Annotated in this window: 104 protein-coding genes and 4 tRNA genes (1 of these 108 only partly in view); 67 read left to right on the top strand and 41 right to left on the bottom strand. The window is 44.2% G+C overall.

Annotation, left to right across the window (positions count from 1 at the left end):
* The 13 genes from Q4519_RS03870 to Q4519_RS03930 form a co-directional block, all read left to right on the top strand.
* Positions 1–588, top strand: the final stretch of a protein-coding gene (locus Q4519_RS03870) for a TIGR03013 family XrtA/PEP-CTERM system glycosyltransferase (protein ID WP_232800813.1). The gene continues 810 nt to the left of window position 1, outside the view; the window shows 588 of its 1398 coding nt (coding positions 811–1398); the start codon falls outside the window, past its left edge; its stop codon occupies positions 586–588.
* Positions 588–1478, top strand: coding sequence for an XrtA system polysaccharide deacetylase (locus tag Q4519_RS03875; RefSeq protein WP_303509730.1), 891 nt, complete (start codon positions 588–590; stop codon positions 1476–1478). The genes Q4519_RS03870 and Q4519_RS03875 overlap by 1 nt, the downstream gene beginning before the upstream one ends.
* 53 nt (positions 1479–1531) lie before the next feature.
* A complete protein-coding gene (locus Q4519_RS03880; protein ID WP_303509733.1) occupies positions 1532–2554 on the top strand; it encodes a FemAB family XrtA/PEP-CTERM system-associated protein in 1023 nt (340 codons plus the stop codon).
* A complete protein-coding gene (locus Q4519_RS03885; RefSeq protein WP_303509735.1) occupies positions 2554–3744 on the top strand; it encodes a TIGR03087 family PEP-CTERM/XrtA system glycosyltransferase in 1191 nt (396 codons plus the stop codon). Before Q4519_RS03880 ends, Q4519_RS03885 begins: the two co-directional genes overlap by 1 nt.
* Positions 3744–5336, top strand: coding sequence for an exosortase A (xrtA, locus tag Q4519_RS03890; RefSeq protein ID WP_303509738.1), 1593 nt, complete (start codon positions 3744–3746; stop codon positions 5334–5336). Before Q4519_RS03885 ends, xrtA begins: the two co-directional genes overlap by 1 nt.
* Positions 5323–6534, top strand: a complete 1212-nt coding sequence (locus Q4519_RS03895; protein WP_232800804.1) for a TIGR03088 family PEP-CTERM/XrtA system glycosyltransferase — start codon at positions 5323–5325, stop codon at positions 6532–6534. Before xrtA ends, Q4519_RS03895 begins: the two co-directional genes overlap by 14 nt.
* 88 nt (positions 6535–6622) lie before the next feature.
* Positions 6623–8551, top strand: coding sequence for an XrtA/PEP-CTERM system amidotransferase (locus tag Q4519_RS03900; RefSeq protein WP_303509741.1), 1929 nt, complete (start codon positions 6623–6625; stop codon positions 8549–8551).
* Between the two features lie 8 nt (positions 8552–8559).
* Positions 8560–9795, top strand: a complete 1236-nt coding sequence (locus Q4519_RS03905) for a TIGR04063 family PEP-CTERM/XrtA system glycosyltransferase (protein ID WP_232800800.1) — start codon at positions 8560–8562, stop codon at positions 9793–9795.
* On the top strand, positions 9776–11104 hold the full coding sequence (locus Q4519_RS03910) for a glycosyltransferase (protein ID WP_303509745.1): 1329 nt from the start codon (positions 9776–9778) through the stop codon (positions 11102–11104). The genes Q4519_RS03905 and Q4519_RS03910 overlap by 20 nt, the downstream gene beginning before the upstream one ends.
* The gene (locus tag Q4519_RS03915) at positions 11105–11926 is read left to right on the top strand and encodes a sulfotransferase domain-containing protein (protein ID WP_303509748.1); all 822 of its coding nucleotides are present in this window, start codon (positions 11105–11107) and stop codon (positions 11924–11926) included. It begins immediately after the preceding gene.
* A 46-nt stretch (positions 11927–11972) separates the two neighbouring features.
* Positions 11973–13328: a phenylacetate--CoA ligase family protein gene (locus Q4519_RS03920; RefSeq protein ID WP_303509750.1), complete on the top strand. Its 1356-nt coding sequence runs from the start codon at positions 11973–11975 to the stop codon at positions 13326–13328.
* Complete coding sequence (locus tag Q4519_RS03925; protein ID WP_303509753.1) at positions 13321–14625, top strand: putative O-glycosylation ligase, exosortase A system-associated; 1305 nt, start codon at positions 13321–13323, stop codon at positions 14623–14625. Before Q4519_RS03920 ends, Q4519_RS03925 begins: the two co-directional genes overlap by 8 nt.
* 403 nt (positions 14626–15028) lie before the next feature.
* Positions 15029–15361 (top strand): multidrug efflux SMR transporter, encoded by a 333-nt coding sequence (locus tag Q4519_RS03930; protein WP_303509756.1) that lies wholly within the window; start codon positions 15029–15031, stop codon positions 15359–15361.
* Positions 15362–15520: 159 nt separating this feature from the next.
* Here Q4519_RS03930 and Q4519_RS03935 read toward each other — a convergent pair whose 3' ends face one another.
* Complete coding sequence (locus tag Q4519_RS03935) at positions 15521–16471, bottom strand: sulfotransferase (protein ID WP_303509758.1); 951 nt, start codon at positions 16469–16471, stop codon at positions 15521–15523.
* A gap of 261 nt (positions 16472–16732) precedes the next feature.
* On the opposite strand from Q4519_RS03935, the gene Q4519_RS03940 reads away from it, so the two are divergent.
* The gene (locus tag Q4519_RS03940; RefSeq protein ID WP_303509760.1) at positions 16733–17659 is read left to right on the top strand and encodes a glycosyltransferase family 2 protein; all 927 of its coding nucleotides are present in this window, start codon (positions 16733–16735) and stop codon (positions 17657–17659) included.
* Complete coding sequence (locus Q4519_RS03945) at positions 17656–19683, top strand: sulfatase-like hydrolase/transferase (RefSeq protein WP_303509762.1); 2028 nt, start codon at positions 17656–17658, stop codon at positions 19681–19683. Before Q4519_RS03940 ends, Q4519_RS03945 begins: the two co-directional genes overlap by 4 nt.
* Positions 19684–19695: 12 nt before the next feature.
* Here Q4519_RS03945 and Q4519_RS03950 read toward each other — a convergent pair whose 3' ends face one another.
* The 13 genes from Q4519_RS03950 to Q4519_RS04010 form a co-directional block, all read right to left on the bottom strand.
* Positions 19696–20895, bottom strand: a complete 1200-nt coding sequence (locus tag Q4519_RS03950) for a hypothetical protein (protein WP_232800782.1) — start codon at positions 20893–20895, stop codon at positions 19696–19698.
* A gap of 53 nt (positions 20896–20948) precedes the next feature.
* Positions 20949–21881: a glycosyltransferase gene (locus Q4519_RS03955; protein WP_303509768.1), complete on the bottom strand. Its 933-nt coding sequence runs from the start codon at positions 21879–21881 to the stop codon at positions 20949–20951.
* Position 21882: 1 nt separating this feature from the next.
* On the bottom strand, positions 21883–22803 hold the full coding sequence (locus Q4519_RS03960; protein ID WP_303509771.1) for a glycosyltransferase family 2 protein: 921 nt from the start codon (positions 22801–22803) through the stop codon (positions 21883–21885).
* Positions 22800–23585: a polysaccharide deacetylase family protein gene (locus Q4519_RS03965; RefSeq protein ID WP_232800776.1), complete on the bottom strand. Its 786-nt coding sequence runs from the start codon at positions 23583–23585 to the stop codon at positions 22800–22802. Before Q4519_RS03965 ends, Q4519_RS03960 begins: the two co-directional genes overlap by 4 nt.
* A 4-nt stretch (positions 23586–23589) precedes the next feature.
* Positions 23590–25095, bottom strand: a complete 1506-nt coding sequence (locus tag Q4519_RS03970; protein WP_303509776.1) for a lipopolysaccharide biosynthesis protein — start codon at positions 25093–25095, stop codon at positions 23590–23592.
* A 49-nt stretch (positions 25096–25144) separates the two neighbouring features.
* On the bottom strand, positions 25145–25750 hold the full coding sequence (locus Q4519_RS03975) for a lipopolysaccharide assembly protein LapB (RefSeq protein ID WP_303509778.1): 606 nt from the start codon (positions 25748–25750) through the stop codon (positions 25145–25147).
* A 1-nt stretch (position 25751) separates the two neighbouring features.
* Positions 25752–26894: a glycosyltransferase family 4 protein gene (locus Q4519_RS03980; RefSeq protein WP_303509780.1), complete on the bottom strand. Its 1143-nt coding sequence runs from the start codon at positions 26892–26894 to the stop codon at positions 25752–25754.
* A gap of 2 nt (positions 26895–26896) precedes the next feature.
* The gene (locus Q4519_RS03985; protein ID WP_303509783.1) at positions 26897–27901 is read right to left on the bottom strand and encodes a glycosyltransferase; all 1005 of its coding nucleotides are present in this window, start codon (positions 27899–27901) and stop codon (positions 26897–26899) included.
* Positions 27894–28829 carry a sulfotransferase gene (locus tag Q4519_RS03990; protein ID WP_303509785.1) on the bottom strand — a complete coding sequence of 312 codons (936 nt, stop codon included), beginning with the start codon at positions 28827–28829 and terminating at the stop codon, positions 27894–27896. The genes Q4519_RS03985 and Q4519_RS03990 overlap by 8 nt, the downstream gene beginning before the upstream one ends.
* Positions 28830–28871: 42 nt before the next feature.
* Positions 28872–30107 (bottom strand): hypothetical protein, encoded by a 1236-nt coding sequence (locus tag Q4519_RS03995; RefSeq protein WP_303509787.1) that lies wholly within the window; start codon positions 30105–30107, stop codon positions 28872–28874.
* Positions 30104–31912 (bottom strand): asparagine synthetase B, encoded by a 1809-nt coding sequence (locus Q4519_RS04000; RefSeq protein WP_232800762.1) that lies wholly within the window; start codon positions 31910–31912, stop codon positions 30104–30106. Before Q4519_RS04000 ends, Q4519_RS03995 begins: the two co-directional genes overlap by 4 nt.
* 205 nt (positions 31913–32117) lie before the next feature.
* Positions 32118–36365: a VanZ family protein gene (locus Q4519_RS04005; protein WP_303509790.1), complete on the bottom strand. Its 4248-nt coding sequence runs from the start codon at positions 36363–36365 to the stop codon at positions 32118–32120.
* A gap of 411 nt (positions 36366–36776) precedes the next feature.
* The gene (locus Q4519_RS04010; protein ID WP_232800758.1) at positions 36777–36986 is read right to left on the bottom strand and encodes a cold-shock protein; all 210 of its coding nucleotides are present in this window, start codon (positions 36984–36986) and stop codon (positions 36777–36779) included.
* Between the two features lie 358 nt (positions 36987–37344).
* Here Q4519_RS04010 and Q4519_RS04015 point away from each other — a divergent pair, with 358 nt between their 5' ends.
* Complete coding sequence (locus tag Q4519_RS04015; RefSeq protein WP_303509797.1) at positions 37345–37926, top strand: HD family hydrolase; 582 nt, start codon at positions 37345–37347, stop codon at positions 37924–37926.
* An 82-nt stretch (positions 37927–38008) separates the two neighbouring features.
* Here the strand turns inward: Q4519_RS04015 and Q4519_RS04020 are convergent, their stop codons facing one another.
* A complete protein-coding gene (locus Q4519_RS04020) occupies positions 38009–42574 on the bottom strand; it encodes a biotin carboxylase N-terminal domain-containing protein (protein WP_232800753.1) in 4566 nt (1521 codons plus the stop codon).
* A 119-nt stretch (positions 42575–42693) separates the two neighbouring features.
* Between Q4519_RS04020 and Q4519_RS04025 the strand changes: the two genes are divergently transcribed.
* Positions 42694–43614 (top strand): LysR family transcriptional regulator, encoded by a 921-nt coding sequence (locus tag Q4519_RS04025; RefSeq protein WP_232800751.1) that lies wholly within the window; start codon positions 42694–42696, stop codon positions 43612–43614.
* Positions 43615–43623: 9 nt separating this feature from the next.
* Here Q4519_RS04025 and Q4519_RS04030 read toward each other — a convergent pair whose 3' ends face one another.
* The 3 genes from Q4519_RS04030 to Q4519_RS04040 form a co-directional block, all read right to left on the bottom strand.
* Positions 43624–44400 (bottom strand): LytTR family DNA-binding domain-containing protein, encoded by a 777-nt coding sequence (locus tag Q4519_RS04030; RefSeq protein ID WP_232800749.1) that lies wholly within the window; start codon positions 44398–44400, stop codon positions 43624–43626.
* Positions 44390–45454 carry a sensor histidine kinase gene (locus Q4519_RS04035; RefSeq protein WP_303509805.1) on the bottom strand — a complete coding sequence of 355 codons (1065 nt, stop codon included), beginning with the start codon at positions 45452–45454 and terminating at the stop codon, positions 44390–44392. The genes Q4519_RS04030 and Q4519_RS04035 overlap by 11 nt, the downstream gene beginning before the upstream one ends.
* A gap of 501 nt (positions 45455–45955) precedes the next feature.
* A complete protein-coding gene (locus Q4519_RS04040; protein ID WP_232800745.1) occupies positions 45956–46165 on the bottom strand; it encodes a hypothetical protein in 210 nt (69 codons plus the stop codon).
* 123 nt (positions 46166–46288) lie between these two features.
* On the opposite strand from Q4519_RS04040, the gene Q4519_RS04045 reads away from it, so the two are divergent.
* The 3 genes from Q4519_RS04045 to rmuC are packed head-to-tail and all read left to right on the top strand — an operon-like array spanning position 46289 to position 48346.
* Positions 46289–46735, top strand: a complete 447-nt coding sequence (locus tag Q4519_RS04045) for a SirB2 family protein (protein ID WP_303509810.1) — start codon at positions 46289–46291, stop codon at positions 46733–46735.
* Positions 46725–46958 carry a hypothetical protein gene (locus Q4519_RS04050; RefSeq protein ID WP_232800741.1) on the top strand — a complete coding sequence of 78 codons (234 nt, stop codon included), beginning with the start codon at positions 46725–46727 and terminating at the stop codon, positions 46956–46958. Before Q4519_RS04045 ends, Q4519_RS04050 begins: the two co-directional genes overlap by 11 nt.
* Positions 46958–48346 (top strand): DNA recombination protein RmuC, encoded by a 1389-nt coding sequence (gene rmuC / locus Q4519_RS04055; protein ID WP_303509813.1) that lies wholly within the window; start codon positions 46958–46960, stop codon positions 48344–48346. Before Q4519_RS04050 ends, rmuC begins: the two co-directional genes overlap by 1 nt.
* 186 nt (positions 48347–48532) lie before the next feature.
* Here rmuC and Q4519_RS04060 read toward each other — a convergent pair whose 3' ends face one another.
* The 7 genes from Q4519_RS04060 to def all read right to left on the bottom strand — a co-directional run bounded on the left by Q4519_RS04060 (position 48533) and on the right by def (position 55398).
* Complete coding sequence (locus tag Q4519_RS04060; protein WP_303509816.1) at positions 48533–48724, bottom strand: hypothetical protein; 192 nt, start codon at positions 48722–48724, stop codon at positions 48533–48535.
* 201 nt (positions 48725–48925) lie between these two features.
* Positions 48926–49654 carry a glycerophosphodiester phosphodiesterase family protein gene (locus tag Q4519_RS04065; protein ID WP_303509819.1) on the bottom strand — a complete coding sequence of 243 codons (729 nt, stop codon included), beginning with the start codon at positions 49652–49654 and terminating at the stop codon, positions 48926–48928.
* 1 nt (position 49655) lies between these two features.
* Complete coding sequence (locus Q4519_RS04070; RefSeq protein WP_303509821.1) at positions 49656–51101, bottom strand: TrkH family potassium uptake protein; 1446 nt, start codon at positions 51099–51101, stop codon at positions 49656–49658.
* Between the two features lie 20 nt (positions 51102–51121).
* The gene (gene trkA / locus Q4519_RS04075; RefSeq protein WP_232800732.1) at positions 51122–52498 is read right to left on the bottom strand and encodes a Trk system potassium transporter TrkA; all 1377 of its coding nucleotides are present in this window, start codon (positions 52496–52498) and stop codon (positions 51122–51124) included.
* A 59-nt stretch (positions 52499–52557) separates the two neighbouring features.
* The gene (gene rsmB / locus Q4519_RS04080; RefSeq protein WP_303509827.1) at positions 52558–53895 is read right to left on the bottom strand and encodes a 16S rRNA (cytosine(967)-C(5))-methyltransferase RsmB; all 1338 of its coding nucleotides are present in this window, start codon (positions 53893–53895) and stop codon (positions 52558–52560) included.
* Entirely contained in the window at positions 53852–54796 is a 945-nt protein-coding gene (gene fmt, locus Q4519_RS04085; RefSeq protein WP_303509829.1) for a methionyl-tRNA formyltransferase, read from the bottom strand. Before fmt ends, rsmB begins: the two co-directional genes overlap by 44 nt.
* A 101-nt stretch (positions 54797–54897) precedes the next feature.
* Positions 54898–55398, bottom strand: a complete 501-nt coding sequence (gene def / locus Q4519_RS04090; protein WP_232800726.1) for a peptide deformylase — start codon at positions 55396–55398, stop codon at positions 54898–54900.
* Between the two features lie 102 nt (positions 55399–55500).
* Between def and Q4519_RS04095 the strand changes: the two genes are divergently transcribed.
* From Q4519_RS04095 to hemF, 5 genes are all read left to right on the top strand, one after another.
* The gene (locus Q4519_RS04095) at positions 55501–56592 is read left to right on the top strand and encodes a LysM peptidoglycan-binding domain-containing protein (RefSeq protein ID WP_232800724.1); all 1092 of its coding nucleotides are present in this window, start codon (positions 55501–55503) and stop codon (positions 56590–56592) included.
* Positions 56573–57685: a DNA-processing protein DprA gene (gene dprA / locus Q4519_RS04100; protein ID WP_303509833.1), complete on the top strand. Its 1113-nt coding sequence runs from the start codon at positions 56573–56575 to the stop codon at positions 57683–57685. Before Q4519_RS04095 ends, dprA begins: the two co-directional genes overlap by 20 nt.
* Positions 57686–57687: 2 nt before the next feature.
* Positions 57688–58161 carry a DUF494 family protein gene (locus Q4519_RS04105; RefSeq protein ID WP_232800720.1) on the top strand — a complete coding sequence of 158 codons (474 nt, stop codon included), beginning with the start codon at positions 57688–57690 and terminating at the stop codon, positions 58159–58161.
* A 158-nt stretch (positions 58162–58319) separates the two neighbouring features.
* Positions 58320–58874 carry a topoisomerase DNA-binding C4 zinc finger domain-containing protein gene (locus tag Q4519_RS04110; RefSeq protein WP_232800718.1) on the top strand — a complete coding sequence of 185 codons (555 nt, stop codon included), beginning with the start codon at positions 58320–58322 and terminating at the stop codon, positions 58872–58874.
* Positions 58875–58969: 95 nt separating this feature from the next.
* Positions 58970–59875 carry an oxygen-dependent coproporphyrinogen oxidase gene (hemF, locus tag Q4519_RS04115; protein ID WP_303509838.1) on the top strand — a complete coding sequence of 302 codons (906 nt, stop codon included), beginning with the start codon at positions 58970–58972 and terminating at the stop codon, positions 59873–59875.
* A gap of 1247 nt (positions 59876–61122) precedes the next feature.
* Here hemF and Q4519_RS04120 read toward each other — a convergent pair.
* A complete protein-coding gene (locus Q4519_RS04120; RefSeq protein ID WP_232800716.1) occupies positions 61123–61551 on the bottom strand; it encodes a group II truncated hemoglobin in 429 nt (142 codons plus the stop codon).
* 125 nt (positions 61552–61676) lie between these two features.
* Between Q4519_RS04120 and aroE the strand changes: the two genes are divergently transcribed.
* The 4 genes from aroE to Q4519_RS04140 all read left to right on the top strand — a co-directional run bounded on the left by aroE (position 61677) and on the right by Q4519_RS04140 (position 64924).
* Positions 61677–62495 (top strand): shikimate dehydrogenase, encoded by an 819-nt coding sequence (gene aroE / locus Q4519_RS04125; protein ID WP_232800715.1) that lies wholly within the window; start codon positions 61677–61679, stop codon positions 62493–62495.
* A gap of 13 nt (positions 62496–62508) precedes the next feature.
* The gene (locus tag Q4519_RS04130; protein ID WP_232800714.1) at positions 62509–62772 is read left to right on the top strand and encodes a DUF1488 domain-containing protein; all 264 of its coding nucleotides are present in this window, start codon (positions 62509–62511) and stop codon (positions 62770–62772) included.
* Between the two features lie 115 nt (positions 62773–62887).
* Entirely contained in the window at positions 62888–63619 is a 732-nt protein-coding gene (gene dapB, locus Q4519_RS04135; protein ID WP_303509843.1) for a 4-hydroxy-tetrahydrodipicolinate reductase, read from the top strand.
* An 81-nt stretch (positions 63620–63700) separates the two neighbouring features.
* Positions 63701–64924, top strand: a complete 1224-nt coding sequence (locus Q4519_RS04140) for a succinylglutamate desuccinylase/aspartoacylase family protein (RefSeq protein WP_303509845.1) — start codon at positions 63701–63703, stop codon at positions 64922–64924.
* Positions 64925–65030: 106 nt separating this feature from the next.
* Here Q4519_RS04140 and Q4519_RS04145 read toward each other — a convergent pair whose 3' ends face one another.
* Entirely contained in the window at positions 65031–67157 is a 2127-nt protein-coding gene (locus tag Q4519_RS04145) for a tRNA(Met) cytidine acetyltransferase TmcA (RefSeq protein ID WP_303509848.1), read from the bottom strand.
* Between the two features lie 208 nt (positions 67158–67365).
* Between Q4519_RS04145 and Q4519_RS04150 the strand changes: the two genes are divergently transcribed.
* The 29 genes from Q4519_RS04150 (at position 67366) to rplQ (ending at position 82849) form a co-directional block, all read left to right on the top strand.
* Positions 67366–69018 carry a diguanylate cyclase gene (locus tag Q4519_RS04150; protein WP_232800710.1) on the top strand — a complete coding sequence of 551 codons (1653 nt, stop codon included), beginning with the start codon at positions 67366–67368 and terminating at the stop codon, positions 69016–69018.
* 237 nt (positions 69019–69255) lie between these two features.
* Complete coding sequence (gene rpsJ / locus Q4519_RS04155; protein WP_119909477.1) at positions 69256–69567, top strand: 30S ribosomal protein S10; 312 nt, start codon at positions 69256–69258, stop codon at positions 69565–69567.
* Positions 69568–69591: 24 nt separating this feature from the next.
* On the top strand, positions 69592–70230 hold the full coding sequence (gene rplC, locus Q4519_RS04160; RefSeq protein ID WP_232800709.1) for a 50S ribosomal protein L3: 639 nt from the start codon (positions 69592–69594) through the stop codon (positions 70228–70230).
* Between the two features lie 12 nt (positions 70231–70242).
* Entirely contained in the window at positions 70243–70848 is a 606-nt protein-coding gene (gene rplD, locus Q4519_RS04165; RefSeq protein WP_303509861.1) for a 50S ribosomal protein L4, read from the top strand.
* Positions 70845–71144, top strand: coding sequence for a 50S ribosomal protein L23 (gene rplW / locus Q4519_RS04170; protein ID WP_232800707.1), 300 nt, complete (start codon positions 70845–70847; stop codon positions 71142–71144). The genes rplD and rplW overlap by 4 nt, the downstream gene beginning before the upstream one ends.
* Positions 71145–71158: 14 nt before the next feature.
* Positions 71159–71986 (top strand): 50S ribosomal protein L2, encoded by an 828-nt coding sequence (rplB, locus tag Q4519_RS04175; RefSeq protein WP_232800706.1) that lies wholly within the window; start codon positions 71159–71161, stop codon positions 71984–71986.
* 15 nt (positions 71987–72001) lie between these two features.
* The gene (gene rpsS / locus Q4519_RS04180; RefSeq protein WP_119909482.1) at positions 72002–72280 is read left to right on the top strand and encodes a 30S ribosomal protein S19; all 279 of its coding nucleotides are present in this window, start codon (positions 72002–72004) and stop codon (positions 72278–72280) included.
* Between the two features lie 10 nt (positions 72281–72290).
* A complete protein-coding gene (gene rplV, locus Q4519_RS04185; RefSeq protein ID WP_232800705.1) occupies positions 72291–72626 on the top strand; it encodes a 50S ribosomal protein L22 in 336 nt (111 codons plus the stop codon).
* 3 nt (positions 72627–72629) lie between these two features.
* Positions 72630–73319, top strand: coding sequence for a 30S ribosomal protein S3 (gene rpsC, locus Q4519_RS04190; protein ID WP_232800704.1), 690 nt, complete (start codon positions 72630–72632; stop codon positions 73317–73319).
* Between the two features lie 12 nt (positions 73320–73331).
* Positions 73332–73742 (top strand): 50S ribosomal protein L16, encoded by a 411-nt coding sequence (gene rplP, locus Q4519_RS04195; RefSeq protein ID WP_232800703.1) that lies wholly within the window; start codon positions 73332–73334, stop codon positions 73740–73742.
* Positions 73742–73933, top strand: a complete 192-nt coding sequence (gene rpmC / locus Q4519_RS04200; protein ID WP_232800702.1) for a 50S ribosomal protein L29 — start codon at positions 73742–73744, stop codon at positions 73931–73933. Before rplP ends, rpmC begins: the two co-directional genes overlap by 1 nt.
* Positions 73933–74181 carry a 30S ribosomal protein S17 gene (gene rpsQ / locus Q4519_RS04205; protein WP_232800701.1) on the top strand — a complete coding sequence of 83 codons (249 nt, stop codon included), beginning with the start codon at positions 73933–73935 and terminating at the stop codon, positions 74179–74181. The genes rpmC and rpsQ overlap by 1 nt, the downstream gene beginning before the upstream one ends.
* 164 nt (positions 74182–74345) lie before the next feature.
* Positions 74346–74714 carry a 50S ribosomal protein L14 gene (gene rplN, locus Q4519_RS04210; protein WP_232800700.1) on the top strand — a complete coding sequence of 123 codons (369 nt, stop codon included), beginning with the start codon at positions 74346–74348 and terminating at the stop codon, positions 74712–74714.
* Positions 74715–74729: 15 nt separating this feature from the next.
* Complete coding sequence (gene rplX / locus Q4519_RS04215; protein ID WP_303509871.1) at positions 74730–75044, top strand: 50S ribosomal protein L24; 315 nt, start codon at positions 74730–74732, stop codon at positions 75042–75044.
* A gap of 12 nt (positions 75045–75056) precedes the next feature.
* A complete protein-coding gene (gene rplE / locus Q4519_RS04220; protein ID WP_232800698.1) occupies positions 75057–75596 on the top strand; it encodes a 50S ribosomal protein L5 in 540 nt (179 codons plus the stop codon).
* A gap of 11 nt (positions 75597–75607) precedes the next feature.
* Positions 75608–75913 (top strand): 30S ribosomal protein S14, encoded by a 306-nt coding sequence (gene rpsN, locus Q4519_RS04225; RefSeq protein WP_232800697.1) that lies wholly within the window; start codon positions 75608–75610, stop codon positions 75911–75913.
* A gap of 24 nt (positions 75914–75937) precedes the next feature.
* Complete coding sequence (gene rpsH, locus Q4519_RS04230) at positions 75938–76330, top strand: 30S ribosomal protein S8 (protein ID WP_303509875.1); 393 nt, start codon at positions 75938–75940, stop codon at positions 76328–76330.
* A 9-nt stretch (positions 76331–76339) separates the two neighbouring features.
* Positions 76340–76873 (top strand): 50S ribosomal protein L6, encoded by a 534-nt coding sequence (rplF, locus tag Q4519_RS04235; RefSeq protein WP_232800695.1) that lies wholly within the window; start codon positions 76340–76342, stop codon positions 76871–76873.
* A gap of 9 nt (positions 76874–76882) precedes the next feature.
* Positions 76883–77233, top strand: a complete 351-nt coding sequence (gene rplR, locus Q4519_RS04240; RefSeq protein ID WP_232800694.1) for a 50S ribosomal protein L18 — start codon at positions 76883–76885, stop codon at positions 77231–77233.
* A gap of 10 nt (positions 77234–77243) precedes the next feature.
* A complete protein-coding gene (gene rpsE / locus Q4519_RS04245) occupies positions 77244–77744 on the top strand; it encodes a 30S ribosomal protein S5 (protein WP_232800693.1) in 501 nt (166 codons plus the stop codon).
* Positions 77745–77750: 6 nt separating this feature from the next.
* Positions 77751–77930 (top strand): 50S ribosomal protein L30, encoded by a 180-nt coding sequence (rpmD, locus tag Q4519_RS04250; protein WP_232800692.1) that lies wholly within the window; start codon positions 77751–77753, stop codon positions 77928–77930.
* A gap of 3 nt (positions 77931–77933) precedes the next feature.
* Positions 77934–78368: a 50S ribosomal protein L15 gene (rplO, locus tag Q4519_RS04255; protein WP_232800691.1), complete on the top strand. Its 435-nt coding sequence runs from the start codon at positions 77934–77936 to the stop codon at positions 78366–78368.
* 6 nt (positions 78369–78374) lie between these two features.
* Entirely contained in the window at positions 78375–79700 is a 1326-nt protein-coding gene (gene secY, locus Q4519_RS04260; protein WP_232800690.1) for a preprotein translocase subunit SecY, read from the top strand.
* 43 nt (positions 79701–79743) lie between these two features.
* On the top strand, positions 79744–79857 hold the full coding sequence (gene rpmJ, locus Q4519_RS04265; protein ID WP_232800689.1) for a 50S ribosomal protein L36: 114 nt from the start codon (positions 79744–79746) through the stop codon (positions 79855–79857).
* Positions 79858–79997: 140 nt separating this feature from the next.
* Positions 79998–80354, top strand: a complete 357-nt coding sequence (gene rpsM / locus Q4519_RS04270; protein WP_232800688.1) for a 30S ribosomal protein S13 — start codon at positions 79998–80000, stop codon at positions 80352–80354.
* Between the two features lie 10 nt (positions 80355–80364).
* On the top strand, positions 80365–80754 hold the full coding sequence (rpsK, locus tag Q4519_RS04275; RefSeq protein WP_232800687.1) for a 30S ribosomal protein S11: 390 nt from the start codon (positions 80365–80367) through the stop codon (positions 80752–80754).
* A gap of 28 nt (positions 80755–80782) precedes the next feature.
* Positions 80783–81403, top strand: coding sequence for a 30S ribosomal protein S4 (gene rpsD / locus Q4519_RS04280; protein WP_232800686.1), 621 nt, complete (start codon positions 80783–80785; stop codon positions 81401–81403).
* A 24-nt stretch (positions 81404–81427) separates the two neighbouring features.
* Positions 81428–82414 carry a DNA-directed RNA polymerase subunit alpha gene (gene rpoA / locus Q4519_RS04285; protein ID WP_232800685.1) on the top strand — a complete coding sequence of 329 codons (987 nt, stop codon included), beginning with the start codon at positions 81428–81430 and terminating at the stop codon, positions 82412–82414.
* Between the two features lie 42 nt (positions 82415–82456).
* Complete coding sequence (gene rplQ / locus Q4519_RS04290) at positions 82457–82849, top strand: 50S ribosomal protein L17 (protein ID WP_232800684.1); 393 nt, start codon at positions 82457–82459, stop codon at positions 82847–82849.
* Positions 82850–82893: 44 nt separating this feature from the next.
* Here rplQ and bfr (Q4519_RS04295) read toward each other — a convergent pair whose 3' ends face one another.
* The 7 genes from bfr (Q4519_RS04295) to Q4519_RS04325 all read right to left on the bottom strand — a co-directional run bounded on the left by bfr (Q4519_RS04295) (position 82894) and on the right by Q4519_RS04325 (position 91318).
* Positions 82894–83367, bottom strand: a complete 474-nt coding sequence (bfr, locus tag Q4519_RS04295; RefSeq protein WP_232800683.1) for a bacterioferritin — start codon at positions 83365–83367, stop codon at positions 82894–82896.
* 1 nt (position 83368) lies between these two features.
* Entirely contained in the window at positions 83369–83839 is a 471-nt protein-coding gene (gene bfr, locus Q4519_RS04300) for a bacterioferritin (protein ID WP_303509884.1), read from the bottom strand.
* Between the two features lie 220 nt (positions 83840–84059).
* Complete coding sequence (gene dapD / locus Q4519_RS04305; RefSeq protein ID WP_303509887.1) at positions 84060–85091, bottom strand: 2,3,4,5-tetrahydropyridine-2,6-dicarboxylate N-succinyltransferase; 1032 nt, start codon at positions 85089–85091, stop codon at positions 84060–84062.
* Positions 85092–85249: 158 nt separating this feature from the next.
* The gene (locus tag Q4519_RS04310; protein ID WP_282561098.1) at positions 85250–85879 is read right to left on the bottom strand and encodes a lytic transglycosylase domain-containing protein; all 630 of its coding nucleotides are present in this window, start codon (positions 85877–85879) and stop codon (positions 85250–85252) included.
* An 80-nt stretch (positions 85880–85959) separates the two neighbouring features.
* Complete coding sequence (locus tag Q4519_RS04315) at positions 85960–87711, bottom strand: PglL family O-oligosaccharyltransferase (protein ID WP_303509892.1); 1752 nt, start codon at positions 87709–87711, stop codon at positions 85960–85962.
* 15 nt (positions 87712–87726) lie between these two features.
* Complete coding sequence (gene uvrA / locus Q4519_RS04320) at positions 87727–90552, bottom strand: excinuclease ABC subunit UvrA (RefSeq protein WP_303509895.1); 2826 nt, start codon at positions 90550–90552, stop codon at positions 87727–87729.
* Between the two features lie 127 nt (positions 90553–90679).
* Entirely contained in the window at positions 90680–91318 is a 639-nt protein-coding gene (locus Q4519_RS04325) for a LuxR C-terminal-related transcriptional regulator (RefSeq protein ID WP_303509898.1), read from the bottom strand.
* A gap of 300 nt (positions 91319–91618) precedes the next feature.
* On the opposite strand from Q4519_RS04325, the gene Q4519_RS04330 reads away from it, so the two are divergent.
* The gene (locus Q4519_RS04330) at positions 91619–92989 is read left to right on the top strand and encodes an MFS transporter (RefSeq protein WP_303509901.1); all 1371 of its coding nucleotides are present in this window, start codon (positions 91619–91621) and stop codon (positions 92987–92989) included.
* A 14-nt stretch (positions 92990–93003) separates the two neighbouring features.
* Entirely contained in the window at positions 93004–93627 is a 624-nt protein-coding gene (gene ssb / locus Q4519_RS04335; RefSeq protein WP_232800676.1) for a single-stranded DNA-binding protein, read from the top strand.
* A gap of 176 nt (positions 93628–93803) precedes the next feature.
* Here ssb and Q4519_RS04340 read toward each other — a convergent pair whose 3' ends face one another.
* The 7 genes from Q4519_RS04340 to Q4519_RS04370 form a co-directional block, all read right to left on the bottom strand.
* Positions 93804–95468 (bottom strand): ExeA family protein, encoded by a 1665-nt coding sequence (locus tag Q4519_RS04340; RefSeq protein ID WP_303509904.1) that lies wholly within the window; start codon positions 95466–95468, stop codon positions 93804–93806.
* Between the two features lie 237 nt (positions 95469–95705).
* Positions 95706–95852: a hypothetical protein gene (locus Q4519_RS04345; RefSeq protein WP_232800674.1), complete on the bottom strand. Its 147-nt coding sequence runs from the start codon at positions 95850–95852 to the stop codon at positions 95706–95708.
* A gap of 160 nt (positions 95853–96012) precedes the next feature.
* The gene (locus tag Q4519_RS04350; RefSeq protein ID WP_303509906.1) at positions 96013–97185 is read right to left on the bottom strand and encodes a hypothetical protein; all 1173 of its coding nucleotides are present in this window, start codon (positions 97183–97185) and stop codon (positions 96013–96015) included.
* Positions 97186–97305: 120 nt separating this feature from the next.
* Positions 97306–98124 (bottom strand): outer membrane lipoprotein-sorting protein, encoded by an 819-nt coding sequence (locus Q4519_RS04355; protein WP_303509908.1) that lies wholly within the window; start codon positions 98122–98124, stop codon positions 97306–97308.
* A 10-nt stretch (positions 98125–98134) separates the two neighbouring features.
* Positions 98135–100495 (bottom strand): RND family transporter, encoded by a 2361-nt coding sequence (locus Q4519_RS04360; RefSeq protein WP_303509910.1) that lies wholly within the window; start codon positions 100493–100495, stop codon positions 98135–98137.
* 128 nt (positions 100496–100623) lie between these two features.
* Positions 100624–101358 carry a TetR/AcrR family transcriptional regulator gene (locus Q4519_RS04365; protein ID WP_303509914.1) on the bottom strand — a complete coding sequence of 245 codons (735 nt, stop codon included), beginning with the start codon at positions 101356–101358 and terminating at the stop codon, positions 100624–100626.
* A gap of 211 nt (positions 101359–101569) precedes the next feature.
* Positions 101570–102778 (bottom strand): ammonium transporter, encoded by a 1209-nt coding sequence (locus Q4519_RS04370; RefSeq protein ID WP_303509916.1) that lies wholly within the window; start codon positions 102776–102778, stop codon positions 101570–101572.
* Between the two features lie 427 nt (positions 102779–103205).
* Here Q4519_RS04370 and murB point away from each other — a divergent pair, with 427 nt between their 5' ends.
* The 7 genes from murB to Q4519_RS04405 all read left to right on the top strand — a co-directional run.
* Positions 103206–104276, top strand: a complete 1071-nt coding sequence (gene murB, locus Q4519_RS04375; protein ID WP_303509918.1) for a UDP-N-acetylmuramate dehydrogenase — start codon at positions 103206–103208, stop codon at positions 104274–104276.
* A gap of 29 nt (positions 104277–104305) precedes the next feature.
* Positions 104306–105280, top strand: a complete 975-nt coding sequence (birA, locus tag Q4519_RS04380; RefSeq protein ID WP_303509921.1) for a bifunctional biotin--[acetyl-CoA-carboxylase] ligase/biotin operon repressor BirA — start codon at positions 104306–104308, stop codon at positions 105278–105280.
* Between the two features lie 153 nt (positions 105281–105433).
* Positions 105434–105509 (top strand) — tRNA-Thr (locus Q4519_RS04385).
* A gap of 18 nt (positions 105510–105527) precedes the next feature.
* Positions 105528–105611: transfer RNA gene (locus Q4519_RS04390), tRNA-Tyr, on the top strand.
* Positions 105612–105654: 43 nt separating this feature from the next.
* Positions 105655–105729 (top strand) — tRNA-Gly (locus Q4519_RS04395).
* A gap of 9 nt (positions 105730–105738) precedes the next feature.
* Positions 105739–105814, top strand: a tRNA-Thr gene (locus Q4519_RS04400).
* Positions 105815–105888: 74 nt separating this feature from the next.
* On the top strand, positions 105889–105977 hold an 89-nt coding region (locus Q4519_RS04405), incomplete at its 3' end, for a GTP-binding protein (protein ID WP_208321400.1).

A 105977-nucleotide genomic window follows, 5' to 3' on the forward strand; every position in this document is an offset into this window, starting at 1 on the left:
AGTATACGCAGTATTGCATCTAACATGCTTAATCTCGGCCTAGCTTTGATCATCATTAGCCTACTTTGGCCATTATTATTATTTGTGATGTTGGCCATTTACTTAGAAGACAAAGGCCCTATCTTCTACCGTCAAACTCGTATTGGTTATGCCGGTAAACCATTTGAAATACTTAAGTTTCGTAGTATGCGGGTTAATGCTCAAGAAAATGGCGCACAGTGGGCGGCAAAAAATGACAGCCGTGCCACCAAAATCGGTCAGTTTATGCGTAAATATCATATCGATGAATTACCGCAAATATTTAATATTTTAAAGGGGGAAATGTCATTTATAGGTCCAAGACCTGAACAACCTGAATTTGTTGAGCGTTTATGTACTCAGCTACCTTATTACGCCGAGCGCCATAATGTTAAACCAGGGTTAGCTGGTTGGGCGCAGCTTAAGTACCCCTATGGCGCTTGCGATAAGGACGCATTAGAGAAACTACAATACGATCTTTATTACGTTAAACATCGCAACTTTTGGTTTGATTTGGCTATCTTTGTACAAACCATTGAAGTTGTTTGTTTTGCTCAGGGATCTCGGTAATGGCATCTATTTGCAGTGACTCGTCATTGGCATCGGCGATGACCGTTGATTTAGAGGATTATTTTCAAGTTTCGGCTTTTGAAGGATGTAGTAATCGTGCAGACTGGCAGCGGTTTGAGTGTCGCATCGAAGCCAATACTGATAGATTATTAACCTTATTTGAGCGCTACCAAGTAAAAAGTACTTTTTTTATCTTAGGTTGGATTGCAGAACGTTATCCTGATGTTGTGCAAGCCATTGCGAAGTCGGGCCATGAAATTGCGAGTCATGGTTATGACCATCAACGTGTTAATACCTTAACTGAACAAGAATTTGTTAGTGATGTTGTGCGTAGTAAGCACTTATTGGAAGACATCTCGGGGCAAGAAGTTAAAGGTTATCGTGCACCAAGTTTCTCGTTTAATCAGCAAACGCCATGGGCTTATAAGGTGTTAGCAAAAGCGGGCTATCGTTACAGCTCCAGTGTGTATCCAGTAAAGCATGATCATTATGGCTCGCCGTTACTACCAAGGTTTGCATTTTTGGCTCATCCAGCATTACTTGAAATCCCCATTTCAACCTTACAAATTGCAGGAAAAAACTTCCCAATTGGGGGCGGTGGTTATTTTCGCTTGTATCCTGAAATGCTGATGCATTGGGCATTGCGTCAATTTCACCGTCAGGAGCAACATCCTTATATTTTTTATATTCACCCTTGGGAGTTAGACCCAGAACAGCCAAGGCCGTTTCAGATCAGCCGCAAAACAAAGTTTCGCCACTACCTTAATTTAGAGAAAACTCAACCACGTATGGAGCGCTTGCTAAAGCAATATCAATGGCAGCGAATGGATGAGCTATTCTTAAAACCGAGCCATCAAACTCAAGTACAAACTCAGCAGGCATTTATTTAGCAGTGGCCTAAAATTTATTAGACCATGTGGTCGTTCAGGCGAGGGAATTGTCTGTGCAAATATTATTATTAGATAGTAGTCGACGTCAGCAATGGGATCAGTTTGTTGCGCAGCATCCCGAAGGTGAGTTTTTTCACTTATCTGGCTGGCAGCAAGTGATTGAAGATGTATATGGTCATACTTGCTGGTTCTACTTGGTTGAAGAGCAGGGAGAAATTATCGGGCTTTTGCCTTTAGCTCAAATAAAAAGTTGGCTATTTGGCAATAAACTTATTTCGCTACCTTTTGCCGTTTCTGCTGGGGTGTTGGCAAATAGTCAGGCGGTAGCCGATTTGCTAATAGCGCAGGCACAAACCTTAGCAGTAGAGTTAAAAGTGGACTGCCTAGAGCTGCGCCACCGCAAGCCACAATGTCCTACTTGGTCTTCTCAGGCCAGTCATGAAAACTTCTCTTGTACATTGGCATCATCAGCCGAAGAAATTTTGGCTAAGATAAAGAAAAAACAACGTGCAGTTGTCAGGCAGTCGCTGGCTAACGGCTTAAACCACCGTATTGAGTCTAATTGTGACAATTTCTTCGCTATATATTCTGAAAGTGTCCGAAACTTAGGTACGCCTGTTTTCCCTAAAGCCTATTTCAAAGCCTTGCAGCGTGTTTTTGATGGTCAAATAGACATATTGACGGTCTTTTCAGGTGAACAAGCGGTGTCGAGTGTACTTAGTTTTTATTATAAAAATCAGGTTTTACCTTTTTATGGCGGTGGAACAAATGTGGCAAGAAGCCTAAAGAGCAATGACTATATGTATTATCAGTTGATGTGCCATGCCCAGCAGCAAGGGATGGCAGAGTTTGACTTTGGCCGTAGTAAAATCGGCAGTGGTGCTCACGCTTATAAAAAGCATTGGGGTTTTCAGCCAACCCCTTTGTTTTACGAACATTACCTTGTGAATGGCCAAGAATTACCGAATATCAGTCCGAATAACCCTAAGTATCAATTGTTTATTCAGGCTTGGAAAAAACTGCCTTTACCGATAAGTAGGGCGTTAGGGCCAATGCTGGCGAAGGACTTGGGGTAATGGAAAAAATTCTGTTTTTATGCCATCGCGTTCCTTATCCGCCTAATAAGGGCGATAAGATCCGATCTTATCATTGGTTGCAATATTTAAAGCAGCGATATCAAGTGTTGTTAGGTGCTTTTATTGATGATCCTGATGATTGGCAATATCAAGGAATAATCGCAGAAGATTTGGCTGATTGTTGTTTGGTAAAGCGCCATCCTCTTTGGCACAAGGTGGCAAGCTTAAGAGCCATGTTAGACGGCCGACCATTGAGCTTAGCGTATTATCAAAGCCAGCAAATGCGAGCTTGGGTTGAGCAGGTCATTAAAGAATGCCCCGGTATCAAGGTGCTGACTTTTTCGTCTGTGATGGCGCAATATGTTGATGATGCTAATCAATTTAGGGTGATGGATTTTGTTGATATAGATTCAGACAAGTGGTTGCAATACGCGAATCAAGCCAGTGGCATTATGTCTTGGTTATATCGACGTGAATTCAACGCGTTAGCAAGGTATGAGGCACAGGTTGCTAGTGCTTTCAATCTAAGCTTATTCGTATCTAAAAATGAAGCGGATGACTTTCAAAATAGGCAATCTAGCAGTGCTCAACAAGAGGTTAACTGGGTGCAAAATGGGGTTGATATTCAATATTTTGACCCTGCTGTGGTGGACGTAAGCTCTCCTTTTAAGCAGGGTGAGCCGGTGGTTGTTTTTACTGGGGCGATGGATTATTGGGCTAACGTTGAAGGTGTCGTTTGGTTTGTTCAACATGTTTGGCCTGGCGTGCTTGCCTATCAACCCGAGGCTAAGTTTTATATCGTTGGCTCAAACCCCAGTAAAAGCATCCTTAAACTAGCTCAACTCCCTGGCATAGTGGTTACGGGCAAGGTGCCTGACGTTCGTCCTTATTTGAAATATGCCCGTTTAGTTGTGGCTCCCCTTAGGATCAGTCGCGGTATCCAAAACAAGGTGTTAGAAGCCCTGGCAATGGACAAAAAAGTGGTGGGCAGTAGCCATGCTTTTACGGGAATTGGACTGATGCCATGTACTTATGTTGCCGACAACGAAGAGGAGTTTTTAAATCATTGCATTGAACACTTAGACTCGAGTGGAGAAGTGCAAGCTAGACGCTGGATAGAGGATAACTTTAGTTGGCAGACTAGTTTTGCCCGTCTAGACAAGCTAATTTTTCAGGCGGGGGGTAGCTGATGATGCCTGCCTCTGGAGTTGACCAACACGAGCTAACGCTTAGTCGGCCCCAGCAACAGTTACGAAGTGCGTGTTTCGCTGGGCTATTGCTGTTATGGAGTGTCTCTTTTTATTCTACCTTGCTCAATATGGTGCATATTTGGCATAGCATAGAAACGTTTGCCCACTGCTTTTTCATTTTGCCTATTTGTTTATATTTGATCTGGCAAAAGCGGTTTCAATTAAGCTGTGTCAGCGTCGCGACTCAGCCTTGGTCTTTATTGCTACTCATTGGGCTGTTTGGGCTGTGGTTGGTTGCGATACGTTTGGGTATCCAAGTGATGGAGCAATTTGCAGTGCTGGCCATGCTGCCAAGCTTAGTGTGGCTAACATTTGGTAATCAAGTGTGTCGAGTGATCTTGTTCCCTTTGTTATTTGTGTTTTTTGCTTTGCCATTTGGTGAGTTCTTAATTCCCAAATTACAATATGTGACGGCAGAGATGACCGTGTATTTACTGCGTTTTAGTGGTGTGCCTGTGTATCAAGAAGGGATGTTTATCTTTATTCCTGGGACTCGGTTTGAAGTGGCTTGGACCTGCAGTGGTATTCGTTACTTATTGGCTGCCCTAAGCTTGGGTTGCTTGTTTGCCTATATCCATTTTACCCGTTATTACAAGCGGCTGTTGTTTGTGCTGCTGTCGATTGTATTGCCCATCATCGCTAATGGTTTGCGTGCATGGTCGATTATTATGATTTACCACTTTGTGGATCAGCGCATTGCTGGTGATATTGATCATCTAATTTATGGTTGGTTCTTCTTCTCTTTTTTGATCGCCGTGCTATTTGTTATTGGTTGGTGGTTCTCTGAGCCAGCCGAGCTTAAGCCGGCCAGTATTAGTATTGGCGCTAAGTGTCACTCGTTAAAAGGACCTGGACAATTTTTACCGCTAACTTTGGTTGCTGTCGGTTTTGTTGCTTTCGCTCTACATGGTCAATGGTCGCGGCAATATGGGCAAGACAAACAGCAAATTGCATTACAGGCTAACGCTCTTCCTGCGAGCGCTGGAGGCTGGCAGGGGCCAATAAATGCCAATTTTAGTACTTGGCGGGCTGAGTTTCCCAATGCTGATGTGACTTGGCAGCAAGACTACCAAAAATCGTCCGCCTCACTGAGTCTTTTCAGTGCTTATTATCATACTGAACACCAGGGAAAGGAGCTGATTAATGTCAGTAATATTTTCTACGATGCAAAATTGTGGCAATTGCAAGATCAGGATATTCAGCGCTTTAGTTTTGGTGAGCAGGAGTTGGTAACTAGGCGCTTGAAACTCGCAAATGGCCAACACAGCATCAGTGTGTTTTATTGGTATCAGGTTGGTTCTTATCAATCATTAGGAGCTTTTTCTACTAAATTGAACCAACTGTTGAATGCGCCTTTTGGTTATTCGTCTGGTCAAGTGGTGGCCATTGCTGTGGAGCAACAAAATGATCGTCAGCTAGTGATGGATTTTCTTCGTACTCACCAAACTGAGCTGTGGCGTTGGTTGGCGCAACCAATCAATCAAAGTCGCGCCAGAGTTTTTGCCAAGGAGCTTGCCAATGAAAATGGATAATGATGCTAGGCCTCTGATTATGCATGTGGTTTATCGATTTTATGCGGGAGGCTTAGAGAATGGCATGGTCAATATTTTAAACCAAATGCCGACCGATAAGGTGCGCCATATTATCGTCTGTTTAACCGATCATGATGACTTTATTGAGCGCATTAAAGTGCCAGTTGAAGTGGTTGATTTACATAAAAAGCCGGGCATGGATTGGTCCTGTTACTGGCGTTTTATGCAGTTAGTGAAGCGTCATCAGCCTGATATTGTACACAGTCGTAATTTAGCTGCGTTGGAATACCAACTACCAGCTTGGTGTGCAACGCGACCACTTGCTTGCCATGGTGAACATGGTTGGGACGTTACGGACTTAACGGGCGGTAGTTTAAAGTATCGTTTTATCCGCTGGCTATACTCCCATTGGGTTGATGCTTATATCGCGCTGTCAAAACATACCCTAGATTACTTGATTCAAGGCGTCGGGATCGGCCGTCATAAGATCAGTCATATTTGTAATGGTGTTGATACTGAACGCTTTCAGCCAGCAGCGAAACATTTAATTTTGCCGGAAGAGCTGGTGGATAAAGATTGCTTTGTGATTGGTACGGTCGGCCGCTTAGCACTGGTAAAAAACCAGTTACTTTTACTCCGGGCTTTTTCTTCTTTACTTGATAATCCAGCAAGTGATGGCAAAAAAGTACGCTTGCTAATTATTGGCAGTGGTGAGTGTGAAGAGATGCTTAAGGCGTTTGTGGCGGAGCATCATTTAACGCAATTTGTGATTTTTCTTGGTCAGCAAGATGACATTAATAAGTGGCTGCATTGTATGGATTTGTTTGTGTTGCCCTCACTTGGAGAAGGTATTTGCAATACGATTTTGGAAGCCATGGCCGCGGGTAAAACTGTGGTTGCTACTGATGTCGGCGGTAATGCCGAGCTGGTTGTCGATGGTAAAACGGGTACCTTAGTCGAGTCTGATAATGATGCCGATTTAGAGCGTGCCATGTTGAATTACTTATTGCGTCCGACTTTGCTGTTAAAACATGCAGAAGCAGCTAGGCTTAGGGTTGAGCATGAGTTTTCTCTGTCGGCGATGGTGGCAAAATACACTCGCTTCTACCATGATTTATTAGCGCAGCACCATCACCCTAAGTCTTTACCTTGTGTGGCGCCGCCGCGCGAAGTGAAATCAAGTAAGTCGAGAAGTTAGTGCTTAGTCAAAATATAGCAAGAGAGAAAACAAGTTGGACTCACTAAATAGGCTTAAGCATTAGTAGCAAGCTTAGTCTGGAGGCGGTATGTGCGGAATAGCAGGGATATTTGATTCACAAGGTTGTGGTGATGTCGATCCGCAATTAATTAGAGCCATGAACCAAGCTCAATTCCATCGCGGTCCTGATGAAGGCGGCGTTTATTTCGCTTCGGCTATCGGTTTAGGCCACCGACGTCTGTCGATTATTGATGTGGCATCTGGGCAGCAACCAATGGTTAGCGCCGATCAGCAAGCATGTTTGGTGTTTAACGGTGAAATTTATAACCATCAGCTATTACGTGAAGAGTTAATCAAACTTGGCTGTTGCTTTAGCACCCACAGTGACACGGAAGTGATTTTACAAGGCTGGCTAGTTTGGGGCGCGGGGGTTGTCCCGAAGTTAAGAGGGATGTTTGCTTTTGCCATATGGGACCAAACGCGGCAACAGTTATTTTTAGCCCGAGATAGACTGGGTATTAAGCCGCTGTATTATTCTATGCTAGCCTCTGGCGAACTGGTGTTTGGCAGTGAACTAAAAGCGTTACAAGTGCATCCAGGTTTATCTCGTGAGCTTTGTCCTGAAGCCATCTCGGACTATTTTTCCTTGGGTTATATTCCAGAGCCTAAAACTATTTTTAATCAGGTCTACAAATTACGCCCAGGTCATACCTTAACCGTTTCTGTTGGGCAAAATTTGCCGCAGTCAAAGCAATATTGGGATGTATCTTTTGCTCATCAACATGAGCCAAAACAAGCCGCTGAGCTGTTGGTCGAAAAGCTCAAACAAGCGGTCGATATTCGTTTGGTGGCAGAGGTACCCTTGGGAGCTTTTTTGTCGGGCGGTGTCGATTCTAGTGCGGTGGTTGCGATGATGGCTGAGCTGCAGGATGAGCCCGTTAACACTTGTGCCATAGGTTTTGATGTGGCCGATTTTAATGAAACCGAGTTTGCCGAAATGGTGGCGCAACGTTATCAAACCGCCCATCAAGTTTCGACTATCGCGGCAGATGATTTTGCCTTGCTTGATAAACTGGCTTATTTTTATGATGAGCCATTTGCTGATAGCTCGGCGATGCCGACTTATCGAGTCTGCGAGTTGGCGAAAAAAACCGTCACCGTAGCACTTTCTGGTGATGGCGGTGATGAGCTTTTCGCCGGTTATCGTCGCTATCAGTGGCATATGCATGAAGAAAAAATTCGCCGTCTTGTCCCCGATGTTGCGCGAAAGCCCGTGTTTTCACTGCTGGGAAAAGTGTATCCAAAAGCGGATTGGGCGCCAAAATTCTTGCGCGCAAAAACTACCTTCCAGGCGATTGCTCGCGACACGATAGAAGGCTACTTCCACAATTTTTCTATCTTTACCGAAGCGCAAAAAGCCTTGTTATTTAGTGATGAACTTAAGGCGTCATTGGGTGATTACCGGAGTATTAGCGTGTTCAATGAGCACTACGAAAACTTCGATGGCAATGACCCTTTATCTTTGGTGCAATATTTAGATCTGAAAACCTACCTGCCGGGCGACATTCTCACTAAGGTTGATCGCGTTAGCATGGCTCATGCTTTAGAAGTGCGAGTGCCTATCTTAGACCATGAATTTGTCGAATGGAGTGCCAGTTTACCGGCCAAGACCAAACTGGCGAATGGGGTGTCGAAGGCTATTTTGAAAACTGCACTCGAGCCTCATTTACCACATGATGTACTTTACCGACAAAAAATGGGTTTTGCCGTGCCTTTGTGCCGTTGGTTTCGTGGGCCCCTTAACAGTAAGTTGAAAGCAGCCCTTTTTGATGGCCATATTGCCCAAAGTCATTTATTTAATCTGACTTATATACAACAGCTGTTTGAGCAGCATAGCTCAGGGCTAAGAGATCACAGTGCTGCACTTTGGGCATTACTGATGTTTGAAGCCTTTTTAAAAAAACAACTTAGCAATGCCAGTAATGAAATTACTGAGTCTGTCGAGTCAGTTGCTTAGGAGTCTTTATGCGCATTCTTCATGTCCTAGATCATTCGGTGCCACTACATAGCGGCTATAGCTTTCGCACCTTAGCTATTTTGCAGCAACAACGAGCTCGGGGCTGGCAAACTTTTCACTTAACCTCAGCAAAACAAGGGCCCAGGTTAGATTGGCAAGAAATGAACACAGACTTAGTTTTTATGCGCAGTCCCTACTTGGCTTGGATGATGAAGGTGCCGGTGTTGCAGCAGTTATTTACTTTGCTGAGTTTAAAATGGGCTTTAAGCAAAGCGGTAAAGCAAGTTGAGCCCGATGTTATTCACGCTCATTCTTCCGCTTTAAATGGCTTAGTCGGTTTGTGGCAAGCAAGAACAAGTGGTTTGCCGTTGGTTTACGAAGTGCGCGCCTTTTGGGAGGATGCGGCCGTTGACCATGGTACTGCTGTAGAAAATGGCTTGCGCTATAAGCTGACCAAGGCGTTGGAAACCTTTGTACTTAAACATGCCCATGCTGTAACAACCATCTGTCAAGGCTTAAAAAGTGACATGGAAAGTCGCGGCATTGCGGCAGACAAAATCACCTTAATTCCCAATGCAGTGGATATCGACAAGTTCACACCATTAACTAAGCGAGACCAAGCGCTAGAGCAACAGCTTAATCTTGGCGATAAAAAGGTGTTAGGTTTTCTCGGCTCTTTCTACGCTTATGAGGGCTTGAACTTGCTGGTCGAAGCACTGAGTCACACGGCGTTACAAGAGCAAAATGTGTGCCTCTTGTTAGTTGGTGGCGGCCCGCAAGAGTCTGCCTTAAAGCAGCAAGTGGCAAAGTTAGGGTTAGAAGATAAAGTCATTTTTGTTGGCCGGGTCAACCACGATCAGGTATCACGTTATTACAGTTTAGTTGATGTGTTGGTTTATCCGCGTATTGGCATGAGACTGACCGAAACCGTAACGCCTCTTAAACCTTTAGAGGCCATGGCGCAAAGTAAACTCGTAGTGGCTTCCGATGTTGGCGGACATCATGAACTTATTCGCGATGGTGAAACGGGCTATTTGTTTAAACAAGGTAGCGTACCCGATTTAGCCGAAACCTTGGCTCGGGTGTTGAATAGTCCTGAAACTTGGCCTCATATCTGGCAACAAGGCCTACATTTTGTCCAGCATGAACGCAATTGGGCTGCTAGTGTCGCCAATTACGTGGATGTATATCAAGCCCAACCACAACAAATGGGGGAGCTAATAGATGGTAAACCCTCCCACTGAATCCATCATTGATACAGTTAGCACTGGTCGCGATGATGCCGATCCCCCTCTGCGTCAGCCTAGCCGTAGTGGTGATAAGCCAAGTTTGATGGTGTTAAGTTCATTATTTCCCAGTCAGTGTCGCCCCTCGGCAGGCTTATTTATTCAAGAGCGCATGTTTCGTGTTGCTGCGGAGCTGCCTTTATTTGTGGTTAGCCCTGTGCCTTGGTTTCCCTTGCAGTCTGCGATTCAATATTTTGTGCCTCATTATCGGATTGGGCCTGCGGCATATGAAGTGCAAACGGCGCCTGATGGCGCTCTTATTGATGTTTATTACCCTCGATTTATTGCCTTGCCGGGAGTCGGTCGCTGTTTTGATGGGTTAATGATGGCACTTGCGGTTTATCGTTTTTGTCGGCGTCGACCTGAGCTGCAGTTTGATATTATCGATAGTCATTTTAGTTACCCTGAAGGCGTGGCTGCTGGGGTGCTATCACGCATTTTTCATAAGCCGAATACTATTACCATGCGGGGGACAGAAGTGCCTCATAGTCGCGGTTTTTTTACTTCGCGTTGGATGCGCTGGGCATGGCAGCAAGCGGAACAAATTTTTGCTGTATCTGATTCGCTAAAGCAAATTGCGCGACAGCAAGGCATCCCCGAAGGGAAAATAACGGTGGTGGGTAATGGCGTTGATAGCCAAACATTTTTTCCTATTAATAAGTCTCAAGCTCGTGCCGCCTTAGGGCTTAAGTCGTCTGATAAAGTGCTGATCACCGTGGCTGGTTTAGTGCCTCGAAAAGGGTTTCACCAAGTGATAAAAGCGTTGCCGCTATTGCCTGACGACGTTAAATATTTGATTGTTGGCGGCGCCAGTGCAGAAGGTGACTATCAAGGGCAGCTTGAGCAATTGGTTCGTGATCTTGAGCTGAGTGAGAGGGTGTTATTTTTAGGGGCAAAACCTAAGGCAGAATTACACAAAATCCTCAGTGCAGCCGATGTCTTTGTATTGGCCAGTGCGAATGAAGGGTGGGCTAATGTGATTTTAGAAGCAATGGCTTGCCGGCTACCTGTGGTCGCGAGTGATGTCGGTGGCAATAGTGAAGTGATTGCTAATCAGCAACTCGGTTTGATTTATCCCTACGGGGATGCCAATGCTTTACTACATAGTATTGAGCAAGCCCTGAGTGACCAATGGGATCATGATGGGATCCAAACTTACGCGCAACAAAATAGTTGGGATCTGCGCGTGGAACAACTACTGCATCATTTTATGGCGCTAGATCGAGAAAGACTCGCGTTTCTTCGTTCAAGTCGCGAGGTAAGCTAAATGAGCATACGCAAAGTAATAGAGAAAACTCAGCAAGGACAGCAGCAGCTGGTCAAACATTTAGTGCAGCACGTAAGGGCAACAGATTCGGAGCGAACGATTTTGGTGGCGGGTTGCCAGCGGTCGGGCACGAATATGTTGATGGATATTCTTGATTTGAGTTTAGCTACCGACGTTTTCCATGAACGTGATAACAGGGCGTTTGACCAATACCAAATGCGCGATATGTTGGTCATTAAGCAATTACAAAAACAAAGCAGAGCCCCAGTATTTGTATTAAAAACTTTATGTGAACTCGAGCTGTTGCCAGAATTGGCGCAAGAACTTGCACCCGCTAAAATTCTTTGGATTTATCGAGATTTTCATGATGTCGTTAACTCAATGTTGAAATCTTTTAGCAACCAAAGTCAGCAGGTTCATCGTCTAATAACGGGTCATGATGATTCTTGGTGGGGGCGAGGGTTGTCACCAGGCTCATTAGCATTATTGCGTTCATTGGTGACTCCAGATCTAACCGATACGGATGCTGCGGCGTTGCAGTGGTATGTACGCAATATTATGTTTTTTGAATCTGCCTTGGAAGGTGAGCAAAACGTAAAATTAATTAAGTACGAGCAGTTAGTTGCAGAGCCTCAATCAATATTAAAACAAACCCTTGATTTTGTTGATCTACCATTGGGAAATAAAATGACTAATTATATTTTTAGTGGATCGATAAGTAAGCATGCTGCGCCGAGTTTTAGCCCCGAAATAGAGCAATTGTGTCTATCATTATTAAGTAGGTTAGATTCCTCAAGTGCACGGATAAATTACCAAGGGTAGCCCATCGGGATAGCCCTCAGGGATACCTTGATCCAAGGAGAAAGGCATGTATACCAAATTGGTTTCGTCAGTACTGTTTCCTTTACACGAACAATTGAAGCGACATAGTAGTGTTGCTTTACGGCGTGAGTTGGAATCGAGCCAGTGGTTTAATACTGATAAGCTCGCTGCGATCCAATTATATAAACTCAACCAATTTATGCTGAGTATTGGCCAGCATGTGCCTTACTACCGAGGATTATTTGCCGACCTTGGTGTGGTTCCAGGCCAGTTTAAATCCGTTACTGAAATCGCTCAGCTGCCTTTGCTCGATAAAGCAACAATCCGCAACGCGGGGCCATTACTTCAGGCCGATAATGCTGGCCCACTCAGCCTGTTCAATACTGGTGGTTCAAGTGGCCAACCTTTGCAATTTATGGTTGGCAAGCAAAGAAAAAGTCATGATATTGCTGCCAAATGGCGAGCAACGCGCTGGTGGGATGTTGATATCGGTGACAAAGAATTAGTGGTATGGGGCTCGCCCATTGAGTTAAAAGCTCAAGACCGGATGAAACAGTTTCGTGATACTTTATTTCGCAGTCAGTTACTCCCCGCTTTTGCCATGTCAGAGCAACATTTAAAGGGCTATATTGACGATATTCGCCGCTTTTCCCCAACGATGTTGTTTGGTTACCCGTCTTCGCTGTCTTTGATTGCGCGCTATGCCAAGCTACATAACATCACTCTGTCTGACTTAGGAATAAAAGTTGCGTTTGTAACCTCAGAGCGTTTGTTTGAAAATCAAAGAACGTTGATTTCAGAAGTGTTTGCTTGTCCCGTTGCCAATGGTTACGGAGGTCGTGATGCGGGGTTTATCGCTCATCAATGTCCTCATGGTGGGATGCATATTTCGGCAGAAGACATCATAGTTGAAATTATCGATAAGCTTGGTAATCCGCTACCCGCGGGGGAAGTAGGGGAGGTTGTTGTTACCCATTTGGCTACCGCAGAATTTCCCTTTGTACGTTATCGTACCGGGGATTTGGCTTGTTTAGCAACTGACCCATGTCCGTGTGGTCGCCATTTACCTTTACTTGAAAGCATTGAAGGCCGTACCACTGATTTTATCATTGCAGCCGATGGCACCACTATGCATGCGTTGTCCCTTATCTATGTACTACGCGAATTGTCTAATGTGGCTGAGTTCAAAATTATTCAAGAATCTCAGTTCCACACGCGACTGTTGTTGGTGATGCAGTCGGATGTGGATAATGCCAGCATCGATTTTATTCGTCGTAATTTTCATCAACGCCTAGGCGACATACAGCTTGATATTGAGTTTGTTACACAAATTCCACGTGAGAAATCAGGTAAGTTTAAATACGTAGAAAGCAAAGTAGGGGTCACTTGGGATTATGCGTGATATCGCCCTCAGCTTAGTTTATCTCGGTTTAATTCCCTTTTGTTTAAAACGGCCAATGTGGGCTATTTTGGTTTGGTCTTGGCTGAGCTATATGAATCCTCATCGCTTAGTCTATGGCTTTGCTTATTCATTGCCGTTTGCGCAAACGACTGCAATATTAATGTTGATTGCATTACTCGTTAGTAAAGAAAAATTTACTATGCCTTGGAAAGACGCGAAGGTTTGGGTGTTATTACTGTTTATTTTGTGCATGGTGATCAGTACATTTAATGCCTTTTACCCTAATGTTGCTTGGCTCCAATTTGAAAAAGTAATGAAAATTCAAGTGATGGTGTTTGCGAGCCTCTATATTTTGACCAGCTACAAAGACTTGAAAGCGCTGGTTTGGGTTATTGTCATGTCAATTGGGTTTTATGGTGTTAAAGGGGGGATCTTTACCATTTCAACAGGCGGTGTTTATCGCGTGCAAGGGCCGGCAGATACATTTTTCTACGGTAACAATGAAGTCGGGTTAGCCATTTTAATTATTATTCCGCTGGTGCGTTTTTTGGCGGTTGAAGCATCACAAAAATGGATGAAAATCAGTTTAAATTTAATGGCATTTTTGTGCATTTTTGCGGTCGTGGGTACGCACTCTCGCGGGGCATTAGTGGGTGGTGTGGTCATGGCTGCTTTTCTTTGTTTGAAGAGTAAGCGACCCTTGTTGTCCCTCTGTTCCACTTTGTTAGTCGGCGCGTTATTAATTAATTTTGTGCCTAAAGAGTGGACCGAAAGGATGAATACCATTGAGACCTTTGAGGAAGATAAATCAGCCCTGGGCCGGATCAATGCCTGGCAAATGGCGTCGAACTTATCGAGTCAAAATGTAATGGGTGGTGGCTTTGAAGCATTTCAACGTCAGTCTTTTTATTTGTATGCGCCTGAGCCTAACATGGTTCATGACGCCCATAGTATTTATTTTGAAGTGCTGGGTGAGCATGGTTTCATCGCATTATTCTTCTTTTTACTGCTATGGTTTTTAGCTTGGCGTTCGGCGCAAAGTGTTATTAAATCAACGAATAAAGCCCCTCCAGGCTCGGAACTTGCTTCCATCAACCAGCTGATGCGCCATGTTCAGGTCTCTTTTATTGCTTACCTTTCTGGGGGGGCGTTTTTGGGTATGGCTTACTTCGATTTACCTTATCACCTGCTATGTATCATAGTGATAGCTAATGTTCTTACCCAGCAAGCTCCTGTTGCTGAGCCCGAAACTGAAGCGGCCATCAAACCAAATGTAAAACCGCATTTCTATAACTGACTACTAGGGGCGGTTTATCTTTCGTGATGTTTTTTGCAGCGAATTGTTGGTTATTTATACAAAATGTTCGTTGTGGCCAGCACCTTTGTGACATAGTGAACTACGCGAAAAGGTGATAACGCAGTAGAAATACCCAACAAACGCTGTCCTAAGGTTCGGCTAAAAGCGTTTTTCTCTTTGTTGAGCAGTATTTGCTTAGAATGCTAGGCTACACACTGCCCGCCGCGATAAAAACGCTTTTAGACAAGGTGTTCCCTATCGAACAAAAATTAACCACCAAAGATAAACAGCCCTAGGGTCATTTAGCTTAAGAGTTGCCCACACATTTTCTTATTTTACAAGACTACACATATTTTGCCCCTCTAGGTAACATGCTCTTTGGTTTTTACTCTGGTGCATTTAAATGAAAAATTGGTTGTTTCTTGCGGTTGCTATTGTTGCTGAGGTACTCGCGACATCTGGCTTGAAGGCCAGCGAGGGGTTTACAAAACTCTGGCCAAGTTTGTTGGTGGTTTTGGGATACGCCATCGCTTTTTACTTTCTTTCACTGTCTCTTAAAGCTATTCCTGTTGGTATTGCTTATGCAATTTGGGCTGGAATGGGGATAGTGTTGATTTCTGTTGCGGGTTGGTTGATTTATGGGCAAAAGCTGGACTTTCCCAGTATGGTAGGCATGGCCCTGATTATTGCTGGTGTCGTGGTTCTCAATGTGTTTTCTAAAGCGAGCGTGCACTAAGGGCCTGAGTTTAAATCAGCCGTACAGGCTACATTTCGTTTTCAGGGATGAAAAGCCAAAGCCTATCAGGACATATTCACAGCAGTTTACAGGCAAGCATACTATTTGCTGCTCCAGTTATTAACACAGACTTATCATGTCGAATACGACGCAATACCGTCAACTTAAATGGTTTTTCTTAATTTTACTATGACTGGGTTGCAGTAATGTTTTGAGGTAGTTTTCTAATTTGTATAGCGGTTTATAAAGGGCCGCTGGCGCGTCTAAGTTGCCTTGAGTGCTGTAGTTAAAGTAATTTAAGTTTTCGTGACAAACTTGGTTGAACAATGCAATGTCGCGATTGGTCATTTTACTCATCCACTTATTGGCATTTTTATTGTCAATATCGGCGGCCAATTTTGGGGTTTGTAATTCGTTTGGCTGGCTGGATTTAACTTTAAAATTATTAATGACATCGGGATGGAAATCTTGGCCGATGAAGTTAAGGGCCTCGGTGAGAATTTGGCTTGGCTGCGCGATTAGGTCTTCATAATTTAGCGTGATGATGCGATCGCTATATTCTGAATTGAGGGCTGAACGTAGTGGCTCTAGATAGTAGTTCCAATGCTTGGCGGCGGTGTAAACATTGTGAACACCAAAATCATGGCAACGATCTATCATTGATAAGGCGACATCGCGGCCATCTCGTACGATGGCAATAAATTTGGCATCGGGAAAATGGCGCGCTAGTAATGGAATGTGACGAATATAATAGGGCGTTTTTTCTCCCCAAACTGACTTGCCTTCGCCTCGCGCATTGAGTTGATACAGGGCGTCAATAAACTCTGCCATGGAGTGGTAATCTCGTTGATTGAGATCTTCCTCCACTTGGGCTATATCGGCTGGTAAACCATGTAAGTCCGTGTCAAAAAAATCGATATTAAAGTGTCTGATATCATTAAGTAGACTGGTAATATCTTGGCGAGTTTTGGGCGATGAGAATCCCTTTAACAGAGGAACAAAGAAGTGGGACTCCCCCGTAGGGATTGAGATGTTAGGGTGGCTGCGAAGCATAAATTGCAACAAGGTTGTGCCCGAGCGTGGTGGGCCAATAATAAAGAACTTGTTCATTATCTCTTCCCTGAAGTGCAAATATCCTACTATGACTCTAGTCGAGAGCACGTTAAGCAGCAAGGTTCGGTGTTGCTTTGTACAGCTTCACTTAGCTTGCTCTTTTCCCCTTTTTTACGCGCTAAGCTAAAAATTCACCACTATACTTAACCCGAGTCTTGGGTAAGCAATACTAAGGTGACTTAACCTTAATAACAGATAGTGTTAGGAATATGCTTGTTACGGCTGTTGGCTTGGGCTTTTTCATAAGGAGGGTGGATCTTGTTAAATAAGCTATGTGTTGTTATTTGTAGCCATCAACGCCAAATACTGCTGCAAAAAACCCTCGACTATCTCAATCAAGCGCAGCGACCCTTGCTTGAATTGCAAATTTGCGTGGTCGCCAATGCCTGTGGTGATGGCACTCAGCAGATGTTGGAGCGATACCATCAAGACCATCCTGGGAGTATTAAACTTATTTGGTTGGACGAACCACGCGCGGGTAAATCTATTGCCCTTAATCTTGCGTTAGCGCATCTGCCCGATTGGCATATTGCTTTGGTGGATGATGATCATCGGGTGGACAGTCAATACTTAGTGCAAATTGAGCAGGCCTTGTTAGCTTGGCCTAACGCCGACTTGATTTGTGGTCGCATCGTACCCGATTGGGATGGTTCTGAGCCCAATTGGGTGCATTTAAAAAGTGATTATGCGATTTATCCTTTGCCGATTCCAGATTACTCTCTGGGCGCTAAGCCGCTAGTGTTAGCGAATCAGCATCGCTTACCGGGTGGTGGGAATTTAGTGTTACGGCAAGGTTTATTTGCCAAAGTAGGTGGTTTTTCCGAAGATTTAGGCCCGACCGGACACAACTTATGTGGTGGTGAGGATGGTGAGTTCGTCAGTCGAGTAATGGCACATCAAGGCATTATTCAATACACCCCTGAGATAGTGCAATTCCATTATGTTGATCCTGAACGTTTACGGCTTACTTACTTGTTATCTAAGGCTTTTCAGCGTTCTTGCTCGGTGGTGATGCTGTCGTCGCCGTTATCCAGTCCGATCCCTAAATATTTGTGGCGTAAGCTATTAAGCTATTTGTTCCACATACTATTTTCATTGCATTGGCCTAAAACCCGCTTCTACATGATGCGCTGCGCTGCCGTGGCGGGTGAAATGTGTGGCTACTATCGGCAGCGTCGAGAATGAGCAGCCTTATACTGGTTATGTTGTTGAAGGCTGCAGCCATTCCTGCTGCGCTGGCAAGTTGTGGGTTGCTGCTGCTTAGTGTGCAAGATAGCGCTTACTCGGGGCCTAAAGTAAAAGCGGAAATAACCCAACACTTTTCACTGTATTTTGTTGCTGTGATGTTGCGTTTAAGCAGTTGGAGTTTTCTTATTTTCTTTTGGTTGGGGATGGCGGGGGCATTAATTGGTTTCAGTTTGCTACAGGTATCGGTTAGGGAGTTGAATTTTACAGCTTTAATGGCATCCGCCGGATTAATGATTTTGCTCGGCTGTGGCTTTCAATTTTGTTATCGCTTGCTGATCAAGCCCGGCGCTATATTAATTACGTCGAGTTACAGTATGGCGCGCTTAATCCCGTTATGGCGGCGTTTAAGTATCAGTCGACTGCGCTGGGTTGCGTTGCTATTTGTTGGCTCTTGCTGTTGGCTACTTTGGCAAACCAGCTTGCTATTGGCCGATGTGGCTCTTAGCTACATATTGCTATGTTGTTTGCTTGCCTTGCCGGTGTTAATTGCTTACTGGCCAGCACTGTGTTTCCCTGCGCGATGCTGGCCCGTTGCGGCTGGGCAGCAGGCCAAAATGAATGTGATTACCTTAGGCTGTGATACCTTACGAGCGGATTGTTTAGGCATTGATGGCTGTGAACGGCAGCTATCGCCAGCCATTGATACCTTAGCGAAGCATAGTTGCTACTATTCACGCTGTTATACGCCTATCCCGCGTACCGCACCGTCACTGGCCTCTTGGTTTACCGGAACCTACCCTGATAAGCACGGCGTTAAAACAAACTTTGTTTCTGATGAGACGGCCAAGCTTAAAGTCAGTGATTTGGCGTCAGAATTGGGCCGTGCTGGTTATCAGACCGCGGTGTTTACCGATTGGACCGGTTCCGATTTCAAAAAAATGGCGATGGGGTTTGATAAAATTCAAGCGCCAGATGATCAATGGAATTTGAAATACTTGCTGCGTCAAGGGCCTAAACACTTTCGTATGTTACTGGCTCTTTTTTCACAGAACCGCTTATTTAAACGGTGTTTGCCGGAGTTGTATTATTTACCTGGCGTGCCTTTAAATCAGGCGGTGACTCAAGATGTCTGCCATTGGTTAGCTTGTGAGCGTAAGCCGGACCAGCCGTTTTTTCTCAATATGTTTATTGGCGCCACGCATCCTCCGTTTAGCTGTGAATATCCCTATTACAGTGCTTATGGTTCGGCTGAATATTTGGGTAATTCAAAATTTGGCATGTGTAAGCTGAATGAGCCTGAAGATATTATTCGCAGCCAAAAAGAGCCTGAGTCTGCGTTTGATTTATCACAGATATTGCACCTTTATGATGGTTGCGTACGCTGTTTTGACGATCAAGTACGCCGAATAAAACAGCAATTAGATCAGCTTGGCTTAACGGAAAACACCTTGTTGGTGATATACAGTGACCACGGCATCGATTTTTTTGAGCGCAATTGCTGGGGCCAAGGTAATGATATTTTTGGTACGGCCAGTGCTCGAGTGCCATTGCTTATTTTTGATCCTCGCCAGCCACAGCCAGAATATAACCAGCAACTTTGCAGCAGTGTTGACTTGATGCCTTCGTTATTGAGTTTACTGGATTTGCCTATTCCCACTTCGGTACAAGGACGAGTGCTACAGCAGCATATTGAGCAGAGCTGTGTTTATTATGAAACGGGACTTTGGCTAGCGCCGCCACCGGCCATGCCTGAACAGCATTTGCGTTATCCTGAGTTGACTGAGTTATTGGAAATTCCCGATAAACAAACAGGTACGTTGGCAATCAAATTGCAATATCAACTAGCGGTCGAGCAAGCTCGGGATAAAATGTTGTTACATCAAGATTGGGCGTTGGCACGTTTAGCCATGAACTCAGGTTATCAGTATCAGTTATATAACTTTGTCAGCGATCCGAGCTTTACTACGAATTTAGCGTCGCAACACCCCGAGTTAGTTAACAAGTTACAATCGATGTTGTAACTAAAATGTATTTTATGCCCGCTTTATCTTTTGGCTTATTTTATCGGTTAATGAGCGTTTATCGAGGGCGCAGTCCATTAAAAATTTACCTAAGTCGTGATGGCTAGGGGCAAAATATTCGGCTAATTTTTGATAGCGGACTTGGTCATTGCTGCTTTCTTTTAATTGTGTGAGTAAATTCGATTCAGCTTGTTGGCGCTGACTTTTTTGTTGCAGCCATAACTGGGCTGCAATGGCGATCAGCTCGGACTCCGATAAGTGCACCTGAGGGGCTTGCTCAGGGTAGCGTGCAAAGTCGAGTGTAAACATGGTATGTCCGCCAAACCAAGTGTCGGCAACATGAGCATTGGATGCTGCAAACTGTTGATAATAGGCTTTTGCTTCAGCACGAGGTGGCAGTGCGGCTGGGCCACTAAAAAGGGCTTCCATTGCTTCTAGTATCCCAAAGCGGTCGGGGTTTAATTGGTTGTTTACATACATGGGCAAGAACTGATTGAACTGTTGTAAAAAATGTTGTCCTTTGGCGTCGAGGGATTCGTTTTGCATTAGGGTTTGCTGGCACAATTGAAAATCTATTTCATAACGCTGGCAAAAATCATAGATAAGATCGCCCTTGGCTAATTTAGTCGGGCAAAAAATAGCGGGCTCTATGTGGGCATAGCCAAATACTTTGGACCATTTTTCTAGCAACAATGCGTAATTAAAAAAGGCATCTTGTGGATCTTCAGGGCAAAAATAGTTTTGTCTCGGTTCGTTATATTTGAGCTTAGTACTATATAAACTAACAGCAAGTTGATCTTGACGCCGAAGGTAAACGCTAACAGCGATTTCTGAAAAGAGTGGTTCGAGTAACTCTTTTAGGCGTTGAATTTCATTCTCGCGAGTGAGTCTTGAATGGCAGTGTTCGTTAGAAAAAATAACCGTATGAATACCTTGTTGCGCAGCGTGTTTTATCTCTTGTTTAAGTTCATGTTGAAAGGTTGCGCGCCATTGTTGGCGCTTGCTTAGTTCTTGTAATCCGCGATAAATGTAAGCATCGTCCTGTTTGTCATCATCAAGGGCATAGGTGTACAACTTTAGGTGGTTTTCATCACCAGGAGAGCGTGCATACAGTATGCCTTGTTGGCTTAACACTTGTCGGTTGTTGCTGAAAAAATGCTGTAGAGAAGTGGTGCCCGTTTTTTCAGTACCGATGTGCAAAATGGCTTTCATGTTAGCTCCTGCTGTATTTTGTACGATCTTTTTGAGCGCCAATTATTGTCATTTCAGCTGCTATTTTTGGCTCGGTAGCCTTTAAGCATGCCTAAGGTATGGCAGGCGTTCATCCATTGCCGCAATGCTTCAGGTTGGCCTTTTAATTGTATAATCAAACTATGCCAACTCTGTTTAAGGACTTGAATAAATAAGAAGCCGGGAATGCCAAACAAGGTCTTGCCTTGATACTCAGCTTGGTTGAACTTGGCTTGTTTATAGCCACAGCGATAATGTAATTTTAGGAAATATAGGCGCTTTACGCGCCAAGCTTCAATATGATGTTGCACTTGCATTTGAGGCTCATAGCGTATTCTAATATTGGGTAATGCGAGGCATTGCTTAAATAACTGCATGTCTTCACCGCCGCCAATATCACTGCCGATACGATTGAATCTGGGATCGAATCTTAAGTTTGCATGGTCGCGAAATAGGGACATGTCATAAGCAATGTTAGCTGTCCACAGTGGAGATGTTGTATCTGTTATTACAAATGCTTCTTCGCCATAATCTACCGCCGCTAAGAAAGGTAAATACATATCAGTCAGCCATTTGGGTCTGGGGCAATCAAGCTCCAATATGACTTTTCCGCCCACAATATTAAAGCCATCTTGGCAAATCGATTTGCTGGCGGCCTCAATTAATCCTGGTAAGGGCAGTTCGTCATCATCAATGAATATCATCACGCCTTTATTTAAGCATTCTTTAATCGCACGGTTACGAGCGAAGGTTATGCCCTGCTGGGTTTCGGTTACCACTTTGAGCTCTGCACCCGGTAAATTTTGTAATTCACTGAGAACTTCTAAGGTGTTGTCCTGGCTGTTGTTATTGACGGCTAAAATATCAAAGGGGACGCTACAGGTTTGCGCTCTAATAGAGGCAAGTAATTTGGGCAGCCGCCAAGCGCGATTATAGGTACAAAAAGCCAGTGTGACTGATGCCGTCATATTAATGCCCTCGTTTTAAAGCCAGTAGCTGCTGATGCAGTCGAATAGGTAGCCAGCTAGGTAACATATAAAGCCATTGTTTTATTTTGCCGTAGCGTCGTTTCATCAATTGACGAAATACTTGGCGGGCAGCATTTAAGTCACCTTGCCAATAGGCTGTCATGGCTTGTGTATATAAGTGGCCCTCACTGAGCTGGGTTAATTGCCCTTGGCCCAGTTCATTGACAAGTTCGGGATGTTGCTTGAAGTAATCTTGTTGGATCTGAAAATGATCGAGCAAGATTTGCGCTCGATTATCGGTTTGTTGCCCATGTGAATGGTGAACGTAATAAGCGAGTACTTCAGGCACTCTGACAATGTCGCGATTAAGAGTCAGACGTAGCCATAGCGCAAAGTCTTCACAGGTTCGATAGTGAGTGTTAAACATACCATTTTCAATTACCAGCTCGCGATTAACTATCACGCCATGGATTGGCCAACGAGTGCTTTGGATAAGCTTTAATTTTTTATCTGGCATGGCTTGGTAATCGGGCGGTACAAAAGGTTCGCCTTGTTGGGTGCCCACGTTTTGCCAGCCACAATAAGCAAAATCTTGTTGCTCCCTTTCGAGCGCTTGGCTCATCTTTTGTAAAAAGTCATTACGCCAGCGATCATCTGCATCTAGAAAGCACAGGTATTGCCCTTTTGCTTGGCTAATGCCGTAATTACGTGCACTTGGTGCCCCCTGATTAGTTTGAGTCAACAGTAGAATTCGAGGCTCTTGGGTCATTAATTGCTGTGCGATCGTTGGACTGCTATCGGTTGAGCCGTCGTTAATCAAGATTAATTCGAAATCGGTTAAGCTTTGCGCCAACACTGAATTGACGCTTTCAATTAAGGTTTTTTCAGCATTGAACACAGGCATGATCACCGACACTATCATGAGGCCACCTTGGTTTTTAAAATGCGCGAGGCATAGTAACCCGCGACGTCAAACCAGCTCATTTTATTACTTATAAATGTCAGCTTACGTAGCAACGTAGGGGCGCAATCATTGGCGAAAACGGTGATACGAGGGATCGTCAGTGGTTGAGTATGGGGTTGCACAGCGCCTGCACGCGTGGTGCAAGCGTACTCAAATCCAGCTGCAGCCAGTTGTTCCTCATGATGCTGTTGATAGCGGCCAAAGGGGTAAGCAAAACTATTAACGGCTTTGCCCAGCTGCTGCTCCAAATCATCTTTACAGTTGTTTATTTGTTGTTGCGACTGCGAAGCTGAAAGGCGAGTTAAATCAAGATGGTGGCAAGTGTGGCCACCAATTTCCCAACCTTGTTCATCAAGCTTTTGCAATTGTTGGGGCGAGAGCAATGGCTTAGGATTCGGGCTCCATTGACTCACAGCAGGCGCGGCACGAGTGACCATAAATAAGGTGGCCGGAAATTGATACTCAGTGAGTGCCGGTAACGCATTGGTTAAATTATCAAGGTAGCCATCATCAAAGGTAATCGCAATTTGCAAGCCTTGGCTATCTCGGGTTGTCATTAATGTGTTAAGGGTGACAACTTGGCTATTTAGCTGAGCTAATAAAGCGAGATGCTGCTTAAATTGGGCGAGTGTGCTGTCGTATTGGGTGGCTTGCTGCGATAGTGTTGGCACGCTGTGATACATCAGCACTATCTTACGTGGGCGATCTAAAAGATTAGCGGCAAATAGTGGGTTAATCATCCGGCTATCCTTTCATGTTGCAGCCAATGGCGAATTTCGTTTTATATTTTTTAATGGCGAGTTTTGCTGCCATCAAAAATCTGCCTCGTTCTGCAGCAATTGCAGTAGAAGGCAGAGTAAAAAACAAAATTAGTGCCAATAATGGTGAGCAGACTAAACAAAGGATAAAGCCAGAGGGCGTGTTGACATCCATGTTAGCCATATTCATCCCTTTTAAGAGTAGAAGAGAAAGGCCCAAATAGCCGAGTAAAAAAACAAAAACACCACTCAGTTGGCGTAACCACTGTTGCAGCGATAAATTCACTAAAGGCAGGGCATAGCTTTGTGCTCTCACTAAGTTATAAGCACTGGCAGCAACTAATGCATAACACAAGCTGCTGAGATCTCTTTGCCAAAACGCAATACAATAAATACCCAGTAAAATAATAATCTCTATATTTATTCTCATGTCTTTTAGCAGTTTTGCTTTGCTAGAAAGCACGGTACTGGCAGGGTTTATCATTAAGCGGATAAAGCCACTCCAAGCAAGGATGCCCAGTAGCTCGCCTGATATTGCCCAGTTTTCACCAAAGACGAGAGAGATAAACGGCTTAGACAGGAGTGCAAGGCTAATGTAGATGGGGCCAATATAAAGCAATAACACACTACAAACTTTTATAAAAAGATCTTGATAGGCCTTTGGTTGATCTCTCAGTTCTGACATGCGGCGAAAGTTAGGTTGTGCCAAGGCATTAACAAATACCATCAAAGGGGTTTCGGCTAAGCTATCGGCTTTATTCATCAAACCTAGAGAGCTTGGGCCTAACAAGCTGCCAACCAGAAAACGAGGGATTTGATTCCGAACGTAAAACAGTAAATTATTGCCGGTAAAAGTGGCGCCAAAGTTGGCTAACTTGTTGACCGAAGCGCGCTTCAAACCAAGTCTTGGTATCCAGTGACTGCAGCGGGTGAGCAATGGAAATGAGATTAAGCTACTGACCAAACCGCCAATGATTAAGCTGTGGGGATTGCGGTAGACCAAAGCCAGTACCAAGCTAATGGTTGAACTGGCGATTAAAGTGATGATTTTAATTCGGGTAATGTGGTGATACTGATAATCACGTTGTAGCAGTACACCTTGAATATTGACCCAAGGTCGAGCGATGAAGGTGGCGGCCGCGAGCGGCATCAGACTGAGGTAAATATCTTGTTTAAAAAAATCAGCAAAGCTTGGGCTGACAGCGGTAAAAGCAGTAAAAAATCCTAAACCTGTTAGCAGTTGTATCGTAAAAACGGTGCGCCTGTCATCCTCTGTTATCTGGTGCTGACGTACGAGAGCTTGACCTAATCCACCTCCGACCAGCAAGGAGGCGAAGCCAGTAAATATTTGTACCGTGACGACTTGGCCAAAGTGTTCGGGTAATAAAATACGAGCCAGAGCAATGGAAAAACCAAACTCAATCACGCGGCAGCTTAAATTCCCTAGGGCAACCCAAGATGCGCTTTTGCGTAGAGTACTTGAAGAACTCATTAGTTAAGCCCACACTATCAAGAAATAAGCGTGCACTTTAGCTTGCCATTTACTGTGCGTTAGTGGCATGGGGCTGCTCAGTTTGTAAAGCTTGAATTCGATCTTGTCGTGGCTTGATCGTGCGAAGTTTAGGAGCGAGTTGTTTTACTTCATCTAATTTAGCTTGCGCTAAAGTGAACTCCCCAATTTCAGTATAAATATCCACTTCGAGCAACTGTGCTCTTATGTCCTTCGGTTTGTATGTTAGGGCATGCTGTAATGACTTTAAGGCGTCGTCATGGCGTTTATCGAAGTGTGCGATTTTAGCATTGAGTAAATAAGTGTCGTACCAAAGTGGGTACTGTTTACCAGCGTGCTCCATCATGTAATCAATATTGTTTTTTGCCCGATTGAGATAGTCTTGGCGCTCGCCTGCATGGGGGCTGGTATAAAAACGATTTAAGTCGGCCAAGGCAAAGCAATGATGATGTATGTGTACAAAATCTTTGCCAATGACATTTTTCCAATACAAGGTGGTAGGGTGATCGGACTGTAGTCCAATCTTGGCTTTGCAATAGCCTGGCAGGGACGCCAGTTCATTCGCGTCGGGAGAGATGCTTTTTACCGCCGCCTGTGCGGAGCAAGAGAAAACTAATAAACACCAAAGCCATTTCATTTTATACCCCTTCAAGTTGTTGGGTTTGTTGCGCTACCTTTTCCCAGCTTAGTTCATCTAGTACTCGTTGATAGGCGTGACTGGCGAAAGATTGATGGTCTTGAAGTAAGCGGATCAGGGCTTGGCTTAATGCGGCAATATCCTCGCCATCAACATTTAGGCCGGTTTTTTCATGTAACACGGCGTTCGGCGGGCCGCCGACAATACCTGACAAAGACGTTTTACCGCAGGCCGCGGCTTCTATAAAGACCATGCCAAAGCCTTCGGTATCACCATTAATTTCTCGATTAGGCATAACGAAAATGTCACAGGCATTATACCAACGTGGTAGATCGTCAACGTTGACATGGCCAAGAAAACTAACTTGCTCTCTCACTTTTAATTCGTCGGCAAGCTGTTTGAGATAAGCCTCGTCTTCGCCGATTCCTATTATGGCATAACGTACATTGATGCCTTGTTCACGGAGTAATGGTAAGGCGCGAATCACATTATCAAAGCCTTTACGCCGACTGAGCCGACCAACAGAGAGTAATAACTGCTCTTTTGGTTGTAAGCCAATTTGCTGCTTTAAATCTTGGCAAGGCAACTCAGGTTTGAAGGTGCTGGTATCAACTCCTGGATGGATCAAGGTGATTTTTTCTTTGGCGATGCCAAGTTTTAATAGCTCTTCGCGAGTAAATTCACTGTTGGCAATAATGGTGTCGCAGTGTTGATAAACGTAGACCATGGCTTTAAATTTGTTTTTTTGTCGCCAGGTTGTGATCTCTTCACCATGAGCATAAATGACACATGGAATGCGAAAGACTTTACTGCAGAGTAAGGCGATTGCGCCTTCGGGTAGTACGCGGCCAGCGTGTATGACTCGACTGCGATAGTGTATGCAAACCCAGCAGCTGTGGAACAATAGGTTCAAGTACATCCAAAGTGACTCTGGTTTTAGCCAGCTTACTCGAGTGAGGCTGATGCGATGCACTGTGTTGGGGTGAGTACTATCATGTTGCGCAGCCCCTGCCACATCTGCGGTAATGATGTGATGCTCTTTACCGCCTAAGCGCCGATAAACTTGGTCAAACCAGACGGCGGTTCCGCCCTTGGTCGGTAAAAACAATTCACTTAACACTAGAATGCCTTTTTTTCTTGTCATGCTCAGCTCCCTAGTGCCGATTTAGTAACCGATAACACATCTCGTAGTGTGACTTCACGCTTGAAAAAACCTTGAGTTATGCTTCTAAGCGCTGCCCAGCGTAATTCTTGTTTGAGTTGACAATAGGCCAGATCTAGATTGGCTGCACGTAAGGCTGCTTTTAAACCAGTATGAATAGCAGGTTTAAAGGACTCTTGAATCAACTGCTTGTAAGCAATTAGCGTTTGTTGTTGGGCAAAAAGCGGGTTGCTGCGAGTGGCGCTGCTTGGATGAACATAATAGGCGGCTAAAGGCTGAGTTACAGCGCCGATACAATTGGCGTGCTGGCAAAGTCGAATTAATAAACTAACATCTTCACACACTTTTAACTCGGTGGGGTAGCCGCCACTTTGTTGGAATAGCGTTTTTCGAACGCTGAGGGTATGGGTATCACCGAAATGCTTACCGACAAAAAGGGTCAGGGCGTGTTCGTCAAAAGTTAGCTGAGTTTGACTTGGGTACTTGCCCAATAAATATTGGCCAGCTGGGGTTTGTGCTAAAGATCGCTTAATGGCATTGTCGCCATCAACCCAGTATTCAAAATCCCCCGTTAGGATATCTATGCTAGGTTGTTGCTGGAGCCATTCACCGTGTAATTGAAGACGGTCAGGGTAATACCAATCGTCGGCATCTAAAAAGCACAGCCAATCTCCCCCAGATTTCGCCACGCCAAAATTTCGAGCTGCGGAAACGCCTTGATTTTCTTGGTAGTAGTAATGTACCTGGTGTGATGTAAATGCTTTGGCGATCTCGGCGCTGTCATCAGTCGACCCATCATCCACCAGAATAATTTCATAAGCAGGCCAGCTTTGCTGCAAGATAGAATGGATCGCTTTGGCTAAGGTTTCGGCTGCATTATAAAACGGCACTATCACTGAAAACTTAGGTTGGTATTGGGCGTCAGTGACAGTCTTGACTGTCTCTGATGATTTTTTGGTCGGGGCGAGGTTATCAAAGGGGTTACTCATAGCCAAGCTTCTGCATTAGTGGGGCAATGGTATCTTGGATGGACACTATCGCGTCGTAGTTACGTTTTTTCCATTTCTCTGGCTCGGGCTTACCTGAAACCATGCTGGTGGGCCTTGATGATAGTTGTTCACAGTGCCGTTGCATCTGCGGGTTGAAATTCAACTCAAGTTGCTGGCAAACGCGATTTATCTGTGCCACGGGTTGTGCAATAAATTGCTCATACTGCAGCTCAACCCATTGCTGAGGGGGAATGAGCTGCTTTGCTTCTAATGCTAAATTGTTGGCACTGAGCCATTGCATTGCACACACTTCGGCAAGGCTACTTTGATTGTAGTCACGCCATTGTGGTGGTAAAAAAAAGTGCCACTGATTGAATTCGCCATGCTCGATGTTGACTGGCTCAGGGCTTGCACCAAGAAATTGGTTGAGACCAAAGTGGTTGTGGTTACGCCATCCATCCATTAATGAGCTGATATTGTCACGCCCGTTACGGTATAAAAATACAAATTTGGCATTGGGAAATAGCTGATAAAGATAGGGTAAGCGCAAAATGTTGATACAGGTTTTATCTAAAATTTGGCCGTGGCTAAGTCGTTGGTAATAGTGTTTAAAATAAGCATTTCTATGAGCGGGTTGGGCGTCTTCTGCAGTGGCGGCTTCGGAATGCCATTGATTATGCTGAGGTCCGTGTAGCTTATGCCATAGTTGTGGGGTTTCATAGCCTAATGAGACCACTTCATTTGATTCGCCTAGTGTTTCAAAGGTGACCGTAGTGCCACTACGTGAGCAACCTATGATGAAAATTGGGTCAGGAGTGTTGGGTTGAGTGATTTGCCACCATTGACCTTTAAGCTCCTGCTTTAATGCTGTCAGGTTTTTATGCAGGTAGTCTGCGCTGGTGAGCTTGTGCAAGATGTTGCTGGCCATGGTGTCCGCGTCCTTGTGTCTACTAATGATTTTATTACTTTTTTAGTTTGGTCTCGTTTTCTGGTTTTGGTGTTGCCACAAGTTAAAATCGGCTATTGGTTTCATCTGTATGATGAGCCAGCAGATAAAGTTCAGCCCAGTTAAAGTAGCAAGGTGGCGAAACTTTGGGAGCGTAAAAGCGCGATTTCGCCAGCACTGTAAGCGATGGCGCCAGTTATGGATCAGAAGTTTATCGGGATCATGTTGTGGCAAACGTACTAACTCGAGACTTGATAGGAAGCAACAATCTGGCCATGTTTTAATGGCTTGCTCCAGTAGGTTTCGTATTTGGCTCAAGCTGTTTTGGCTGCCCTCTGGTGAATTAACAAAATTAAATCGATGGGTTTCAAATAGGCAGGGACGTGCCAATCCAATGCTGTTACACACTTTGTCTAGCGCTTCTTGCCATTGGTGACCAAATTCGGGCTCAAAATATTGGTTTCTTACTAGGTATGTTTGCCCTGTGGCAGAAGTTTGATGATTAACGATGCGTTTTTTGTCAGAACTAAAATGGCTATCAGTTCGTTTGATAAAGCGCTGTCCGGGTGTGATGATGGTATGAATACCATGACTGCGCCAACTGATTTCCACCTCTTCGCTCCAGACGAAAGTCGGTGGCACTACAACTTCAGGGGCAAAACCAAAACAACGTTTAAATAAGTCTACCTCTTGCTTTACCGCTACCGCAATGTCAGCAATGTTTAGCGCTGGGTTCCAGCGACTTTGTAGTGGCGATGGCAGTTTTTCGGTGTAGGCGCTATCATGTTCAAGCCATTCTTTTAATTCATTATTTTTCTGTATTCCCGAGAGTAGCTTACTTGGCCAATAATGCTCGCGACCATGTAATTGCAATGAAAATACACCCGCTTGCTGACCTTGTTTTAGGCTACTGAGAATATCGGAAAATTGCGGCAGACATAAGTCGAGGCCGGCATACTCTTGGTACTGACTCTGCTGAATTTTCTCAGCATCCGGAATGGATAAGACGGCGCCTATGGTCATATGAGCGCAATGGCCTCGATAGTCTCTAAATTCACTGAGTAGCTGCTGGATCTTATGCAGTGTTTGAGCGTGCTCGATTGGGCCCGGCCCCCAATCGTCACTTTCAAAGATAATAATGGGCTGCTTAATCATGGGCTCTAACCAAAACTGTCTCAGGGAGTGGCGGTAGCTAAGTAATAAAATTAGGTTACCCACTATTAGCCATAAAAATATAATTTCCAATGAAAGCAATATCATGCAGCAGCTTCCTTGTTGGTTTTTAGTTTCAGCTGTTGGTGCGCTTTTAGCCACAACCCCAGCATCATCAGGATCCAAATTAGCTCGCCATAGTATTCAGCATGCTCCTGTTGATGCAGTTGTTGAACTTGGCTGAGTAGCTGAGGCGAAAAAATATTAAGGCCAGAAAGCGTATTGATACCGGTGCTGGCTAAATCTTGCAGTGCTTGGTTTTCTTTGGTCCAAATACCAAAGGGTAAGCCAAAGCCATGTTTAGGTTTCTTTTGCAGCTCATGAGGCAGAAAGGTTCTAAAGCTTTGCTTGTAGAAATGGCGCAGCTTTCCAAAGGGTAGCTTCCACTGACTGGGGATGCGACAGCTAAGATCGACTACTTCACGGTCTAACATCGGGAAGCGAACGTCTATGTTTGCCAGTTGGCACATGCTACTCACTTTACGTAAGTCATTATCGGCTAAGGTATGTTTCCAATCGAGCCAGAGCATTCGGTTAAGTTGGCTGGCTGGCTCTGGTATGTCAAACCAAGTTTGGTTCTGTTGTTCGGGCTGCTCTACATCCACTTGTGCTAAGAATTCAGGGGTGAAAAAATGCTCTGGGCCAAGGCGATGTATAAAGTTGTAGCTTTCTAATCGCGTCGGTAGCTTTATTTTGGCTTGGTTGAGATAGCTTTGTATTTTTTGCCCTAAGCGCCATTGCTTTAAAGTAGAAGATTGCAGTAACGGGTCGCATACGTTTTTTTGTATAGCCGTTGGTAGTTGTTGATAAATTTCAAAAATTTGCTGCTTGGCATAGCGGGCATTTCCGGCAAACAGCTCATCGCCGCCATCACCTGCTAATAGGGTGTTCATGCCATGCTGCTTAGCTAGGCGGGCACAAAAATAGGTGGGCACGACAGAGGAATTGCCAAATGGCTCATCTTGCCATGCGGTGATCTTGTCGATCACGTCGGCGGTTTCATCGGCCTCGATTTTTAATTGCTGCATAGGGCTAGAAAAATGCTTCGCACATAGCTCAGCCCAAGGTAGTTCATTGTATTTTTCGACATGAAAGCCAATCGAAAAGCTTGGGCTATTGGCTTTTATTTGGTTGAGTAAGCCGGTAATGGTTGAGCTGTCTAAACCGCCACTTAAAAAGCTACCTACTTGCTCGGCAGACTCAGGTAGCTGGCGTTGTACGGCCTCTTGTAAGGTGGTGAATAACGCTTGTTGCAATTCCTGCTGACTTTGCTTTTTGTCTTCGCTGAATTGCGGGACAAAATATTGTTGGTGTGTGAGTTGGCCATCCCTAAAGCGCAGCATTTCACCAGGTTTTAGCTTGTAAATCCCTTTGAAGATCGTTTGCGGGCTAGGGATCATATGAAAGTAGAGGTAATTAAATATGGCTTGGTGATCAATAGCAGGGGCTTGCTGTAATTGCAGTAAGAGCATATTCATACTGGTGGCGAATATAAGTTGCTGCTCTACTTGGGTGTAATAAATACACTGGCTAGCGAATGGATCGCTGGCGACAATAGATTGCTTGGTATCGCTATAAACTAAAGCAAAGCGCCCGTTAAGTTGATTGAGCGCCTGTTGCGGTGACTGTATAAACTGATGGCTGAATTGTTGCTGTGCGCTTGGCTGGGTTAATGCCGTTTGCAGCCACTTTGGGTGGCCTATTAAGCAGTAAAAACCAAGTTGGTTTGAAGTAAAGCTTAATTCAGGTTGCTGGGTGGCAAGGCTTAGGTTGGGCCTATCAATCAGGGTTAATTGCCGTGCTTGGTTAACCCGAATCTTGGGGGACCCTGAAATGCCAACCATTGCATCCATGCGCGTTTTCCTGCCAAATTGAACGTTTTTTAAGTGTAGTCAAAAATAAATTTGTTAGGGTAAATCTGTTTATTTTCATACTTTAGGTGGTAAGGAATAAGTGACTTTTTGTTGCTGATCCTTGCGCGAGGTGACGCAAACAAGTTCAACCACCAAGGTAAACAGCTCCAGATCATTGCTAGCTTTCATGGCGGCCGCTAGATCGCTATTTCTTTATGTGCCAAGTTTTCACCTGTTGCGCCTGTTGCGCCTGTTGCTGTTTGAGTTCTATTTGTGTCGGTGTAATGATTAAACTGAGCTGGTAATTGAGCCGCGAGAGGGCGAGCTGATGGCGTCCCTGCTCGGTGAAAAAAGTGTGCTTTGTGATATTGGTTCGATTGGCTAGCTCGGGCTTGAGAACTACCAAAAATTCATCGTTAAGTTGCTGCTTTTCAGGGATTATCTCTAATCGCCATTGACCCGGCTCGGGTTTTGGTTGGCGTTGTTGGTTGATGATAGTGTTGATCTTTCCTGCTTCATCGTAGTTTTTTCCGTCGACATAAAAGTCAAATTCTGGGCCGCCTAAGGTAAGCACGTATGATTTTTGTGGTAACAAGGGTGATACCCATAAGTTAGCCTCTTGCTGGCGTTCATATTGGGGATAATTTTGTACTAACCAGTCACCATTTTCTTGTTGGCGAGGAACTTGGTTGGTATGGAGTAACCAGCGTTTGGTAAATGCGCTGTGAGTGGCTAGCACCAGATCGTACACTATGGCACTGTCTAAAAATTTATCATAAATAAACAGCCGCTTGATGGACTCTACTCGACGCGTTCGGGCCGAAAATTCGCCTCGGCCGGACGCTAGATTGGTATAGGCAGGGGTCAGATCTGCGTAGACTAATACAAAATCATTGGTTTGGACTTGCTCTAGCACCTTAGCAGTATGATAAGTATCTCTTTGTTGCTGCCATTGCGCTAGGCTAACTGGCGCGGCGCTGCCCCAGCCAGAGCCAATACGCCTTTGCCCACCATCATTGGCTATTTCACGTTCGGCTTGGCCTGAGTTTTTTGCGGGCATTGGCTGGTTGTCTTTAGGATCGGTGATAGTCAGGGTGTTATGGGCAATGGTTTGATAGCTGTAGTTTAAATGGTGATCAGCGCCATAGCCGGGGCCGTAGAAGCCACTGTCGATAGCAAGAGGGCTACCTTTGTATAGGGTGAAGCTGCCTTGATCTAAATGTTGGTGTGACCAGTAGTTATCACCTGCACGAAAATTGACCATAGTGGCTTGATCATCGTCACTGCTACGCGCGATTAAATGCCCAATACCGTCAAACCATTTAGCCCAAGGCAGTGGTGCGGGTTGAGCAGCGGGGAGCATCTCTCCAGCCAGCGGTCCCCAAGGCCATGAGGTAGGAGCTAGGTCGCGATGACTGATCCTATCTAAGCTAGCTTGGTGGTTAAGCTCAAGTGCTAAGGCTAGTTGATCGGGTATGCCTCGGTTGAAAAAGCGGCCATCACCCCAGCGAATCTGACTATCATCTGGCCGAATACGATACAGTAGAAAATCGGCAAAGCCTCGGATGCTGGGCTCGTTGAAAAAATTGTCACCAGTTGCTTTGCGCCACATTGCAGGTAATTGATAGATGGCTTGGCCAATGCCTATTCCGACATATTCGGCGCCTTCATGCCAGCCGCCATGTTGCCCCATAACCTGACGCCAAACTGGCAATACCTGCTCTAGCCAAGTGTAAGCCGTAAAATTCATCACCGCATCAAACTCTGGTGACTCTTGATAGCCAGCAATAGCGCAGGCCATAAGGGCTTGCAATGGGCTGTTATACAAATATACGTTATAGGGAGAGAGTTGTTCGGTGACAATATAATTTTGGGTAAATTGACAACCTTCCAGTAACTTAGCCCTTAACTCAATTAGTTGTTGCTGACTCCAACGGGTATAAAGCCAGTCATAAGCAAGGGCGAGGGGTTTTACTTGTACATTGCCGCGGCCACTAAATTTAAGTGCCATTAAGCTTTGATGCAGCTGCGCTAAATCCACTGATTCTGGGGTGAAATAAGCGAGCTGTACTTGGCTTTCTAACTTACCTCGCTGGCTAAGCCTTGCTAGGGAGCGTAAGTATTGGCCATCATTTTTCAACGCCACTATTTCTTCAACATTAGGTGAAGGTAGTCTAGGGCGCAGTGAATTAAATTTGTTAACGTCAAATTGATAGCTATTGGGTGCGGCTTGAGCTGGCGTTGTTATTTGGCTGAATTGATGAATGCTTAACATGGCGCCAACTAACAGTAAGCATAAAGAAAATACGGCGATGGGCCAATAAGGAACGTGAGCTTCCTGTTGGTTTTGAGTTAAGGCGACATAACGATTGCGCCAAAAATGAACAATAAAGATCCAGCTTATAGTGGCGATAATCGCATCGGTAATATCGGGATAGCGACCCGGCTGACCGACTTGCAGAGCCTCTAAGGCAATAAAAAGTAACGCTATCGCAATGGCACAAATCAGTTCTCGCTTAACAAACCAATTTGCATGGCGTTGCATGGCACAAAAAGCCAATGCAAATACTGGCCACACCACGTTGAACATAGTGGTGGCAAAGGCTAAGTTTTGTAATTGATAAAAGAAAGGTACCCAGTTAAATTCTTGTATCTCACCTGTACTGGGCATTAGCGCTTTGATGAGTAACCAAGCTAATACTATCCCTGCTATGACGGAATATTGCCGTTGACTGGTTTGCTGTTGTTGGCAAGCAAGCAGCAGAATGAGGCTGGCACTGATGCTGCCGAGTACTAAATCCAAACTCAACCAGTGATACAAGATAAAGGGGTGCAATAAGGTTAGGGCTAAGGGGGTAAACCAAGCTAACCAGCGTTTTGGCGCTAATAAAATAGCCCGTAGTAATAACCCCATAATCAGGTGTTGTAGGAAAAAACTCACCAGTTTGAAAGCGCTAAAGTCGTATAAGTGAGGCGCGAACAAGGGCTTAATACTTTGCCATACACCGAACGGACTGAGGTTTGGTTGCAGTGGGCTAAAGTAACCAATGAGCATACAAACTAGACTTAGCATACCTAACAAACTACTCGGTCTATCAATTATATAATGCTGATACAGGCGGTTTATTTTTTCTAAGTAGTTGCTGTCTGGATGGTAGCGAGCGGCGATTAAACTGCCTAGCCCGCCACCTAAGGTGTTGAGTAATAAATCCAGCTGGGAAGTATTTCGTTCAGGTAAAAAATATTGTAAATATTCCAAGCTATAGCTGAGCAAAAATGCCCAGAGCAGCACCCATAAATGGCGCTTAATCACGGCGCCATAAAAGTGTTGATGCAGCATAAAACCAAAAGGTAAATAGATGATGCTGTTTACTAAAATATCGGTACTGCTTAGCCCTGCTGGTTGGCTGCTAAGCACTGACAACAAGTTTGGTAAGGGGATGCTCTGCCACTGGCTAAAAGGGTATAAGGTGCCGTAAGTGATTAGAATGGCGTATAAAGTTAATGGCCATGCACTAATGTGTAACGAGTGTGATGACGCTGATGCAGAGGACTTAGGTGTGAGTGAGATACTTTGCACACTGAGTTTGCGCAATTGTATCAGACCCATCATTAGCACTATGTAAGGAAGCAATGATAATAGGGTAATAAGTGCCATTGAAACCTGTTGTTGGCGATCAAAGCCCAGCATAAAGCTTAAAGCGGAGTATTGACTGCCGTACTTTTCTACTTGGCTTGCGGTGCTGAGCCAGATTAAACCAAAGCTAAATAACCAAGCAATAAAATAAACCAAGATGCGTCGGCCTAAGCGATTAGGATGGCTAAGTAAATCTGCAGCGAAAAAGAGTATAAATAGTGCCGCGGTGATACCAATCAGGCCAAAAGGTGATTGTAATAGTTCGGTAATGTTGTCGGTAGCGGCAAAGGTAATAATAACTAAGTAACTAAAGCTGTAAATAAAAGGACAAAGGGCCAGCCAAAGCCATTTTAATGGGTTGTTTAATGTGGCCAATAACCAACTTAGCTGAATAAGCCAAAGCCAAGCAAAAAACCGCATCATTAACTCGGTTTCCCACGGCCACTGATAAATGGGGCTACCAAGAATATCAAATAAGCTTTCAGCTGCTACTTGGCTGCTTAAGATTAACCAGAGTAAGCAATGACTGATCAGTAAGTAGCCGAGCAAGGACGCAATCGAGATTGAAGTGCGTAATAAGCTAATCGGAAACACAAACACTAAGTAAAGGGTGGCAACTATCGCGAAACTTAAGCCGATAATATTAGATTGTGCAATGAGCTCGTTGAGGTTTTTTCCTAAAGGGAGATAAGGCAGAAAAAACAGCAAAGCAATGAAAGCGGCAAACAGTGGTAGTAAGTGCAGGATCTGGTATTGAACCAGCGGCCAAAGTGGCGTTTTTAATTGAGCGTCAGCGGAATTGAGAGTCGGCTTCATTAAGCATCCTTGCACAACAAAAAAACAGCGTTGTTACAAGTCTAGTCAGCCTAGGGCTAATGGTGTTGGAATTTTAAACGAGATATAGGAATATAAGTGGCACTAGTTGTTGTTAATGCCACCCATTGCTAATTATGCAGTTTGTTTCGTGGGCGTGTTAGATTGCGATTTTGTTGCATCGCTGTGCGATTGATAAAACCAAAAACGTTTTCTGCCAGTAGTTCTAGCCATAGTGTTATCCAAAATAAATGTGTAGCGTGTAGGGGATTATTGAGCGTTTATCGACGGAAGACTTAGATACAACGGAGGACGAAGGTAAGAAGTGTTCGGAGGTATAAATGAAAGCAATAAAAAGTGTTGGGTAAAATAAATGCTGGCCGAAACCAGCATTTTTACTAAGTAAAGTTCTAATTAAAGACCAATTACGTTAGCAGCTTGAGGGCCTTTTTGACCTTGCTCTAGGTCAAAAGAAACTTTTTGACCTTCAGCTAAAGTTTTGAAACCTTCAGAAGCGATTGCGCGAAAATGTACGAATACGTCAGCGCCGCCGTTATCTTGAGTGATAAATCCGAAACCTTTATCTTCGTTGAACCATTTAACGATACCAGTAGTGTTAGACATGATGTCTCCTAACTTTTAAAAAATAATTTGCATAAAATGCGTTGTAGTAGCCAGAGAATAATTATTTATGTGTTGCGAAAAGTATGAAAGGAAAGACTTCATGACACTAACTGTAATACAGATGGAGCGAAGGTTTCTAAAGCATAAAATTACGATGTTACATATAAACAAAGGACTGTCTGACAGGCCGAGTGCGACAATAGCACAGTTAAACCTAAAGTAAACCAATATAATTTTATTAAACGAGATAAATTCCCTTTTATTTATCTAGAGTTATGCGATTTTTCCATCTGTTATCATGGCGATGCTACTGTTTAGCGGCTGTGTTCGGGTGGTTAAAATATATTCAGGGGTGCAGATGATTCAGCAAATTGAACAAGTATTAAGTTTTATAATGGAAATTGAGAAGCTCAAAAATGTGCATCGTAAAACCAAGCCTGTAGGACTGACGCGATATGAAAACTCGGCCGAGCATAGCTGGCATGTGTGTTTATCGGCTTTGATGCTACAACAATATGCTAATGAGCCTGTGAATATAGACCGCGTGATTAAAATGCTGCTAATCCATGATTTAGGTGAAATTGATGCTGGCGATACTATTATTTATGCCAGTGAAACACCTGAAAATAAAGCCTTAGAGCTAGCGGGTATAAGGCGCATGATGGCGTTACTGCCTGAAGGCCAAGGTGAACAATATATCGAACACTGGCGTGAATTTGAGGCCGGGGAAAGTAATGATGCAAAGTTTGCCAAAGCCATCGATCGCGTGCCGCCGCTATTACATAACTTACACGGCGAGGGTCATAGCTGGAGAGACAACAAGGTAACCAAGGAACAAGTGTTTAAAGTCAATAGTCGCATTGCCAAAGGCAGTGAGCCCTTATGGCAAGTGCTTGAGGAGAAATTGCAAGGTGCCATAGACGATGGGCTGCTTAAGTAATCGCTTTGCCCTGAGCGCATTCATCAGTAAACATAAAAAAGCACAGCCGAAGCTGTGCTTTTTATTTTCGATACCGAGTTAATTACTTAACTGGCTTGACGATATACAGTAGATCACCCGTCGATACTTGCTGACCACTGGTGTTCATAATACGCTCTATGCGGTATTTTTGATCAGCAGGATAAATCACTGCATCTTTACGGTTAAAGCCAGCCAAAGTGACTTTCGAGAACATCTTCATCGCTTCCATCAAACCTAGGGTTTGATTCACACTCACGAGATCACCCTCTTTAACAAAATCAGGCTCGCTTGGTGATGAAGCGGTATAGAAGATACCCGCACTTTGTGCTATTACTTTCAGCTCGTCTGAGCCTTCTACCTTAATTGAATCGGCGGTTGAAGCTCCAGCAACAATTGCCGCCGCTTCCATTTCAGCGATTAAGGCATCTTGATCTAGCTCAGCCATTAACTTAGGTAAGTAGTTGGTATCGTAAACGCCTTGACGGAAGGTTTCATCTTTCAAGATGCGTTTAAGTAGTGGGATGTTTGTTGCAATCCCTTTGATCACCACTGAATCAAGATAAGCGTATAGCTTCTCAACCGTGTCTTCGCGATCTTTACCCTTGATGATAATTTGTGCAATCAAGCTGTCGTAATAAGGCGATACTTCTTTGCCTTCTGCGATCATTGCCATGATTTCAACATCATCGCGCTCAGGTAATACGCATTCAGTCACTAGGCCTGGGTTAGGCACTAGTTGCATGATACCGTTTGAGTCCATTGCCGCTTTTTCTGCGGTAACACGTACTTCGATAGCATAACCATTTGGTACTGGTTTCATGTCTTCAATGCTTTCGCCCGATGCGATTTGGTATTGGGCGGATACAATATCAACACCTGAAGTCGCTTCAGTGACAGGGTGCTCTACCTGTAGACGAGTATTCATTTCCATGAAGTAGACATCGTTTGCGTCTAAGTCGTAGATAAACTCAACGGTGCCAGCGCCAAAGTAATTTACCGCATCTGCAATCGCAGCGGTGTATTTGTAGACGCGATCTTCCAGATCTTTTGGCAGCATGGTTGAGGCTGACTCTTCCACCACTTTCTGGTTGTTGCGTTGTACCGAACAATCACGCAAGCCGAGAACACGGGTGTTACCAAATTTATCGCGCAGTAACTGGACTTCGATGTGGCGTAGTGAAGTCACGTATTTCTCTAGGTACAAGTCGCCGTTACCAAATGCCGCACGTGCTTCTGCGGTAATTTGATGGTATAGCTCGTACATATCTTCTGCTTGAGTCACGACTTGGATACCTTTACCACCACCGCCATTAACGGCTTTTAATAGTACTGGGTAACCAATTTTCTCAGCGATGTCTTCAGCTTGCTCGGCGCTACTTAGAATACCGTGTGAGCCTGGCACCACAGGTACATTATTGTCTTGCGCGGTTTTAATTGCGTTTGACTTGTTACCCATGGTTGACATGCTTTGTGTACTTGGACCAATAAAGTTGATGCCGTGATTCACACACATGCTGGCAAATTGTGGACTCTCAGATAGGAAGCCGATACCAGGGTGCAATGAGTCAACTTGTTCATGCTCTGCCACACGCAATACCGAGTAACCGTTTAAGTAACTTTCATCAGACGTGTTACCCCCTAAACAAACTAAGCGGTCGTTCGGGCGTAGCATATCAGCTGGTACAGAGGTCATGTCTGGATCTGAAGCAACTAAGACCACATCAATGTTGTTTTCTTGTGCTTTGCGAATTAGTTTTACTGCGGTACAGCCACGAGCATGGATCAAGGTGCGTTTGACTGGTTTCATTAACTCAACAGGATCGATTTGCTTCACTTCATTAAGCTCAGCATCCGGTTGTGGTACAAAGCCAGAAAGAGCACGGTTGACCACTTCTTCTATGGTATTGGTTGGCATTGGCATGGCCACGTCAATATCACGTAGTTTATGGTCCAAATCGTCTGAGAATGGGTTTTTAACCAAGCCTGCCATTGAGCCTGGTGTCACTGACAAGTAGTTCGATAGGGTTGCCGTTGATGGCAAGTACGCTGGCACTACCATTTGACCAGCAAATGGCATGTTAGTGCCAGACAAGTAGTAAGTTTGTGCTAATGGATGAGTTACAAAGCTAGCTTGTGCTCCACCAGTACAGTCACCATAACCAAACATGACGATAGGTAACTCGTTATCGCGCACAAAACGCGTGATACGATCGTTTACGACTGCCATTGAGAATAGTGCGGCCGCACCTTCTTTGGTTTGCATCCCGCCTGAACTGATAAATGCAATGACTGGCAGGTGTTGCTTAGCACATTCTACAAGTAGAGCACAGAATTTCTCGGCACTTGCCATGTCAAAGGCGCCGGCTTGGAAGGCGGTGTTTGATACGGCGATACCAACGCGCTGGTTTTTGCCTTCGCTTAGTTGGAAGTCTGCAAAACCGGTCACTAAACCACAAGGCTTAATGCCTTTATCGAGAGCATCTTCTACCGATAGACGAAAACCTGGGAAATCCAACATGTTTGCTGTGATTTGGTTGCCGTTAATCTCTTTAAAGTTGGTAAAGAACTTGGCGATGATTTGATCGTAGTTTTTGTTATTTTTACGTTTTTCATCGCGCAACAGGCCTTGAATTAACAAGTCTTGGTAACCCATGGTTAAGCGGTTCCAGAAGTCTTTACGACGACCGATACGCATTGGGTTAATAGCACCTTTGTAACTCGCTTTGTCTGTTTCAGTCTGATAGTACTCAGGCAATAGACGTTCGAAGAAGTAAGTGAGAATTACAAATAAACTGTCGTTTAGCTGTGGGAAACCAATGCTTTTCCACTGCTCTACTTTTGACAATAGATCGCCACGGTGTGACTGCGCAAGGAAGAACTTCAACCAGTGATTAAATGCGGCTTTTTGTTCAACGGGATCGCCTTTACCCACTTTTTCTAGCGCAGCTTCTAATGATTCGTTCATTAGTTTAGATACAGCGGTACGCGATAGCGCTTGGTTATCCATCGCTTCTTTCGCAATGCTGGCTAAGTTACCGATGGTGATATCGTAAAGTTGGTTGAAGATCAAAATGTTGCGACATTCTTGGATGAAGTCTTCACGTAACTCTTTATGCACAATAACATCAACGACTGTCAGCTCATTAAGATCAGGCCAGCCTTTGGTGATAGGGTTCGCTTTATCATCTTGCAAATAGCGAATCAGCGCACGGAAGTTATTTGTTGCACTTGATTTCCAACGGTTGTACAGCGACAAGCTTAAGTTAAACAGTAAGGCTTGTTTGGCTTTTTCAAAGTTTTCTTTTGGTTCACCAAGGATTAGCTTAGTTAGTACGTTACGCTCTGTGCCAATCTCTTCGCGCTTAGCGATGAAATTTTTCCAGTCTTTGCTAAGTTGGTCATCGTATTTAATGTTATCTGGCGCGTCTAACCAAGATGCGAAAACGCGTTTTTGGTCTTCTTTAATTCGCGCTTTTAAATCCCCTTCCGGCACTTCTAGTTTAGATAAACGGCCATATTGATCTTCAGGGATCGAATGAATACGCGAGCGTAAAGTAAGGTATCGCATGTAGCGGTAAGCTAAACCAAAGGCATTGTTATGTACCGTTGGGTTTTTCGCTAAATGGAATGAAGATGCATCTTCAACTGCTTGTAGGTGCTTCGACGGGTTTAAGTAACGCGTTAAACTGCGGTGGTAATGTTCGAGAATATCAGGGTATTTGCGAACAAACTCAATGGAAGCACTTTCAATCGAGTTGATTGATGAAACAATGGCTTTTTGCAAGTTACGCTGACGTTCATCTTCATCAACCGGTGAGAAGTCGATGATGCCATCAATACAACCATTGGTGTAGAGCTCTTCCGGAGACACACCAACGAATTTGGCACACTCTTGCCAAGATAGGTTGTATTTACGCGCAATGCTTTGTAAGCCTTTTGGTTGAATAGTATTGAAGATACCATCGCGAACCGATAATAGAATGTTAGCTGTTGCCAGTGGGATTGCGCCACCTGAGTAACCAACACCGATAATAATACCTACAGTTGGTACATCGACATTGGCACTTTCTGCAATCATTTGCGAAATGCTGTGGGCTTGATTGCCAGCATTCGCGGCTTCGCCAGCATCGGCTCCCGGTGTGTCAATTAAGTAAACAATGGGCAGTGCCATTTCTGAGTATTTACGAATGGCTTTGCTAGCGGCTTTGTGATGCTCTGGCATCCAAGCGCCGTTATTAGTGCTACGCTCTTGTGCAATTAAACCGACGCGGCGTGTGTAACCACCAAAGTCTAAGTCCATTTCAGCGCAGTAAAATGGGCCCTTGCTGGTTTCACTGATGATTTTACCGTTGAAGCCAGAGATAACATCTTTCGCACTTGGGCGCTTGTTGTCTTCAGCTGGCTGCACTGTACGGGCAATGTAGGCATCAACATCCAATTTTTTGATGGCTTTTAGATTCGACTGAATTTTATCGTCAGCAATAAGCCCGTCTAGTTGGGCTACAACAGAAGGCAAGCTGTCGTCAGGAAACAGGGAGAAGTCTTTCGCTAAATGTTCGGCCTGGATAAATAAAGGGTCTGCGCCTTTGCTCATTTCCAGAAACGAGGATGTTGGTTTACCAGCCATACATTATCCTTATTTTTTCATATACGTATATAGGTGGCATAATCTACATCAAAGTTAAATGTGTTACTATGGTTTGCTATTAAACAGCATGTTCCAAATATGGAACAGCAAGGAAAAGTGTGACAGATCTGAATGGTATGGCAATTTTTGCCAAGGTAGTTGAAGCAAAAGGGTATTCTCAAGCGTCGCGCTTAACGGGATTACCTAAGTCGACTATTAGCCGAAAAATTTCTCAATTAGAAGAAACGTTAGGTGTTCGGTTGTTGCAGCGTAACACGCGCGGTTTGAGTCTTACTCATGTTGGTGCGCTTTATTATCAGCATTGCGCCAATATTGTCCAAGAGATGGAAGAAGCCTTAGCTACGATAGAAAATACTCATCAAGATATCAGTGGCATGTTGCGCATCGCACTGCCGGTGTCGTTTCATCAAGATGCCATTGCGACCTTATGCAGTGGCTTTTTGCGCAAATACCCCAAAGTTGATTTAGATATTCAGTTTATTGATGCGGAAGTAAGCCTAATTGGTGAGGGTTATGATATCGCTATCAAATATGGTCCGTTAGATGCGTCTGACTTAATTGCTCGGTTATTAGTTGAACGGCAGCCAGTGTTAGTGGCCAGTGCCAAATATTTGAAAGCCCATGGGGCTCCTGCGACACCCACAGAGTTAGCCAGCCATCAAGGGCTGCTATTAGGAACGCCACGCTCATCGGCGATTTGGCCAATCGGCGTTGGCGCAGAAAAAACCATGGTGCAGTTTGAACGTAAAGTGCGAGTAAACAGTAATACAGTGTTGAAGCAAATGACAAAAGCGGGCGTGGGTATTGCAATGCTAACAGAATCCGTTTGCCATGAAGAACTGCAATCTGGCGAACTGCGCAGAGTGTTGGCTGATTATCCATTAGAGCCAATTAAAGTTTACGGTGTTTATTCAAGTCGGCGCCAGCTGGCGAATAAGATCACCAGCTTTTTAGACTTCTTCAGCCAACACTTCAGCAATCATGAGTCATTGCAGCCATTAATGCGTAGCGTGCGTTAGAGCAACAAATCACATTTGTTTAAATAAGGTTTGGAAGCTACGACTGACAGCAACAGGACGCTTCACGTTGTTTAGATGTACCACCATCTTACCTGTAATATCTTTATTAACATGCTTGATGGCCGATACATTAACGATACTGCTGCGATGCACTTGCCAGAAATTTTGCGGGTCCAGCTGTTGAGCTAAATCCTTGATTGGGGTGCGAATGACAAACTCACCTTCATGGGTAATGGCAGTCGTGTATTTGTCCTCGGCATGGAAGCAAAGCACATCGGCAATGGCGATGATGTGAATATTATCTTTACGACTTGCCTTAAGCCACTCAAGATAATTGCCGTTTGGGTTACTTAACTTTGCAATCAGTTTGTTAAGGTTCTCTTTTTCAGGCTCGGGGTCGTTTTGCTTTGACTGCAAGCGCAATTTGACTTTTTCAATTGAACGAACCAGACGATCTTCCGAGATGGGCTTGAGTAGGTAATCAACCGCTTCATGCTCAAATGCTTCTACAGCATACTGATCATAAGCCGTAGTGAACACGATCAAAGGTGAATTTGGTTGTTGGCTTAATCTGCGCGCGACTTCGATGCCATCTATTCCCGGCATACGAATATCGAGAAAAATAATATCAGGGTTGAGTTCTTCGACCATTTCGAGGGCTTTGTTGCCGTCACCAGCACTGCCAACAATGCTCAGCTCTGGCCAATTATCCCCAAGTAGTTTATCAAGGTAAATACGAAGTAGTGGCTCATCATCAACAATTAATGCAGTGATTTCATTGTGCATAAGGTATTTCCATTTCTAATTTAAACCCACCTTGCGAAAGCTCTTGAAAATGTAACGCACTATTGCCATCGAATAGGCTTAATAGTCGTTGTTTAGTGTTATGGATACTCAGCCCAGATAAACGCTCACATCGACCTGCTGCGCCATTATCGCTAATAATTACTTTCAACTTGTGGAGCTGATTGTTTTCACACAGACCTGTTATTTCTATATCAATTGTACCGCCTTCTAAGGCGGGTTCAATGCCGTAAATAATAGCATTTTCGATCCAAGGCTGTAGTAGTAGCGGTGGAATGAGCAACTCGTCATCCAGTTTTGGATTAACCGCGATATGGTAGTCTAACCGTTCGCCTAGGCGAATTTTATGAATAGATAGATAAGCACTGATAAAGTTAAGCTCATCTTTGAGGCTAACTAATTTTTTTCGTGACCCAGTGAGACTTTGTCTGAGTAATTTAGTGAGCAAATTAAGTAGTTCGAGGGCTTTATCGGGATCGGATGGGATCACTGCTTGCAAATTGGCCAAGGTATTAAACAAAAAGTGCGGCTCTACTTGGCTTTGTAGTAGCTGAAGCTGACTGAGGATCAGTTCTTTTTCATGTTGTGACTTATCTAACTGGGCTTGTTTCAGTTGCTCTTTAATTTTAAATGAAGACTCTCTGGCATAAAAATACCAAGCTATGACCAAGCTAAATAGTGTGGCGGCGATGAAGACTTTGATGCTAGCAAAGATAGCAATGTTTAGACCGTCGCTATAGGCGAGATGATGGACCCAAAACCCTATGATGATGCCAAAAGGTAAACAGAGTAACCAAGGAAGTGCTATTCGACTGATCCGCAAACCGCTCCCTTTACGTGATGGTAACCAAAACAACGGAATAATGACTATTAGTCCCACGGCATTGGAAATTAGCAAACTGGTCCAAATAGGAGTTGAGATAACGTTAAAAATAGAACCAGAGAGTCCAATCAATGAGAATATAAGCATGGCAAGCCCTGTTCTTTGCAACAGTAGCTTTAAGCTGGCAGCAGATGTATGAGAAAATTGTGACATAGCTTAAGTTGCCCTGAATCAATGCTTACTGATGATTTGTTATCATGATGTTATTTCGTAAAACTATCTTAAAAAAAAGCCATCACTAGTATGGGCCTTAACTAGTGATGGCATATGCCTATTAAGTCACTCAACGCATGCAGGGAGCTTCGTAATTAAGAGTGTGTAGGCGCACAAAGTTTGTTTTAGACAGTTTTCAACAAAACTAAGATTAATATATAGCAAATGATTTGGCTGACTATGCCAATGCGACAGAAAGTAAAGCTACTCAGATAGTTGGTAACTGATGCAGATAAATGGAAATAGATAACTTTATTGTTTAGACCCTGAATAAAGGTCATAAAAAAGCCATAAAGCAATAGAGGCGGCGGCTATCCAAGGTCCGATATTGAGCAATAGGTGAAGTGCATTAGCAAAGTAAAACCCTGCAGGCATAAGCGTAAATAAAAATAGACACAAAACGACAAAGCTTTTCATCTTATTTACGTTCTATATAGAGGGCTACTTATTGATTTGTTTTACATCTTCGTGAATTTCTTGGGCGTTCCAAACGAATTCTAAAAGATATTCTTCTGACCATTCCTGACGTGGAAAATGGATTTCTACATAGTTATCTTCAAACTTGTATAGAGATGCACCGATTTTTGTATCACTGCAAATCCACAGTAAAATAAAGGCGACAAGTGGGTAAACGAACAATACCTTAAACATAATTCTTCCTTGAGAATTTCCTATAGCAACCGGACGTGTGTATTCTACCTGAGCATGGCCACAAAAACATTGGATAAAATATATTTTCCAGTTAAATCACGGCAATAAATCAAATGGGGAAACGTGGATGGAGTGTCGCAGGTTTCGCCTAGCTGGAGTGTTAAGTTAGCAATCATGGATTATGTATATGTTAAACATTGGCATCAATTTTTAGCCGTTTTTAGTCTGTTACTGTTTTGGCTGCGCGTGATATTGCGGCTGACTCACCGTAAATGGTTGCAGTCTAAGTGGCTAAGGGTCCTTCCTCATGTTAACGATTCCTTACTATTGGTGGCTGGGATATGGATGTGCTATTTACTTACTTCATGGCCTTGGCAGTTACCATGGTTGCAGGTAAAGCTAGCGGCTTTACTGGCATACATCGGCGTTGCGAGCTATTGCTTAAAAGTGACCAGTTCCAGAGCGGCTTGTTTACTGGCTGCAGCTGGTGCGACTGGAATTTATATCTACATAGCCGGGGTTGCTATATCAAAATCTGTCTACTCTTGGTGGGAGCTTTATGGACATTGAATATCGTTTACCCGTGTTAAGGGTCATTTGGAAGTTACTTATTCTGGCTGCATTTCCATTATTAGTTTGGGGCTATTTAAAAGGGACGGGCTTAAGTTTTGTTCAGCTGGATGCAGGGACAAATATTCACAAGATGATTATATTTGCGTTGTATTTTGTACTGATCCTCGTTTGGTGGTGGCTTAACCCCAAAGTGCTGCGCTTATTAAGCCGGAGACGATAATGGTTTTAGAGTCACATATTTTTTACCCGTTGCTCGCGCTGGTTATCTCAGGGTTAATCGGTTTTATTGTGGTCATAGTGTTAAATCAGCGCCATCAACAGGCTTGTACCCAACTAAGTACTGAAAACGCTCTTTTGGCGCAACGCTTAGAAGATATCGGTAACGATAAATCAGAGTTGCAATTAGCTCTTAGAGAGCTGCAAGTTAAAAATGATTTACAACAAGAACATATTACCAAGCTGACGACACGTTATCGTGAGGCGCAGGTGCAGTTACATAACGAGCGCCAGCGAGGTGAAGAGCGGCTTGCTCAACAAGCGTTATCGGAGCAAAAGTTAACCGAGCAATTTGAACGTTTATCGCAACGTATTTATGCCGAAGAAACGGCGAAGTTTAAATCATTAAATAGAGACAGCTTGGAGCTGTTGCTTAACCCTTTACAGCAGCAATTGGCTGGCTTTAAATCTCAAGTAACCGAAACCTACAATAACGAAGCCAAAGAACGCTTTAGCCTAAAAGTTGAAGTGGAGAAATTGGCTAACCTTAACCAGCGCATGGTCGAAGAAGCGGCCAACTTAACGCAGGCATTAAAAGGGGACAACAAACAGCAAGGTAACTGGGGCGAAGTTATCTTACAACGTATTTTAGAAGACTCAGGTTTGCGAGAAGGCCATGAGTACCACGTGCAACAAAGTTTAAAAAATGAATATGGGCGTCGCTATCAACCTGATGTCATTGTCCATTTGCCAAAAGGTAAAGATATAGTCGTGGACTCGAAAGTCTCCTTAACGGCTTATGAACGCTTTTTTAATGCCGATTCAGAAATAGCTAAGAAGCAGGCATTGAGCGAACATGTACAATCGGTACGGTCACATATCAAGGGGCTTGGGCAAAAGGATTATCATAAGCTTAAAGGGGTCAGGACATTAGATTATGTGCTGCTATTTATTGCCGTTGAACCCGCTTTTTTACTGGCTGTGCAAGAAGACCCGAGTTTAGTTAAAACGGCATTAGACAATAATATTTTGCTCGCCAGTCCGGCTAATCTAATGATCGCGCTGCGCACCATAGAGAACCTTTGGCGTTACCAAAGGCAAGAGGACAACTCTCAGCTCATTGCGCAAAAAGCCGGTAAGCTATACGAAAAACTTAGGCTATTTAGTGAAGATTTACTTGAAGTTGGGGCATCTATTGATAAGGCGCAAGTTTCTTATCAGCGTTCGTTTAAACGTTTTTCTCAAGGGCGAGGAAATGTCGTGCAACAAGCGGAGCAGTTAAAGAGTCTAGGCGCTGAAGTTAATAAATCGCTACCTTCTCAGTTACTTGCTGAGGCGGGTGAGGAAGGTGTTATGGCAGCAAGAACGCCATTATTTAAGGTGTCTGAATAAGCCGGTTTTGACGTAGTTAACCCAAGTGCTTGATGAGCAAAACAGTACATTTTTCTGCAAAAACGCGGTAAATATATCCCTCTAAGCTTTGCGGTAAAATATACGGTATCCGCTCGTAATTTGCTTAAGTAAAACTGAGGCTAGTTATGCTTAAGGGCGGCACAAACGGAACCAAAGTGTAGCCGCTTATTCACGCTCTAGTGATTGTAATGCTTCTAGTTTAGCTTGCAGTGGTAGCTCGGGTGCTGGTGTGCGTACTATTTCGATAGGAGATTTTGTCCCCCCCAGTAGTTGCGAGACTAGAAAGCACTGCCCATAAAGCAAACTTACAGGATTAAATAGGACGATAAGAGAGCCAATTATTAATATTTGTTTCATTATTTATTATCTTTTTTAAGCTAGTACAGCATATTACTTCACTGAACTTATAACATAGTTTGGCCTAATAAGCCTTTTTTCATGTCATATTATTACATCTAGGGCGCGGCTTGCCGTTTAATGATTTTTTGTTTTCTATAGCAAAGTAAGCAATGTCGATCATGGCTACTACTCTAACTAAGCTTAGTTAGCAGCTTGGTGTTATTGACTAAAAATAAGCGGATTGTCGGTGAAAATACTTGTGGCGCCCATTTGCCATAATCGCTGCGCTTGTTTTTTGTTATTTACTGTGTAGCACAGCAACGGGTAGCCTGCTGCAGTGATCGCCTTTGCTTGTACCTCGTTAATTAAATCGCTATCACAATGTAAACTCACGGCATTAAGGCGTTGCATAATGCCAAGCCAGCTCGAGGGAACGTCTTCAAATAATACACCTATAGCCACATCAGGGCGCAGTGCCTTTAGTTCTGCCAAGGTGTCATGACAAAAGCTACTAATGACTAGGCTGTGGCTAAATTCCACTTGGCTTAATGCGTGGCAAACCGCTTGAGCCATGTGTTTGGGAGATTGTTGATAGGTTTTGATTTCCAGGTTTAGATTTAAACCTAAGCGATCAATGTAAATCAGCGCTTGGCTCAGGCTTGGCAGCTGCTCTCCTTGAAAACTAGCTGCAAACCAGTTGCCAACGTCTAACTGTTGTAATTGCTTAAAATTGAAGTCTGTTAAGGCGCCATGGCCGTTGCTACATCGGTCCAATGTGTCATCGTGCATGATGACACATTCACCTGATCCGCATAGCGTTGTGTCAATTTCAATCCAAGTTAAACCCAACTCAGCAGCGCGTTCAAACCCAGCGAAGGTGTTTTCTGGCGCTAGCTCTTTCACTCCCCGGTGTCCAATTAAAGGGGGAAAAGTGATGTTATTGATCATACTAGCCTCGCCAAAATGCGGGAAAAAATAATACGGTAACCGTTAAAATCTCGAGCCTTCCCATCAACATAGCGACACTAAGTGCCCACTTTGAGCCATCAGGTAAACTAGCGAAGTTGCCTGATGGTCCAATCAGTTCACCTAATCCTGGGCCAACATTAGACACCGCAGTGATAGCCCCCGTTAAAGAGACGACAACGTCAGAGCCAAAAGCGGCCAATATTGCGGCCGTGACCAAGATAGTGATGAAATAGGATAGGATGAATGCGACTAACGAGCGAATAATAGCGTCATTAACGCGGCGTTTATTATAGTTTTGTGGGAATACGCCGCGTGGATGTAGTAGCTGTTGAGTTTGTTTTTTTAGTAGTGTGGCGGCAATTTGGAAGCGGAATATTTTAATGCCACCAGAAGTTGAACCAGAGCAAGCACCGGCAAACATCAAGAAGAAAAAGATAAGTGTAGAAAAGTTCCCCCAGGCGCTGAAATCTGACAAACCAAAGCCAGTGGTCGTGATCACTGAGATAACGTTAAATAAACTAATACGCACCGCGTCTGCAAATGTGAATGTGTTATGCCACCACAGAAATAACGTAATTAATACGGTGCTAACGAGCACTAGCTTAACAAAGCCAAGTATTTGAGCATCGCGATAAATGTGCTTGGTACTGAGTTTTTTAAAGGCATGGATGAGCAATAAAAAAGGTAAGCCGCCCAAGAACATAAATAAGCTGGCATTCCAGTGTGCAGCAGGACTGAAATGTGACATAGAGCTGTCAGATGTGGAGTAACCGCCAGTGGAGAGGGTGGTCATCGCGTGATTAATTGCTTCAAACTGGGTCATACCAGAGGCAAGGTAACCGAAGTAACAACAAATAGTGAGTACGAGATAAACCTGTAATATTTGCCCTGCCAGTTGCTGCGTTTTGGGGGTGCTTTTATCGGACCATTCGGACGACTCGGTTTGGAATAAACGCATCCCCCCCACGTTTAAAAAGGGCAAAATTGCCACGCCCATTACAATAAATCCAATACCGCCAAGCCATTGTAGAATTGAGCGCCAGATTAGTACGCTATGAGGCATGGTATCTAGACCACTAAGAACAGTACTGCCAGTGGTTGTGATTCCAGACATGGTTTCAAAATAGGCATCGGTATAGCTTATGTGTTCAATCAGCATAAAGGGCAGTGCAGCAAATGCGCTACCTACCACCCACACTAAGGTGGTGAGCAAAAACATTTCCCGTACACCTAAACGAAAGTGTTGTACGCGGCCGAAATGAAGCAGTAAGAATGAGGCGGTATGGCCTAACACTATGGAGAGGAAAAATTCTTGCGTGCCGATGCCTGCGGTAAATAACGCCAGCAGCATAGGGATATACATAAACAAGGCAAGCTTAGATAATATCAATCCAGTGATAAAAAAAAGCGGCTTATAGTTTAGCATCTTGCTAGCTCTTTATTGGCTTAGAGGAAGAATGGACTAGGCTGGAATAGGCGTTCCACCTCAGGAATAAATTTCTTATTCACTAAAAACATCACCACGTGATCATCTTGCTCTATCTCTGTGTTGTCATGGGCAATCAACACTTCGTCACCGCGTACTATCGCGCCAATGGTTGTCCCAGGTGGCAGTTTGAGTTCACTGAGTTTTCGACCCACCACTTTCGAGGTGATTTTATCACCATGGGCGATAGCCTCAATCGCTTCTGCTGCGCCGCGGCGTAATGAATAAACGTTGGCTAAGTCAGCTTTTCGAACATGGGTGAGTAGAGCTGAGATGGTGGCTTGTTGCGGCGATATGGCAATATCAATCGGGCCACCTTGAACTAAGTCAACATAGGCGCCACGCTGGATTAATACCATCACTTTTTTCGCGCCAAGCTGTTTGGCGAGCATGGCCGACATAATATTGGCTTCATCATCGTTGGTCACGGCAATAAATACGTCGGTTTGGTCTATGTGCTCTTCAGTTAATAATTCATGATCGGAGGCATCACCACAAAATACGATGGTGTTATCCAATAATTCAGATAAGCGTTCGGCACGTTTATGGTTTCGCTCAATCAGCTTAACGCTATAGCTTTTTTCGAGAGCTTTCGCTAAGCCCGCACCGATATTACCGCCGCCAACAATCATAATGCGCAAATAAGGGCGCTCTAGTTTTTGCAGCTCACTCATTACGGCTCGAATATGGGCACTTGCCGCAACAAAAAACACTTCATCGTCCGCCTCGATAATAGTGGTGCCTTGCGGGCGAATGGCGTTACCTTGACGAAAGATCGCCGCTACGCGGGTTTCGATGTTGGGCATGTGTTGTTTAAGAGCAGCCAGCGCATTACCCACTAAAGGCCCGCCATAATAGGCTTTTAGACCCACCAAACCAACTTTTCCTTCGGCAAAGTCCACCACTTGCAGTGCGCCTGGATAGTCAATTAAGCGTTTAATATAGTCTGTGACTAATTGCTCGGGCGCGATTAAGTGATCGATGGGAACGTTTTCATTATTAAATAAGCGATCTTTTTCGCGTAGGAGCGCGGCTGAGCGGATCCGAGCGATTTTGTTTGGGGTATTAAATAGGGTATAAGCAATCTGACAGGCAACCATATTGGTTTCGTCGCTGTTGGTCACCGCGACTAACATATCGGCATCTTCTGCACCGGCTTCTCGTAACACATGAGGGTGAGCGGCATGGCCTTGCACTACGCGAAGATCAAATTTATCTTGTAAATCTCTCAGGTTTTCTTCATTTTGGTCAACAATGGTAATGTCATTGTTTTCGCCAACTAAGTTTTCAGCTAGTGTTCCACCTACTTGACCGGCACCGAGAATAATAATCTTCATTACTGACCCTTTAAACGGCCCATCGGGCCGGTTCAACGATTAACTAAGCTTTAAGCAATCTAGGCTTTACGCAACTTAGCATAATAAAACCCATCCATGTGTTCTTGCCCCGGCAAAATCTGCCAACCCGGATTCTCTGGGGTGTCGTCAGGATTGATGGGTAGCAGTATAGCGTCTTTATTTTCGGCTAAAAAGCCTTTGATTTGTTGTGTGTTTTCATCGGCTAAAATTGAGCAAGTGGCATAAAGCAAGGTTCCACCTGATTTAAGTAGTGCCCAGTTGGCTTTTAATATGGCTTTTTGTAGCTGCACTAGCTCGGCAATGTCCGAATCACGCCGTAACCACTTAATATCAGGATGACGCCTTATCACCCCCGTTGCACTACACGGAGCGTCAAGTAAAATACGATCGAATAGCTGTTCATCCCACCAAGTCTCCGGCAGGCTGGCATCACCATGGATCAAGCTTGCATTTAACCCGATGCGATCCAAATTATCTTGTACGCGCAGTAGGCGTTTTTGATCAAAGTCGATTGCTGTCATGGCTTGCAGATCGGGCTGATTTTCTAAAATGTGCGCCGTCTTGCCGCCTGGTGCGGCACAGGCATCTAAGATCCGCTCACCCGGCTGAGCATCAAGTAACAAGGCGGCCATTTGCGCGGCAGCGTCTTGTACCGAGCTCGCACCTTGGTCAAAACCAGTGAGTTTGCTGACATCAACGGGTTTATCTAAGCGCAGCGCTTGGCTTGAGATAGTCGAGGTTTCACTGGTAATGTCGCTTTCTGCTAATAAAGTTTGGTATTGCTCGGGTGAGTAATGACGACGGTTAACCCTTAGCCACATTGGTGCACGCTCATTACCCGCTTCAAGAATGGCTTGATAATTACTTGGGTAGTTAGCCTGTAAGCGTTTTACAATCCAGCTTGGGTAGCAGTAAGTTAGTGTAATGTTATTTTCTACTTGTGCTATTAAGCTTTCTTCTTGACGCTGAAAATTGCGTAATACTGCGTTTATTAAACCTTTAAGGGCTGGAGCTTTGAGCTCTTTTACCCCGTTGACTGTGTCGGCGACTGCGGCATGAGCGGGAATTCGGGTATAAAGCAGTTGATAAATTCCCACTAGAACTAAGTAATGCAATGGCCGCTTTTTACCCGTTAACGGCTTGTCCATCAGACTTTTGCAGAAAAAATCTAATCGGGGAAGCCAGCGTAATACGCCGTAGCAAAGCTCTTGTAACAAAGCTCTATCTCTTGCCGCAACGGTTTGTTGCGCTAGAGGTAGAGCATTACTCAGTGATTCCCCACGCTCTACTACATTGTTTAATACTTGAGCTGCTGCCGCTCTGACATTTTGATTAGCCAAGTTGACGCCCCACTGTGAACCAGTCTTGTTTTGCATTTAATACGTCTTGTACCGCCATGGCTTTTTTCCCTGGAATCTGTATCTGTTGTAAATTCAAAATACCGTCACCTGTGGCGACTTGTATGCCATGTTTATCAGCAGAAATAATCGTACCTGCGACAACATTAGCGTTTTGCTTGATAACAGTGGCTTGCCAAACTTTAATATTTTGGCCGTCAAGCTGAAAATACGAACATGGCCAAGGATTAAACGCTCGCACGCAACGCTCTATAAATTCAGCGCTGTCTTGCCAGTTGATTAATGCTTCTTCTTTGGACAGTTTCTTCGCGTAGTTAGCTAAAGCATCGTCTTGCGGCTGCGCTTGTGCTGTTTGATTAGCAATCGCTGCAACAGTAGCTAGTAATGCATTCGGTCCTAACTCTGCGAGCTTGTCATACATACTTGCGCTAGTATCGTCGGCAAGGATGGGTAATTCGCTCTTACTAAGCATAGCGCCTGTGTCTAAGCCTTCGTCCATCTGCATAATGGTTACGCCGGTAGTGGCATCGCCAGCCCAAATGGCACGTTGAATCGGCGCCGCGCCGCGCCAGCGAGGTAGTAGCGAGCCATGTACATTAATACAGCCCATTTTTGGGGTGTTTAGTACCGCTAATGGTAGTAGTAAGCCATAAGCAACCACTATCATTAAATCAGCATTGAGGGACGCTAGCTCCGCTTTCGCTTCTTCAGACTTAAAGTTTTCAGGTTGAAACACAGGTAGATTGTGTTCAACAGCGAGGCTTTTGACGGCGCTGGGAGTGAGTTTTTTTCCGCGCCCCGCGGGTCTATCCGGTTGCGTGTAAACACCAACAATATTGCAATCTGCTTGGATCAAGGCGGCTAAATGGCGTGCGGCAAAATCAGGGGTGCCGGCAAAAACAATATTAAGTGATTTCAAGGCATTTCCATCTTAGTAAATTGGCAGGTCAAACTGCACCGCAACCTTTCAGCTAGCTGACGGGGCGGCGACAGTGAATATCATAGTGACAGCAAGGTTGATTAGCCTCGGCGCATCGCTTTTTCGATTTTGCTTCTGATGCGTTGACGCTTTAATGGCGACAAGTAATCAATAAACAATTTGCCATTGAGGTGATCTATTTCATGCTGAATACAAACAGCCAGTAGTTCATCTGCTTCAAATTCGATGGTTTCACCATCAACATTTAAAGCGCGAACTTTGATGTGATCCGCTCGTTGAACATCTGCGCGGGTGTCTGGCACCGAAAGGCAACCTTCTTCCATAGTCTCAATCCCTGATGTTTCGATGATTTCAGGATTGATTAGCACTAAGCGTTCATTGCGTTCTTCTGACACATCAATCACTACAATGCGTTGATGTATATTAACTTGGGTTGCGGCAAGGCCGATGCCTTCCTCCTCGTACATAGTGTCAAACATATCCTCAACAATTTGTTTTATTTGAGGTGTGACCTGTGCAACAGGTTTCGCAACTGTTCTTAGACGTTCGTCTGGAAAATGTAATACTTCGAGCAAAGCCATGTTATTATCTTGATACAACTATAAATGTGATTATATGGATTGTTTCAATTCTAGACACTTCTTCGACGAATTGACAGACTAAATGCCTACACAGGGAGAGTTATGAAATTTAAACAAGCTGCGGCAGTCTTATTTGGGGCTTTGCTGTCGTTTTCCGTCACGGCCGATACTTTAAAATTAAAGGAAGGTCATCCCGATAGCTATATCGTCAAAAAAGGCGATACCCTGTGGGACATTTCAGCCTATTTCTTAGATTCGCCATGGCTGTGGCCAAGATTGTGGCAAACCAACCCTCAGGTTAAAAATCCACATTTAATCTATCCTGGCGATAAATTATACCTAACTTGGGTGGATGGTCAGCCTCAACTGGGGCGTAAACGTCTTAAAAAAATGTCGCCTAAACCGCGTATTGATGAAAAACGTTCGGCGGTGCCGACCATTCCACTGAACATTATTGAACCTTTCTTAACTAAAGATCACATTATCGATGAGAGCTTACTGAAAGATGCGCCGCGAGTGATGGGGCAAAACAGTAAAAGTACCCGTATCATGAAGGGCGATATTTTTTACGGAGAAGGGCAGTATGATGCCAATGTTCACTACGGTATATATCGTGTCGGAGCAACTTACACAGATAAAACTACCAAAGAAGTATTAGGTTCTAAATTAAGTTATATTGCATCGGCTCAAGTTAGTCAGTCTAAAGATGTGACTACTACCGAGCGTGTTACGCCGATGTTAGTAACGAAGAGCGATACTGAAGCCAAGTTGGGTGACATTATACTGCCGATTCCTGAATACGATGTGCTGCCGGCATTTTTTATCCCAAGCTCTACGCCGAAAGATATGCGTGGTTACATTGTTGATTCGTTATCTGAAAGAACAGCACTTAGTCGTGGCGATATTGTGGTGATTAATCAAGGTCGCCGTGAACAAATTGAACCAGGTGCTATCTTTAGTATTAAGCGCCCTGGAGCGCAGATAGTTGAGCGCGGTGAAAAGGTTGTTTACAAAGAAGATGCAAATACTTTTGAAAAAATATTTCTCTCTGGTGACGACAGTTTAACACTACCAGAAGAGACTATTGGCATGATGATGGTGTTTAAAGTATATGAAAAATCGAGTCTTGCGATTATTGTTCGTGGTAGAGAATTAGTTGGTCAGCACTTTGATATTGAAGGAGTCGACTTCTAATCCGGCTTACACTCGGCTCTGGTTGGCACTTCAAGCCACGCCAGGGCTGGGTAATGCCAAAGCCCTCAAAATAGTTGCTCACTGTGGTATTGAGCAACTTTTTCAACTCAGTATCTTAGCGCTCCAGCCTTTCAATTTAAATCCTATTCAAGTTAACAGTATTCTCCATCCTGATTGGCGTGCTATTGATGCAACCATTGCTTGGGCAAGCGAGAACAAGTGCGCCATTATTTGTTATGGTGATGAAACATACCCAGCTATTTTGAGAGAAATTGCTAGCCCGCCTTTAGTGTTGTTTGCCCAAGGTAATTTGGCTTTATTGGCGCAACCTCAAATAGCGGTTATCGGCAGTCGCAATGCAACTTATTATGGCCGAGATAAGGCGACCGAGTTCGCACAGCAATTAAGTCAGGTAGGATTAGTTATTACCAGTGGCTTAGCGTTAGGGGTGGACACTTGTGCCCATCAAGGGGCATTGCAGGGCAGTGGTGAAACTATTGCTGTATTAGGCTCTGGGCTGGATAACATTTATCCAAAACGCAACCTTGGCTTAGCCCAAAAGATTAAAGAGCAGGGGTTATTGTTATCAGAGTTTTTACCCAAGACTCCCCCTCTTGCAAAAAACTTTCCACGACGTAACCGAATTATCTCTGGTTTGTCTCTTGGCACGTTAGTGATTGAAGCATCGATTAAAAGTGGTTCGTTGATCACCGCAAAGTATGCGCTAGAGCAAAACAGAGAGGTATTTGCGCTACCTGGATCGGTGGATAATGTTCAAGCCTGCGGCTGTCATTGGCTAATTAAACAAGGCGCTAAACTTGTCACAGAGCTGGCCGATATAATAGATGAGCTACAATTAATAGTAAGCCCACCGCCAGTTCAGCTGGCTTTACTAGAGGAGAAAAACACGGGAAATACGTTGCCATTTCCAAGATTGTTGGATAGTGTAGGTTTTGAAGCCACCTCGATTGACTTGGTGGTGGAACGTAGCGGAGAGCCTGTGCAACAAGTACAAAGTCAACTGCTGGAATTGGAACTCGAGGGTTGGATTGCACAAGTGCCCGAAGGATATGTCAGACTGAGGAGGGATTAATTATGTTCGACATCCTCATGTACCTTTTTGAAACATATATACACAGCGATGCTGAATTATTAGTGGATCAGGAGGAACTTACCGAAGAATTAACCCGTGCGGGTTTTCATCAAGAAGAGATATACAAGGCATTGGATTGGCTAGAAAAATTAGCTGACTTGCAAAACAATGACGAAAATCCATATCTTTGTCGTGATGTACAAAACTCAATTCGTATTTACACTCAGGAAGAGATGACTCGCCTTGATACTCAATGCCGAGGATTCTTATTATATTTGGAACAGATAAAACTCCTAAATTCTGTAACCAGAGAGATGGTTATTGATAGAGTGATGGAGTTAGATAACAACGAATTTGATCTTGAAGATCTTAAGTGGGTTGTACTGATGGTGCTATTTAATGTGCCTGGCAGTGAAAACGCTTATCAACAAATGGAAGACTTGTTGTTCGATGTTAATGAAGGTCCTTTACATTAATTAACTTCCGGGTGTAGAGGAAAGGCCAGCCTTTCCCTTACCCGTCCCAGCTTGCCTCCTCCGCTAGGATCTAATTGCACTATCTCTAAAAATTGACTGCCAGAGTTAATCTTAGTTTGTTAGAATCTGCATGTTTTTTATTCACTAATGAGGCTTAAGTGTCCAAAATCGATCACTCGTTATTTTCTGCACATGAACATGCTCTAGAAAAAGAAGCTTGCCCTGAATGCGGCAACTTACTGCAGATGAAAAACAGTAAACATGGACCTTTCCTTGGGTGTAGTAATTATCCGCAGTGTGATTATAAGCGAGCTTTGCACCATCATGGCGATATTACGAAAGTACTTGTTGGCAGTGATTGCCCTGAGTGTCATAGTGAATTAGCCATCAAGCAAGGGCGCTACGGCATGTTCATTGGCTGTACTGCTTTTCCTGACTGCCATCACATTGAATCATTAGCCCATGCGGATAAAACCGATATCACTTGCCCCAATTGCAAATCCGGTCGTTTAGTGCAGCGAAAATCTCGCTTTGGTAAGCTATTTTATGCTTGCGACAGCTACCCTAAGTGTAAGTATGCGGTGAATGAAAAACCTGTGGCACAGCCTTGTCCAGATTGTGGCTGGGGCATCTTGACTGAGAAAAAAACCGCTGCTGGACTGCGTTTAGTGTGTCCTCAAAAATCATGTAAGTATAAAAGCGAAACCCTTTAACCCGCCATAATGAAAGAGTGCGTTGCGAGTTTGCCGTTAGAAAAAAATATTGATTAAAACCTCGACGCCGTATTGAAAAAGAAGGACAGTTGTAAATGGCATTGCCAGATAAAGCCCAAGTAAAAGCCTACTTACTTAAGCTACAAGATCAAATTTGTGAATCATTAATGCAAGCCGATGGCTCGGGTGTGTTTATTGAAGATAAATGGCAACGTGAAGAAGGCGGCGGCGGTCGCACGCGTGTGTTACGAAATGGTTCTGTTATTGAGCAGGGAGGGGTTAATTTTTCCCATATCTCTGGCGATAAAATGCCGGCCTCTGCAACTGCTCATCGGCCTGAATTAGCAGGTCGACGTTTTGAAGCGATGGGGGTGTCTTTAGTGATCCACCCTAACAACCCTCACGTGCCTACCTCACATGCCAATGTACGTTTTTTTATTGCCGAAAAAGACGGTGAAGATCCGGTGTGGTGGTTTGGTGGTGGTTTTGACCTCACGCCATTTTATCCCGTGGATGAAGATTGCCAACATTGGCATCAAGTAGCTCATGATTTATGCCAACCATTTGGTGAGCAAGTATATGGCGATTATAAAAAGTGGTGTGACGAATATTTCTTCTTAAAACACCGCAACGAAACCCGAGGTGTGGGTGGTTTGTTTTTTGATGATTTGAATAAGTGGCCATTTGAAGATTGCTTTGCGTTTATGCAAGCGGTGGGCAATGGCTATTGTGATGCTTATTTACCGATCATGGCGCGTCGTAAAAATACGCCATTTACCGAGCAGCAACGCCAGTTTCAATTATATCGCCGTGGCCGCTATGTAGAATTTAACTTGGTTTGGGATCGCGGCACCTTGTTTGGTTTACAAAGTGGTGGTCGCACGGAATCGATTTTAATGTCGATGCCCCCGTTAGCCCGCTGGGAATACAATCTACAGGTTGAAGCTGATAGTTTAGAGGCCAAGCTGACGCAATATTTAGTGCCACGAGATTGGTTATAAACGAGTATTAAAGCTGCGTTATATGCAGCTTTAATGTCGATGCCGTCAATACGCGAGCCCGCAGGGAATACAATCTACAGGTTGAAGCTGATAGTTTAGAGGCCAAGCTAGCGCAATATTTAGTGCCACGAGATTGGTTATAAACGAGTATTAAAGCTGCGTTATATGCGGCTTTAATGTCGATGCCGTCAATACGCGAGCCCGCTGGGAATACCATCTACAGGTTGAACCTGATAGTTTGGAGGCCAAGCTGACGCAATATTTAGTGCCACGAGATTGGTTATAAACGAGTATTAAAGCTGCGTTATATGCGGCTTTAATGTCGATGCCGTCAATACGCGAGCCCGCTGGGAATACCATCTACAGGTTGAACCTGATAGTTTGGAGGCCAAGCTGACGCAATATTTAGTGCCACGAGATTGGTTATAAACGAGTATTAAAGCTGCGTTATATGCGGCTTTAATGTCGATGCCGTCAATAGGCGAGCCCGCTGGGAATACAATCTACAGGTTGAAGCTGATAGTTTAGAGGCCAAGTTGACGCAATATTTAGTGCCACGAGATTGGTTATAAACGAGTATTAAAGCTGCGTTATATGCGGCTTTAATGTCGATGCCGTCAATAGGCGAGCCCGCTGGGAATACAATCTACAGGTTGAAGCTGATAGTTTAGAGGCCAAGTTGACGCAATATTTAGTGCCACGAGATTGGTTATAAACGAGTATTAAAGCTGCGTTATATGCGGCTTTAATGTCGATGCCGTCAATACGCGAGCCCGCAGGGAATACAATCTACAGGTTGAACCTGATAGTTTAGAGGCCAAGCTGGCGCAATATTTAGTGCCACGAGATTGGTTATAAGCGAGTGTTAAAGCTGCGTTATATGCGGCTTTAATGTCGATGCCATCAATACGCGAGCCCACTGGGAATACAATCTACAGGTTGAAGCTGATAGTTTAGAGGCTAAGCTGACGCAATATTTAGTGCCACGAGATTGGTTGTAAACGAGTATTAAAGCTGCGTTATATGCGGCTTTAATGTCGATGCCATCAATACGCGAGCCCGCTGGGAATACCATCTACAGGTTGAAGCTGATAGTTTAGAGGCCAAGCTGGCGCAATATTTAGTGCCACGAGATTGGTTATCACTGTTGCTAACAAATATCGAACACGGCGTGTTTTTTCGCTAAATCGCAGCAAAACACGTCGCAGTCTCTAACGCGTCCTTAAATTAACCTACCTAGCTGAATATTATTGATTACGCATATGGCTAGCGAGTTGATCTAACGAGGCGCGCATTTGCTCTCGTACTTCAACGTTACCGACTTGGCGATCAAGCGCCTTGTTCATACAAAACATCCATTGATCGCGCATTTTACAGTCGACTTTAAAGGGTAAGTGGCGGGCTCTTAAGCGTGGATGGCCATATTTTTCTTCAAACAACGGTGGTCCGCCGGTCCAGCCCGATAAAAACTCAAAGAACTTTTGTCTAATAGCATCTAAAGGTAATGGGTGGATAGCATATAAGTCCGCCGCTTCTGGTGCTGATTCCATAATGTCATAAAAATCATTGGCCAGTGCTCGCACTCCTGCTTCTCCGCCGAGTAATTGATAGGCAGTTAATGGTTCAATAGGTGTTGTTTCGACTTTTTTTGGAAACAGTTTTTTTATCAAATTCATTGTTAACATTTTGCTGTAAATGGAATAATAACGGCAGTAGCGGTTTAGCCGCACCAGATTTATCGATTATCGGCTCATCAGCATCAAGCTATCGAATCTCGAATTAACGACCAAAAAGGTAGAACATGGATAAGTACGCAGTATTTGGTAATCCCATCGGTCACAGTAAGTCACCTTTTATTCACACTTTGTTTGCTCGTCAGACACATGAGGATATCAGTTATCAAGCCATCGCGGCACCTTTAGATGACTTTGCGGGTGAGTTAAAGCGTTTCTTTGCCGCCGGTGGCAAAGGTTGTAATGTGACGGTGCCGTTCAAGGAGCAAGCGTTTGCTGCGGCGGATATTCTCACCCCTCGTGCCCAGTTAGCAGGTGCGGTCAATACGTTAAAACTAACCGACGATAACCTCGTCATTGGTGATAACACCGACGGGGCTGGCTTGGTTCAAGATTTAAAGAACTTTCATGTTAATATCCAAGGTGCGCGTATTTTACTGTTAGGGGCTGGCGGCGCAGCGCGTGGCGTATGTGGTCCTTTATTAGATGAGCAACCCGCCGAGTTAATCATTGCTAATCGCACTTTTAGTAAGGCGCAAACCTTAGCTGACATCTTTGCCGAGAAGGGCAATATTAGCGCCGCAGAATTTTCTAGTTTAAGTGGCGACTTTGATTTAATCATTAACTCCACGTCAGCGAGCTTATCGGGCGATTTACCGCCGATTGAGTCTAGCCTTGTGCGTCCTGAAACAGCGGTTTATGACATGATGTATGGCGCGGGTGATACTGTGTTTTTAGCATGGGCGAAAGCGGCCGGTTCACGTTTAACACTTGATGGTTTAGGCATGTTGGTGGGTCAGGCGGCAGAAAGCTTTGCGGTATGGCGCGGTATTCGCCCTGGCAGCAAGCAAGTGATGGCTGAGTTGCGTCGTAACTTAGCGCTATAGCAGGTGAATTGAGATGAACCAAAGTATTCAATTTCCAGATCAACAGCAATGGCACCAAGCGAAAGGCATGGTCGTGTTCCCCGCGTTAAATGGCGGGCAGCTTATTCAATGTCATGTAAGCCTGAATTTTTTGACGCAGCACGGTGAGCTAGCGGATTCATCATCCGCCAGTGTATTAGCTTTATTCGAGCAGTTACGTTTTGACTTAGAAGAATTAGCCGAAGAAAAAATAGCTAATGAAGACTTTGATACTAATGGCGACATTAACTTAACGTGATAACAATATTTGAGCGCCGTGGGTGATAAGCGTTATAGACAAGTTAGCTTAAGATTATTAACCTGAGCAAAATGAAAGATGCAGTGAAGCAAATACAGCAGTTGAGGAGAGTAGTGTGGTTAAAGTATTAGTAAACGGTGCTAAAGGCCGTATGGGCAGCGAAGCGGTTAAAGCGATTAATAACGATCCAGAGTTAACTTTAGTTGGAGAAGCTGACTTTGGTGATGATTTAGCGGCAAAAATTGTGCAATGCCAAGCTGAAGTGGTGGTTGATCTGACGGCAGCGTCAGCAGGATTTAACAATACTCAAACCATATTAAATGCCGGCGCTCGTCCTGTTATTGGCACCAGCGGTTTTCAGCAGTATCAAGTTGATGAATTAGTAGCGCTTTCGGTAGAGAAAAAACTCGGCGGCCTGATTGCACCTAACTTTTCGGTTGGTGCGGTACTGATGATGAAGTTTGCTGCCGAAGCGGCGAAATATTTACCCGATGTTGAAGTCATTGAAGCTCATAGTCCGCAAAAGGAAGAGAGTCCTTCAGGTACTGGCGTTCGCACGGTCGAGCTAATTGCTGCAGCACGTACGAAAGCACCTATGTCCACATCGGACAAAGAATTAATAGAGGGCGCGCGCGGTGCTAAATTACATGATGTTCCGCTACACTCAATTCGCTTACCGGGTGTAGTTGCACAGCAAACGGTATTTTTTGGTGGTTTAAGTGAAACCCTTAAAATTGAGCATAACTCTCAACATCGTGAATCATTCATGCCTGGTATCTGTTTGGCTTGTAAGCAAGTTATGACCCGAGAGCAACTCGTTTATGGTTTAGAGCATTTAATGGATTAATTGAGTCAGTAGAAATTCTGCAAGGACCGTAACGACTAAGGACTGATTTTTCAGTCCTTTTTTGATAAATAAGGCGTAAAGATGAAAAAATATTTAACTCTTTTACTTCTCCCTTTTTCTGCATGGGCTACAGAGATAGTTGATAACCCACCTAAGGTTCCCGTTAAAAAGGATGAGTCGGTTAAAATTGAAGCACCTGCGGCTCATGTCGAAGCCATTAAATCTAATTTGACCTTGCTAGGAACCACTGTTAAGCCCAATAGTTTTCGTACTTTGTCATGGTCGAGCGAGCAATCATTTACTGGGATTGATTTAGGCACCCCTGTATTGGTGGCAAGTGGTGCGCAGCCGGGGCCGACCTTGTGCTTAACTGCAGCGGTCCATGGTGATGAATTAAATGGTATTGAAATCACTCGTCAAGTTGTACACCCATTAGACACTAACAAACTCAAAGGCACGGTGATTGGTGTACCCATAGTGAACTTAGATGGTTTTCATAATTCATCGCGTTACCTTAAAGATCGTCGTGACTTAAACCGTTACTTTCCTGGTTCAACCGAAGGCGCGTCGGCGTCACGTATTGCCTATTCTTTTTTTAGCCAGATTATCACCCATTGTGATGCCTTAGTGGATCTTCATACTGGGTCTTTTTATCGCACCAACTTGCCACAAATACGGGCTGACTTAAGCCATCCGCCATTGGCTGAATTTAGTCGAGGTTTTGGCGACATTACCATAGTGCAAAGTAAAGCCAGTACCGGTACCTTACGCGGTGCAGCGATGGAGCATGGCATTCCAGCGGTTACCATGGAACTAGGAGCACCGATGAGTCTTGATTTAGACAGTGTATCGGTTGGAGTGGCTGCTATTAAGCGTCTGATGCGCAGTATGGATATGCTGCCAGAGCCTTATCGTGGTGGAAGCGTGCAACCTATTTATGTTGAATCGTTTTGGTTGCGCTCTGATCACAGTGGTATTTTTGTTAGCAATGTTTCCCTTGGTGTAAAAATTAAAAAAGGCGATATTCTCGGCACGGTAACGGATCCAGTAACCAATGCTGCATTTCGTGTGCGGGCTCAATCAAACAGCACGGTAATAGGCAAAGCAATTAATCAGTTTGTTTATCCTGGTTTTGCTGTGTTTCACTTAGCGATTAATACTACGCCAGAAAAAGTAGAGAAAAAAGCAGCAGAAATACAACATCAGGAGGAAACTCAAGAGCGCGCGATAGAGGGGTTAGATGGGGAGCCTGAAATTGAGGGCGGTGATGTTGGATCCGATGATGCAGAAGAAATGGATGGCTAGTGGTGTTAGCCTCTTGTAGTCCATAACCCGAGCTATTGATAAGTAAAAAAAGCTTTATCTGTATCTACTCGTAATAGGCCTGAGCAAAACTAAGGTTAAGTTGAGCCTATTCAAGATATCGTTGCAAGCATGCTTTAAGACCTGCTTCTGCTTCTTTTTTGCCGCTATACGACGAGCCTTTGATACTGTTAGCCCAATCTTGTTGTTGCAAAATAAGCCGAGCTAAGAGGGCTTGCTCTGAAGGTGATACATCTTCAGTGCGCCCGTGCTTGATTAACCACTTTTTGATATTGGGTAAGATAAATGCTAGCGGACGGTGATACTGCACATAGGTCTGAATATCTTGGATTAAGTCAGTTGGGGCGGGTGTGTGATGGCTATTTATAATAAAACAGGCCAGCTCGGGGGGGAGGTGTTTTAATGGTCCGCAAAAATGATCGCCAAGTTGATTAAATAGGTGCTCTTGGCACTGGAATAGCCAAGGGGCCTGCTCGGCGGTTAATGGCATTAACATTAATGCGCTATAACAACCGCTAGCGCTATCTTGCGTTAAACCTAAATGAGCGATCTGAAAGCCTAAGCGCTGCCAGAATTGACCGAGTTCGAGGGTTAAGCCAAAGCTAGAGCCGAGAAAATCATATCCTTGTCCGCTAGCCCATTTACTGAGTTGTTTAACTAGGTAGCTACCTAAGCCCTGCTGTTGTAGGCTAGGGTGAATAGCAATGCGCATAATACGGGCATAATGCTTAGCGCCTGCGGCTTGCTGTCCACCATGAAATAGCAGCGATTGGGGAATTAAATGACCTTGAATGCGCCTTTGTCCGTGATAAACATCTTGGCTTAATGACTCTGATAATTGACCTTCACTACTGATAATGGCGGCGCCGATAATTCCTTGCCCTTGCTGCAGTGCCATTATCTGAATACCTGGGTTATCCAGCAACGCTCTTAAATCTGACGGCTTAGTCTGATAATGAGCGCATACCAATAACGAAAAAATAGCGCGCAGCAATGCTTCGCTGTTACTTAGCTCTTGTGGCATAACCTGACGAACAACCAGCTCTTCATCTTGTTGGGTTAAGCTCAATGATGGTAGCTGCGCATCGAGTAATAAAGCATTAAAAATCAATGCCTCGACTGGATCGTCCTCAGCCCAACGAATCGGTGATTTGAGATGAGTTTGTTTATACCCGTTTGAAACGCGTTGTAAATAGGGGATAAATTTAAGACTGAAGCCTCGTCCTGAGCCCTCATAACCATGCAAAGTTGAACAAAATACCACCCGTTTGTAATTTTGGTTAAGCTGTTGCAGTAAAGGAATGGGTAGGGCAGCGGCTTCATCAATGAGCAATAATGTTGCTTTTGGTTGTTCTAAAATCAGTTGGTCGGGAGCAAAGAATGTAAGGGTATTTCCTTGGTAGTTTAAATTGTTGCCAACCCTTTCTGCTGCGGGCAAGTTGGCTTGAGCAAGTTCAAAGACACTTTGTACGGCCTGAGGTGAGGGGGCCGTTAATGCTATCTCAATTTGTTGCTCTTGCGCGAGTAATTGCGCAGCGGCAATACCAAGCGCTGCTGACTTTCCGCGGCCACGATCGGCGGTTAGTATTAAAGGGCGGTTGGCTCTGCCGGCATTTACTTTATGGATCGATGCCACGGCATCGGCTTGCTCTTGGTTTTTATATGGTGCCTGATATTGCGGTATGTGAAATGTTACTGACTCAGTGTTTGACAGGTGCTCAATACTAGGTAGCGGCTGACCTTGTTCGACAATAGTTGCACTGGGGTCTTGTCGTAATAATGCAACCAACCGTGCCAAAAATAAGCTCTTTTTTGGTGGCGGCGATTGTGCGGATATAAACCTTAGGTAATCAGGATCTTGATAACTAGGCCAGGTATCAAGTGGTGGACAAATAAGAATAAGTATTCCCCCGCCAATTAATGTCCCACTGAGGGCACCGAGTGCGTCTGCAGATAAACCTGAGTAGGCATCAATAATCAGCTGTGAGCACTGTTGTCCCAGTAATAAATGAGCTTGTTTTACTTGATAATAGCGAGTAGATGCCGGTAGCGAGATAGTTGGAACAGGGGCGCCAATAAATAAAGCTTCAGGCTCAATCATAGGCATCATGGCACGATGAGCCCAGGCTTGCTCACCGCTAAGAATAAGTAAGCGGCGGTGATTTGTTTGCTGCGCTTGTTTAATGAGAGCATTAACTAATGGAAGTATGTTCAATCTGACGCTACCTGAATTACAAAATACCTGATTCCAGTTGTCCACTCAGGACAAAGGCACTATATGGGAAAATAGCAGAGAATGCGAGAAGGTGACTAGTGTGCAGGGTTGTGCATTTTTTCTGTTTTATGATAATTTTATGCTTATTTATTGATACGGGTCTCATTTCAGGTTGGATTAATTAACGGGTTTCTAGCGCTTTGATAATATGGCTAAAACCGCTGATTTATTGCGGGTTTCATACTTAGCGAAGGATGCGCGAACTTATTTTATGTTTCAAACATTAGTTCAAAATATGCCGAGGGCAAAGGGATTCGAAGCCTTTTGTTATTCTGGCCTTGGTAGTTTATCAAGCCTCTATCAGGGCTGCACTTTGTTACTGGTCGATGATCAAAGTTTATATGTGGTTGCGCGTGCTAATCATAGAGAGGGAGTGCGGTATTTTTCTACGCCTTTATCGGTCTACCAAGAGCCTGACTTTCCTTTAATATCATGTTATTCAGTGATTAACGAAGGCAAAAGTGTGGATGGCATTCTGCCTTTAGTAAACCAGCAAGGTATTATTGGTTTATTAATTGTAGAAGGTAAGAAGGGAGTATCGTCAAAAGTAAACGAGTATTTACTCGAAGCCCTTAGTTTTGGGTTAGATAATTATCGCTTGTCATTAGTTCATCAGGCTCAGCAATCAGAGTTACAACGCAAAGAACTTGCCTTGGCCAGAGCGGACGAGCAAACAGCTGCGTTTTCAGGACTACTGAAAGAGTTACATGAAATCACTATTGAACTGTCTAAGTTATATTCATTAGATGAATTGTATCGCCATACTGTTGAGGCTGGTACGACTCGTCTTGGTATTGATCGTATGGCGGTATTTATCATGGATACCGAGCGCGATATGTATTTTGGTACTTATGGTACTAATGAACAAGGTGAGGTTGTTGATGAGAGCTATTTTCAAAACAACATTCCAAATGTGCCATTTGTACAAGAAGCGTTAACACGTAAGGACTATTTAAGCGTTTGGGATGATGCGCCCATTTTGCATGATACCAAGGAAATAGGCTCAGGCTGGAATGCGATGATTGCCCTATGGCATGGTGATGAAACGATAGGTTGGATTGCCTGTGACAATTTCATTAATCACAAACCGTTACCAGACTACCAAAAAGAAGTATTAATCCTTCTCGCTTCCACGGTCGCGCAAATGATCATGCGCAAACAAGCTGAAGAGCAAGTGATGTTACTTAACAGAGAGCTTGAATTGCGAGTACGAGAGCGTACCACTGAACTTGCTCAAGCCTACCGAGCTTTGGCAGACGCTAATTCTGCATTACAGCTGGTTTCTGCGATTGATTCGTTAACCGGTTTAGCAAATCGGCGAGCTTTCGATGAGCGGCTAGAATCAGAGTGGATTAATGCGCTACGTGAGCACAGCAATATTTCTTTAGTTTTGATCGATGTTGACTTTTTCAAGCAATATAATGACAGGTTTGGCCACCCCGAAGGGGACGTTTGCCTACAACGCATTTCGCAGGCCCTAAAAGAGTGTGTAAATAGTAATAAAGATCTTGTTGCCCGTTATGGCGGTGAAGAAATCGTTTTACTTTGTCCTGGAATCAGTGCCGAGCAAACCGCCGTACTGGCAGAGCTTTGTCGTAAGAAAATTGAGCTGCTCAATATTTCACATCCGGAAAATGGGATTAAAGAACGAGTAACCATTAGCTTGGGACATGTTTGTATCCAACCCGTGAATGGCATGCCTCACAAAAATCTGATTTGCATCGCCGATCAGGCTCTCTATCACGCCAAGCAGACAGGCCGCAATATCTCGGTACAAGCCGAATACGGCCAATTCAAATAGTAAACTTAAAATATCTACAATTAACTGCATTCCATCGATTGCAAATTCACCATATCTCTGTATAATGCGCTCCACTTGCTAATAGAGTAAGTGGAGCAATAGCTCCCTGCCAGAATTACTGGCCACACAGAGCCCCCGATTTGGGTGGCTAATGGTTTAAGCCTCACTAATCACTTATTTTAAGTAAAGTAGATAGGTGGAGTTTTTTTATGTTTTTAACTATTGGAGCCTTGGTCCATGCAGAACCAAAGAATCCGTATCCGCCTGAAAGCGTTTGATCACAGACTGATCGATAACTCTACAGCGGAAATCGTTGAAACTGCAAAGCGCACGGGTGCTCAGGTTCGTGGTCCGATTCCACTGCCTACTCGTAAAGAGCGCTTTACTGTACTGGTTTCTCCGCACGTAAACAAAGATGCGCGTGATCAGTACGAAATTCGTACGCACAAGCGCTTGATTGATATCGTAGAGCCAACTGACAAGACTGTTGACGCACTAATGAGGCTAGACCTAGCCGCTGGTGTTGACGTTCAAATCAGCTTGGGCTAAACGGAAGAGAAAGAGGTTATAACAATGACAATCGGTCTAGTTGGTCGTAAAGTTGGTATGACTCGCATCTTCACTGAAGATGGCGTTTCTATTCCAGTTACGGTAATTGAATGTACTGCAAACCGCGTTACTCAGGTTAAAGGCCTAGAAACTGACGGTTACAGCGCAATTCAAGTGACCACCGGCACCAAAAAAGCAAGCCGCGTAAATAAACCTCAAGCAGGTATTTTCGCGAAAGCTGGTGTTGAAGCAGGTCGCGGTTTGTGGGAATTTCGTCTTGCAGACAATGAAGGCGCAGACATCCAAGTGGGTGCTGAGCTGAACGTTGATAATTTCAACGAAGTAAATAAAGTAGATGTTACTGGTCAATCTAAAGGTAAGGGCTTCCAAGGTGCTGTTAAGCGTTGGAACTTCCGTACTCAAGATGCGACTCACGGTAACTCTCTTGCCCATCGTGCACCGGGTTCAATTGGCCAATGTCAAACTCCAGGTCGCGTATTTAAAGGCAAGAAAATGGCTGGTCACATGGGTGCTGTTCGTGTAACGACTCAGAACCTAGAAGTTGTTCGTGTTGACGCTGAGCGTAACCTTATCCTTGTAAAAGGTGCGGTACCAGGTGCAATCAACGCTGACGTCATCATCAAACCTGCCGTCAAAGCGTAACAGGAGATAGTAATGGAATTGGTATTGAAAGACGCGCAAAGCGCTCTTGAAGTTTCCGAAACTACCTTCGGACGTGAATTCAACGAAGCCCTGATTCATCAGGTTGTCGTTGCATACGCTGCAGGTGCTCGTCAAGGTACACGTAAACAAAAGACTCGTGCAGAGATCGTTGGTACGGGTAAAAAACCTTGGCGTCAAAAGGGTACTGGCCGCGCACGTTCTGGTAGCCAAGCGAGCCCAATCTGGCGTTCTGGTGGTGTAACTTTTGCTGCGCGTCCACAGGACCACAGCCAAAAAGTTAACAAGAAAATGTATCGTGGTGCGGTTCAAAGCATCCTTTCTGAACTTGTTCGCCAAGATCGTCTAGTAGTTGTTGAAAACTTCGCTGTTGAAACACCTAAGACTAAAGAGCTAATAGCTAAGCTGAAAGAGCTTGAGCTAAACGACGTTCTTATCATCACTGAAGAAGTAGATGAGAACTTGTTCCTAGCTGCGCGCAACTTATACAAAGTTGACGTACGTGATGCTGCTGGTATCGACCCTGTTAGCCTAATCGGCTTTGAGAAAGTTCTTGTTACTGCTGCTGCAGTTAAGAAGATTGAGGAGGCTTTAGCATGATCAGTGAAGAACGTTTACTGAAAGTACTGAGTGCTCCACATATCTCTGAGAAGAGCACTCGTTCTGCTGAACTAGACAACACAGTTGTGTTCAAAGTTGCTACAACAGCAACTAAAGCAGAAATCAAAGCAGCAGTTGAAAAACTGTTTGAAGTTGAAGTGACTGGCGTTAGCACTCTTGTTGTTAAGGGTAAAACCAAGCGTCATGGTCAACGTGTAGGTCGTCGTTCCGATTGGAAAAAGGCTTACGTGACTCTGGCAGACGGTGCTGAAATCGATTTCGCTGGCGCTGAGTAAGAGGAACTTTATCAATGGCTATTGTAAAATGTAAGCCTACATCTCCAGGTCGTCGCCACGTCGTTAAAGTGGTTAACAACGACCTGTACAAAGGCAAGCCATACGCACCACTACTTGAGACTAAGTCTAAGTCTGGTGGTCGTAACAACGGCGGTCGTATTACAGTTCGTCACATCGGTGGTGGTCATAAGCAACACTATCGTGTAATCGACTTTAAACGTAATAAAGATGGCATCCCTGCAAAAGTAGAGCGTTTGGAATATGATCCAAACCGTACTGCGAATATCGCACTAGTACTTTATGCAGACGGTGAGCGTCGCTACATCTTAGCACCTAAAGGTGTTCAAGCTGGCGATGCACTACTATCTGGTATTGATGCGCCAATCAAAGCAGGTAACGCTCTTCCTATGCGTAATATCCCAGTAGGTTCTACTGTGCACGCTGTGGAAATGAAGCCTGGTAAGGGTGCTCAATTAGCTCGTTCAGCAGGTGCTTACGCACAAATCATCGCTCGTGATGGTGACTATGTAACACTACGTCTTCGCTCTGGCGAAATGCGTAAAGTTCAGTCAGATTGTCGCGCGACGATTGGTGAAGTTGGTAATGCTGAGCACATGCTTCGCCGTCTAGGTAAAGCTGGTGCAAGCCGCTGGCGCGGTGTTCGCCCTACAGTACGTGGTGTTGTAATGAACCCGGTTGATCACCCACACGGTGGTGGTGAAGGTCGTACTTCTGGTGGTCGTCATCCTGTTTCACCATGGGGTGTGCCAACTAAGGGCTACAAGACTCGTTCGAACAAGCGTACTGATAAGTACATTGTACGTCGTCGTAATAAGAAATAATTAGAGGAATACGCCATGCCACGTTCTCTCAAGAAGGGTCCATTTATTGACCTACACTTGTTGAAGAAGGTAGAGAAAGCGTTGGAAAGCGGTGACAAAAAGCCTGTTAAGACTTGGTCCCGTCGTTCAATGATCATTCCAGATATGATTGGTTTGACCATCGCTGTCCATAATGGTCGTCAGCACGTACCAGTATTTGTAACCGATGAAATGATCGGCCAAAAATTGGGTGAGTTTGCACCAACTCGTACTTATCGCGGCCACGTCGCAGATAAGAAAGCGAAGAAGAAGTAAGGAGTAGATAATGGAAGCTTTAGCTAAACATAAGTTTGCTCGTACTTCGGCGCAAAAAGCACGTCTAGTTGCTGACCAGATCCGTGGTCTACCAGTTGAAAAAGCGCTAAACATTTTAACTTTCAGCGACAAAAAAGCCGCTGACCTAGTTAAGAAAGTTCTTGATTCTGCTATTGCTAACGCTGAGCACAATGAAGGCGCTGATATTGATGAACTAAAAGTTGCCAAAATTTTTGTTGATGAAGGTCCAACCATGAAGCGTATTATGCCTCGTGCTAAAGGCCGTGCTGATCGCATTCTTAAGCGTTCAAGCCACATCACAATTGTGGTATCGGACAGGGGATAAGTAATGGGTCAGAAAGTACATCCTAACGGTATTCGCCTAGGTATCACTAAGCCTTTTAGCTCTACCTGGTATGCCGAAAAAGACTTCGCTGCTAACCTATACGGTGATTTCGAAGTGCGTCAGTTCCTTACTAAAGAACTGAAAAATGCGTCATTGTCTAAAATTACTATTGAACGCCCTGCTAAGAGTATTCGTGTGACTATTCACACTGCTCGCCCAGGTGTTGTTATTGGTAAGAAAGGCGAAGACGTAGAAAAATTGCGCAATGCAGTGGCTAAAATGGCTGGTGTACCTGCACAAATCAACATTTCCGAAGTGCGTAAGCCAGAGTTAGATGCCAAGCTAGTAGCTGACAGCATCTCTTCTCAGCTAGAGCGTCGTGTTATGTTCCGTCGTGCTATGAAGCGCGCAGTTCAAAATGCAATGCGTCTTGGTGCTAAAGGTATCAAAGTTGAAGTAAGTGGTCGTCTTGGTGGTGCTGAAATCGCACGTACTGAGTGGTATCGTGAAGGTCGTGTGCCTCTACATACACTACGTGCAGACATCGATTACTCGACGTCTGAAGCTTTAACTACTTACGGTATCATTGGTGTTAAGGTTTGGATCTTTAAAGGTGAAGTTCTTGGTGCACTACCATTAGGTGGTCAACCAGAAGCACCTGCCAAGCCTAAACGCAAAGGCCGTGGTAAGTAAGGAGATTCAGAAATGTTGCAACCAAAACGTACTAAATTCCGTAAGCAGCACACCGGTCGTAACCGTGGTCTAGCTAAAGGACAAGACGTTAGCTTTGGCCAGTTTGGTCTTAAAGCGACAGGACGTGGCCGTTTGACTGCACGTCAAATTGAAGCTGCACGTCGTGCGATGACTCGTGCGGTTAAGCGTCAAGGTAAAATCTGGATCCGCGTTTTCCCTGATAAGCCTATTACAGAAAAACCTCTTGAGGTTCGTATGGGTAAAGGTAAAGGTAACGTAGAATATTGGGTTGCTCAAATTCAACCTGGTAAAGTCCTTTACGAAATGGAAGGCGTTCCAGAGGCGATAGCACGTGAAGCATTTGCACTAGCAGCTGCTAAACTGCCTATCAGTACTACTTTCGTAACAAGAACGGTGATGTAATGAAAGCAAGCGAACTTAAAACTAAGAGCGTTGAAGAGCTGAATGCTGAACTGTTAAGCCTATTACGCGAGCAGTTCAACCTACGCATGCAAGCGAGCACAGGCCAACTGGCTCAAACTCACTTGCAAAAAGAAGTACGCCGTAACATCGCGCGTGTTAAAACTTTGCTAACTCAGAAGGCAGATGCGTAATGAGCGAAAATACTCGTACTCTTCAAGCTAAAGTCATCAGCGACAAGATGGACAAGTCCATCACAGTAGCGATTGAACGTAAAGTGAAACATCCGATCTACGGTAAGTTCATCAAGCGTACTACTAAGCTACACGTACATGACGAAACAAATCAGTGTGTTGAAGGCGATTGGGTTCTTATCCGTGAATGTCGCCCTCTTTCTAAGACTAAGTCTTGGACATTGGTTGAAGTAATTGCAAAAGCTTAATTTTTAAGCTTTTTCAAAAAAAGCGGCGCCTTTATTGGGGCCGCTTTTTATTTATACTACCTTTTCTCAGAATGTGGTGTTATAATGCGCCGCCCTCTAAAGGGAAGGTAGCCATGATTTCAGATTAGGCTGAAATCTTGTTGTAATAATAGCGGAGCACTGAAATGATCCAGATGCAAAGTATGCTTGACGTGGCTGATAACTCAGGCGCACGTAGCGTAATGTGTATTAAGGTCCTTGGTGGCTCGCACCGCCGTTATGCAGCGATTGGTGACATCATCAAAGTTACTGTTAAGGAAGCAATTCCTCGCGGTAAAGTTAAAAAAGGTGATGTTTACAATGCTGTGGTAGTGCGTACCAGAAAAGGTGTACGTCGTCCTGATGGTTCTTTGATTCGTTTTGACCGCAATGCTGCGGTTATCTTGAATGCAAACAAACAACCAATTGGTACACGTATCTTTGGGCCTGTGACTCGTGAACTTCGTTCAGAGCAATTTATGAAAATTGTGTCTCTGGCACCTGAAGTACTGTAAAAGGCGGAGTCAATAATGGCAGCAAAAATTATTCGTGACGACGAAGTGATCGTACTAGCCGGTAAAGATAAAGGTAAAACTGGTAAAGTTACCAAAGTTCTACCTAACGGCAAAGTGTTCGTCGAAGGCGTAAATACTATCAAGAAGCACACCAAGCCAAACCCTCAATTGGGTGTAGCAGGTGGCATCGTTGAAAAAGAAGCGGCAATTGACGCTTCAAACGTTGCGATCCTTAACCCATCTACGGGTAAAGCTGATCGTGTTGGTTTTAGACTTGAAGACGGCAAAAAAGTACGTTTCTTCAAATCTAATAATGAAACTGTGAAGTAATTGGAGTTTACGATGGCGAAACTGCATGATTTTTACAAAGAGACAGTAGCGTCTGATCTTCAAACGAAGTTCGGTTACAAATCTGTCATGCAAGTCCCTCGGATTGAAAAGATCACCCTAAATATGGGTGTTGGTGAAGCTCTGGCTGATAAAAAAGCACTAGAGAATGCGGCTGCTGATATGGCTGCAATTTCTGGTCAAAAGCCACTAATCACCAAGGCGCGCAAATCTGTTGCGGGCTTCAAGATCCGTGAAGGCTACCCTATTGGTTGTAAAGTGACCTTACGCGGTGAACGGATGTGGGAATTCTTCGAACGCTTGGTTAGCATTTCGCTACCACGTGTACGTGACTTCCGCGGCTTGAATCCTAAGTCATTCGACGGCCGTGGTAACTACAGCATGGGTGTACGTGAGCAAATCATCTTCCCTGAAATCGATTACGATAAAGTCGATAAAGTACGTGGTCTTGATATTACTATCACTACTACTGCTGCTTCAGATGAAGAAGGTCGTGCACTGTTAGCTGCATTCAACTTCCCATTCCGTAAATAAGGTGTAGGGTTATGGCTAAACAATCCATGAAAGCACGTGAAGCAAAACGTGAAAAACTGGTTAGCAAGTACGCTGAACAACGCGCAGCGCTAAAAGCGGCGATCACTGACGTGAATACATCAGATGAAGACCGTTGGGCTGCAGTGCTTAAGCTACAAACGCTACCTCGTGATTCCAGTAAGAGTCGTCAGCGTAACCGCTGTAACGTTACTGGTCGCCCACATGGTTACCTGCGTAAATTCGGCATGAGCCGTATTAAGCTGCGTGAACACATGATGCGCGGTGAAGTTCCTGGCCTTAAAAAGGCTAGTTGGTAATCCACTATCACGGAGTAAGCAAATATGAGCATGCAAGATCCTATTGCTGATATGCTAACACGCATTCGCAACGGTCAAGCGGCCAACAAAGTTGCAGTGAAAATGCCATCTTCTAAGCAAAAAGTAGCTATCGCTGCAGTGCTTAAAGAAGAAGGCTATATCGCTGATTTCGCTCTAGTTGGTGAAGCTAAACCAGAATTGGAAGTAACTCTTAAGTACTTCCAAGGTAAAAAAGTTATCGACAGCATTAAACGTGTTAGTCGTCCAGGTCTGCGCATCTACAAAAGCTCTTCAGAACTGCCAAAAGTTCTTGACGGCCTAGGTGTTGCAATTGTTTCAACTTCACAAGGTGTGATGACCGATCGTGCAGCGCGTAAAGCGGGCATCGGTGGTGAGATCATCTGTTACGTAGCTTAAGGAGTAGATATGTCACGCGTTGCTAAATCGCCTGTTGCTATTCCAGCTGGCGTAGAAGTTAAAATTAACGGCCAGGAAATCACAGTTAAAGGTAACAACGGTTCATTAAGCCGTGTTATTAACAATGCTGTTGTTGTTAAAGAAGAAGAAGGTAAACTGACTTTTTCTTGGGTTGAGGGTGTAGTTGGAGCAAGTGCTCAAGCTGGTACTGCTCGCTCACTAGTTAACAACATGGTTGAAGGCGTATCGAAAGGTTTCGAACGCAAACTTCAGCTACTAGGTGTTGGTTACCGTGCAGCTGTTCAAGGTAAAGTAGTAAACCTAACACTAGGTTTCTCTCACCCTGTTGAGCACGCACTACCTGAAGGTATCACTGCCGAGTGTCCATCAAATACTGAAATCGTACTGAAAGGTATTGATAAGCAGTTGATTGGACAGGTTGCCGCCGATATTCGTGGTTACCGTCCACCAGAGCCTTACAAAGGTAAAGGTGTACGTTATGCTGACGAAGACGTGCGTCGTAAAGAGGCTAAGAAGAAGTAAGGTAACACTATGGATAAGAAAGCATCTCGTCTACGTCGTGCAACTCGTACGCGTAAGAAATTGCAAGAGTTGGGAGCAACTCGCCTGGTGATTCACCGTACTCCGCGCCACACTTACGCGCAGGTGATCTCGCCAGAAGCAAAAGTTATTGCAACTGCATCAACAGTTGAAAAAGACGTTGCTAGTCAAGTTAAAAACGGTGGTAATGTTGAAGCGGCTAAGCTAATCGGTAAATTGGTTGCTGAGCGTGCTGTAGAGAAAGGTGTTGCTAAAGTATCTTTCGACCGCAGCGGTTTTCAATATCATGGTCGCATCTCAGCATTAGCTGAAGCGGCTCGTGAAGCTGGTCTTCAGTTCTAAGGGGCGGGTCATGGCAAAAGAACAAACTCAAGCCGGTGAACTGAACGAAAAACTTATCGCAGTTAACCGAGTTTCAAAAGTAGTTAAAGGTGGTCGCATCTTTAGCTTCACGGCACTAACAGTAGTTGGTGACGGCAATGGTCGTGTAGGTTTTGGTTACGGTAAAGCACGTGAAGTGCCTGCAGCTATCCAGAAAGCAATGGAAAAAGCGCGCCGTAATCTAACGACTGTAACGCTTAATGGTACTACACTTCAGCACCCTATTAAGGGGCGCCACTCTGGCTCAAAAGTTTACATGCAGCCAGCATCTGAAGGTACAGGTATCATCGCCGGTGGTGCGATGCGTGCAGTACTAGAAGTAGTAGGTGTACAAAACGTACTTGCTAAAGCTTACGGTTCTACTAACCCAATCAACATCGTTCGCGCTACTATCGACGCGCTTGAGAGCATGAATGCTCCTGAGCAAGTTGCTGCTAAGCGTGGTCTGACTGTTGACCAGATTTTAGGGTAATTGACCATGGCTAAGACGATTAAAGTAACTCAAACTAAAAGCGCGATCGGCCGTTTACCGAAGCATAAAGCTACGTTAACTGGTTTAGGTCTACGCCGCATTGGCCACACTGTTGAACTAGAAGATACTCCTTCTGTTCGCGGTATGGTTAATTCAGTTTACTACATGGTTAAAGTGGAGGATTAATTGATGAAACTTAATACTCTATCTCCAGCAGCAGGTTCAAAACCAGCAGCAAGACGTGTAGGTCGTGGTATCGGTTCTGGTCTAGGTAAAACCTGTGGCCGCGGACATAAAGGTCAGAAATCTCGTTCTGGCGGTTCTGTTCGTCCAGGTTTTGAAGGCGGTCAAATGCCTTTGAAACAACGTCTACCTAAGTTCGGTTTTACTTCTCGTAAGAGTTTAGTAAGTTCTGAAATTCGCTTAAGTGAATTAGCGAAAGTTGAAGGTGACGTAGTTTCTCTAGAAACTCTGAAAAAAGCCGGTATCATTGCTGATAATATTCGGTTCGCGAAAATTGTATTGTCTGGTGAAGTTTCTCGCCAAGTAACAGTACAAGGCCTTAAAGCAACAAAAGGCGCGCGTGCTGCAATTGAAGCTGTCGGCGGAAAAATCGAGGAATAAGATTAAATGGCTAAGAAACCAGGGTTAGAAGGGAAGGGCTCACAAGGCGGTTTAAGTGAACTTAAATCTCGCTTGTTATTTGTACTAGGTGCCATATTGGTGTTTCGTGCGGGCTCCTTTATTCCAATTCCTGGTATTGACGCCGCTGTCCTCGCTGAGTTGATGCAGCAGTCTAAAGGCACCATCATTGAAATGTTCAATATGTTCTCTGGTGGTGCACTTGAACGTGCATCTATTCTTGCGTTAGGTATCATGCCGTATATTTCGGCATCGATTATTGTGCAACTGCTGACAGTAGTACACCCACCACTTGCTGAATTGAAAAAAGAAGGTGAGTCGGGACGACGTAAGATTAGCCAATATACCCGATACGGTACGTTGGTACTCGGTACATTCCAAGCAATTGGTATTGCAACTGGTTTGCCAAATATGATCCCAGGCCTTGTGGTTAACCCAGGCATGAGCTTCTATTTGACAGCTGTAATCAGTTTAGTCACAGGAACAATGTTCCTTATGTGGCTAGGTGAACAAATTACCGAACGTGGCATAGGTAATGGTATCTCGATTCTGATTTTCGTAGGTATCGTTGCTGGTTTACCGTCTGCTATTGGTCAGACGGCAGAGCAAGCCCGCCAAGGTGAATTACACTTGTTACTGTTATTTTTGCTTGCCGCAATTGTATTCGCAGTAACTTATTTTGTGGTGTTTGTTGAACGTGGTCAGCGACGTATTGTTGTTAACTACGCCAAGCGCCAGCAAGGTAGAAAGGTATTTGCTGCACAAAGCACGCATTTACCACTGAAGCTAAATATGGCCGGTGTAATCCCAGCTATCTTTGCCTCAAGTGTAATCTTGTTCCCTGGTACTATTGCACAATGGTTCGGACAGACTGAAGGTTTTGAATGGTTAGGTGAGTTTTCGCTCGCGTTACAACCTGGCCAGCCGCTACATGCAATGCTGTATGCAGCTGCCATTATCTTCTTCTGCTTCTTCTACACTGCACTTGTGTTTAATCCACGCGAGACGGCAGATAACTTGAAGAAGAGCGGTGCCTTTATTCCAGGTATTCGTCCCGGAGAACAAACTTCGCGCTACATAGACAAAGTAATGACACGCCTAACATTAGCTGGCGCACTTTATATTACCTTTGTCTGTCTGGTTCCCGAGTTCATGATGATTACAATGAACACACAATTCTACTTCGGTGGTACATCGTTGTTGATTATTGTTGTAGTAATCATGGATTTTATGGCTCAGGTTCAGACTCATTTGATGTCTCATCAATATGAATCCGTCCTGAAAAAGGCAAATCTTAAAGGTTATGGTCGCTAAGATCTAATTTTTAGGGTAAGCTATTTGTTTACGGAGTTATGCAATGAAAGTTCGTGCATCCGTTAAGAAAATCTGTCGTAACTGTAAGGTTATCAAACGCCACGGCGTTGTACGTGTAATCTGCAGTGAGCCAAAGCATAAACAACGCCAAGGCTAAGTCAGAGATTTCATCGAGATGAATTGCAGCCTGATGGTTATTAAACCATCAGAGCTGTTTTTTGCTTGCAATTTTGTCGTCTGTTGAGTATCCTACCGGGCTTTTCGCAGATGGCCTTTAATTAATACTAGGAGTGCATAGTGGCCCGTATCGCTGGCATTAACATTCCTGATCAGAAGCATACTGTGATCGCCTTAACTGCGATTTATGGTATCGGTAAAACTCGTGCACAAAAAGTTTGTGCTGAAGCGGGTATTGCTGAAAATGTTAAGATCAAGGAATTAGACGAAGCTCAAATTGAGTCTCTTCGTACTGAAGTAGCTAAGTTTACCGTTGAGGGTGACTTACGCCGTGAAATTTCCATGAGCATCAAGCGTCTAATGGACCTTGGTTGTTACCGTGGTCTTCGCCATCGTCGCAGCTTGCCTGTACGTGGACAGCGTTCTAAAACGAATGCTCGTACTCGTAAAGGCCCACGTAAACCGATTAAGAAGTAGGGGTTAAGTAATGGCTAAAGCTCCAACTCGCGCTCGTAAGCGCGTCAAAAAGCAGGTTGCTGACGGCATGGCTCATATCCATGCATCTTTCAACAACACAATCGTTACCATCACCGATCGTCAAGGTAATGCTCTTTCTTGGGCTACTGCAGGTGGTTCTGGCTTCCGTGGTTCACGTAAGTCAACTCCATTTGCTGCGCAGGTCGCTTCTGAGCGCGCTGCTGAAGCTGCAAAAGAGTATGGACTGAAAAACGTAGAAGTTTTCGTTAAAGGTCCTGGTCCGGGTCGTGAGTCTTCAATCCGTGCGTTAAACGCAGCGGGTTTCCGCATCACTAATATTACTGATGTGACTCCGATTCCACACAACGGTTGTCGTCCACCTAAGAAACGTCGCGTATAACGTTTTTTAGACCTGTTGGAGAAAGAAAATGGCAAGATATATTGGGCCTAAGCTCAAACTTAGCCGTCGTGAAGGCACCGACCTATTTTTGAAGTCTGGTGTTCGTGCGATCGACTCTAAGTGTAAGATTGATAATGCACCTGGTGTACATGGTGCGCGTAAACCTCGTCTATCTGACTACGGTTTACAATTACGTGAAAAGCAAAAAGTTCGTCGTATGTACGGCGTACTAGAAAAGCAATTCCGTAACTACTACAAAGAAGCAGCACGTTTAAAAGGTGCTACAGGTTCAAACCTGCTACAACTTCTTGAAAGTCGTCTAGATAATGTTGTATACCGTTTCGGTCTTGGTTCTACTCGCGCAGAATCTCGCCAACTAGTTAGCCATAAAGCTATTCTAGTAAATGGTAAAGTGGTAAACATTCCATCGTACAACGTTAAACCAAACGACGTTATCAGCGTTCGCGAAAAAGCTAAGAGTCAAGCTCGTATTAAAGCGGCTCTAGAAATCGCTCAACAGCGTGAACTTCCTACTTGGGTAGAAGTTGACACTAACAAGATGGAAGGCACTTTTAAGCGCTATCCAGAACGTTCTGATTTGTCTGCGGACATTAACGAACAGCTGATCGTCGAACTTTACTCTAAGTAAAGTTAACTGCTAAGAGAGGACATAATGCAGGGTTCTGTAACTGAATTTCTTAAACCTAGACTAGTTGACATCGAGCAGGTTACCGCTAATCGTGCACGAGTTACACTCGAGCCTTTAGAGCGTGGTTTCGGCCATACTTTAGGTAACGCTTTACGTCGCATTCTACTTTCATCTATGCCAGGTTGTGCAGTGACTGAAGTTGAAATCGACGGTGTAATGCATGAATACAGTACTAAGGAAGGCGTTCAAGAAGATGTTCTTGAAATCCTACTTAATCTTAAAGGCCTTGCAGTTAAACTGGAAGGTAAAGATGAAGCACTGCTAACGCTTACAAAGTCTGGTGAAGGCCCTGTACTAGCGGGAGACATCACTCATGATGGTGATGTGGAGATAGTTAACCCAGAGCACGTTATTTGTACTTTGACAAGCAATGCTGACATTAGCATGCGCATCCGAGTTCAACGTGGTCGTGGTTACGTACCAGCTTCAATTCGTGTCCATTCGGAAGATGAAGAGCGTCCAATCGGTCGTTTGCTAGTCGATGCGGCATATAGCCCTGTAGAGCGTATTGCTTACAGTGTTGAAGCTGCTCGTGTAGAACAACGTACAGATTTAGACAAACTAGTCATCGACATGGAAACTAATGGTACTTTAGATCCTGAAGAAGCGATTCGTCGCTCTGCTACAATTTTAGCTGAACAGCTAGATGCGTTCGTAGACCTTCGTGATGTAACTGAACCAGAAGAGAAAGAAGAGAAGCCTGAGTTCGATCCAATCCTGCTTCGTCCCGTAGATGATCTAGAGCTAACGGTTCGTTCTGCTAACTGTTTGAAAGCAGAATCGATCCATTACATCGGTGATCTGGTACAGCGTACCGAAGTTGAACTATTGAAAACGCCAAACCTTGGTAAGAAGTCTCTGACTGAAATTAAGGATGTATTGGCATCACGTGGTTTATCTCTGGGCATGCGCCTTGAAAATTGGCCGCCAGCAAGTATTGCTGACGAATAATCAGATTTACTGAGTTAACGTATTAGTTAGAAGGATTAGGTTATGCGCCATCGCAAGAGTGGACGTCAACTTAACCGAAACAGCAGTCATCGTCAGGCTATGTTTCGTAACATGGCAAGCTCTTTGGTAACTCATGAAGTTATCAAAACAACCTTGCCTAAAGCTAAAGAACTTCGTCGTGTAGTTGAACCATTAATTACACTAGCTAAACAAGACAGTGTTGCTAACCGTCGTTTAGCATTTGCTCGCACACGTGATAACAGCGTTGTTGGCAAATTATTCAATGAATTGGGTCCACGTTACGAGTCTCGCCCTGGCGGCTACACTCGTATTCTAAAATGTGGCTTCCGTGCTGGTGATAATGCTCCTATGGCATACATCGAGCTGGTTGAGCGCCCAGTTGTTGAAGCAGTAGAAGACGCAGCAGAAGAATAAAAAATGGCCGGGTTTACCCGGCCTTTTTTTTATCTTGCCTTTATTTAACTTCCCATTTGCGCTTGTACATAATTTTGTATACCGATCTTTTCTATAAGACCTAAATGTTGCTCTAGCCAATAAATATGATCCATCTCGGTGTCATCAAGTAGCTTGGTTAACATATCTCTACTAACATAGTCCTGTTCTTTTTCGCAAATAGCGATGATCTCTCGCAGGCTATTCGCGACTGTATACTCTGCAGCAAGATCGTTCCTAAGCATTTCTTCAACATTTGAACCAATATGAATTGCCATTCGGGATGCTGTATCCGGTGTGCCTTCTAGAAATAGGATCCGCTCAATCAGCTTCTGCGCATGCTCGAGCTCCTCTTCATATTCGTGAGCTAATTTTTCATGTAGCCTATTAATACCCCAATCTTCGTACATCTTGGAATGTGCGAGATACTGATCCATGGAGGTAAGCTCAAGCGTTAGTTGCTTATTGAGGTGATCGATTACGACTTGTTTACCTAGCATGTTAACTCTCCATCATTGATTGTTGATAATTTTCGATCCCCGTTGCTTGGATTAAAAACTGTTGTGATTCAATCCAATCGAGGTGTTCTTCTTCATACTCAAGAATGGCCTCTAGCAACTCTCGACTGTTATAGTCTTGCTCTTGTTCACATAGCCCAATTGCACTGCGTAGTGCAGTTATTTGCTCGCACTGAAAGGCCATGTCGCATTCCAGCATCTCTGTAGTATTTTCACCAATCCTAAGTTTCCCAAGTTGTTGTAAATTTGGTAGGCCTTCAAGAAACAGGATCCGCTCAATCAACTCATCTGCTTGCTTCATATCTTTAATCGATTTTTTATAATCCTTTTCATCTAACTCGCCAAGGCCCCAGTTCTTAAACATACGAGCATGTAAGAAATACTGGTTAATTGAAGTGAGTTCTAACGTGAGGATCTTATTCAATTCGGGCAGGACTTTACTGTTGCCTTTCATTTTCTTCTCCAAGTCTAAATTGATTTGTGTCAATTTATATTGGTATAGATAAATAATTATGCAAGTCTATTTCGATATATAGAAAATAATTAATATATCTAATAAATTCAAAAACGTAGTATTGATACTGAGAGGTGTTTTTATTTGCTTTACGAAGAAGGGAGACAGCCATGTAAGCGGAGTTACACGGCTATCTTAAGCAACTAGCTACTATTATTTATTAATTGTTACTATGCAGCTCAGAATTAAGTTCAACAGCGGACTTATTGGTTAAGCACTCAATCTTACCTGTTATTGAATTACGACGGAATAATAAGTCACTCTTACCCGATAAATCACGAGCTTTGACAACTTCAACTTCTTTTCCTTCTGAATCCAGCATAGTAACCTTGGTTCCCGCTGTGACATATAAACCTGACTCTAGCGTACAGCGATCACCCAATGGGAAGCCTAGGCCAGCATTGGCACCTAGAAGGCTGTTTTCACCGATAGAGACAACAACACTACCGCCCCCGCTTAGGGTGCCCATGATAGACGCGCCGCCACCCACATCACTACCGTTTCCGACCATGACGCCAGCAGAAATACGCCCTTCCACCATGCTCACGGCTTCTGTGCCTGCATTAAAGTTAACAAAACCTTCATGCATTACTGTTGTACCTTCGCCAATGTGTGCACCCAAGCGAACGCGTGCTGTGTGCGCAATACGTACGCCAGTCGGCACCACGTAATCAGTCATTTTAGGGAATTTGTCTACACAGTTTACGCTAAGTGTACGCCCTGCAAGACGCGCTTCAATTTGGCGCTCTGCTAGTTCAGGCAAATCTATTGGGCCTTCGTTAGTCCATGCGATGTTATGTAGTAAACCAAAGATACCATCTAGTACTAAGCCATGTGGTTTAACTAAGCGATGCGACAATAGTTGTAGCTTTAAGAAACCTTCCGCGACGCTTGCTGGCTTCTCATCAGTCGCTAAAATAACTAACACCAAAGGCTGAGTTGAGCTCGCTGCCTGTTGTGCAAACTTAGCATTTTTATCGTCGCCAGCTTGGTTAAATGCGCCTGCTAACGCCTTACTTTGCTCTGAGGTTATCTCAAAAACTTCGTTGCCGCCTTGATAGTCAACTACCGCTGTTAACGCTGTAATAAGATCTGCACTTGGGCTTAGAACTGGATTAGGGAAGAAAGCTTCGATAATTTTTCCGCTGTTATTTTTTGTTGCGCTACCGAACGCCAATGAAAAACTTGCCATGTTAAGTACTTCTCCAAAGAAAATAATGAATTGCAAAAATTGAGCTGCAAAACGAGGGGTCTATTTTTTTAGTGTGGAACACATAATAATGATCTGGTTGGCACAATTGAAGTGTTTAGCCGAATTAATCGGCATTATCTCGATCAGCTGAGAGTGAACTACATGTTTTGCCGATAGGTCTCGTAATACTGCATCACTTTTTTGACATAGTTTTGTGTTTCTTTATAAGGTGGGATTTGATTATTGTATTTTTTTACCGCACCTGGGCCGGCATTGTAAGCGGCTAAAGCCAATTTCTTATTGTTGTATTGGTTGAGCAAACTTCTTAGATATTTCGCACCACCTTCCATATTCTGAACCACATCGTAGCTATTGCTGACGCCGAGCATCTTGGCGGTGCCAGGCATCAGCTGCATCATACCTACTGCTCCAGCACGAGAAACGGCTTGTGGGTTATAACCCGACTCTGCACTAATTACCGCGTGAAGTAATGCCGGCTCTAATTGATGGCGAGAGGCAATATCCACAATGGTTGGGTGGTAATGCTGGCGTAGCTTTTTATTTACTTTATATATTTTAACTCGTTTGGCCGGTTTGTCGGTCCAGTTACCAAAGCTTGCTGGGGTGGTTTGCTTAGGGGTACGCATTAGTAGAGTATAATTTTTATTTAACTTTTTTTGTGCAAAATGTGTCGTACCATTGCTGTCTACCCACATATAAACATCCGCACTTGCTGTCGGCACATAGATGCTTAACCATAATGTCAGCGTTAGAAATATTCTATACATAGTAATTCCTCGTAGGCAAAAACCAGCCTATATTATGGTTATAAATTAAGCAATTTTTACGCCTAGATAACAATTCGTTCTCACTTCATTAATTGGTTAGGCTGGCTCATTTCGTCCAAAATCTCTTCAACTTCAGAGGGAGCTTTTTCGACATCGCGCATTACTTCTGCTAAGTCTGTTTTTAATAGTTCATTATTGGGGTATAAAAATCGAGCATAGTTGATGACAGCTTGTGATTGCTGCTCTTGATCAAGTAAGCGATACGCGTAAGCAAGATTATAGTAAATATTGGCCCTTGGGGTATGTTTAACAAATTCACTCGCCCAAGCAACATAAGCCTCTAGCTCTTCCGGTTTGTTTAACTTTTCCCCAACCAGCATACGTAAGGTAAAGATATTGAATTCAAACCTAGTGGTTAATGCCAGTGGGTTAACAACTCGCATCAAAAGGTCAATATCCGTTCTGCCCGAACGCTCGAATTTAGTGACCAAGTAATTTGTATGCACTGCGCTGATCATAAAAGCGCAAGTGAGTAGCGGAATCAGTATGGCGTTAGATTTTACTAATAAATAAGGGCGAAAAATAATTGCTTTTTCGTGCTTACTGCTGAAACTGATATAGGCGACCATTACTATGAATACAAACCAAGTTGCCACTGCGTGATAAAACGGGTATTCCGTTTGACTGTGTAAAGTTAGAGGGAATACAAGAGCCAATAATGCCAAAGCTTTACGCCACGGAAAGCGAGTAAGTAAATAAATAAATGTAAGGGTTAAAATCAATAGGCCTAACAAAGGTACAATGCCACCTTCAACCCCCCAGTACATTAGCTCATTATGGGGGTGAGTTAAATTCTCTAAGACAAATGGTACTCCCTCTGCTTGTATTCGCTCCGCACGATTGGTTAAAAAACTGGCTTCAAAATTACCGTAACCCCAACCAGTAAGGGGTTTTTCCAGCATCATGTGCCAACTTTGTTCGTATTGCAGCGCTCTTGCACCAGCTTTAGCTAGTTCTTCTTTATTACGGGATACGCTACCATCACTTATCATAAAGTGCATTGAGAGGCCGAGGGGGATGGCAATGATGAGGCAAGAAAAACGTTTTCTCGATTGTTGAAATAACCAAGGGGAGATTAAGATAAGCCCGATTACAGCGCCTAAATAGCCGGTTCTGGAAGCGCTGATATAGATCACCCAAGCCGATAGAAAACACTGCACAAGTAAAAATGCCGTTAGCGCAGGCCGGCCTTTTAGAGCCCATTTCTGAATAAGATAACAGGAAAGTAACAAACTCGTTGCGGTGAAGCTTGCTAACACATTAGGCTGCTGAAAAATGCCATAGGGGCGACCATAGTTAACATCGTAGCCAAACACATTCCCTGGCTTGAGCAGGTACATCTGAGTAAGGCTGTAGAGGTTTTGGATAAAGCCTGCGCAGACAATCAGAATCAGTAACAGCAACCAATTCTGTTTACTAAAATTGAGCTGTTGCATGGCAAATAAAAGTAATATTCCGCCGATAAACCCAAGTAATCGGCCATAACTAGCATCAGCAAAGATTCCATTGGCATAAAATACTGGAATGACAAGTAAGGCAAATGCAATAAATCCAGCTATAGACATCACATTATAACGAATGATTTGTACTATGCTGATTTGCCATAGCCCCAGACCAATCAGAATAGAAATAAAGCACCACGCCACTGGGTTTATTGGAAGGTCAAACCCCGCTCCACCTTGGTTATGCTGAAAGTAATGCATGCCTATCAAAAAAAATAAGGCAAATACCACAGTAAAAATGATATTTAGGCGTGAGCGAGACGAACCCATAGATTCTTTTGTTCCTTACTTCTTAAGTAGTGGAGCTAAAAATGTCGCGGTATGGCTGCGTGTTTCTTGGCAGATATCTTCTGGTCTGCCGCAGATTAATATTTCACCGCCACCACTGCCACCTTCTGGTCCCAAATCTACGATCCAGTCGGCAGTTTTTATTACATCGAGGTTGTGTTCGATGATAACGACGGTATTGCCTTGATCTCTAAGCTTATTCAAAACTTCGAGCAAGTGCTTTATATCATGGAAATGTAAACCTGTGGTAGGCTCATCGAGAATATACAAGGTTTTACCAGTACTGCGTTTAGATAGCTCTTTTGCCAGCTTCACTCGTTGCGCTTCGCCGCCCGATAATGTGGTAGCGGCCTGACCAAGGCAGATATAACTTAAACCGACATCAAGCAGTGTTTGTAGCTTACGGTTCATAGCCGGCACTGCAGCGAAAAACTCTAGCGCGTCTTCTACCGTCATGTTAAGTACCTCGTTAATATTTTTGCCTTTATACTTAACTTCTAATGTTTCCCGGTTGTAGCGTTTACCCGCGCAAACATCACAAGGCACGTAAACATCAGGTAAGAAGTGCATTTCTACTTTTATTACACCATCACCCTGACAAGCCTCGCAGCGGCCGCCTTTAACGTTAAAGCTAAATCGGCCCGGTTTATAGCCTCGGCTTCTTGCTTCTTGGGTACCCGCAAACAAATCACGAATACCGGTGAAAATACCTGTATAAGTAGCGGGGTTAGAGCGTGGTGTTCGACCAATTGGACTTTGATCAATATCCACCACTTTATCAAGGTGTTGTAAGCCTGAGATGCTTTTGAAGGGGGCTGGTGTATTTAAACTGGCGTTATTGAGCTCTTTCTGTGCAATGCGGTAAAAAGTGTCGTTGATTAAGGTTGATTTACCGGAGCCAGACACACCAGTAACACAGGTCATGACACCCACAGGTATGTCTAAATTGACATTTTTTAGGTTATTGCCACTTGCGCCCTTTAGCTTGACCCACTTTTTGGTTAGTGGTGTGCGTTTATCAGGAATTGGAATAGACTTACGGCCACTTAAGTAGTCAGCGGTGAGTGACCCCTTACTTTTTAAGATCTCTTCATAACTTCCTTCAGCAATAATGCTACCGCCATGGACACCTGCGCCTGGGCCTATATCAATGATGTAATCTGCTGTGCGGATAGCATCTTCATCGTGCTCTACTACGATCACGGTATTGCCAAGATCTCTTAGGTGATTCAAGGTGCCAAGTAAGCGTTCATTATCGCGTTGATGTAAGCCTATCGAAGGTTCATCAAGCACATACATTACTCCCACTAGCCCTGCGCCAATTTGGCTGGCTAAGCGGATCCGCTGCGCCTCACCGCCGGATAAGGTTTCAGCGCTGCGCTCTAAACTCAAGTAATTTAAGCCAACATTAACTAAGAAGCTTAAGCGTTCGATAATTTCTTTTAAAATTTTCTCGGCTATTTGCGCTTTTTGGCCAGTGAGAGCGAGACCATTAAAAAATTCAGTAGCCTCACCGATGGACATAGTTGCCACCTTGGGCAGGTTGGTATCACTGACAAAGACATGGCGGGCTTCTTCGCGCAAACGGCTGCCATGGCAAGTTGGACAAGGTTGACTGTTAAGATACTTAGCGAGCTCTTCACGCACTGCATTTGATTCAGTATCTTTATAGCGGCGTTGCATATTGGGAATGATGCCTTCAAAGGGATGCTTTCTGACGACGACATCACCACGGTCGTTCATGTACTTGAATTCAATTTCGCTGCGGCCGCTGCCATGGAGTACAGCTTGCTGCGCCTCTTGAGCAAGCTCCTGAAAAGGCGTGTTGATATCAAAGCCATAGTGTTCTGCAAGTGAGGTAAGCATCTGGAAGTAATAAAAATTCTTTTTGTCCCAACCTTTTACCGCACCATTTGCCAGGCTTTTCTTTGGCTCAGTAAGTACTCGCTCACTATCAAAGTATTGTTGCACGCCTAAGCCGTCACAGGTGCCACAGGCGCCGGCAGGATTATTGAATGAAAAAATCCGTGGCTCAAGTTCTTGCATACTGTAGCCACATTGTGGACAAGCAAAGTTTGCCGAGAAAATTACTTCTTCGTGTTCACTGTTATCCATCCAGCCGATTACCGCCGTCCCTCCAGATAAAGCTAACGTCGTTTCAAATGATTCCGCCAAGCGTAACTGCATGTCACCGCGTACCTTAAAGCGGTCGACAACGACTTCAATGGTGTGCTTTTTGTGTAGGTCGAGTGTCGGAGGATCAGATAAATCACATACTTCACCATCAATACGAGCGCGAATAAACCCTTGTGCCGCTAAACCTTGCAGGGTTTTAACGTGCTCACCCTTCCGCTCTTTTACAACGGGGGCTAATAACATTAATTTACTGCCTTCGGGGAGTTCTAGTACCTTGTCGACCATTTGACTAATGGTTTGTGCATTTAGCGCGATATCATGGGTCGGACACCTAGGCTCGCCAACACGGGCATAAAGCAGGCGTAAATAGTCATAAATTTCAGTAATGGTGCCCACTGTAGAGCGCGGGTTGTGTGAGGTTGATTTCTGTTCAATTGAGATCGCAGGCGAGAGGCCTTCAATATGGTCAACATCGGGTTTTTCCATTAAGGAAAGAAACTGACGCGCATAAGCCGAGAGTGATTCAACGTATCGACGTTGCCCTTCTGCGTACAAGGTATCAAAGGCGAGGGAGGATTTACCTGAGCCAGATAGGCCAGTGATCACCACTAACTTATCACGGGGGATTGTTAGGTTAATGTTTTTAAGGTTATGGGTACGTGCGCCTCTGACTTCAATGTTATCCATGTTGCCACTCTGTAAACAAAATCAAAGTAGTGAGTATCGCACAGTATTAACTGTATGAATAGACAGTTAGAATAAGAAAAGCCAGCATCCTTGCTGGCTTTTAAATTAAGCTAAAAAGCGGTGTAATTTAAATGTATTCTCTTGCCCAGCTAACAGCTTGCAGCCTGTTTTTGACTTTAAGCTTCTTAAACACATTATATAAATGCGATTTAACCGTATGTTCACTAAGAAACAGGTTGTCGGCAATTTGCATATTCGACGCCCCTGTCATTACTTGCTTTAATATTTCCACCTCACGACTGGTTAATTTTGCGTATGGCTGGTACTGGCGGTGAAGCCGAGTACGTAGCGTGGCAAGTTGTGACGTCATGGTGGAACGACTAAACCAATATTCGCCAGCAAAGACACAATTAATGCCTTTGATAAGCTGTTCTTGGTCAGCAGATTTTTGGAAAATGCCCGCACACAGCGGCCAAGCTTGTAACAAGTGTGTCTCTAACTCTGGGTCAGTATTGAAAAGAATAATGCTGGTGTTGGTCGTCCATTGATTTATCTCGTGATGCCACTCTTGTTCGTTTGCACTTGATATATATTGCAAATTGACAAGAAAGAAGTAATCAGTGTCCACGTTCTGAGAAATGTTCAGTTGCTCGGGGCTACTGAGCAATTCAACGTCCACAGCCAGTTTTAACTTTAGAAAATGAACCAGGGCAGCAGACTCTATTGAGTCTTCTGAAATTAAAAATAAATGCTGTTGTTTGTTCATTAAAGTCATTCCCTGATAGCTTTTCAGCGCGCTTAGACTAATACATCTATCAAAAATAAGTGAAGCATTAAAAAAGCATTAGCATTAACAAGTTAGTTATAAAACCCAACTAGCGCCTTGTTATTAGGTTTGTTTATACTAATTTAGATTACATAAATTTATTATTATTGACAATTATTTGGTGGCTTTTTATCCATATAACGGCACATTGAACCCATGTTTCGAGTTAGAGCAAGGGTTTTCGTTTTTGTTTTCTATCATGTTATCATCCCCGCCTATTTCAGCTGTCAGAAAAGCCTCATGAGTCAAAGTGCATTAAATGCTACCGAAAAGCGAGCATCTATTTCATTAGCCGTTGTTTTTGGCCTAAGAATGTTGGGCCTGTTTATGATCATGCCGGTTTTTGCTTACTACGGTAAAGAGCTTGATGGCTACTCGCCACTTTGGGTTGGCTTAGCTATTGGGGCATATGGCTTAACTCAAGCGCTATTTCAAATTCCGATGGGGATGTTGTCTGATCGTATTGGTCGTAAACCTGTCATCTTTATTGGTTTGATTGTTTTTGCCATTGGTAGTGTTATCGCAGCTATGTCTGATTCTGTTTATGGTGTGGCGCTTGGCCGAGCGGTACAAGGATTAGGCGCCATTGCCAGTGCCATTTTGGCCCTTGCGGCCGATTCAAGCCGAGAAGAACAACGTCCCAAGGTGATGGCGACGATCGGGGTGTGTATTGGACTAGCATTCGCGGTGGCGATGGTAGTGGGGCCGCTAGTGACCCAATTTGTTGGTTTGTCAGGACTTTTCTATTTTACTGCGCTGATGGCGATATTGGGTTTACTGATTGTAAAGTTCGTCGTACCCGATGTAGTGCATAAAGCACCAGCAGGTGAAACGGTAGCGATTCCCCAGTTACTAGGAAAGTTGCTGAAAAAGCCTGAGTTACTACGTTTAGATGCGGGAATTTTTGTTCTGCATTTAACATTGACCGCGATGTTTGTGGTGCTGCCACTTAAATTAGTGGCGGCGGGGTTGGAGGTGACTCAGCACTGGTTATTGTATTTCCCCGCCCTAATCCTTTCCTTTATATTCATTATTCCAATGTTGATTATTGGTGCTCGTCAGCAAAAAAATAAGCAGTTCTTTTTATTTTCGATTGTACTAATGGCGGCAAGCTTATTTTTATTGGCCTGCGCGAATATGCCGCTATGGTTAATATTGCTAGCGGTATTTTTATACTTCACTGCATTTAATTTTTTAGAGGCGTCACTGCCAGCGTTTATCTCCATGTTGGCGCCCGCTGGTGCAAAGGGATCTGCGATGGGGATCTATTCCACTAGTCAGTTTTTAGGCGCTTTTTTGGGCGGAGTCGTGGGCGGAACAGCTTATAATTATTTTGGCGAGCAAGGTTTATTTATTTTTATTGGCTGTTTAATGTTATGCTGGTTGGTCATCGCATTTGGCATGAGTAACCCTAGTCAAATTCGCAATCATGTATTAAGTATTAAACTCATGGAGACACAACAGGCTGAGCAGTTAGCGAGCCAATTAACCCAATTAGCCGGGGTAATTGAAGCTGTTGTTATACCTTATGAGCGTGTAGTTTATCTAAAAGTAAAACATACAGAGTTTGAACTTAGTCAGGCCCATAAGCTGATTAAGTGTGTTAATTAACGGGAGTTAAGATTATGGCCACTCGTGGAGTGAACAAAGTTATTTTGGTTGGCAACTTAGGTCAAGATCCTGAGGTTCGCTATCTACCGAACGGTGGTGCGGTTGCTAACATTACTATTGCCACGTCTGAGTCATGGCGTGATAAAACCAGCGGCGAACAACGTGAAAAAACCGAATGGCACCGCGTGTCTTTGTTCGGTAAGTTGGCGGAAGTGGCTGGTGAATACCTTCGTAAAGGCTCACAAGTTTACATTGAAGGGCAATTGCAAACACGTAAGTGGCAAGATCAGCAAGGTCAAGATCGTTTCACCACTGAAATTGTGGTGCAAGGTTATAGTGGTGTCATGCAAATGCTTGGTGGTCGTCAAGGTGGTCAGCAAGGTGGTGGCCAAGGCGGTTATGGTGGTCAGCAGGGGAGCCAGCAAGGTGGTTATGGTGCGCCTCAAGGTGGCCAACAGCAAGCTCAGCCACAACAAAGCTGGGGACAACCGCAACAGCCGAATGTTGCTCCTACTCAAGCGCCACAGCAGCCAGCTTATAATCAAGCTCCGCCTGCGCAAGCGCCACAACAGAAACCTGCGTCACAGCCAACCTATAATGAGCCCCCAATGGATTTTGACGACGATATTCCGTTCTAGGAAACAGGCACAAAATACCTATTAAGTTTATTAAGGGTCTGTTGTTACAGGCCCTTTTTCATAATAATGTTCGGTGCTTGATGTTATTTATCTTGATATGGCAATAAGGGTAAGAGAGTCTTTAGCACACTATGGCGATTAAGCTACCTGCATCATACAAGCTGGCTGAATTGAGTCTAGTTTGTGAAGACTAAACGTGGCTGCTCTGGTCGCACTTTTAAATTAAGCTGCAGTAACGTTTTCGTACCCGCAATACCGTCTGGAATGAGCTGCTCTTGTTGTTGGAACTGCTTTAATGCTTGTTCAACTGTCAGATCAAAGTGATCTGTTATAGTGACATTGTTTGATTGTAACAAGGACAAGCTTTCACTTAACCAACTAACAGCTAGCCCTTGATCGCCTCTCTTTAGGTATTCCTTAAATTGTAAAGGCGCTTTCCAAAGTAGGGTGTATTCTCCAGTCCAATGGGCATTGAACCAAGATTCACTGACGCGAATATGACTGCCGTCGACTAATAGCTCTACGCCACGATAAAGTTTGGCTAAGGTGGCATAGTATGGTTGCTGATTAGTGTCTCGCATTTTTACCACCGCGGGATGGTTCATTGTTTTCAGTTGTTCAAGGTTTGCGGTATCTCTTAAGCAGCGCAGGCCCACTATTTGTCCGGTATGACAATCGGCTCGTTCGGTAGCAAGTGTATAGCCCCAAAGTTTATAGAGGTTTTTCATCGCTTGGTGCGGCGAGCGACTGTTAGTGATGATACTTTCAAGGTAATGAGCTTCTCGGTTGTCATTGCTACCGACTGGGCTGCCATCTTTGACGGCTTGTTTTGATTGCGCACTGATCTTGATGGTTTCTTGTTCATTGAAAAGTGGTAAAAACCATGAGTCGTTAGCACCTATTTTTATTGGCTGCTGGCTGGCTGGCGGAGTCAAAGTAATAATACTTGAACCTATAATGGCTGCAGCAATGCAGCTAAAAGCAACCGCTCGGTATGGCTGAATGAGTTGTTGCAGTGCACTGTGATGGCGGATTCCTTGGATTTCGTTGGCTACTTGTCGCACTATTTTAGCTGAAACTTGATGCTGTCCTTTAGCGAAAGCTGCCAACATGGATTGATCGCAAATCAGGTTAATCAAGCGTGGAATGCCTTTGCTATGGAGTTGTAATTCTTTAAGTGCCAAACGATTGAACACTTTTAACCGACAACCGGCTACTTGGAGGCGATGAGCGACATAAAGGCAAACCTCTTTGTAGTTCAATGGCAACAAGTGATAACGCGCATGGATCCCTTGAGCCAGTACTAGTAGCGATTCTTTTCTGAGCAGTGCTAGCAGTTCTGGCTGGCCGATGAGTACCACTTTAAGTAGCTTTTGCCCATCGAGCTCAATTTGAGTCAGCAGTTTAAGTAGCTCAAGAGACAAAGGGGTTAACAGCTGAGCTTCATCAATCAATAACACCGAATGCTTTTGTTGGTAGTGATTCTGGTGGAGGTAATGAGTTATGAGCTCAAAAAGGGTTTTTAAGTCGTCTTGATCACTCTGGTATGGAATAGCAAATTCATCACAGATGGTTTCAAGTAGCTCAATTTCGCTAACCGAAGGGTTGATGATATAGGCAAGCGAGGTTTGCTCGGAGAGGCCGGCAAGCCAAGTGCGGCAAACGATGGTTTTACCGGTGCCAACTTCTCCAGTTAATAAGACAAAGCCACCCGTTCCACCTTGTAAGCTATACATCAAATGAGCCAGCGCCTGCTCATGACGCTCAGTCAGGTAAAAGTAATCAGGTGCTGGAACGATTGAAAATGGATTTTCTCTTAGCCCAAAAAAGTCATAGTACATCTTTGACTCACATCCTTGCCGTGAAGGTAATGTGCTGATCCTTCAGCTATTCTAAATAAAACCATAGAGGATTTCACTTCGTTTAAGCTGGATTCTACTGAGTTGTTAGTGATATTGGAATCATTAGCCGTGTTTTGAGCTAAATTTATCGAAAAGAAAAATAATCAGTAAGAAAACCCAGCTATATAGCTGGGTTTTATCATTTCTACCGCTTGGTTACTACAACAAAAAATTATTTCATTTCTCTGATACTTGAAGATATTTTTCACGGCTATCTGATTCCGTCAGTTCAGCCATATTCACTCCAAGTTGTTCGCAAGCCTCTTCAAAGCTAATTCCACAATGGCACATCAATACGTCGATGGCAGGTAAATATGCATGCATTTTTTATCTCCCTATATGTTACGACTATGTTATGCAGTTTTTTCGTTTCTGTGTATATTCGACTTTAGCATTAGACGGCGCAATGTAATGCATTAATAAACTCTAGACTATTTTTTAATCATAGACGAAACAATTTGTTAGATTTTTACTATGGTCTCTGTCAGAAAAAATATTCAAGGTTAATACTTAGCATATCGTCATCTTTCAAGCTATAAAGTGGGTCGTTGCTTTCGCTACTGTAGAACAGCCAAGCTTCTAGGTTTAATCGCCAATGTTGACCAAATCGGGTACTGGCTTCGATGCGGCCTGAGTAGCTCATCTGTTCTAAATCTCGCGCCACTCCAAGTAATATTTCCGAGCCATCGACATCATTAAAAACCAACCGAGTTCCGAGAAAAAGATCGTTTTGATACGGAGTACTGGCGTTTAAGCCGCGTTGGTCCCAGTTATACTCGCTTAATAGGCCTAAATCGATATTAGTATCAGCTAGACCTATCAGGGTGTATTCAAAACCTGCAACGCCAGCTTGATAGTGTTCAAATTGCCCCTCTTTATGTAACGCTTCTATTTTCCACAGCCACTCGCCCAATGTGGCTTGAATATCGGTGCTAATCTGCCACATTTGTTGATAATAAGGAACGAGTTTGTTTTGATTGTAGGGCTGTAAAATAGGCTCTCGGTCAGTGCCTTTAAAGCCCGCGACACCGACATCCCAGTCACCAAAGGTACGACTCCAGCGCAGCGCAAAATCAATATGTTTCGCTTTAGCTGATGACTCGTATTGAGCCTGGTCAGGATTAACCACTAATGGCGTTCGTAAACGACCTTTTTCGCCTGCAAAGGTTCGCTCCCTGAACCCGGGCAAGATAAACGCATTGACTACCCCCCAATCGCGGATCAAACTCAAATGTGCCATGGGCTGGCCGAGTTTGCGATCGCCATTGACGGTTTCAACCTGATCCGTTTGATTGATCACATCGACTAGGTGTTGTGATTCGGTTACCCCCCAAAAGACAATGCCAAGTCCTAGCTCAAACTCCCAATCATCACGTAAATGAACCCACTTAGCTTCCTGAATATCCCAATGACTACGCTCATCGTCGAGACTATCAAGGCGAGCAAATGGGGTGAAAATAAAAGCGTCTTGGCCATCATTCCAAGGCAGGTATAATTCTGGCTCAATGGCAATCGAGGTTTGGTTATCACCTTGATGTGAAAATTGCGCAGATTCAACAAAACTACGTTGTTGTAAGCTGATCGAGCCTTGTATCTCGACAGCTGTTGCGGGTAAGTGAAAAGCGCTAAGCAGCGCTGCTGCAAAGTATGGTTTCATTATACTTCCTTGATCAGCATTTGCTGATTACATTTGTTATATACCCAAGTATCCCTTGGTCGATTGGGTATAAGACTATTTTTTCAAAGAAAAAGTGGGAGGTATTCCCTCCCAATAAACTTAACGGGCGCGCTTGAGTTTACTTTTGTTAAAGTCGGCTTCAGTAAGCCCTGTATCGAAGCGATATTCACTAAAATTCAATTTTGTACTTTTACCCGTTTGATGATTTTCAATTGCTAGCAGGTTTGCGCGCCAAAAGCGTTTGTTTTCATCACCTGTTTCTTGTTTCACCTCATAAGCTTGATAATCACTAAAGGTTAAGGTTTTCAGTAACGCGCTTTTTCGGTCGTAATATTCTGTCTTTAACACTCGATAGTGTTGCTGATCGATCCAAGTAATTAATTTGCTATAGCCTGAATACTGGTCAGTAGGGATATTTTCAATTTTCCAAGTCTTTTCCCCGCCAATGTCGGCTTCACCTAAGTACTGATAGCGATACTTTTCGACTTCGAATGAACTGAGATCTTCGTAGGCAAATTCACTGCCCATAAAGGGACCCGACTTATTACGTGATGCAATGCGTTTAACCCGTTTGAGTGCAGGTAGATAGAGCCATTGGTCATCGGCGCCAGTGACGTGAGAGAAGCTTAAAAAAGCGGTGCCTTGAACATCATGTGGCGTATCAAAAATACTCAGCGACTTATCACCATCACCTGCGACTTCCAAGTTTTTCATTCTTAGATTGCGGGTGCTGGTCTGTCCTTGCGCATTAGTTAGGTGCATTGCTAAGGTTGCTTCACTACTGCGCCAACCGGTGTCGCGCAGTTTACGCTCTTGCATGATGCTTAAGCCTTGATTATCGCTGGCTAGCACTGGGCTCATGGCCGCCGTTGCAACAAGCGCGACGGTAAGTGATAGTGGTAAATATATTTTTTTCATTATAGGGTTCCTATGAATTGGCTAGAGAAGTTAATTGAGGCTCGCTATTACTGGTTTTTGTATTGCTTGCCAACTTAGGTTTGCGGTCAAATACCAGTAAAAACGCGGGTAAAATTAGCAGGTCAATCAGCAATGCGATCATAACAACGATACTAGTGAGTAATCCCATGTCTGCGTTCATAGCAAAATTGGATTGGGTTAAAATGCCAAAGCCGATACAGATAACCAAGGTAGTAATCAGTAGTGCTCGACCAACGCTGGTAAAAGCATAAATAACGGACTGTTCGGTATCTTGCCCTTGCTTACGAGCGTGTTGGTATTTGCTTAAAAAGTGCACCGTGTCATCGACAACGATCCCCAGTGTTAAGCTAGAAACAATAGACAAAGCAAGGTTAATTTCACCATTGACCAAAGACCATAAACCAAAGCCAGCTAAGCCAGGCAGAATGTTAGGCAGCAAACTGATAAAGCCAAGGCGCCATGAACGTAGGGCTACACCAAGTAGAGCGGAAATTAATACCAGTGCAAAGGCCGTCCCAATTAACATGCTGCTCATGTTACGCTCACCGACGTGAGCAAACATCGAACTAGTACTCGCTATGTCCACTTGTAAGTTAGGCGCATGCTGCTGGAACCAAGCATCAGCTCTGTGCTCGAGGGCTAATATCTCAGTGCTACCAAGGTTTTTAAAGGTGGCAACTACGCGGGTGGCAGACTTATCGATGTTGATTTGGTTGTTCAAATCTAAGCCATAGGGCAAGCTCATTTCATACATTAAGAGATACTGTGCAGCTAACTCCTTTTCATCGGGTAAGCGATATTGCGAGTTATCATCACCATGCATGTTCTTATTGAGACGCTTGATGGTATCTGAAAGGGATAAGACGTGATCGGTCTCTGGTTGGGCTCGGAGCCACGCAGTAAATTCAGCAAGCTGCTTTAGAAAAGCCGGATCGTTGATGCCATTACTCATACCACTATCAAGACCAAACTCAAGGCTAGTCATGCCTGAAATATGCTCAGCCATAAAATCGGAGTCTTGGCGAAAGGTGGTATCGGTACTGAAATATTTCAATGCGTCATCATTAACTTGATTGTTTGGCACTTGTGATGCCAATGCCGCCACGATAATAACGCCAAAACCTAACACCTGTTTTTGCTTCTTAATCACCCAAAGAGCTGCACGCTGCATATTGGCCGATGGATTTGGCTGCGCTTTAACTTTAATGGGGAGTAAGCTCAGTAAGGCCGGTAGTAAGGTGATGGAAAATAAAAAGGCGAATAACATGCCTACGGCAACTAAATTACCTAAATCACGTAACGGCGGTGAGTCAGAAAAATTAAGTGATAAAAAGCCAATGGCTGTCGTTGCACTGGTGATAAATACGGGCCTAAGGTTGATGGTCAAACTACTGTAAATAGCCTGTTTTTTGGTTTCGCCACGGCGCATAGCAAGTAACATGCTGCTAATAATGTGTACGCAGTCAGCCACTGCTAATGTCATTACAATGGTGGGTACATTGACCGTTGGAGTGGTAAGGGGAATACCAAGCCAGCCAGACACGCCTAAGGTGGCGGCGATAGTCGCGATGATCACCGCTAACGATGCAATAGTGCTCAAAATGGAACGTAGCAGAAAAGCTAGCATCAGTAAGATAGCCAAGAACATGCCTGGCACTAAGGTGCTGGAATCACTTTGCGCATAGGTGGCAAATGCGTCGTTAAGCATGACTAAACCAGACATGCGGATGTCGGTGTCAGGATAGAGTGCTTCATACTTAGCTTTTAGTTCTTTAGCAAAGGCGGCAACGGCAGGCCCCTCTGTTAAGGGATCTATTTCTGGCAGTTGTACGGTAACGTTGATAATAGTGACAGCACCATTTTCGCCGACTAACTTATTGAGTAACTCAGGTTGTGTTAGGGCAACTTGGCGGATTGCATCTTTCTTATCTGGACTCAATAGATTGGTTTCAAGTAACAAATCTTCAACCAGCAAGTCATCTTCTTCTGCTCGGGTATGTTGAAAATTAGTAATTGAATCAACCCGTGTTGAGTAGGGGGTTTGCCAAGACTCTTTGGTCATTTGATGGATCTGACTCAGAGTTTGATCGCTGAATACATTACCTGACTTGGGGGCGATGATGAAGCTAACCGCATCTGACTTACTGTAAACATTTTGCATCCGCTCAAAAGCTTGCAGTTGAGGATTGTCAGGGCCAAAGAACACTCGATAGTCACCATCGAAATATAATTTGCTTACACCAAAGGCGAAGGCAAAAAGAACCATCAAGGTGGCTAATAGGCTTGCTATGGGGCGTTCTACAACCCAAGTTTGCCATCTTGCTGTGTTAGGGGGGCTAGTATTTTGCATTACGTCCTCACTATGACGTTTCGTCATTATCTAAGTAAAAATATGACGATTAATCATAAAGTGACTAATCGTCATTTGTTGTTGTAAAAAAACCAGCTAACTGGCTTTTTATAAATGTTCATTGTTGGCTACTTATTTAATGTAGCTAACTCTTCAGAAAATACTTCCTCAGCAATACGCCGCCAACTGGCTTTGTAATCCCAATCCCATGAGTAGGGCTGCCATTGTAGCCCATCTAATACAACCGAGGCATTAATCAATACCGCTGAATCTGCGTCAATACGCCCCAAGCATGGACAAGGGGTTGGCGTCGTGTTGCGTAAAATAGTGACAGAGCCAAAACTCATCGCCCAAATAGCGAACGTCACTTGATAGAGGTTATCTTCATAGCGTCGACTTAATTCACCTTTGGCCATTGCCGTTTCAACCATGCCTTTGAGCATTTCAACCATTTCATCTTCAGTCTCCGCGAGCTCTTTTATTCGAGTAGGAGAAGCTTTTTCTAACACAGCCGGGCTCATCACCCTTAATGACATCATAGTTAAAATGGGATAACACAAGGTAAACAGCTCATAACCAAAACTAAGTGCCAGTATGCGCTCTCGACTATTGCCTTTAAAATTGGCTAACTTCCCGAACATACTTTTTTGCAGTCTCAGCCCTCGAGCGCACAGCGCACACCATAAATCCTCTTTACTTGTAAAATGGTTATATACCGTTCCCTTCGAATACTCAGAGCGGGCAGTTAACTTATCCATCGTTAGCTGTGCAAAACTATGCTCTTCAATAATCTCTATGGCTAAATCGATCAGTAGTTCTTCACGCTCTGCTACTTCTCTTGCCTTTCTTATTTGTGTTGTCATCGTTCGCCACATTCTTTTAATACATAAAATGAATTATACGTGTCTTCAGCATGCTCAGCCATGATTTGGCGCACGAACACTAAAGCTGACCGAACGTCCACGTTTGACGATTCGTCATTAATTTAGATTCATCTTATGGTGATGTCAATTATATTTTTGAAAAATAAAAAAAGCGGGCTTTACCCGCTTTGAATAATAAAACCATCAGTGATTAATCTTCACTGATTGACCCTATTTTGTGAATGCTTAAATCAGCCCCATGATACTCATCTTCTTGAGTCATGCGTAAGCCTACTGATTTGGCAAGAATGCCGTATACGATAACACCACCAATCAGTGCGACCATTATGCCCGCTAAAGTGCCAATGACTTGTGACATCAGGCTCACTCCGCCCAGTCCGCCGAGCGCTTCAGTGCCAAAAATGCCCGCTGCAATACCGCCCCAAGCACCACACACACCATGTAGAGGCCACACACCGAGTACATCATCAAGTTTCATGCGGTTTTGTAAGTAAGTGAATAGCACCACAAATAAGCCGCCAGCAATACCACCGGTTAGCAAAGCACCAATAGGGTGCATTAAATCCGAGCCAGCACATACTGCGACCAAACCTGCTAAAGGGCCATTATGAATAAAGCCGGGGTCATTCTTTCCGACCAGTAATGAAACGATGATGCCGCCAACCATAGCCATCAATGAATTTACCGCAACCAGGCCGGAAATCCCGTCCATCGTCTGTGCCGACATCACGTTAAAACCGAACCAACCGACCGTTAAAATCCACGCGCCTAAAGCAAGAAATGGAATATTAGAAGGCGCGAAAGCGACTAACTTGCCGTTTCGGTAACGGCCATTACGAATACCAAGAAAGTATACCGCCACTAAAGCTAACCAACCGCCGACGCCATGAACAACCACCGAACCTGCAAAATCATGGAAACTTGCGCCAAAGCTTGTTTCTAGCCAAGCTTGAAAGCCGTAGTTGCCATTCCAAATCACGCCTTCAAAGAAAGGGTAAACAAACCCAACAATTAAACCTGATGCGGCGAGCATCGGGTAGAATTTCGCCCGCTCAGCAATACCACCTGAGATAATCGCAGGAATAGCCGCGGCGAAAGTAAGCAAAAAGAAGAATTTTACTAATTCATAGCCGTTCGCTGTGGTCAGTTCACTAGCAGGCGATAAAAACGTCACATCGTAAGCTATCCAATAACCTATGAAGAAGTAAATCACGGCAGAAAAGCCAAAGTCGGCGATAATTTTCACTAATGCATTAACTTGGTTTTTCTGACGTACTGTGCCCACCTCTAAGAAGGCAAAGCCTGCGTGCATCGCCAGTACCATAATGGCACCAAGTAAAATAAATAAAGTGTTTGAACTTTGCACTAAGGTTTCTACTGCGCTGTTGATATTGTCCACTGTCTCTCCCTTTGCTTCCTGCCTGGGTGTTCCCCTAGGCTGTCATAAAGCGGTTGTCTCTCAGTTGTAAGTTTTAGGTGTTGCAAGGAGTTGATTATTATTTTGGCTAAGCACTCAAGGTTCGTGTCAGCTCAATCCTTGTCTGAGCTGATACAGCAGGTTTTATGCCATAAATGTTAATTGTGACTTTTTATGGTGCGCTTGCTGCGAGGTGGGGCTTGGTAATGGCGCGCTGGTGGTGACAAACAAATGTTAGCGCCCTGTTTTACCCTATGAGTGGTCTATATTGGTGCAAGGTGGGGTAGATCTGCCCTTAATTGGTGCTTTGGTACAGTAGTCCTTCCGATAAAGGTTTTATTTTGGGTCGGGCTTTAGTCGAACATTTTCAGTATAATGCTGCGCTGATATTTTGATTTAGGCCTTCTATATGATCATTTCCCAGCAACAGTCATTGCTTGATTTCAATTCTTTCGCTCTTGATGTGAAAGCGCATACCTTAGTGACGTTGGCGTCAGAAAGTGACTTAGACGATTTTACTTATCAACCAGATAGCCCGCATTTTATTCTTGCCGGTGGCAGTAACTTACTTTTTTGTGAAGACTTTAATGGGGTGCTCATCAAACCTGATTTCAAAGGAAAAACAGTAGTAGATGATGGCGATGATTGGTTGATTACTGTTGGTGCCGGTGAAAATTGGCATGAGTTTGTAACTTGGTGTTTGGCTAATGGCTATCATGGTTTAGAAAACCTAGCGTTAATCCCCGGCTGTGTTGGAGCCACACCAGTGCAAAATATTGGTGCTTATGGGGTTGAAGTAAAAGACTTCATCGACAGTGTTAGATCGTATCGCTTAGCTGACGGTGAGTGGCAAACGTTGTCACATCAAGCATGCCAATTCGCTTATCGCGACAGTGTGTTTAAGCATGAGTATAAAAACACCCATCTTATTGTTGAGGTTGTGTTTCGCTTACCTAAACAGTGGCTGCGCACCTTAAGTTATGGCGATTTGAAGCAGTTGCCAGAAGCGGCGAGTGCGCAACAAATTTACGATCTGGTGTGCCAAGTCAGGTCAGAAAAACTTCCTGATCCGAGTACCTTAGGTAACGCCGGTAGCTTTTTTAAAAACCCAGAGGTGCCAGCAGCGCAAGCGCAAGCACTGGCGATTGCTTATCCAGAGTTACCTATTTATGACACAGGTGCCGAGAATATTAAAAAGCTTGCTGCCGGCTGGTTGATCGACCAATGTGGTTTAAAAGGACGACAAGTCGGTGGTGCGAAGGTTCACCAGAAACAAGCTTTGGTATTGGTTAATCAAGGCGGTGCAACGCCTAAAGATGTGATTGAGTTGGCTTGGTTAGTGCGAAATCAAGTAGCTGAGCGGTTTGGTGTTTTACTCGAACATGAAGTGCGCTTTATAGCTGCAGATGGGGAAACAACCCTTGATGATATCATGTTGCAACTAGAGCGCGATGCGATAGACGTTGAGCAAGAAGCTTAAATTTTGAATTAATATTAGGTGGCGCTGTGATGACAACTAAGAAGAATATCAATCTCTTGATCCAACTGTTAGCGGATGGCCAGTTCTATTCTGGCGAATGGTTAGGCGAGCAATTAGGGGTGACTCGTACCTCAATTAGTAACTATATCAAACATGCCGAAGCATTAGGGCTGGATATTCACAGTGTAAAAGGTAAAGGCTATAAGTTGGTTGCGCCAATTGAGTTATTAGATGAAGCCTTGATCCGTTCGTTGTCGGAGCAAAAAGCGGTAGATGTATTTCCGGTGCTTGATTCCACTAATCAATATTTATTAGATCGGTTAGATCAGTTGACCCCTGGGGCAACTTGTATGGCTGAATGCCAAACGGCGGGGCGTGGTCGGCGTGGGCGACAATGGGTATCGCCATTTGGTTCCCATTTGTATTTATCCATGTACTGGCAGCTTGAAGCGGGCATGGGGGCGGCAATGGGGCTGAGCTTGGTGACAGGTATTGCAACAGTAAACGCACTTGAATCCTTAGGTGTTAGCGGCGTTCAGCTAAAATGGCCCAATGATATTTATGTCGCTGGGAAAAAGTTGGCTGGGATTTTAGTCGAAATGTCAGCTCAGGCTGCTGGGCCATGTCAGCTTGTGATAGGGCTAGGCCTTAATGTGAAGATGCCAGCAGCGGCGGCAGAAGGAATTGATCAACCGTGGACCGATTTACATCAAATGGGCGCGAGTGGTGTTGGCCGTAATCAATTGGCCGCAAGGCTGATTATGGCATTAGAACAAAGCTTGTCACTTTATGAGCAAGCGGGACTGGAGCCTTTCTTGACGCGTTGGCAAGCCCTTGATGCGTTTATTAATCAACCCGTTAATTTGATCATTGGCCCGAAGACTATTTCAGGTATTGCGCGAGGGATTGACGCTCAGGGGGCTTTGCTAGTTGAGCAACACGGGGTGATCAAGCCTTTTATCGGTGGCGAAATTTCTTTGCGGCTAGCTCATGTGCGATGTTGAGTTGCTTTAGTGCTGGTTTTTCATACCACAGAAGGAGCTGAATTACTGATTTTGTATGAAGTTTGCCCACTCAGTCGATTTATCTTATTTTTTTGTACTTTTACTGTTGCAACAACGAAAACTATTACATAGAATGCGCGTCACTTAAATGAAGCCGACTTAGCTCAGTAGGTAGAGCAACTGACTTGTAATCAGTAGGTCACCAGTTCGATTCCGGTAGTCGGCACCATTTAATCATTTAAGTACTGGGGGGGTTCCCGAGTGGCCAAAGGGAGCAGATTGTAAATCTGCCGCGAAAGCTTCGATGGTTCGAATCCGTCCCCCCCCACCATCTAAGTTTTAAAGTGGTCTTTATTGACAACTAGAAACATGATGCGGGCATCGTATAATGGCTATTACCTCAGCCTTCCAAGCTGATGATGCGGGTTCGATTCCCGCTGCCCGCTCCAATACAAAATGCTGATATGGCTCAGTTGGTAGAGCGCACCCTTGGTAAGGGTGAGGTCGGCAGTTCAAATCTGCCTATCAGCACCATTTCTAGTCGCTTTAATCCAAAAATTTAATCATAGTGTGAAATCTTTCACCGTATTTGTCTCTGAGGGGCGAACATGTCTAAAGCAAAATTTGAACGTAATAAGCCTCACGTAAACGTGGGCACCATTGGTCACGTTGACCATGGTAAAACAACTCTAACCGC

The organism is Motilimonas sp. 1_MG-2023, assembly GCF_030547455.1.
Classification (GTDB): Bacteria; Pseudomonadota; Gammaproteobacteria; order Enterobacterales; family CBDFNC01; genus Motilimonas.

Bases quoted from the DNA above. Each gene is read 5' to 3' on its own strand.
- Q4519_RS03905 (WP_232800800.1), top strand. From the start codon at position 8,560: ATGCGCATTCTTCATGTCCTAGATCATTCGGTGCCACTACATAGCGGC.
- Q4519_RS04065 (WP_303509819.1), bottom strand. From the start codon at position 49,654: ATGATCAATAACATCACTTTTCCCCCTTTAATTGGACACCGGGGAGTG.
- Q4519_RS04120 (WP_232800716.1), bottom strand. From the start codon at position 61,551: ATGAATTTGATAAAAAAACTGTTTCCAAAAAAAGTCGAAACAACACCT.
- rpsD (WP_232800686.1), top strand. From the start codon at position 80,783: ATGGCAAGATATATTGGGCCTAAGCTCAAACTTAGCCGTCGTGAAGGC.
- rpsN (WP_232800697.1), top strand. From the start codon at position 75,608: ATGGCTAAACAATCCATGAAAGCACGTGAAGCAAAACGTGAAAAACTG.
- Q4519_RS03885 (WP_303509735.1), top strand. From the start codon at position 2,554: ATGGAAAAAATTCTGTTTTTATGCCATCGCGTTCCTTATCCGCCTAAT.
- Q4519_RS04150 (WP_232800710.1), top strand. From the start codon at position 67,366: ATGGCTAAAACCGCTGATTTATTGCGGGTTTCATACTTAGCGAAGGAT.
- rplB (WP_232800706.1), top strand. From the start codon at position 71,159: ATGGCTATTGTAAAATGTAAGCCTACATCTCCAGGTCGTCGCCACGTC.
- rplN (WP_232800700.1), top strand. From the start codon at position 74,346: ATGATCCAGATGCAAAGTATGCTTGACGTGGCTGATAACTCAGGCGCA.
- rpsJ (WP_119909477.1), top strand. From the start codon at position 69,256: ATGCAGAACCAAAGAATCCGTATCCGCCTGAAAGCGTTTGATCACAGA.
- def (WP_232800726.1), bottom strand. From the start codon at position 55,398: ATGGCTTTGCTCGAAGTATTACATTTTCCAGACGAACGTCTAAGAACA.
- rplQ (WP_232800684.1), top strand. From the start codon at position 82,457: ATGCGCCATCGCAAGAGTGGACGTCAACTTAACCGAAACAGCAGTCAT.
- Q4519_RS04315 (WP_303509892.1), bottom strand. From the start codon at position 87,711: ATGGGTTCGTCTCGCTCACGCCTAAATATCATTTTTACTGTGGTATTT.
- Q4519_RS04005 (WP_303509790.1), bottom strand. From the start codon at position 36,365: ATGAAGCCGACTCTCAATTCCGCTGACGCTCAATTAAAAACGCCACTT.
- hemF (WP_303509838.1), top strand. From the start codon at position 58,970: ATGGCATTGCCAGATAAAGCCCAAGTAAAAGCCTACTTACTTAAGCTA.
- Q4519_RS04000 (WP_232800762.1), bottom strand. From the start codon at position 31,912: ATGGATGCAATGGTTGGCATTTCAGGGTCCCCCAAGATTCGGGTTAAC.
- Q4519_RS03950 (WP_232800782.1), bottom strand. From the start codon at position 20,895: ATGAAAGCCATTTTGCACATCGGTACTGAAAAAACGGGCACCACTTCT.
- Q4519_RS03965 (WP_232800776.1), bottom strand. From the start codon at position 23,585: ATGATTAACCCACTATTTGCCGCTAATCTTTTAGATCGCCCACGTAAG.
- Q4519_RS03980 (WP_303509780.1), bottom strand. From the start codon at position 26,894: ATGACAAGAAAAAAAGGCATTCTAGTGTTAAGTGAATTGTTTTTACCG.
- Q4519_RS03975 (WP_303509778.1), bottom strand. From the start codon at position 25,750: ATGAAATGGCTTTGGTGTTTATTAGTTTTCTCTTGCTCCGCACAGGCG.
- rpsK (WP_232800687.1), top strand. From the start codon at position 80,365: ATGGCTAAAGCTCCAACTCGCGCTCGTAAGCGCGTCAAAAAGCAGGTT.
- Q4519_RS04355 (WP_303509908.1), bottom strand. From the start codon at position 98,124: ATGAAAAAAATATATTTACCACTATCACTTACCGTCGCGCTTGTTGCA.
- Q4519_RS04140 (WP_303509845.1), top strand. From the start codon at position 63,701: ATGAAAAAATATTTAACTCTTTTACTTCTCCCTTTTTCTGCATGGGCT.
- Q4519_RS04020 (WP_232800753.1), bottom strand. From the start codon at position 42,574: ATGGCTGGTAAACCAACATCCTCGTTTCTGGAAATGAGCAAAGGCGCA.
- Q4519_RS04330 (WP_303509901.1), top strand. From the start codon at position 91,619: ATGAGTCAAAGTGCATTAAATGCTACCGAAAAGCGAGCATCTATTTCA.
- Q4519_RS04360 (WP_303509910.1), bottom strand. From the start codon at position 100,495: ATGCAAAATACTAGCCCCCCTAACACAGCAAGATGGCAAACTTGGGTT.
- Q4519_RS04015 (WP_303509797.1), top strand. From the start codon at position 37,345: ATGATTCAGCAAATTGAACAAGTATTAAGTTTTATAATGGAAATTGAG.
- Q4519_RS04130 (WP_232800714.1), top strand. From the start codon at position 62,509: ATGAACCAAAGTATTCAATTTCCAGATCAACAGCAATGGCACCAAGCG.
- rplF (WP_232800695.1), top strand. From the start codon at position 76,340: ATGTCACGCGTTGCTAAATCGCCTGTTGCTATTCCAGCTGGCGTAGAA.
- Q4519_RS03970 (WP_303509776.1), bottom strand. From the start codon at position 25,095: ATGAGTTCTTCAAGTACTCTACGCAAAAGCGCATCTTGGGTTGCCCTA.
- birA (WP_303509921.1), top strand. From the start codon at position 104,306: ATGACAACTAAGAAGAATATCAATCTCTTGATCCAACTGTTAGCGGAT.
- rpsS (WP_119909482.1), top strand. From the start codon at position 72,002: ATGCCACGTTCTCTCAAGAAGGGTCCATTTATTGACCTACACTTGTTG.
- rplC (WP_232800709.1), top strand. From the start codon at position 69,592: ATGACAATCGGTCTAGTTGGTCGTAAAGTTGGTATGACTCGCATCTTC.
- rplP (WP_232800703.1), top strand. From the start codon at position 73,332: ATGTTGCAACCAAAACGTACTAAATTCCGTAAGCAGCACACCGGTCGT.
- rpsC (WP_232800704.1), top strand. From the start codon at position 72,630: ATGGGTCAGAAAGTACATCCTAACGGTATTCGCCTAGGTATCACTAAG.
- Q4519_RS03910 (WP_303509745.1), top strand. From the start codon at position 9,776: ATGGTAAACCCTCCCACTGAATCCATCATTGATACAGTTAGCACTGGT.
- secY (WP_232800690.1), top strand. From the start codon at position 78,375: ATGGCTAAGAAACCAGGGTTAGAAGGGAAGGGCTCACAAGGCGGTTTA.
- rpsH (WP_303509875.1), top strand. From the start codon at position 75,938: ATGAGCATGCAAGATCCTATTGCTGATATGCTAACACGCATTCGCAAC.
- Q4519_RS04070 (WP_303509821.1), bottom strand. From the start codon at position 51,101: ATGCTAAACTATAAGCCGCTTTTTTTTATCACTGGATTGATATTATCT.
- Q4519_RS04035 (WP_303509805.1), bottom strand. From the start codon at position 45,454: ATGTCACAATTTTCTCATACATCTGCTGCCAGCTTAAAGCTACTGTTG.
- Q4519_RS04310 (WP_282561098.1), bottom strand. From the start codon at position 85,879: ATGTATAGAATATTTCTAACGCTGACATTATGGTTAAGCATCTATGTG.
- Q4519_RS03955 (WP_303509768.1), bottom strand. From the start codon at position 21,881: ATGACGGCATCAGTCACACTGGCTTTTTGTACCTATAATCGCGCTTGG.
- rplE (WP_232800698.1), top strand. From the start codon at position 75,057: ATGGCGAAACTGCATGATTTTTACAAAGAGACAGTAGCGTCTGATCTT.
- rplV (WP_232800705.1), top strand. From the start codon at position 72,291: ATGGAAGCTTTAGCTAAACATAAGTTTGCTCGTACTTCGGCGCAAAAA.
- Q4519_RS04105 (WP_232800720.1), top strand. From the start codon at position 57,688: ATGTTCGACATCCTCATGTACCTTTTTGAAACATATATACACAGCGAT.
- rplO (WP_232800691.1), top strand. From the start codon at position 77,934: ATGAAACTTAATACTCTATCTCCAGCAGCAGGTTCAAAACCAGCAGCA.
- rsmB (WP_303509827.1), bottom strand. From the start codon at position 53,895: ATGCAAAACAAGACTGGTTCACAGTGGGGCGTCAACTTGGCTAATCAA.
- Q4519_RS03995 (WP_303509787.1), bottom strand. From the start codon at position 30,107: ATGATATTGCTTTCATTGGAAATTATATTTTTATGGCTAATAGTGGGT.
- Q4519_RS03895 (WP_232800804.1), top strand. From the start codon at position 5,323: ATGAAAATGGATAATGATGCTAGGCCTCTGATTATGCATGTGGTTTAT.
- ssb (WP_232800676.1), top strand. From the start codon at position 93,004: ATGGCCACTCGTGGAGTGAACAAAGTTATTTTGGTTGGCAACTTAGGT.
- Q4519_RS04345 (WP_232800674.1), bottom strand. From the start codon at position 95,852: ATGCATGCATATTTACCTGCCATCGACGTATTGATGTGCCATTGTGGA.
- rplR (WP_232800694.1), top strand. From the start codon at position 76,883: ATGGATAAGAAAGCATCTCGTCTACGTCGTGCAACTCGTACGCGTAAG.
- Q4519_RS03900 (WP_303509741.1), top strand. From the start codon at position 6,623: ATGTGCGGAATAGCAGGGATATTTGATTCACAAGGTTGTGGTGATGTC.
- rpmC (WP_232800702.1), top strand. From the start codon at position 73,742: ATGAAAGCAAGCGAACTTAAAACTAAGAGCGTTGAAGAGCTGAATGCT.
- murB (WP_303509918.1), top strand. From the start codon at position 103,206: ATGATCATTTCCCAGCAACAGTCATTGCTTGATTTCAATTCTTTCGCT.
- rplW (WP_232800707.1), top strand. From the start codon at position 70,845: ATGATCAGTGAAGAACGTTTACTGAAAGTACTGAGTGCTCCACATATC.
- rpmD (WP_232800692.1), top strand. From the start codon at position 77,751: ATGGCTAAGACGATTAAAGTAACTCAAACTAAAAGCGCGATCGGCCGT.
- rplD (WP_303509861.1), top strand. From the start codon at position 70,243: ATGGAATTGGTATTGAAAGACGCGCAAAGCGCTCTTGAAGTTTCCGAA.
- rpsQ (WP_232800701.1), top strand. From the start codon at position 73,933: ATGAGCGAAAATACTCGTACTCTTCAAGCTAAAGTCATCAGCGACAAG.
- rpmJ (WP_232800689.1), top strand. From the start codon at position 79,744: ATGAAAGTTCGTGCATCCGTTAAGAAAATCTGTCGTAACTGTAAGGTT.
- bfr (WP_232800683.1), bottom strand. From the start codon at position 83,367: ATGCTAGGTAAACAAGTCGTAATCGATCACCTCAATAAGCAACTAACG.
- uvrA (WP_303509895.1), bottom strand. From the start codon at position 90,552: ATGGATAACATTGAAGTCAGAGGCGCACGTACCCATAACCTTAAAAAC.
- Q4519_RS03935 (WP_303509758.1), bottom strand. From the start codon at position 16,471: ATGAACAAGTTCTTTATTATTGGCCCACCACGCTCGGGCACAACCTTG.
- Q4519_RS03920 (WP_303509750.1), top strand. From the start codon at position 11,973: ATGTATACCAAATTGGTTTCGTCAGTACTGTTTCCTTTACACGAACAA.
- rmuC (WP_303509813.1), top strand. From the start codon at position 46,958: ATGGTTTTAGAGTCACATATTTTTTACCCGTTGCTCGCGCTGGTTATC.
- Q4519_RS03985 (WP_303509783.1), bottom strand. From the start codon at position 27,901: ATGAGTAACCCCTTTGATAACCTCGCCCCGACCAAAAAATCATCAGAG.
- Q4519_RS04030 (WP_232800749.1), bottom strand. From the start codon at position 44,400: ATGCACAATGAAATCACTGCATTAATTGTTGATGATGAGCCACTACTT.
- Q4519_RS03925 (WP_303509753.1), top strand. From the start codon at position 13,321: ATGCGTGATATCGCCCTCAGCTTAGTTTATCTCGGTTTAATTCCCTTT.
- Q4519_RS03915 (WP_303509748.1), top strand. From the start codon at position 11,105: ATGAGCATACGCAAAGTAATAGAGAAAACTCAGCAAGGACAGCAGCAG.
- Q4519_RS03990 (WP_303509785.1), bottom strand. From the start codon at position 28,829: ATGGCCAGCAACATCTTGCACAAGCTCACCAGCGCAGACTACCTGCAT.
- Q4519_RS04365 (WP_303509914.1), bottom strand. From the start codon at position 101,358: ATGACAACACAAATAAGAAAGGCAAGAGAAGTAGCAGAGCGTGAAGAA.
- rpsE (WP_232800693.1), top strand. From the start codon at position 77,244: ATGGCAAAAGAACAAACTCAAGCCGGTGAACTGAACGAAAAACTTATC.
- Q4519_RS04010 (WP_232800758.1), bottom strand. From the start codon at position 36,986: ATGTCTAACACTACTGGTATCGTTAAATGGTTCAACGAAGATAAAGGT.
- Q4519_RS04040 (WP_232800745.1), bottom strand. From the start codon at position 46,165: ATGTTTAAGGTATTGTTCGTTTACCCACTTGTCGCCTTTATTTTACTG.
- bfr (WP_303509884.1), bottom strand. From the start codon at position 83,839: ATGAAAGGCAACAGTAAAGTCCTGCCCGAATTGAATAAGATCCTCACG.
- rpoA (WP_232800685.1), top strand. From the start codon at position 81,428: ATGCAGGGTTCTGTAACTGAATTTCTTAAACCTAGACTAGTTGACATC.
- Q4519_RS03960 (WP_303509771.1), bottom strand. From the start codon at position 22,803: ATGATAGTGTCGGTGATCATGCCTGTGTTCAATGCTGAAAAAACCTTA.
- Q4519_RS04060 (WP_303509816.1), bottom strand. From the start codon at position 48,724: ATGAAACAAATATTAATAATTGGCTCTCTTATCGTCCTATTTAATCCT.
- dapD (WP_303509887.1), bottom strand. From the start codon at position 85,091: ATGGCAAGTTTTTCATTGGCGTTCGGTAGCGCAACAAAAAATAACAGC.
- Q4519_RS03930 (WP_303509756.1), top strand. From the start codon at position 15,029: ATGAAAAATTGGTTGTTTCTTGCGGTTGCTATTGTTGCTGAGGTACTC.
- aroE (WP_232800715.1), top strand. From the start codon at position 61,677: ATGGATAAGTACGCAGTATTTGGTAATCCCATCGGTCACAGTAAGTCA.
- rplX (WP_303509871.1), top strand. From the start codon at position 74,730: ATGGCAGCAAAAATTATTCGTGACGACGAAGTGATCGTACTAGCCGGT.
- Q4519_RS04095 (WP_232800724.1), top strand. From the start codon at position 55,501: ATGAAATTTAAACAAGCTGCGGCAGTCTTATTTGGGGCTTTGCTGTCG.
- trkA (WP_232800732.1), bottom strand. From the start codon at position 52,498: ATGAAGATTATTATTCTCGGTGCCGGTCAAGTAGGTGGAACACTAGCT.
- xrtA (WP_303509738.1), top strand. From the start codon at position 3,744: ATGATGCCTGCCTCTGGAGTTGACCAACACGAGCTAACGCTTAGTCGG.
- Q4519_RS04340 (WP_303509904.1), bottom strand. From the start codon at position 95,468: ATGTACTATGACTTTTTTGGGCTAAGAGAAAATCCATTTTCAATCGTT.
- Q4519_RS03875 (WP_303509730.1), top strand. From the start codon at position 588: ATGGCATCTATTTGCAGTGACTCGTCATTGGCATCGGCGATGACCGTT.
- Q4519_RS04050 (WP_232800741.1), top strand. From the start codon at position 46,725: ATGGACATTGAATATCGTTTACCCGTGTTAAGGGTCATTTGGAAGTTA.
- Q4519_RS04350 (WP_303509906.1), bottom strand. From the start codon at position 97,185: ATGAAACCATACTTTGCAGCAGCGCTGCTTAGCGCTTTTCACTTACCC.
- Q4519_RS03945 (WP_303509762.1), top strand. From the start codon at position 17,656: ATGAGCAGCCTTATACTGGTTATGTTGTTGAAGGCTGCAGCCATTCCT.
- Q4519_RS04325 (WP_303509898.1), bottom strand. From the start codon at position 91,318: ATGAACAAACAACAGCATTTATTTTTAATTTCAGAAGACTCAATAGAG.